Here is a 115,343-nt window from a genome sequence, read left to right on the forward strand (position 1 = left end):
TTTAACAGGGCGGACGTCAGCAGACCGATCGGGCCGGCGCCCCCAACGAGGGCAACTTGTCCGGTTTTAGCCCCGGATCGCTCTACGGCGTGGTATCCCACGGATAGCGGTTCGATCAGAGCGGCGTGGTGAAGGGGGACAGAGTCGGGGATGGGGTGCACCCAGCGGCGTGGAACTGCGATTTTCTCTGCGAGCCCGCCGCCTCCGCCGCTTAGGCCAATTACACCTAAGCCTTCTGAAAGGTGATAATCGGTGCTGTCAGGTCCGGTGTTGACGTCGTCGCGTGCGATATATGGTTCCACCGCGACTCGCTGGCCTGGGGCAATATCGTCTACACCCTGCCCCACTGCGTATACGATTCCCGCGAACTCGTGGCCCAAGGTAACAGGCAAAGAGTCTCCGGACGCAGGGTGGCGCTCACCGGGCTGGGGACAAAAAATGGGTCCCTCAAGGTACTCGTGAAGGTCAGTGCCGCAAATGCCGCACCATGCGACATCAATACCTACGGTTCCTGGCGCCACGTCCGGCTCAGGAACATTGTCGATCTGGATATTCCCGCGGCCGTAATAGCGTGCTGCTCTCATTTATTTTCCTCGTTATTGTCCTGCGCATACGGCGCTAGAAGATAGGGGACTATTCTGGGTTCGGTTGTCTGCCGCGCACTCCGCTTTCCGGCCGGCGCAGCAGGTACCGAACATCAAAGGGCCGAATAGTGGGATTCGTTGAACGGAATTGGCGAATGTGATTGTATCGGAACTGGAATTACGGATGGCTAAAAATCACAATTAAGGTTCTCCAGGAGCCTGACATTAAACGGCTTGGAAGTCCTTGGTTTTCGAACAAATGGCCCAACCTTTCTCAGCTGCTTGCCACCATTGCCGGCGATGCTAGCTGGCACGCCTTCAGTATCTGGAGCTGTCAGGCAGATGTGGACGATACTCACGCGCCCGAACTCGTAGGAGTCTTCAGGGACTTAGGCTTAGGTGTTTGGAACTCGAAGAATTCAAACCAGAGCTTGCTCGTTGATTGGGTACCCCAAAAGGATGTAGGAACTAATTTATGCGGGATGGACACTAAGCGGGGAGACACCGTCTTCTCCGGATATGGCAGCGACAAGCCGTTTCCGATCGAGTCCCACCCTGCGATGACGTGAGACGATTCGACCTGACCGGAGCACGAGCACGTTATCCGCCAGGGCCAGCATCTCTTCTAGGTCATCGGTGACTATGAGCACAGCTGTGCCCTGCGACGCCACGCGGCGGATGAGGACGTGGATTTGGGCTTTAGTTCCCACGTCAACGCCAGCCGTTGGTTGATCGATGATCAGAACGCGCGGTTTAGCCAGAAGCGCGCGTGCGAGCAGAATCTTCTGCTGGTTTCCGCCGCTGAACCGTTCCGCTGCTAAGGAAGGCATATTGGGTCTGATTTCGAGTTCAGTAAAGTGTCTATTGGACTCACTGAGCGCGGCTTTACTGCGTATGACCCCGAATCGAGTGAGGCCGCGGTCGAGGGCATTCAGAATCAGGTTTTCCTGGGCCGATGAAATCCCTATAAGGCCTTCCGTCTTGCGATTCTCGGGAAGCATGACGATTCCCATCTTGAGGGCTTGGCGTGGGCTGGCAACAGTAGTCCTTCTGCCGCTAATGGAAATTGTTCCGGCACTTAGGGGTTCCGCGCCCGTAAATGTCCTTGCCACCCTAGTCCGTCCCGATCCGACCAAGCCCGCAAGGCCGATAATTTCTCCTCCGTGGATCGCGATGTCAATGCCGGATATTCGTGGGCCTGACACCGCGGTGAGCTCTATGACAGGGACGCCGGTGAAAGGAGGACGCCCGCTGTTCGCGGGGTCGAATTCTTCATCTGCCAATTCTGCTCCAAGCATGCTCCGGGTCAAGGAACCCAACGTGAAGTCAACTGTCCGTCCCCTATCAACGACCGTGCCGTTACGCAAAACCGTGAGTGACGAGCAGTACTGAAATATTTCTTCAAGAAAGTGCGAGATGTAGATGATTGAGATGCCGTTGGCAGACAGTTCGCGGATGAGGTCCCCCAGGTCCTCACGCTCTGGTCCGGAGAGCCGTGCGGTTGGTTCATCCATCACGAGCACTCGAGCATCGCGGGCGAGTGCTTTGGCGACCTCAACACGTTGCTGGAGTCCTGTGCTCAGATCCCCCGCTGGGGCATTTAGGGGCAGTTCAGAGAGCATCGGTACTCGTTTCACGATCGAGCGCGCAGCGGAAAGAATTCCACGGCGGTTATAGCCTCCGCGTCCCGGTTCGATACCCAACAAAATGTTCTCGGCCACCGAAAGGGAGGGAATAAGGCTCAGTTCCTGATAAATCATGCCAATGCCGTGTTTCAACGCAGACCGAGGATTTGTCAGACGGGCTGGGAACCCGTCGATTTCGATGAGACCTTTATGGTCCGGGTAAAGTCCTCCCAGGATCTTCATCAGTGTCGACTTGCCCGCCCCATTTTGTCCCACGAGAGCGTGGACTTCGCCGGGTTCAACGGTAAGGTCCACCTCGTTCAAGACTCGGACGGTACCGAATGTTTGTGATATTTTCTCCATTCGTACTCTTGGCGCTGTGCTGCTCCCCGTTGCCGAGGCTTCTTGATGCCATGATCGTGTCACGGTAGGCCTGTCTTCCCGTCGCTTGTTAAGGCGGCAGGAGAAGCCGATGCAACGGCCTCTCCTGCCGCAGGTTTTACCAGTGCCAGCTGGTCTTGAAATCGGCTACGTTCTTACTGGTGATGGATGGGAGATCGATAAAATCCGTGGGCGTGGGAACGGACTTTCCGGTGATGTGCGAGCAGAGATCTTCGAGGCTTCGGGCTCCAATAGTTGCCCCATCCTGCAAGATCGTTCCGTAGAGGTGCCCGGCCTTGATCGCCTCTTGGACCTCAATCGGGAAATCCCCGGCAATAAACTTCACATCGTCCCTGCCAATGCTGGCAGCGTACTGCGCGCCGACATACATTTCAGGCCCCTCTGCTACAACAGCGTCCAGCGTTCCCTTGGGATACTTCGCTAGGAGGTCCTGAACAGCGGCAAGATTATCGGCGTTGTTCCAGGAATCGGTCACCGTGGTGGCTATCTTGATAGACGGATTGGCGGCAAATGTCTCCGTTATGCCCGCGGTTCGATCAATCTCAACAGGGTTACCAACTACGCCTTGAATAATGGCGACGTTACCGCCATTAGGAAGTGCTTCTTCAACAAGTTTTGCAAGGGCGATGCCATAGTCCTTTTGGTCTACGCCAACGAAGGTTACGACATCAGCGCCTTGGCCTACGTTGGCGTTAACCGTCGCTACAGGGACCGAGTTGCGATTTGCGATTTTCACGGCGGGAACGAGGCCGTTGGACTCAGTGGCCTGCAGAAGAATTCCGTCCGGCTTGGAAGTCACAGCTTGCTGTAGCTGGGAGGCCTGGGTGGCAATAACTCCGGCCGCATTCTGAACGGTTAGGTCAACGCCCAGCTTTGCAGCCTGTTCTGTCATTCCCTGAGCCAGGGTTGCGTTCCAGGGATTCTGTAGATCGTTGACTAAGGCGGTGACCTTTGAGCAGCTACCCGAGGCGGCCGTTGCTCCTGCGCCGGGGGCAGCCGACGAACAGCTGCTTAGACAGATTACCGTAACGGCGCTGGCCAACGCGATCGGTGCGACTGCTTTTCGATTGGTACTGAACCACTTCATTCTGATGTCCTTCTTTGAGCTACGGAGGGAGGGTGGGCTGGGGAAAGCTAAGCTCGGCTGCGCGCTTTGGTCAGCTGGTCTGAGACAACTGCGACGAGAATGATTGTTCCCGTGACCGCCGGCTGCCAATAGGGCGAGATGCCCAGTTGGTTGAGGCCCGTGGAGACGACGCCGAGGACGAGGACTGCGGCCACTACATTGCCGACTCGTCCCGCCCCGCCAGCCAAGGACGTGCCGGCAATAACGCAGATAGCGATGGCGTTCAAGGGCCAATCTGCTGCTGCTGTGGGCTGTCCAACAGCAGATTGGCCGAAAAGGAACACGCCTCCAAGTCCCACAGCGAGACCACCGAAAGTGAATGCGGCGATTTTAATAGGGAGTACTGGGACGCCTGAAAGGTAACTTGCCTCCGCATTGGCGCCCACACTATAGACCCAATGCCCCCATTTCGTCCTGGACAACAGTAGGTAAGTCACGATCGCAAATGCTACAAAAACCAGAAAAAGCATAGGGATGCCGACGACGAGCTCGAAGGCAAAGTCGGTCAAGGCCACTGAGCTTCCGCTAATTGATCGGCCCGACGTCAGAACGAACAGAATTCCGGTGATGATGCTTGCGACAGCAAATGTAGTGATGAATGCGTTGATATGCAGCCGAGCGATAATGATTCCATTGATCAAACCAATGAACATACCGAGGAGCGTGCCGACAATAAGGGCGGCCGGTAAACCCCAGGAGCCCGATAAGTACGCTACAAGCACACCAACTGCGCCACCGGAAGCACCAACAGACAGGTCAAAACCGCCGCTTATCATCATTACCAGCATGCCAAGTGCGACTATGCCGATAACCGAGTTCTGCATAAGAATGTTCTGGAGGTTGGCAGGGTTACGAAATGGCTCCGAGATGAGCGAGAGAACTAGAACCAGCATGACGAGAGCGACCCAAAGCGTGTGCCGGCTTAGGAAGCCTGACAAGGACTTGCGAGGTGATGATGAGCCGGGCAGTGATAGGTCTTCAGGCGCCTGGGAAGGCGCCGCTATTCTGTTAGCTGCAGGCGAGGCGGACGGGACGGGCGACATAGGAACTCCTGGATGGAATGGGGTCGGCAGTGACGGTGAATGAAACAACTTCAGGCGATGAAGATGCGCCTCCGGAAAGCAAGCGATAAGGGACCGCGCACTCAGCACTGGGCCCGGAAATCCGCGAGATGTGAGCGAGACCAGTGGGACTGTGGGGCAGGTAAATGCCGGGTTCAATGCGATTTTGCATCAACCGAATTAGGCCGTGTTGGTTCGGCTGGTGGTTTACCGGATGGTAGAGCGCAATGCCGCCGAGGGGTGCCTGGGGTGTTGACTTGCACTCGAACTCGCCCTCAGTCTTCGGCGAATATGCGCCCTGGCTGTGGTGAGTTACAACACGAATGGTTTGTGCGGCAGAGGCCACGCGGACCGGGCATGGTGCCAGCCGCTGCCCTGCAATTGACTGATGCGCTCCCGCGCAAGTGTAGAGCGGGGAGCGTTGGGGTGTGGCCGCTGCTTTAGTGGAGGCCGCCCGGCGAAAAGTCAATTATCTGGAACTAATCGACGAATTATTTTGCCTGCCAGAGAGCTTGCGTGAAGGGTCCGCTTATAGGCGGAATACTCATACAGAGGCCGAGATTGGCGGGCGATTTCCCCTTTTGTCGTAAGTTGGGTTCCCCTTGAGCTTGAAGCAGGGGATTCGCTTAGTTCCTAAGCTTGAGCGACTGATTCCTCTGGCCTCGGGTCATACGCGACAGCCTGGCCAAAGTGCGGGTTGGGATTAAGTCCCTGTACGTCAGATTTCACTAGATCCTCTTCCTTGAGGTGGTACGGGGTATCGCCCCTCATTGGGCGTTAGTCAGATACTGCCATGCAGTCGTAGACTTTGTCTATATGCAATGTATTTCATATTATGAAATACCTTCGACCCTCGACCAAAGCCTGGGACTGCCCCCGGTTTTGTTGACTCCTTGACCTAGCGAGCTTGTGCTCGTGGAAGGATGTTGACCATGCCCACGCCTTATGGGGCGGAGTTCCGCCAGGATGTTATTGATGTGGCCCGCAAGGGTGAGGCGCCTCTGGCGCAGATTGCGAAGGATTTCGGGCTTTCGATCACCACGCTGAAGCGATGGATTGCCATCTCTGAGCGTAAAGATTCCGGGGCTGGCCCGGCGGCCGCTGAGTCGGCTGAGATGCGGGAGCTGAAGAAACGCAACCGCCTGTTGGAGCAGGAGAACGAGATTCTCCGCCGGGCGGCTGCCTATCTGGCCAGGGACATCAACCCAAAATGACGTACCCGCTGGTCACGGATCTTGCCGCCGGCGGTGTTCCCGTGGCGGTGACCTGCAGGGTGTTGAAGTTCAGCAAGCAAGGCTATTACCGGTGGAAGGCCAGTCCGGTGACGGAACGGGACTGGGTCGACGCGCACCTGGTCAACGCCGCCTTGGACATCCACGCCGACGATCCCGCATTCGGGTACCGTTTCATCGCCGACGAGCTCCCGGAGAAGGGCATTAAGGCGGGTGAGAACAGGGTCCAGCGGCTGTGCAGGGACCACGGCATCTGGTCGGTGTTCTCCAAGAAGCGGGGCCTGAACCGGAAGCCCGGGCCGCCGGTTCATGACGACCTGGTGGAGCGGGACTTCACCGCCGTGGCTCCGAATGAGCTGTGGCTGACGGACATCACCGAACACCCAACCACCGAGGGGAAGCTCTATCTCTGCGCGGTGAAAGACGTCTATTCCGGAAGGATCGTGGGCTACTCGATGGACTCGCGAATGAAGTCCTCGTTGGCGGTGGCAGCGCTGGAGAACGCCGTACGGGCACGCCGCCCGGCGGGGACAGTGGTGCACTCCGATCGCGGGTCCCAGTTCCGGTCCCGCCGCTTCGTCGAAACGCTCCGCCACCACGGCCTCACGGGGTCGATGGGCAGGGTCGGTGCGTGTGCGGATAACGCCGCTATGGAATCGTTCTTCTCGCTGCTGCAGAAGAACGTTTTGGACCGTCAGCGGTGGCTCACCAGGCGGGACCTCCGGCTGTCCATCACAACGTGGATCGAGCGGACTTACCACCGCCGGCGACGGCAAAGACGGCTGGGAAAGCTCACGCCCATCGAATATGAAACAATCAACCGGACCGAGCTCATAGCGGCCTAAGACCCCGAGTCAACAAAAGCCGGGGCAGTCCCGCTCTTTAGCGAGATCGCGTGAGTCATGTCGTGCCCACTCCCCAGGCCCATGAATAGGTGTAGGACCCCAGGCCCACCCGACAACTCCGGAACAAGGACACGCAAGAACCCACTCAAAGCAATTCGGAAGTCTCACTAGCCAGGACTTGAACCCGCCACCCCACACACCTGAATAGGTCACTGCGGTGGCCAGGCCAGAGCCCGCGGCCCAACCCGTCAGAGCGACGACAACCAAACGTTGTCAACACGTCAAAGCAAAATCGCCTCTGACGAGCCGATACGTCGTGCCCGAGGTGGGACTCGAACCCACACACCTTTCGATACCGCATTTTGAGTGCGGCGCGTCTGCCAATTCCGCCACTCGGGCGCGGAATACGTGGAGTGGAACGCTACGCCCACAGCTGACTGTGAGCAACGCGATCGCTTCACGTACGCGGAATTACTCTACATGCAGATAGGCTGAATTCCAGAATCGCGCCGCCGTCGCCGCAAACAAACCCTGCAAGCCAAGTACAGCCGCGGTGGCACCTAAGATAGTGATGTCCCGCCGTACCTTTTCAAGGAGATCCCGTGACTGAACAGACGGAGTCCAAGCCCACGTCCCAGCCGGCGCGCCGCGTTATTGTGGCGGAGGATGAAACCCTCATCCGCCTCGACATCATCGAGATCCTGCGCGGCGAAGGCTATGACGTTGTGGGCGAGGCGGACAACGGTGAGAAGGCCGTCCAGCTCGCCGAGGAACTGAAGCCGGACCTGGTCCTCATGGACGTCAAGATGCCCGTCATGGACGGCATTTCGGCGGCCGAGAAGATCGTCAAGGCACGCATCGCCCCCGTGGTGCTGCTGACCGCCTTCAGCCAGAAGGAACTGGTGGAGCGTGCCCGCGACGCCGGCGCCATGGCCTACGTGGTGAAGCCGTTCACGCCCGCCGACCTCATCCCGGCCCTGGAGATCGCGCTTTCCCGCCACGAGGAAATCAAGGCCCTCGAGAGCGAGGTTTCCGACCTCCAGGAGCAGTTCGCCACCCGTAAGCTCGTGGAGCGCGCCAAGAGCCTGCTGACCACCAAGATGGGCCTGACCGAGCCGGAGGCCTTCCGCTGGATCCAGAAGACCTCCATGGACCGCCGCCTCAGCATGCGTGAGGTCGCCGAAACCATCATCAACCAGGTCAACTAGCGCTCCGGCCGGGCCCAGAGAATTACGACGACGGCCCGGCCTCTACGCGTAAAGTCCCCTAACGCGCACAGCACCAAAGCAAAGGACCCCTGCCAACCGGCAGGGGTCCTTTGCTTTGTCCGAAGACTAGGCCTAGGCCTTCTTCTTCTTTTCCGGCCAGGGGCCGAGCTTTTCCTTGTTGCTGCTGACTTCACCGGCGCGGGTGGAGTCGGCCAGGTCGCCTACCTTGTGCACCTTCAGCGAGTTGGTGGAACCGGCCTTTCCGGGAGGGGACCCGGCAGCGATGACCACCAGGTCACCGTCCTGCACCAGGCCCATTTCCTCGAGGCTGCGGTCCACCTGCGCGGTCATGGCGTCTGTGTGGTCCACCATCTGCACCAGTACCGGCTGGATTCCCCAGGTGAGCGCCATCTGGTTCCAGACCTGCTCCACCGGGGTGAACGCGAAGACCGGCTTGATGGGCCGCAGGCGGGACAGGCGACGGGCGGAATCGCCGGACTGGGTGAACGCACAGATGTACTTGGCGTCCAGCTGGTCGGCGATTTCGACGGCGGCACGGGTGATGGCGCCGCCACGGGTCTTGGGCTTGGTCCCCAGCGGGGGGACGCGCTCCAGGCCGTGGACCTCGGTGGATTCGATGATCCGGGCCATGACCTTGACCGTTTCGATCGGGTACTTGCCCACACTGGTCTCGCCGGAGAGCATGACGGCGTCGGCACCGTCGAGGACGGCGTTGGCGCAGTCGGAGGCCTCTGCACGGGTCGGGCGCGGGTTGTCGATCATGGACTCGAGCACCTGGGTGGCCACGATGACCGGCTTCGCCCAGCGCCGGGCGAGCTCGATGGCGCGCTTCTGCACGATCGGCACTTCCTCCAGGGGAAGCTCCACACCGAGGTCGCCGCGGGCCACCATGATCGCGTCGAACGCGTCGATGATCTCCGGCAGCTGCTCGACAGCCTGCGGCTTCTCGATCTTGGCGATGACCGGCACGCGGCGGCCTTCTTCGTCCATGATCTCGTGCACGCGGGTGATGTCGGACGCATCCCGGACGAAGGACAGGGCCACCAGGTCCACGCCCCGGCGCATTGCCCAGCGGAGGTCGTCCTCATCTTTTTCGCTCAGCGCGGGAACGTTGACTGCCACGCCGGGCAGGTTGATTCCCTTGTTGTTGGACACCATGCCGCCGACGGTCACCTCGGCAACCACCTTGACGTCGTCGACCTCGATGGCGCGAAGGGCCACCTTGCCGTCGTCGATCAGCAGTGCGTCTCCCACCTTGACGTCCTCGGTGAGGCTCTTCAGGGTGGTGGAGCAGATCTCCTGGGTGCCGGGGACGTCCTCGGTGGTGATGGTGAAGATGTCACCAACCGCGAGTGCGTGCGGGCCATCCACGAAACGGCCCAGGCGGATCTTGGGACCCTGCAGGTCGGCCATGATGGCCACGGCCTTGCCCAGGTCCGCTGCCGCCTTGCGGACGTTTTCGTAGGTGTTGTCGTGCACGGTGTAATCGCCGTGGCTCATGTTCATGCGGGCGACGTCAACGCCGGCCTCCAGCACAGCCAGGGTGTTCTCATAGCTGGCAATTGCCGGGCCAAACGTAGCCACAATTTTTGCGCGTCTCATATACCTACCCTATTGGTCTCTTGCATTGGTTAAGTTGTCGGCGAGGTGAACCCTCGATGCACCCCTAGAGGACGGCGATGGCGCGGTCCGTCGGCGCGACGGGAGCGGGAAGGATAGTGCTTCCCATCAGGTACTTGTCCACGGCTGCTGCGGCGGCGCGGCCCTCGGCGATGGCCCACACAATCAGGGACTGCCCGCGGCCGGCATCACCGGCAACGAAGACACCGTCGGTGTTGGTCATGTAGTAGCCGTCGCGGGCCACGTTGCCGCGGCCGTCGAAGTCGGCGTGCACCTGTTCGGTGAGGCCGGCCGGTTCGGCTCCGGTGAACCCCAGGGACAGGAACACCAGGTCTGCGGGGATGATCCGCTCGGTGCCCGCCTTGGGGAGTCGCTTGCCGTCGACGAATTCGGTTTCGGCCACCTTGACGCCGGTGAGCTTGCCGTTTTCGCCAACGAATTCCACGGTGGACGCGAGGTAGGTGCGTTCGCCGCCTTCCTCGTGGGCGCTGGCCACTTCGAAGAGGTTGGGGAACGTGGGCCACGGCTGGTGGCTGGCACGTTCGGCCGGCGGCTGCTTGCCGATCGCCAAGGTGGTGACGGACGCTGCGCCGTGCCGGTGGGCGGTGCCGAGGCAGTCGGCCCCGGTGTCACCGCCACCGAGGATGACCACGTGCTTGCCGTTGGCGTGGATCTGGTTTTCGATGGCTTCCCCGGCCACCACGCGGTTGGCGGGTACCAGGTAGTCCATGGCGAAGTGCACGCCTTCCAGGTCCCGGCCCGGGATGGGCAGGTCCCGCGGGACGGTGGCGCCGGTGCACACCACGACGGCGTCGTAGCGCCTGCGCAGCTGCTCCCACGTCACGTCGGTCCCAACGGCCACGCCGGTCCGGAAGCGGGTGCCTTCGGCCTTCATCTGCTCGACGCGGCGGTCCACCTGCTCTTTTTCCATCTTGAAGTCGGGGATGCCGTAGCGCAGCAGGCCGCCGATCTTGTCGTCCCGTTCGTAGACAGCGACGGTGTGGCCCACGCGGGTCAGCTGCTGGGCGACGGCCAGGCCCGCCGGCCCGGAACCCACCACGGCGACGGTCTTGCCGGTCAGGCGCGTCGGCGGCAGCGGGTTGACCCAGCCGTTCTCGAACGCCTCGTCGATGATGGAAACTTCGACCTGCTTGATGGTGACGGCGGGCTGGTTGATCCCCAGCACGCAGGAGGCTTCGCAGGGGGCGGGGCACAGCCGGCCGGTGAACTCGGGGAAGTTGTTGGTGGCGTGCAGCCGCTCAATCGCTTCCTCGCCCTTGTCCCGCCACATGAGGTCGTTCCACTCGGGAATGAGGTTCCCCAGGGGGCAGCCTTGGTGGCAGAACGGAACGCCGCAGTCCATGCAGCGGCCGGCCTGCGCCTTCAGGACGCCTTTCTCCTGCGCTTCGTAGACTTCCTTCCAGTCCATGATGCGCACGGGAACGGGACGGCGCGGCTGGGTTTCACGCTGGCGTACTTTCAGAAATCCGCGTGGATCAGCCACCGGTCACCTCCAGGATTCGAGACCATACTTCTTCGCCGTCGGGGTCAAGGCCCTCTTCGATGGCGTCAAGACGGGTTTGCAGCACGGCCGCGTAGTCGCGCGGCAGCACCTTGGTAATGCGGGCAGCGGTGTCGTCAAAGTTTTCGAGGAGCCGCGCCGCCAGCTGGGATTCGGTTTCTTCGATGTGCTTCACCAGCAGTCCATGGACAATGTCGCGGTCCTCGGCGTCGAGCTCGCGCAGCTGCAGCTCGCCGGACTCGAGGGCCTGCTTGTTGACGCGGGTGGTCCGCAGGTCCAGCACGTAGGCTGTGCCGCCGGACATGCCGGCGCCGAAGTTGCGCCCGGTGCGTCCCAGGATCAGCGTCTGGCCGCCGGTCATGTACTCGCAGCCGTGGTCCCCGATGCCTTCGACGACGGCCGTGGCACCGGAGTTGCGGACCAGGAAGCGTTCGCCCACCTGGCCGCGCAGGAACATCTCGCCGCTGGTGGCGCCGTAGCCGATGACGTTGCCGGCGATGACGTTGGTCTCTGCCTTGAAGACGTTGGTACGGTCCGGCCGGACGATGATCCGGCCACCGGACAGCCCCTTGCCCACGTAGTCGTTCGAGTCGCCGAACAGCCGCAGGGTGATGCCCGCCGGCAGGAAGGCGCCGAGCGACTGGCCGGCAGTGCCGTTCAGCGTGATGTCGATCGTGTCCGTGGCCAGCACGTCGGTGCCGTAGGTCTTGGTGACGACGTGGCCCAGCATGGTGCCCACGGAACGGTCGGTATTGATGACGTCCACGTTAATCTTCAAGGGGCTGCGGTCCGTCAGCGCCTCGGTGGCCATGGTAATCAGCCGCTGGTCGAAGTGCTTGTCCAGCTCGTGGTTCTGGCCGGTCATGTTCCGCAGCGGCGCGTCGTCGTCGAACTCCAGGCCGTGCAGGATCGGGTCCAGGTCCAGGCCGTCGGCCTTCCAGTGGTTGACCGCGTCGCGGGCATCCAGGACTTCCGTGTGGCCGATGGCCTCTTCGAGGCTTCGGAAGCCAAGCTCGGCAAGGATTTCACGGACTTCCTCAGCCAGGAACTCGAAGAAGTTGACCACGAATTCCGGCTTGCCGCTGAAGCGGGCACGAAGCTCCGGGTTCTGGGTGGCAACGCCCACCGGGCAGGTGTCCAGGTGGCAGACGCGCATCATGATGCAGCCTTCCACCACGAGCGGGGCGGTGGCGAAGCCGAATTCCTCGCCGCCCAGCAGGGCGGCAATGACGACGTCGCGGCCGGTCTTGAGCTGGCCGTCGACCTGGACCACCACGCGGTCGCGCAGGCCGTTGAGCATCAGCGTCTGCTGGGTCTCGGCCAGGCCAAGCTCCCAGGGGACACCGGCGTGCTTGAGCGAGTTCAGCGGCGAGGCGCCGGTTCCGCCGTCGTGCCCGGAAACCAGGACGACGTCGGCCTTGGCCTTGGTCACGCCGGAGGCCACGGTGCCGATCCCCACTTCGGAGACGAGCTTCACGTGCACCCGTGCGGACGGGTTGGCGCGCTTGGCATCGTAGATCAGCTGCGCCAGGTCCTCGATCGAGTAGATGTCGTGGTGCGGGGGCGGGGAAATGAGTCCGACGCCGGGAGTCGAGTGGCGGGTCCGGGCCACCCACGGGTAGACCTTCTGCGCCATCAACTGGCCGCCTTCGCCGGGCTTGGCGCCCTGGGCCATCTTGATCTGGATGTCGTCGGCGTTGGTCAGGTAGAGGCTGGTGACGCCGAAACGGCCGGAGGCGATCTGCTTGACCGCGGAGCGGCGCTTGGGGTCCAGCAGGCGGTCCACGTCCTCGCCGCCTTCACCGGTGTTGGACTTGCCGCCCAGCTGGTTCATGGCGATGGCCAGCGTCTCGTGGGCTTCCTGGGAGATGGAGCCGTAGCTCATGGCTCCGGTGGAGAACCGCTTGACGATGCTGGAGACCGGTTCCACTTCTTCGAGCGGAACGGAGGGGCGCTCGTTCTTGAACTTGAGCAGCCCGCGCAGGGTCATCAGGTTGGTGGACTGGTCGTCCACGCCCTTGGTGTAGGCCTTGAAGATGTCGTACCGGCGCTCACGCGTGGCGTGCTGCAGCCGGAAGACGGTCTCCGGGTTGAACAGGTGCGGTTCGCCGTCGCGGCGCCACTGGTACTCGCCGCCGCCCAGCAGGGGCCGGTGCGGCTGTTCGATGCCGCCTTCCGGGTATGCCATCTGGTGGCGTGCCGAAACTTCGGCAGCGATAACGTCCAGGCCAACGCCGCCGAGCTGGGAGTGCGTGCCGGCGAAGAATTCGTCCACCAGTTCCTGGCCCAGGCCCAGTGCCTCGAACGTCTGGGCGCCGGTGTAGGACGCAACAGTGGAGATGCCCATCTTGGACATGATCTTCAGGACGCCCTTGCCGAGGCCCTTGATCAGGTTGTAAACGCCGTCCTGCGGGGTAACCCCGGTGACGTCGCCTGCGGCAATGAGCTGTTCCACGGATTCCATGGCCAGGTAGGGGTTGACGGCGGACGCGCCGTAGCCGATCAGGACGGCCACGTGGTGCGTCTCGCGGACGTCGCCGGCCTCGACCACCAGGGCGGTCTTGGTGCGGTTGGCGCTGCGGAGCAGGTGGTGGTGCACGGCGCTGACCAGCAGCAGGGACGGGATCGGGGCCCACTGGGCGTTCGAGTCACGGTCGGAGAGCACGATGTACTGGACGCCGCGGTTGATGGCGCCGGAGACCTGCTCGCAGATCTCGGTGAGCCGGGCGCGGAGGGCGTTCTCGCCGCCCTCCGGGCGGTACAGGCCGCGGACCTTCATGGCCACGCGGTTGCCGTCGGCGTCCTCGATGTTGGCGATCTTGGCGAGCTGGTCGTTGTTGATCACCGGGAACGGCAGCTGGACCTGCGGCTGGCGCACCTGCTTGGTGTCCAGCAGGTTGCCGTTGGGGCCGATGGCGCACGTCAGGGAGGTGACCAGTTCCTCGCGGATGGCGTCCAGCGGCGGGTTGGTCACCTGCGCGAAGGACTGCACGAAGTAGTCGAAGAGCAGGCGGGGGCGCTTGGACAGGACCGCAACGGGGGTGTCGGAGCCCATGGCGCCGAGGGGTTCGGCGCCGGTGCGGGCCATCGGGCCGAGCAGGATCTTAAGTTCCTCGGTGGTGTACCCGAAGGTGCGCTGGCGGATGTTCACGGACGCGGCCGTGTGCACCACGTGCTCGCGCTCGGGCAGGTCGTTGAGGTCGATCAGGTTGTCCTTGACCCACTCGGCCCACGGGTTGGCCGCGGCGACTTCGGCCTTGACCTCTTCGTCGTCGATGATGCGGCCGGCCTCGGTGTCCACCAGGAACATCTTGCCCGGGGAGACGCGGCCCTTCTTGACCACCTTGGAGGGCTCGACGTCGATCACGCCCACCTCGGAGGCGAAGACGATCAGGCCGTCTTCGGTGATCCAGAACCGGCCGGGGCGCAGGCCGTTGCGGTCAAGGGTGGCACCCACCAGGTTGCCGTCCGTGAAGGAGACGGCGGCAGGGCCGTCCCATGGTTCCATCAGCAGTGAGTGGTACTCGTAGAACGCGCGCCGTGCCGGATCCATGGTGGCGTGGTTTTCCCATGCCTCGGGGATCATCATCATGATCGAGTGCGTGATGGGGCGGCCGGAGAGCCAGAGCAGCTCGGCGACCTCGTCGAAGGACGCGGAGTCCGATGCACCCGGGGTGCAGATGGGGTACAGCTCTTCGGGAGAGTCGCCCAGCAGCGGGTTGGCCAACTGTGACTGGCGGGCACGCATCCAGTTCCGGTTGCCCTTGACGGTGTTGATCTCACCGTTGTGGGCGATGGTGCGGAACGGCTGCGCCAGGGGCCAGGACGGGAAGGTGTTGGTGGAGAAGCGTGAGTGGACGATTGCCAGCTTGGTCTTGAACCGCTTGTCCGAGAGGTCCGGGTAGAACGGCTCCAGCTGCGCGGTGGTCAGCATGCCCTTGTAGACGATGGTCCGGGAGGACAGCGAGGGGAAGTAGACGCCGAACTTGTTCTGGGCGCGCTTGCGGATCCGCCAGGCGCGGGAGTCCAGTTCGTTGCGGTCCAGTTCCTCACCGCTGGCCGAGGCCAGGAAGGGCTGGGAGAAGTAGGGCATGCAGGCGCGGGCCATGGCGCCCACGAGGTCGGCGACAACGGGGACCTCGCGCCAGCCGAGGACCTTCAGGCCTTCGTCGGCGGCGAGGCCCTCGATGCCGGCCTTGGCTGCGTTGGCCTCACGCTGCTCGGCGGGCAGGAATGCCGTGCCCGCCACGTACTGGCCGGGGGCCGGCAACTCGAACTCGGTCACTGCCCGGAAGAACTCGTCGGGGATCTGCATGAGCAGGCCCGCGCCGTCGCCCGTGCCCTCGTCGGCACCCACGGCACCGCGGTGTTCAAGGTTGCGCAGGGCAGTCAGGGCGGCATCGACGATGTCATATCCGGGCTCGCCGCGCAGGGTCGCGATGATGGCGAGGCCGCACGCGTCCTTTTCCTGCTCCGGGTTGTAGAGCCCGGCAGCTTCCGGCATGGCGGCGAAGCGCTTGAACGGCGACAGTGCAGTCTCAGGCTGGTCCGGTTCGGACCAGCTGGGAGTGTTAAGAGTTTGGGTCATGGGAGACGTCCTTCCTCCTGATCGTGCGTATGGAAGGGACACCGTTGGCCCCACTCGTCGGCGCCGTTGCAAGGGCACAACAAAGTGTTGATTACTGGAAATTGTAGGTCAGCGCAGCCTGCTGAACTAACGGTTACGCAGGCACCTGCCCGGGGCTTCATCCGGCAGCATCTCTTTGCTGCCAGGAGTGGCCCCATGCCACGACATTGTGGGTTTCGGGCCCTTCGAGCGGTGGCTCTGCTGCCCTGCCTGGCCGGCTTCCTATTTACCGGCGCCGGCCTCCGATGCGGGTCCTGTGGCTGTGCTGCCGGATGTTCCGGAAGCCGTGGCATCCGTGCCAGGCTTGGAGCCTGCCGGAGCCGCCGCGGTTTCTTCCGTGGAGTCGGAAGCATGCCGGGAACCGCTTTGGTTATCAGGGAGATTACCATGCGAATCACTATCTGAGACAACAGTGTCCGGATCACGGACTTCCTGCGCGTCCTCGGCGGCTGCCCCGGGCAGGGCTGCTTCGGCGGCGGCTGCTTCGTCCGGTTCGTGGCCGGGCAGGTACACGGTGTCCGGCTCCGGCCGGCCCTTGAGGCCCAGCAGGAGGAAAGCAAGCAGGGCGGCCAGGAACACGAAGATGCTGGTCCACACGTTGAGCCTGGTGGTGATGCCGAGGATGTTGATCTGTTCGGCGTCGTCGATGCGCAGCAGTTCGATCCAGACGCGGCCAAGGGTGTAGTACATGGCGTAGAGCCAGAAGAGGCGGCTCCGGCGGAAGTGGAAGCGCCGGTCCAGGGCGAGCAGGATGAGTACCCCGGCCACGTTCCAGAGCGATTCGTAGAGGAAGGTCGGGTGGAACAGGGTATCCGCGGGCAGGCCGGCCGGGAAGTTCGGGTTGTTGGCGTCGATCTGCAGCCCCCAAGGCAGCGTGGTGGGGCCGCCGAAGAGTTCCTGGTTGAAGTAGTTGCCCCAGCGTCCCAGGGCTTGTGCCAGGAGCAGGCCGGGTGCGGCGGCGTCGACGAAGGCGCTGAGCTTTACGCCGCTGCGGCGGCATCCGATCCAGGCACCGACGGCTCCCAGGACGACGGCGCCCCAGATTCCGAGGCCGCCGCGCTGGATCTGCGGAATCAGCGAGAGGTCGCCGGTGCCATCGAAGCCGGGGCCGAAGTAGGCATCGGGGGACGACACCACGTGGTAGAGCCGCCCGCCAATGATGCCGAAGGGAATGGCCCAGATGACGATGTCCCAGACGCTGCCTTCGGGGGCCCCGCGCTTGGCCCAGCGGACGGAGGTCAGCCACAGGCCAACCACGATGCCGGCCAGGATGCACAGCGCGTAGGCGTGGATCCGCAGGCTGCCCCACGGCAGGGGGATGTCGAACCCGGACCAGCTGGGGCTGGGGATGCTGCCCGGCACCAGTGCGGGTGCCAGGGCGGCTGCCTGGATCAGTGCCTGCATGGGTTATGCCCCGTCCGTGGTGTGGCCGGCTTCCGGCGCCAGGCCGGTGCTGAGGTCCTTGGTGAGGGCCGCGACGGCATCTACTCCCCCGTCGCGGAGGGCCGCAACCAGGGCGGTGCCCACAATGACGCCTTCGGCGTAGGCGGCGATCTCGCGGACCTGGTCCGCGGTGGAAACTCCGAGGCCTACGCAGACGCGTTCCGCTCCGGCGTCGTGCGCGGCGGCAACGACGTCTTTGGCGGCGGTGCTGACGGACGTGCGGGCACCGGTGACGCCCATGATGGAAACGGCGTAGACGAACCCGCGGCTTGCATCCACGGTGCGCTGCATGCGCTCGGCGGTGGAGGACGGGGCAACCAGGAACACCCGGTCGAGGCAGTACTTGTCCGACGCTGCCATCCACTCGGCGGCCTCGTCGGGGATCAGGTCCGGCGTGATGAGCCCGGCTCCCCCGGCCTCGGCAAGGCGGCGGGAGAATTCGTCGACGCCCATGCGGACCACGGGGTTCCAGTAGGTCATGACCAGGACGGCGGCGTCGGTCTTGCTGGTGATGCCGGCGACGACGTCGAAGACCTGCTTGACGTGGAAGCCGTTGGCCAGTGCCTCGGTGGTGGCAGCCTGGATGACCTGGCCGTCCATGACGGGGTCGGAATAGGGGATCCCGATCTCGATCAGGTCCGCGCCGTTCTCCGCCAGGGCGATGCCGGCGGCGATGGTGTCCTCGACGCTGGGGTAGCCGGCGGGGAGGTACCCGATCAGTGCCGAGCGGCCTTGGGCGCGGGCGCGGTCAATGGCGGCTGCCGACTTGCTGGTCATCTCTGCGCTGTTCACAGCTGCTCCCCCTCTTTGCCGATTTCCGATTCGGCGGAATCCTTGTCAAGCAGGTCAAACCATTCGGCGGCGGTGGCCACGTCCTTGTCGCCGCGGCCGGAGAGGTTCACGATGATGATCTTCTCCGCCGCGGTGGCGGGGTCTTCGGCGGCGAGCCGTTGGCCCACCTTGATGGCACCGGCCAGCGCGTGCGCGGACTCGATGGCGGGAATGATGCCTTCGGTGCGGCACAAAAGGCGGAAGGCCTCCATGGCTTCGGTGTCGGTGATGGGTTCGTAGCTGACCCGTCCGATGTCCGAGAGGTAGGAGTGTTCCGGGCCGACCCCGGGGTAGTCCAGGCCGGCGGAGATGGAGTGTGATTCGATGGTCTGCCCGTCGTCGTCCTGCATCAGGTAGGAGCGGGCGCCGTGCAGGACGCCGGGCTTGCCCAGCGAAATGGTGGCGGCGTGCCGGCCGGTCTCCACGCCGTCGCCGCCGGCCTCGAAGCCGTAGATCTTCACGGACGGGTCATCCAGGAAGCCGTGGAAGATGCCGATGGCGTTGGAGCCGCCGCCGATGCAGGCGCAGACGGCGTCGGGGAGCCGGCCCTCCTGCTCCAGGATCTGGGCGCGGGCTTCCTCCCCGATGACCTCGTGGAAGTAGCGGACCATGGCGGGGAACGGGTGGGCGCCGGCCGCTGTCCCGAGCAGGTAGTGGGTGTTGGCGACGTTGGCCACCCAGTCCCGGAGGGCGTCGTTGATGGCGTCCTTGAGGGTCTGTGATCCGCTGGTGACCGGGATGACCTTGGCACCCAGGAGCTCCATCCGGGCAACGTTCAGCGCCTGCCGGCGGCAGTCCTCGGCGCCCATGTACACCACGCAGTCCAGCCCAAGCAGGGCAGCGGCGGTGGCGCTGGCCACGCCGTGCTGGCCAGCGCCAGTTTCGGCGATGATCCGGGTTTTGCCCATCCGCTTGGCGAGCAGCGCCTGGCCCAGGACGTTGTTGATCTTGTGCGAACCCGTGTGGTTGAGGTCCTCGCGCTTGAGGAATACCCGCACTCCCCCGGCATGCTGGGAGAACCGCTTGGCTTCGGTCAGCAGCGACGGCCGGCCGGAGTAGTTCTTGTTCAGGTCGGCAATCTGGGCCCGGAAGTCGGGGTCGTCCTTGGCCTTGTTGAAGGTTTCCTCAAGTTCGTCCAGGGCGGCGATCAGGGACTCGGGCATCCACCTGCCACCGTAGCCGCCGAAGTACGGCCCTGGCGCGTGGCGGAGGGATCCGCCCTGCAGGAATGCTTCCGCGGTGTTGTTCTCAGCGTTCCCTGAGGGTGCGTCGGCCATCAGTCCCGTCCTGTTCCAAGTTGATCGGTCAAAAGTGTGCTGTTCCGGCCTGGGCCGGAGCGGTGGTTGCAGGCACCGCGGGGCCGGCACGGGCCGGCACCGCAATGCGGGGTGCGCCGGGGTGCCGTCAGCGGCGCGCGGCGATCGCGGCGGCACCCGCGGCAGTGAATTCGGCGATTCGTTCCCGGGGAGTCGCATGGCTCACCAGGGCCTCGCCCACCAGTATGGCGTTGGCGCCGTTTGCGGCGTAATGCGTGACGTCCTCGGCGTCGCGGACGCCCGATTCGGCGACCACCACTGCTTCGCCGGGGATCAGGCCCGCCAAGGAGGCGAAGACTGAACGGTCGACGTCGAGCGTCTTCAGATTGCGCACGTTGACGCCGATGATCCGGGCGTTCGCCGCCACGGCGCGCTCGATTTCCTCTTCGGTGTGGGTCTCCACGAGCACGTTCATGCCCAGTTCGGCGCTGAGGGCGCTGAACTCGGTGAGCTGGGCGTCGGAGAGTGCGGCAACGATCAGCAGGATGAGGTCGGCGCCGTGGGCACGGGCCTCCCAGACCTGGTATTCGTCAAGCGTGAAGTCCTTGCGGAGCAGCGGGACGTCGACGGCGGCGCGCACGGCGTCGAGGTCGGCGAGGGAGCCGTTGAAGCGGCGCTGTTCGGTGAGGACACTGATGACGGACGCGCCGCCGTCGGCGTACTGCCTGGCCAGCGACGCCGGATCCCCGATGCTGGCGAGGTCGCCCTTGGAGGGGCTGCGGCGCTTGATTTCCGCGATGACTTTCAGCTGTTCCCGGGTTGCGGAGGTGCCGCCGAGGGCCGCCCAGGCGTCGCGTGCGGGCGCGGCTGCCTGGGCCCGGTCCTTCAGCTCAGCCAGCGAAACGAGACGCTTCCTGGCCTCCATGTCCTCCCGGACACCGGCGTTGATGTCGTCGAGAACAGTTGCCATCAGTGGCCGGAGTTCTTCAGCTTGCTGCCTTCGACGCCGTAGCCTGCCCTGCGCATGACGTAACCGAGGATCAGCCCGATCACCATGACCACGGCTCCGCCGATGAAGATGGGGGTGCTGGCGATGACGAACGCGATGGCTGCGATGAGTGCGCCGACGAGCATGACGATGACGCAGGTCCAGGCGGCCGGGCTGTTGCCGTGGCCAAGTTCCTGGCTGTGGTCAATGACGCCGGGGGCCACCGTGCGGGTGCCGGACGTGGATGCGGACGCAGGTGCTTTGCTCATGGAAATCTCCTCAGGATGGATACTGCTTACATTCTGCCATTTTTTGGTTGCCGCCCGCGTACCGTCAGGCGTCCCGCCGGTTCCGGCGCCGCCGGGACGCCGCTCAGGTGGGGTCGTCGCCGCGCGACAGCCGGTCCCAGCTGTCGATCTCGTCCACGGGTCCGGCCGGGGCCGCCTGCCCGGCTGTGACGGGCGCGTCATATTTGGTGCGCGCCTTCCAGTGCCGGGATGCGGGAATGATCAGCAGGGCGCCCAGGGCCAGCAGGCAGCCGGCGACGACGGCCACTGCCGGGAAAGCGGTGAGTTCAACGTGCGCCTGGCTGCCGGAGACGCCGGTGGCGGTGGCAATCGTTCCCTGTGCCGCTGCCAGCGGGTCCGCGAGGACGGTGGCGGCGGCAGTCACGATGCCGGCCGAGGCAAGGACGATGATGGCGGTGATGACCCACCGGGCGATCCTGCCGGCGATGGAGGCGGCAAGCCCGCCGGCCAGGGCCACCAGGGCCAGGGCTGTGACGGTGGTGGCTGCCTTGCTCCCCTGCACGGGCAGGACGTTTTGCGCGGCGCCCGCTTGGTTGGGGTCCAAGGTGGCGGTCATCCACGTCTGGGTGGTGGTGCCGAACGCGGCCAGGGCCAGGAGGGTGATCAGCAGGACCAGCGTGGACTTGCGCGCCCACACCGGCGTGGTCCTGCCTTTTGAGGCTTTGCCCGCTTTGCCGGCGTTGCCTGCATTGTCCGCTGTTCCCGCGCTGCCGGCAGCCACTCCGGAGTCGGCCATCAGGACTCCGTCCGGCCGGGAAGGGATTCCGCGGAGATGTTGTGCAGGGACCCGGCGGTGTGGACCGCGCGCAGCGGGGCGGCGGCCTTGTTGACGGTTTCGAGGGCCTCCGTGGGGTTCACGGAGTCGGCCACGATGCCGCCGCCGGCCTGGACGTAGGCCCGGCCTTCGCGGATCAGCGCGGACCTGATGGCGATGGCCATGTCCATGTCGCCGGCGAAATCGAGGTAGCCCACCACCCCGCCGTAGATGCCGCGGCGGTGCGGTTCGAGTTCGTCCAGCAGGCGCAGCGCCCGGGGCTTGGGCGCGCCGGACAGGGTGCCGGCCGGGAACGTCGCCTTCAGGACGTCGTAGGCCTTGGCCTGCGGTGCCAGCCTGCCCACCACGGTGGACACCAGGTGCATGATGTGGCTGAAACGCTCCACCTCCATGAACTGGGTGACGTCCACAGTGCCGGCCACGCAGACCTTGGAGAGGTCGTTGCGGGAGAGGTCCACCAGCATCAGGTGTTCGGCACGTTCCTTTTGGTCAGCGAGCAGTTCTTCGGCCAGGGCCTTGTCCGCTTCCACCGTCTTCCCGCGCGGACGGGATCCGGCGATCGGGTGGGTGATGACTTCCTCGCCGGTGACCGTGACCAGGGCTTCGGGCGAGGAGCCGACGATGGAGTATTCGCGGCCCTCGGCGTCGGCCAGGCTGAAGATGTACATGTAGGGGCTGGGATTGGTGTTGCGCAGGACCCGGTAGACGTCCAGGGCGGACGCCTGGCACTCCATCTCGAACCGTCGCGAAATCACCACTTGGAAGACCTCGCCGTCCACGATGGCTTCCTTGCCGCGGTCCAAGGCGGCCAGGTACTCGGCCTCATCCCAGCGTTCCTGGACGCTGGACGCAAAATCCAGTGCCGCCGGTTCCAGCACGGAGACCGGCTGCGGCACGGGGGCGCTGATCTTGGCCAGGAGTTCCTTTACCCGCGCGACAGCGTCATGCCAGGCCTCGTCCACGCGCTCGGAACTGTTGTCGAAGTTGATGGCGTTGGCAATGAGCAGGACCGTGCCGTCAACGTTGTCGTGCACGGCCATGTCGGTGACCAGGTTCAGGGCCATCTCCGGCAGCTGCAGGTCGTCCTCAGGCGGGCTGACCAGCCGCTCCCAGTGCCGGACGGTTTCCCAGCCCAGGAACCCCACAAGGCCGGAAGTGAAGGGCGGGAGCCCCTCGAAGCGGTCGGTGCGCAGCGCGTCGATGGTGTCGCGGACGGCGTCGACGGGGCTCCCGCTGACCGGGACGCCGGCGGGCGGCTCGCCCAGCCAGTGGGCCTGTCCGTCCTTGGTGGTCAAGGTGGCACGGGACCGGGCACCGATGAAGGAGTAGCGGGACCAGGCGCCGCCAACGGCCGCGGATTCCATCAGGAACGTTCCGGGCTGGCCCTGCGCCAGCTTGCGGTACAGGCCGATGGGTGTCTCGGCGTCGGCCAGCACCTTGAGCCTGACGGGGATGACCCGGCTGTGGCCGGCGAGTTCCCGGAATTCCTCAAGGCTTGGGCTGATGGTTCCAAGGTCCTGCATGGCTATGCTTGTCCGCCTGTTCTTCTGAAGGGCCGGCCGTGCCGGACTCCTTGAGTGTGCTTGCTGGGTTGGCCGCGGCCGGCTGGGACGCCGTGGCCCGGCAGCCGGTCCGGCCTAGCGTGCGTGGCCTGTGACGACGGTGAGGTCCCTGCCGTCGAAGCAGGTGCGGGTGCCGGTGTGGCAGGCGGCACCGACCTGGTCGACGCGCACCAGCAGTGCGTCGCCGTCGCAGTCCAGTGCAACCGACTTGACCCATTGGACGTGCCCGGAAGTGTCGCCCTTGCGCCAGTACTCCTGGCGTGACCGCGAGTAGAACGTGACGCGTCCGGTGGTCATGGTCCGGTGCAGTGCCTCGTCATCCATCCAACCGAGCATCAGGACTTCGTTGGTGTCGAACTGCTGGACCACAGCTGCCACCAGGCCGGCGGCGTCGCGCTTGAGCGCGGCTGCCACGTCCTCGGGAAGCGGTCCGGAGCCGGGTGTTGCCGGGGCGGATTCAGCGGACGACGACGGTACCTGGGATCCGTTGGATCCGGCGGTTGGGGCGGGGGTTGGCTGCTCAGACATCGGGTCAAGTCTAGTGCCTTTGGCGGCCGCCCTCCCGATGTGAACAACGGCACGCCACCGGGCGGTGCGATGCTGCCCAACTTCGCGGCTCTCGTGCTAGTTTCACAAGTGATGCATTTCGTCGAACCGTCCCGAGAAGTCCTGGCCGAGACCCTGCTTGCGGCCGGCCCTGATGCGCCCACGCTGTGCAAGGGCTGGCGCACCAGGGACCTTGCCGCGCACCTCTACCTGCGGGAGCGCAAGGCCGCCGTCGGGCTCGGTTTGATCATCAAGCGACTGGCCAAGGCCTCCGACCAGGCCACTGCCAAGCTTGCGGCCAAGCTGACCACCACCGAGGACTACGCCCGGCTGGTCAACACCTTCCGTGCCGGGCCGCCGGCCCTTTCGCCGATGAGCATCAAAGCCCTGGACGAAAGCGCCAACCTGATCGAGTACTTCGTGCACACCGAGGACGTCCGCCGGGCGGTGGACCGGTGGGCGCCACGGGCCTTGGACGAGGCGTACTCTGATGCGCTCTGGGACGAACTGGTCAAGCGTGCCGCCATCCTGTACCGGGGAGTGGACCTCGGCATTGTGCTGGTCCGTCCGTCCGGTCCCCGCCACGTCGCCAAGCGGGCGCCGGTCTCCGTGGCCATCGTGGGTGAGCCGGGCGAACTGCTGATGCACGCGCACGGCCGCACGCGCCACGCCCTGGTCACCTTCGAAGGCCAGCCGGACGCCGTCGCCCTCCTGCAGTCAGCCGAAGTAGGCCTCTGACCCAACTGGGTCGCATTTGTTGCCGTTATGAGCGTTCATACCGACAACAAATGCGAGTCAGTTGGGTTAACGTACTTCGAAGCCTGCCGCGCGGATGGCGTCCTTGACCTGGGACATCATGTCGTCCGGGCCCCAGTGGAAAATCGACGCCGCCAGCACGGCATCCGCGCCGGCAGCAACCGCCGGCGGGAAGTGTGCGGGCTCCCCTGCGCCGCCGGAGGCGATGATCGGCACCCTGACCGCGGCCCGGACCAGCTTGATGAGTTCGAGGTCGAAGCCGTCCTTGGTGCCGTCGGCGTCGATGGAGTTGAGGAGGATCTCCCCCACGCCGCGGTCGGCGGCTTCCTTCGCCCACGCGATGGCGTCAATCCCGGTCCCGGTGCGTCCGCCGTGGGTGGTCACTTCGAATCCCGACGGCGTGGGCCGGGACCCCGGGCGGGTGCGGCGGGCGTCGACGGACAGAACGAGCACCTGGGATCCGAAGTGGCGCGTGATTTCGTCGATGACGTCCGGCCGCGCCACGGCAGCGGTGTTGATGGAGGCCTTGTCGGCGCCGTACCGGAGGAGTTTGTCCACCTCGGCGACGCCCCGGACGCCGCCGCCGACGGTGAGCGGGATGAAGACTTCCTCGGCGGTGCGGCGGACCACGTCGAAGGTGGTCTCGCGGTTTCCGGAGGAGGCCGTGACATCGAGGAAGGTCAGTTCGTCGGCGCCGGCATTGTCGTACCGGTGCGCCAGTTCCACGGGGTCCCCGGCGTCGCGGAGGCCCTCGAAGTTGACGCCCTTGACGACGCGTCCGGCGTCGACGTCGAGGCAGGGAATGACGCGTACTGCTACTGCCATGGGAACTCCTGGATTTTCAGTGCTGCTGAGGGTCGCCGGTGATCAGATGCGGCAGGCGTGGATGCTGCTGACCAGGATGGCGCGGGCGCCGAGGTCGTACAGTTCATCCATGATCCGGTTGGTTTCCTTCTTGGGAACCATGGACCGTACGGCGACCCAGTCCGAGTCCCGGAGCGGCGAGACCGTGGGCGATTCCAGGCCGGGGGTCAGGCCTGCGGCCTTTTCCACGAGTTCCTTGCGGATGTCGTAGTCCATCAGCACGTACTGGCGCGCCACCAGGACACCCTGGAGGCGCCGGATGAGCACCTCGATTTCCTTGGCGGTGCCGTTCGCCGCGCCGCCATTGCCGGTGCGCCGGATCAGGACGGCTTCGGACTTCAGGATGGGCTCGCCGAAAATTTCCATGCCGGCGGCCTTGAGGGTGTTCCCGGTCTCCACGACGTCGGCGATGGCATCCGCGACGCCAAGCCGGACGGAAGACTCAACGGCGCCGTCGAGCCTGACCACCTTGGCGTTGATGCCCCGTTCGGCGAGGTAGTTGCGCAGGAGTCCGTCGTAGCTGGTGGCCAGTCGCTTGCCTTCGAGCTCTGCGGCAGAGCTGAAGTCGCCCACCGGACCGGCAAAGCGGAAGGTGGAGGCGGCGAACCCAAGCGGCAGCAACTCCTCGGCTTCCACCTCGGCGTCCAGAAGGAGGTCGCGGCCGGTGATGCCGACGTCGAGCGTTCCCTGGCCGACGTAGACCGCGATGTCGCGGGGGCGGAGGAAGAAGAACTCGATGTCGTTGTCCGGGTCCACCATGACCAGTTCGCGGCTGTCGCGGCGTTGGCGGTATCCGGCTTCGGAGAGCATGGCGGAGGCGGCTTCTGACAGGGAGCCCTTATTGGGGACGGCTAATCGCAGCATGGGAAATTCTTTCTGGGGTGGAAGGTCTGGATTTTCAGGCAAATGAAGGCCACAGCGGGGCCGGCGGCAGGCGCCGGACCAGTGGCTACAGATGCTTGTAGACGTCTTCCAGGGTCAGGCCTTTGGCGAGCATCAGAACCTGCAGATGGTACAAAAGCTGGGAAATTTCCTCTGCCGCGGCTTCATCGGATTCATATTCGGCAGCCATCCATACTTCGGCTGCTTCCTCAACGACTTTCTTGCCGATGCCGTGAACACCGGACTCCAATTCTGCGACGGTGCGGGAGCCTTCCGGACGGGTGGCTGCCTTCTCGCTGAGCTCAGCGAACAGCGTCTCGAAATTCTTCACGCCCTCCAGCCTACTTGCTGCGGCCGCACGGGCGCTTCCCGGGCCGTTGCATGACGGGCGCGATGTGAGCGAATACACACCGCGCCCGCCACGTGGACATCGGAGTTATGCGTACTGTTTCAGGACCACGGCCGTGGCCAGGGCAGCGGTGACCGCCTCATGCCCCTTGTCTTCCTTGGAGCCGGGAAGTCCTGCGCGGTCCAGGCCCTGCTGCTCGTTGTCGCAGGTGAGCACTCCGAAGCCCACCGGCACCCCGGTGGAAACGCTGACGTCGGTGAGGCCCGACGTCGCGGCCTGGCAGACGTAGTCAAAGTGCGGCGTTCCACCGCGGATCACGACGCCGAGGGCCACCACGGCGTCGAAATGCGGGGCCAGGCGTGCGGCGGCCACCGGCAGCTCGAAACTGCCGGGAACGCGCAGGACGGTGGGTTCGCTGATGCCTGCGTCCTTCGCGGCCCGCAGGGCGCCGTCCAGGAGGCCGTCCATGATCTGCGTGTGCCAGCTGGCTGCCACGATGGCGAGCTTCAGCTGCGAAGTCTCGGCCGGGTTGAGGGTGCTGAGGTCGATGTCGGGGGCGCCGTGTCCGCTCATGGGTGTGTCGTGTTCCGTTCAGTCTTGTTCGTGGTCGTAAGGGGATTCGGGGGCCGGTACGGGCACCGGTGCCACGCTGGTGTCCAGCAGGAGCCGGTGCTCCATCCGGTCCTTCTTGGTGCGCAGGTACCGGATGTTCTGTTCGCGGGAGGGGACCTCGGTGGGGACCATTTCCACCACCTTGACGCCGGCCTGGGCCAGCCTGTTCTGCTTGTCCGGGTTGTTGCTCAGCAGCCGGACCTCGTGCAGGCCCATTTCGGCGAGGATCTGGGCCGCGGCCTTGTAGCACCGCGCGTCAACCGGCAGGCCCAGCTGTTCGTTGGCTTCCACGGTGTCGAAGCCCGCTTCCTGCAGCGCGTAGGCCTTGATCTTGTTGGCGAGACCGATGCCCCGGCCTTCCTGCCCGCGCAGGTAGAGCAGGGTGCCGCCGTTGTCGCGGATCAGTTCCAGCGCGAAGGCAAGCTGTTCCCCGCAGTCGCACCGGTAGGAACCGAAGACGTCGCCGGTGAGGCACTCGGAGTGCAGCCGCACCAGCGGTGCCTTGCCGTCAGTGGGCGCGTTGGGCGAGCTCACGGCCAGGTGCTCCACACCGGTGAGGACGTCGGTCCAGGCCTGGGCCACAAAGTCGCCGAAGGCGGTGGGCAGTTGCACAATGGGACCTCCGCTGACGGGGTAGGTCCCGGCACCGGGTACCGAGTGGTGGTCCCTGTGGCCGTCCTGGTGGCTGTCGTCTCTGGCTGCCGATGCCGTCATGGCTTCTCCTTCTCTTCGCCCGGCGTGACCCGGACCTTCTCGCGCTGGGTTCCCCCGGCCCCGGCTTCAAGATACGCCACCAGGTCCTCGATCGAGATCAGCGGGCACCCATGGTCGGCCGCAAAAGTCCTGAGGCCGTCCAGGCGCATCATTTCACCGTCGTCATACACTACTTCCGCGATCACCCCGACAGGCTCCAGGCCGGCAAGGCGGCACAAGTCCACCGCGGCCTCGGTGTGGCCCTGGCGTTCCCGCACACCTCCCTCAACCGCACGAAGCGGGAAAATATGCCCCGGCCGGGTCACAGAGGCAGGAACCGCGTGCGGGTCCGCCAGGATGCGGGCCGTCAAGGCACGGTCCGTCGCGGAAATTCCCGTGCTCACGCCGGTGGCCGCGTCGCAGGAGACCGTGTAGGCGGTGCCCTTCGCGTCCTGGTTGACGGCCGTCATCGGGGGCAGCTCCAGGGCATCGGCCCGGGCACCCGTCAGCGGCACGCAGATTACGCCCGAGCTGTAGCGGATGGTCCAGCCCATCAGCGCCGGTGTGGCGTGCTGGGCCGCGAAGATGATGTCGCCTTCGTTCTCGCGGTCCTCATTGTCGACCACCAGCACCGGCCGGCCGGCGGCCATGGCGCGCACGGCGTCCTCGATCGGGTCCAGGCCTTTGCCCGGCGCCTGGGCCACCGGCTGGCCGGTGGCCGGGTCTCCGGCGACGGGCGTGTCCAGGTGTACCGCGGCGTTCACCGTGCACCTCCAGCGGTGGCAGCCTCGCCGGCACCGGCCGCGGAGGCCGGTTCGCGGAAGGCCAGCAGCCGTTCGGTGTACTTGGCCAGCACGTCGACTTCCAGGTTCACCCGGCTGCCGGTGTGCTTGGTGCCCAGGCCGGTCTCAGCCAGCGTCGTGGGAATGAGGCCTACCTCAAACCAGGGTTCCTGCTCGGACGCGGGGCTGACGGCAGTAACGGTGAGGGAAACGCCGTCGATGGCGATGGAGCCTTTTTCTGCAATGTAGCGGGCCAGGTTGGCGGGAACGCCGAAGCGCAGCCGCTCCCAGTTGCCTTGGGCTTCCCTTTCCAGCAGGACACCTACGCCGTCCACATGGCCTTGCACCACATGCCCGTCCAATCGGCCGCCGGCGGGGACGCAGCGTTCAAGGTTGACGGAGTCGCCGGCAGCGAGTTCGCCGATGGTGCTCCGGAGCAGTGTTTCGCCCATGACGTCGACGCTGAACTCCTTGCCGTCAATGGCGGTGGCCGTGAGGCAGACCCCGTTGACGGCGATCGAACCGCCAAGTGCCAGGCCCTCCGTGGACCCGGGTGCGTGGAGCCGGACGGTGGCGCTGGTGTCGCCGTCGCGCTCAACGGACAGCACCTGCCCCTGCTCGGCGATAATTCCGGTGAACATCAGCGGCCTCCCTGGGCTTGCTCCGCGGTACCGCGGGTTGGTTGGTGGTCCAGTGCAACTCTGCGTTGCGGTCTTAGGTGAAGTCTCAGGTCCCGGCCGAGCGTCCGCACGGCGCCGCCGTCGGACTGGTCCCATTCCCATTGCTGGGCGTCGGCAAGGGTGGTGATGCCCAGCCCGTCCAGGGCCGGGGTGCCCGAGCCCAGCAAAGTGGGGGCGAGGTACATGATCAGTTCATCAACGAGCCCGGCCGAGAGGAATGAGCTGAGGATCCGTGATCCTCCCTCCACCATGATGTGGCGGGCGCCTGCGTCGTACAGCATGGACAGGGCTTCGGCGGGGTCGCGGGTGGGCAGGTGGACGGCCAGGCCGTCATCGCCGCGGATTGCTGCGTCGTCGGGAATGTCCCGGAGCCCCATGACGGCCCGTACGGGCTGTTTGGCGGCCAGCCCACCGGAGGGGTTTCGGGCGGTCAGGCGCGGGTTGTCCACCAGCACGGTCTGCGTGCCCACCAGGATGGCATCGATGCGTCCGCGGATCCCGTGGTTGTCCGCCAGCGATTCCGGGCTGGAGATCCACTGGCTGGTGCCGTCTTCGGCAGCGATCCTGGCGTCCAGGGTTTGTGCGATGTGCAGCGTGACGAAGGGCCGCTTGGCCGCGACGGCCTCAAACCATTGCCGGTTCAGGTCCAGCGCTTCCTCGGCGCCGAGGCCGCTGCGGACACTTACCCCGGCGGCGCGGAGGGTGGCTGCTCCCCCGGCGGCAGGGTCATGAGGGTCGTCGATGGCGTAGACCACGTCGGTGATCCCCGCGGCGATGATCGCTTCCGTGCACGGCCCGGTGCGGCCCACGTGGTTGCAGGGTTCGAGCGTGACCACCATGGTGCAGCCGGAGAGGTCCATGCCGACGGCGGCAGCCTGGGCTATGGCGTCGGCTTCGGCGTGGGCGGTGCCGGCACCGCGGTGGTGGCCGGTGACCAGGTGGCGGCCGTCGGGGCCGATGACGACGGCACCCACCAACGGATTGGCGCCGCGCGGACCCCGCAGGGCTGCCTCGAGGGCTTCCTCCATGGCCCGGATTTCATCCGTGCTGAAGGCTGTGACTACTCCGGCGGCTGGTTTCAGTTCAACTGCACCGCTCATGCGGCGGCCGTCGGGGAGTTGGTGCCTGCCGTGGAAGCAGCAGGGCTTGTGGCGTTGAAGAGCCATCGCTGGGGGTTCATTCGTGTCGTTCCTTCCCTCTCGAACCGCGATGGCTCCGGGGATATACGACAGCAGAACGCTGCGGAGCCCAAAGGCCCGCAGATACAGCTGTACGTGCTTCTCTCATCCAGACTTTAACTGTCGGTACCGGAATTCCACCGGTTCAACCGTCTGCCGGGTCCCTGTGGAAAGGGCACCGGCTCGCGGGTCGCGGACTGTCACCGCCGGTTCGGACTTACACCGACCCCGGAGCACGTATGTGTGTTGTTATTGTGCCACAACCGGCAGGGGCAGCCGGTTATTCCGTCGCCGCACGTAACGTCCGGCTGGCCTTTGCACGGAGCAGCTCGATGGCTGCGGCCGGATCCTCCGCACCGTAGACCGCGGAGCCGGCGACGAAGACGTTGGCGCCGGCTTCGGCGGCGCGGGCGATGGTGTCCTCCGAAATACCGCCGTCCACCTGGATGGCGACTCCCAGTCCCGAACCGTCCACCGCTTCCCGGGCCCTGCGGATCTTGGGCAGCGTGATATCCAGGAAAGCCTGGCCGCCGAAGCCCGGTTCCACGGTCATGATCAGCAGCATGTCCAGTTCCGGCAGCATGTCCAGGTACGGTTCAACCGCCGTGGCCGGCCGCAAGGCCATCCCGGCCTTGGCGCCCCTGCTGCGCAGTTCCCGCGCGAGCTTGATGGGGGCGATGGAGGCCTCGGCGTGGAAGGTGACCGAGGCGAGCCCGGCGTCGGCGAACCCGGGCGCCCAGCGGTCGGCATCGGCAATCATCAGGTGCGCATCCAGCGGAACGGGGCTGACCACCTGGATCCGCTGCACGACCGGCAGCCCAAGGGTGAGGTTGGGGACGAAGTGGTTGTCCATCACGTCCACGTGCACGGCGTCGGCGTTGCTGATCCGCTGGAGTTCGGCCTCAAGGTTGACGAAGTCGGCGGAGAGGATGCTCGGGTTGATGCAGCATTGCGCCACGGAAGTGCCTTTCGCTGAAGGTGTGGGGGTGTTGCCGGGAGTGTCCCTGCCCTGGCAGGGACACTCCGGGTCAGGATGTCTTTTTGATGAGGGCCAGGAACATGGCGTCGGTGTGGTGGACATGGGGCCAAAGCTGGGCGGTCAACTCATGTCCGGCGCCAAGGTTGCCGGTGAGGCTGACCGCGTCCAGGGCGGCGCCGGCATCAAGGAGCTCAAGGTCGTCGCGTTTCCGGAGTGCGTCAGCCACGACGGCGGTGGTTTCCGCCGGATGCGGCGAACAGGTCACGTAGGCAACGACTCCCCCGGGACGGACCGCTGCCAGCGCGGATGCCAGCAGCTCACGCTGCAGCGGGCCGAGGTCCGCGATGTCCTTGGGTGAGCGCCGCCACCGGGACTCCGGACGGCGGCGCAGCGCTCCCAGGCCCGTGCACGGGACGTCCACGAGGACGCGGTCGAAACCGCCGGGCTGCTCCGTTCCGACATCGCGGCCGTCTCCGGTGCGGACCTGCCAGCTCTCGTGCGGCACCGCGGCCAGGGCCTGGCCCACGAGCTTTGCCCGGTGCGGCGCCGGTTCGTTCGCCAGGAGCGTGGCGCCGCGCTGGTGGGCCAGGGCCCCCAGCAATGCCGCCTTCCCGCCAGGCCCCGCACAAAGATCAAGCCACGCCTCCGGGGAAACGGCCGCAGTTGGCCCGCCAGCGGCATCCGCCGCCGGGCCAAGGTCGACGGCGGCAAGCGCCCTGGCCACCAATTGGGAACCGACGTCCTGCACGCGGGTGGTTCCGGCCCGGACAGAGGCCAGGCGGCCCAGGTCCCCGCCGCTGGACAGCGCGGATCCCTCCACCAGTTCACCGGGCCTGGCACCGGTTTCCAGGGCTTCCTCCAGGCTCCCGAGCCCGGGCAGCGCCACCAGGTTGACCACGGGTGCCGCATTGTCAGCTTCGAGCAGCGCGTTGATCTCGGTGACGGGGCGGCCGTGCGCCACCAGCGATTGCCGCATGGCCCGGACAATCCATTCCGGGTGGGCGTACCGCAGCGACGCGATCTTCGTGTCGTCGGTTTCGCCCGCCACCAGAAGGTCCAGCCATTCATCAAGGGTGCGGGCCGTGACCTTGCGCAGGACTGCATTGATCAGTGCCGAAGGGCCTGCACCGATGACGGCGCGGGCCAGTCCAACCGTTTGGTCCAATGCCGCATGGGCCGGGACCCTCATGGCCAGCAGCTGGTGGACGCCGATCCGGAGGGCGTCGAGGACGGCCGGATCAAGCTGGTCAAGCGGCCTGTCCACGCACCGGGCCAGGATGGCGTCGTAGGTGCCTTGGCTGCGCAGCGCACCGTAGCTCAACTCGGTGGCGAAGCCGGCGTCCCGCTTGTCCAGGTGGTGGTGCCGGATCCGTGCGGGCAGCACCAGGTTGGCGTAGGCATCCTCCTGTGCGACGGCGCGCAAAACCTCGAAGGCCACCAGCCGTGCGGGGTCGGCGCGCCGGGTCCGCTGCGACGGCGCCTGCTCGGTGAAGCTCCGTTGCGGCCCGCGGTTGCGTTCCCGTCCCTTGGCGTTCCGCCGGCTGGCATCGCCGGAACCACCGCTGCCTCGACCGCGGCCGCCGGAAACGCCGCTGCCGCCTTGGCCGTTCCGCCCGGCGTTCCCCCGCCCTCCGGGCCTACCCTGGCCGCCCGGGTTTTCTCCGGAACCGCTCATTCGAACACCACGCCCTCCATAGAAGCCATCCCGCGCGCCCAGTCGGCGGCAGCCATCATTTTCTTGCCGGCGGGCTGGATCCGGGTGAGTTCCACCGCGTGCGATCCCGTTCCCACCATGACGCTCTTTCCCTGGACGGACACCGACCCCGGCGCCAGGCCGGCAACATCCGGCCGGAGCCGGACCGGCTCAAGCTTGATCCGCTGGCCATCCAGCATGGTCCAGGCTCCCGGCTCGGGGGTGACGCCGCGCGCCTGCCTGCTGATGGCAAGCGCCGGGTGGGCCCAGGTGAGTCGGCCGTCGTCCAAGGTCAGCTTCGGGGCGAGGGTGACATCGCCCGTTTGCGGCTGCGGCACCGCTTGTCCGGCGTCGATGGCGGACAGTGTCTGGGCCAGCAGGACCGCTCCGCTGCGCGACAGCCGCTCGAGCAGGTCGCCCGCGGTGTCGTTGGCGCCCACCGGCTCGGTCAGCGTCCCGAAGACGGGACCGGTATCGAGCCCCTCTTCAAGCCGGAAGGTGACGGCACCGGTGAGGTCGTCTCCGGCCATCACGGCCCGCTGCACCGGCGCTGCTCCACGCCACGCCGGCAGCAGGGAGAAGTGCAAGTTGACCCAGCCGTGGCGGGGCACGGCCAACGCGGCCGGCGGGACCAGGCCGCCGTAGGCAACGATGGCTGCCACGTCAGGCGCGGCAGCCGAGATGCGTGCGGTGGTGCCGGCGTCCACCTTGGCCGCGTGGATGATATCGATGCCCAGCTCAGCCGCGCGCCGGGCAACCGGGGAGGGCGTCAGCACGCGCTTGCGCCCCAGCGGCGCATCGGGGCGGGTCAGGACTGCGACGACCTCAAAGCCGGCGTTGACCAGGGCATCGAGCGAGGGAACGGCGACTGCCGGAGTACCGGCAAAGAGGACCCTCATTCGGCGTTGCCAAAGCTGCCGGGGGCACCAAAACTTGTGCCGCCGAAGCTGGACCCGACGCTCTTGGCGCGCTTGGCCGTGGTGCGTTCGGCGACGGCGTCGTAATTGGCATTGCGGATGGAGCGCAGCGCTGCCTTCCGGTCTTCACCCTCCAGCCGGTCGGTGTAGAGGATGCCGTCCAAGTGGTCGTTTTCATGCTGGAAGCACCGCGCCAGCAGACCCTCGCCGTCGACCGTCACCGGATTGCCGTGCATGTCGACGCCGGTGACCCGGGTGGTGCGGAAACGGCGGACCGGGAAGCCGAGGCCGGGGATGGACAGGCAACCCTCCACCTGGTCCGGTTGGTAGTCCTCGCTGTTCTCCAACACCGGGTTGATGATGTGGCCCTCCACGCCGTCAATGCGGTAGGTGAAGACACGCTTGCTGACGCCGACCTGCGGCGCGGCAAGGCCGGCGCCTTCCACATCCTCCATGGTCTCGGTCATGTCGGCGACCAGTTTGGCAAGCTCGGGTCCGAATTCCGTCACGGGATCGGCCACGGTGCGGAGCACGGGATCCCCGATGATGCGGATATTCAGGATAGCCATGCGCAGTTATTCCTCACGGTTGGCGGCAAAGGGAACCTGTCCAGTTTAGGTGCAGTCCCCCGCCGCTCGGCTCGGTCCTAGGCGGTACGGGCGGCCTGTGCCAGCGGCGGCGGCGCGATGGGCAGCAGCGCCGTGCCGGCGCTGAGGGTGTCCGCGGACAGTTCCCACACCCGGCGCAAGGCGCAGAACTTCCACCAGTGGTGCTTGAGGACTTCGGGATTGGCACGGACCGGACGCACCTCGGTTACACCGATGGCGACAGCCAGCAGGACCGGGTTGTCGCCATATTTCCAGGGCTCCCAGGTTCCGGCCTCCGCATCCACCAGGCTTTCCTCCGCCTTCATGCCGGCAACCAGCTGCATGACCACCTTGTCATCGAGCGGTTTGACCAGTCCGTCGCGGGTGGTGCCCTTGGTTTTGTAGTCGATCAGGCAGACTCGTCCGTTGATCCGGGCCACCAGGTCAAGGGTGCCTGCATAGCCCACCGTATTGTTCCAGACCGTGATCTCGGGGGCGATGGGCTCCACCCGGAAGAGCTCCCACCACTCGTCAAAGCGGACGGCGAAGGCTTCTTCCCCGTTCGCGGCCAGGGCCTCGCGGGCTTCCTTCATGGTGTGCGGGCGGCCCAGCGCGCGGAGCGCCACCTGCTCGCAGTAGTTGTGGACCCGGTCCCCCCGCCTGGCGGCGTCGTCCCGGTAGGTCTCGGCTGCCTTCGCCGCGCGGTTGACGGCCTGCTTGATTTTCGCCGGACTCCCCAGGCAGTCCGCGAGCAGGGGGTCGTTCGCCAGGCTGCTGGCACCCATGTATCCGAACCAGCCGTCCAGGCCGTGCGGCTGCTGGCTGATGACGGTGGTGATGGACGGCACGGAAAACTGTTCAGACGTGGACCGTGCGTACATCCGGCCGTATTCAGTAGCGTGGGCAAGAAGCGGATCAGTCATACAAAAGACTCTTTCACAGGGGGCCGACAAAATCTCCGGACGCTGGATCCGAACGCAAAAAAGGTCCGTCTCCGCTGCGTATGAGCGGAAACGGACCTTTGCGGTGGGCGATACTGGGTTCGAACCAGTGACCTCTTCGGTGTGAACGAAGCGCGCTACCACTGCGCCAATCGCCCCGATGCATTTGAATGCTAGCCGACCTTCCGGACATTTCAAAAATCGGCTTCCCGAGGCAGGACGCATGCCCGGGGGTCGGGGGCTGGGCACTGCTTCCGTCCCCCTCGAGAGAGGCCCGGGTCGAGGTGGACGGTGGGCCCGCGGAACCTATGCGCGGCAAACGCACCATGGTGGAGGCACCAGGGTGAGCCCCCGCGGCCGCTTCCGCCGGATCCCGGCCACGGTCGAATTACACGCTTGTAAGTCACAAAATCCGCGTCATGACGCCGAAGCGGAGCCGCATGACCATTGCCGGCCGGAGGCAATTTGGAGAATCCCGGAACCTCCTATATTGTTTTTACTCGTTGGAACGCGAGGAAATGCCGGAAACGGCAGGGAATCAAGCCTCCAAAATGCGGACGTAGCTCAGCTGGTAGAGCACCACCTTGCCAAGGTGGATGTCGCGAGTTCGAATCTCGTCGTCCGCTCGCAGGACACTGTCACAGCAAATATTCTTCGGAATTGACGCTAACACGGTGGGTTGGCCGAGAGGCGAGGCAGCGGCCTGCAAAGCCGTATACACGGGTTCGAATCCCGTACCCACCTCGGTGAAAACCATGGTTTCCGGGTTACCGGAGGCAATGGGCGATTGGCGCAGCGGTAGCGCGCTTCCCTGACACGGAAGAGGTCACTGGTTCGATCCCAGTATCGCCCACTCGGCAAGGAAACTTGCCGGCAGTACCACCGGAATATCCGGGACAAGCTGCAAAATGCGGACGTAGCTCAGCTGGTAGAGCACCACCTTGCCAAGGTGGATGTCGCGAGTTCGAATCTCGTCGTCCGCTCTCTTTTATCCCATACCGGTCTTCCGGTTCCGGGCGATTGGCGCAGCGGTAGCGCGCTTCCCTGACACGGAAGAGGTCACTGGTTCGATCCCAGTATCGCCCACACTTATGCAGCAGCTCTCCGGAGCTGCTTTTTTGTTGCCCGGGGATACGCTGCGGGCGAACGGGATTTCCTTGGCATGCCTTCCCGCCGCGGCTAGGATCGATTGCGCGAGGAGCGACCTGGCTCCGCGATCGAAGGGAGGTGCTCGTGGGTTTACTTGACGATCTAAAGGGCAAGGCTCAGGGTCTGATCCAAGGCAACGAGCAAGCCATCAAGGACGGCATCACCAAGGCCGGCGATTTCGTCGACACCAAGACCGGCGGCAAGTACGCGGGCCACGTCGACAAAATCCAGGATGGCGCTTCCAAGCTCGTTGACAAGAACGGAACTCCCGGCCAGGCACCTGCCGCCGGGCCGGTTCCCCCGGTTGCTCCTGAAACCCCGGTTCCGCCGGCTGACAGGACGCCGTAGAGGATTTGGCCAGGGGCCCTTGCCCCGGCACGTCAAGGAGGTGCAGGTCCCGCCGGGAGGCGGCACCTGCACCTTTGTCGTTTAAAGGGCGGGCCCCCGCTGCGGGCAACCCGTGGAGCACCGAATTCCTGGTTGGCCGCGCCACGCCGGTAACCTGCCGGTATGCCAAAGTCCGCAGCATCTCCCAAAACAGCCCCCGGTGGGCGGTCCCGGCTGGATTCCCGGCCGGTGGCCGCCGGAATCGTCACGGCGCTGGTGGGCTTCACGTCGTCATTTGCTGTGGTCCTCGCCGGCCTGAGGGCGGTGGGTGCCGATCCTGCCCAGGCTGCATCCGGTCTGCTGGCGGTCACGCTCGCCGTCGGGCTTGGTGTGCTGCTGCTTGCCTGGCGCTCCCGGGTTCCAGTGACGCTGGCATGGTCAACGCCGGGCGCCGCTTTGCTGGCAGCTTCGGGAACGCCCGACGGCGGCTGGCCGGCCGCCGTCGGGGCCTTCCTCGTAGCGGGGGTACTGCTGGCACTGACCGGACTGGTGCCCTCGCTCGGCCGGCTGATGGCAGCCATTCCGCCCACGCTTGCGCAGGCGATGCTGGCAGGTGTCCTGCTTCAGTTGTGCCTGGCGCCCTTCAAGGCGTTGGGCACGGTTCCATTGTTTGTTGCCCCCGTGGTCCTGTGCTGGCTGGTGATGATGAAGTTCGCTCCCCGGTGGGCCGTGCCGGCCGCCCTGCTGGTCGCCGTGCTGGTGATCGGGATCCACGTCGCGGCCGGCGGGACTGCCCTCGGCACGGCGACCCTCATGCCCACCCTGGTGTGGACCACACCCGCCTTCACCCTGCAGGCTTTGGTGGGCATCGCGATCCCGTTGTTCGTGGTGACCATGGCATCGCAGAACGTCCCCGGGGTGGCAGTCCTGCGGTCGTTCGGATACGAAACCCCGTGGCGGCAGGCCATGCTGGTGACGGGTGCGGGGACCGTCCTGGGGGCACCGTTCGGCGGCCACGCCATCAACCTTGCAGCGCTCAGCGCCGCCCTTGCCGCAGGCGAGGAAGCGGGCGCGGACCGGAGCAGGCGCTGGATCGCCGGTTTCGTGTCCGGCCCCGCGTACCTGCTGTTGGCCGCGTTTTCCGCTACCCTGGTGGCCGTGGTGGGTGCGGCACCGGCGGGGATGCTGGAAGCCGTGGCCGGGCTCGCCCTGCTGGGGACCCTCGCCTCGGCGGTGTCGGCCGCGTTGGCGGACCCGGAAGACAGGATTGCTCCCGCGGTCACCTTCCTGATGGCGGCGTCCGGCCTGGCCTTCGCCGGAATCGGATCCGCATTCTGGGCGCTCCTTGCCGGTCTGGCGGTGCGGGCGGTGCTGGTTCCACGGCGGCGGACCGCCCCGGAGGGGACCGGAAGTTAGGAGGGTTCGTGGTTCTGGCCTTCACGGGCCAGCGCGGTGAGGCGGGACACGGCACGGAAGTACTTCTTCATGTATCCGCCGGTCATCATTTCCTCGGTGAACAGCTTGTCGAACGGGACACCGCTGGCCAGGATGGGAACGTCCTTGTCGTAGAGCCGGTCCGCCAGGACGACGAACCGCAGCGCCACGGCCTGCTCGCTGATGGTTTCCACGTTCCGCCACACCACGCCGTCGATGCCGTCGATCAGTTGCCGGTAGCGGCTGGGGTGCACGCCTGCCAGGTGGTGGATCAGGGTGGCGAACTCATCCTGCGCCACTGTCTTGCCGTCGAACTCCGCTTTCATGTGCGTGTTCAGTTCGCTGTTTTTCAGCGGGGCCGGGGCAGCGGGAAGGCCGCGGTGCCGGAAGTCCTCGCCGTCGATGCGGATGACCTCGAACTGGTCAGCAAGCACCTGGATCTCGCGCTGGAAGTCCACCGCCGCAAAACGGCCGTCGCCCAAGGAGCCGGGGAGGGTGTTGGACGTGGCCGCGAGCTTGACGCCGGCGTCGGCCAGTTCCCGCATGAGCCGGGACATCAGGACGGTGTCGCCCGGATCGTCGAGTTCGAATTCGTCGATGCAGACCAGCTTGTAGCTGCTCAGTGCTTCCACGGTCTTGCGGAAGGACAGGGCGCCCACCAGGTTGGTGTACTCCACGAACGTGCCAAAGGCCTTGGGACCGGGCGCGGCGTGCCAGAGCGATGCGAGCAGGTGGGTCTTGCCCACGCCGAATCCACCGTCGAGGTAGATGCCCGCCCTGGATTCGTCCTTCTTGCCGAAGAGCTTCTTGAACAGCCCTCCCCCATTGCCCGCTCCCACGCCGCCGGCGAATTCCTCAAGGGCGCGCACTGCTGCGGCCTGGCTTGGCTGCTTTGGGTCGGGGCGGTAGCTCGAAAAGGAAACCTCCCCGAACCGCGGCGATGGGTAGAAGCCCTTGAGGAGCTCGTCCACCGAAACTGCCGGCGTACGGGCGGCAAGCTGTTCGATCTGTACCAAGGTGGTCCGTTCTGCTCGTGGTTTGTCCCCAGAAAGGATACCGGCAACCGGGACCGCACCCGGGGTGGGCGTTATGCCCGCCACGGCCGCGTGACCAAGCCAACATTTCGTCCTGTTAACGGAATACGGACAACGCCGGGGGCGCTGGCTAGGGTGGGAACAGGTTCCAATGCCGGTCCCACGGTTTTCCGTGCCCTTAGTGAAAGGCCAACGCCATGCCCTACCCGGTTGAACAGAATGAGAAGTTCGCAGCCTATGCCCACCCCGAGCGGCTCGTTTCCACGGAGTGGCTGGCCGCCGCCATCGAAGGCGGCGCGGTAGCCAACGGCGAGCTCATCGTGGTCGAATCCGACGAGGACGTGCTGCTGTACGAAACCGGTCATATCCCCGGTGCCGTCAAGATCGACTGGCACACGGACCTGAACGACGACGTCTCCCGCGACTACGTCAATGGCGCAGCTTTCGCCGAACTCGCGGCGTCGAAGGGCATTTCCCGGGACAGCACCGTGGTGATCTACGGCGACAAGTCCAACTGGTGGGCCGCGTACGCCCTGTGGGTGTTCACGCTGTTCGGCCACCAGGACGTACGGCTGCTCGACGGCGGCCGTGACAAGTGGGTTGCCGAGGGCCGCGAACTGACCAGGGACAAGCCCTCCCCCGCGCCTGGCAGCTACCCGGTGGTGGAGCGCGAGGATGCACCCATCCGCGCGTTCAAGGACGATGTCCTGGCCCACCTGGGCAAGCCGCTGATCGATGTCCGTTCCCCCGAGGAATACACCGGCCAGCGCACGCACATGCCGGCCTACCCGGAGGAGGGCGCCCTGCGCGGCGGCCACATCCCCACTGCCGCATCCATCCCGTGGGCCCGTGCGGCCGCCGAGGACGGGACCTTCCGCAGCCGCGAGGAACTCGAAGCCATTTACCTTGGCGAGGCCGGGCTGGCCGAGGGCGACGATGTGGTGGCGTACTGCCGGATCGGCGAGCGGTCCAGCCACACCTGGTTCGCCCTGAAGTACCTCCTGGGCTTCGAGACCGTCCGCAACTACGACGGTTCCTGGACGGAATGGGGCAACGCCGTCCGCGTGCCGATCGTCAAGGGCGCCGAGCGCGGTTCCGTTCCGGTCGGCGTCGGGGCCTGACGGCCGGCGTGCCCGCGTAGACTTGGAACGATGACTACTCAAGCTCTGCCCACCGCCCTGGCGGCGATCGTGGACGATTTCCAGGCCCTGTCCGAACCCGAGCGGCTCCAGCTGCTGCTGGAGTTCTCGGAGGGGTTGCCTGAACTGCCCGACCGCCTCAAGGACCACCCTGAACTCCTTGAGCAGGTGGTGGAGTGCCAGTCACCGCTGTTCCTCACCATCGAGACGGAGAAGACCGACGACGGCCCGGCCGGCGTGGTGCACCTCTACTTCAAGGCCCCGGCAGAGGCTCCCACCACGCGGGGGTTTGCCGGTGTGCTGCACGAGGGCCTGGATGGCTTGTCCGCCGGGGAAATCCTGTCCGTCCCCGATGACATGCCGGAACTGCTGGGCCTCACCCGGGCCATCACCCCGCTCCGCATGCGGGGCATGACGGCCATGCTGGGCCGGATCAAGCGCAAGGTGGCCGCCGCTTCACGCCTCCACGGCTGACCGCGTCCACCCGATGGCGCGAAAGAATGCTTTCCAGGGAACCCCGGCCACCGCGGCACTGACCGCGGCCGGGGTTCCCTTTGTGCTGCACCCGTACAACCATGACCCAGGCGCAGGCAGCTACGGCGCAGAGGCAGCCGCCGCCCTGGGAATCGATCCGTCCAAGGTTTTCAAGACCCTGATGGTGGACGTGGAGGGGAGGCTTGCCGTGGGCATCGTGCCGGTCAGCGGAACCCTCGACCTCAAGGCAATGGCCTCGGCGCTCGGGGCAAAGAAAGCATCCATGGCTGATCCCGCTGCCGCCCAGCGGCGCACCGGCTATGTCCTGGGCGGCATTTCGCCCCTCGGCCAGCGTCTGTCCTCCCCCGTTGTCCTGGATTCGAGCGCTCTGGCAATGGCGACCCTGCTGGTCTCCGGCGGCAGGCGCGGACTGGACATCGAACTGGCGCCCGCGGACCTGATCCGGCTCACGAACGCCGTGGCAGCTCCCATCAGCTCCGTCACTTCCGGACATCCCGCGCCTTAGCCGGGCGGGCGCTGCCCGGAACGGCCGGTGAAGTGGTCCATGGTCTGGTTGACCCCCAACACGTCCATGATTCGGTCGAAGGCACCGACCGGAAGGATCCGCAGCACGGGCAGCAGGTTGACGACCGGCGGCAGGAACAGCTTGCGGCGGCCGGCCTCGATGGCGTCCAGGACGCGGCTTGCAACCTGCTCTTCCTTGAGGATGGGCAGGATCAGCGGCCACCGGGTGCGGACGCCGTCGAACATCCCGGTGTCAATGTAATAGGGGCAGACCACCAGGGTGTTCACCGGCGTGTGCGCGGCCCGGAGCTCAGCGCGGAGGGACTCGTCGAAGCCGAACGCGGCGAACTTGCTGGCAGAGTAGTCCGTCTGCCGGGCAACTCCCACCAGGGCCGCGGCGCTGGCGACGGTCACCACGGTTCCACGGCGCCGGCTTACCATGCCGCCAAGGAACGCGCGCGTGACCCAGTACAGGGACAGGACGTTGACCTGCATGGTCCGTTCGATGTCCTGGTCCGCGGCCTCCAGGAGCCTCCTGCCGCTGACCACGCCGGCGTTGTTGACCACAATGTCCACGGGCCCTGCCAGCTCTGCGGCAGCCTTGACGGCCTGGTTGTCGGTGACATCCACGGCCTGTGCTTCGGCGGAGCCGCCGGCGGCGCGGATTTCGTCCCTGACTGCTGCACCTCGTTCGGCGTCAATGTCCCAGATCACCACCCGGCTCCCGCGTCCGGCGGCACCGAGCGCCAGGCGCCGGCCGAGCCCGCGCCCGCCTCCCGTGACCAGCAGCGTTGCACCGGAAAGCCGGGTTCCTTTGGCCATGTCAGTCCTCCTGGGATTTCGGCGCCACGGACAATGTCCTAGCGGCCTCTGGGGAGTCGGCCCATCAGGGTGATGGCCCGTTTCATGATGCGGGCGTATGCCTTGTTCGACGTCCCCGCAGCCGGAGCCACCCGCAGCAGCCGCTGCACCGCAATGGTCTGCTGCTCGGTGTACTTCAGCATGCCTTCCCGGCCGTGGCGGCGCCCTGCCCCGGAATCCTTCATGCCGCCGATCGGTGCGTCATGGGAGGCCCAGGTGGCGGCATAGCCTTCGTTGACGTTGACTGTGCCCGTCATCAGCCGGCGGCCAACCTCTTCGCCGTGGCTGGCGGACCAGACACTGGCGTTCAGGCCGAAGTCGGAGTCGTTGGCCAGGGCGACTGCTTCGTCGTCGTCGGCCGCCCGGTAGATGGCAACTACCGGACCGAACGTTTCTTCGCGGGCCATGAGCATGTCATCGGTCACGCCTGCCAGGACGGTGGGTTCGTAGAAAAGCGGCCCCAGGTCAGGCCGCGGGCGGCCGCCGGCGATAAGTTCAGCGCCCTTGGCGAGCGCGTCCTGGACGTGGCGGTCCACCCGATCGACCTGTGCCTGGCTGATAAGCGAGCCCATGCCGATGTCCCAGTCGGGGCCCGCCCCCAGGCGGATGCCCTTCACCCTGGCGGTAAAGGCGGCCACGAAGGGGTCGTGGACTGCCGCGTTCACATAGATCCGTTCAATGCTGACGCACAGCTGGCCGGAGTTTGAGAAGCAGGCGTGCACCGCACCCGCGGCGGCCCGGCCAACGTCCGCATCTGCCAGCACGAGCATGGGATTCTTGCCGCCAAGTTCGGCGGAGAAGCCAATGAGCCGGGCGCTGCACTGCCGGGCGACGGTCTTGCCGGTTTCCGACGATCCGGTAAACATCAGGAAATCGACCTGCCCGATCAGCGCGGGGCCGATCTCCGTACCGGGCCCCGTCACCACCTGGAACAGGGCTGTTGGGAGTCCGGCATCCCGGAGCAGCCTGAGCATCAGGAGGGCCGTGAACGGGGTCTGCGAATCCGGTTTCAGGACAACGCTGTTTCCGGCCAACAATGCAGGAATGGCGTCCGAGACCGCGAGCGTCAACGGATAGTTCCACGGGCTGATGATGCCCACCACGCCCTTGGGCAACAGGTATTCGGTGGTGCGGGTCAGGACCGGCAGTGCGCCCTTCCGGCGGCGCGGCCGGAGGTACCTTTCCGCAGTGCGTGCGTAATAGTCCGCCGTCATCACGACGTCCGCAAACTCTTCGAAGGCGCTCAACCGCGATTTTCCGCTTTCGGCCTGGACCAGGTCCAGGACGTCCTGCTCCCGGTCCAGCAGGAGCTCCCGGAACCGCCTGATGACTTCCCGGCGTTCGGCTACCGGCCTGGCCGCCCAGCCGCGCTGTGCCTCGCGGGCAGTGCCGACCGCCGTTTCGACGTCGGCGGTGCTGCATACCGGGACGTCCCCTACCGGCGAGCCGTCGAACGGTGCATTCGTGGCGTGCCGCGGGCGGCCCGGTGCCGCGGACACCAGCCCTTGCAGTCCGCCGGCCAGCTCCCGGCCCCGGGCGGTCAAGGCGGCGACGCCGTCCGGCGCGCCCATCTCAGGCTCCGGCCGGGGCAGCCCGGCCAACCGATCCCGGATTGAGCCGGGGGGCGAGCTGTTGCCGGAGCCACGCTTTGACCAGGCGCTCCCAGCGCTCCGGATCAACGTTCCATTCCTTGGTGTGCCGCGCGTGGTTGAACGTCTCAAACGTCACCATTTCGGGATTGCGCTCGGCCAGCATGGCCGAAGGTCCATAGGGCACGTACTCGTCATCCACGCTGTGGATGACCAGCGTGGGGGTCCGCAGCTCGACGGCCCGGGACACCCAGTCCATGATTTTCAGGTCAACGGGAGCCGAGAGGCCGGTGAGCCGGCGTCCCAGCGGATGCCCCAGCATCAGTTGCCCGTACCGCCCCACCAGCGAGGGGATCCGGTTCAGCTGGGCGTGGTGGGCCAGCACCGTCACCCAGTCAATGACGGGCGCATCGAGCACCATGGCCCGGATCAGGTGCCGGTAGCGGGACAGGTCCGCAGTCTGCAGGCAGATGGCCCCGCCCATGGACCAGCCGAACAGGACCACTTCCTCTGCGCCGTTGGCCAGGGCGTACTCGATGGCGGCTTCGATGTCCTGCCATTCCGTTGAACCAAGCCCGTAGCGTCCGTCATCGGCCGACGGCGCAAGGCCGTCGTTCCGGTAGGACACCAGCAGGCTGGTCAGGCCCAGTTCCAGGGCCGGGCCCACCGCTCGCAGGGCTTCCTGCCGCGTTGCGCCGCGGCCGTGGACCATGATGGCCCACGTCCGCGCAGCCCCCTTGGCCCGCACCAGCCAGGCGGGCGCCTCGCCGCGCTCCACGGGGATGGGCACATCCTCGAACGGAATCCCGGCCGCGGCCGGGTCAGGATAGATCGCGCCGCTCCACCACCCCCAGCGGGCCGATGAAAGGTCCCCGCTGTAGACGGCTTCCACCTCGCGCAGGACTGTCCGCTCCGCGGGCGAATAGGACACGATCCGGCCGATCCTGGCGTGGCCCTTGCCGCCGTCGAAGAAGAAGCCGTACACACCGTCAACGGTGGTGTCCTCGTTGGCTGCCAGGATCACCTGCTGTTTGTGGCCGTCACGGATGACGGCCAGGACTTCCTTGTCCGCCGCCCGCTGCCGCGCCGGAGTGATCACCCTGCGCGCGAAGTAAACGGCGAGGGCGGAGGACCCGGCTCCCAGGAGGCCGGCCAGTGACCCGCCGGCAACCGCCCCGCCCACTGCCCACTTCGCTCCCGGCGACATCCCGCCGGAGTCCCGGGTGGGTGCAGTCATTGCAGGGCGCGCTCGCCGGAAAGGTGCCATGGCTCTATTCTTACCGGCGTTGAGTCAGATACCCGCATTCCCTGCCGGCTGCGGCATGCCCTGCGGCAATCCGCCGGTGTCCGCGGGGCGCGGTGCAGGCGTGCGCGGGCCCGACTAGGCTATGGCCATGAGTGATCCAATCATCATCCTGACAGAAGAACCCCTGGGCGCGGACGACCGCCTGAACATCGAACAGCTCGTGGACGGGTCCGACAGCAGCCTGGTGGTCCTGGTGCCGGCCAACACCGAGCGTCACCTGCTGGTGGACTTCCTGGAAAACCTTTCCATGCTGGATGTGGCGAAGGCGTTCCGGGAGCTTGCGGGCGGCACTCCGGATGACGCCGCCGAGCGGGCCCATGCGGATGAGACACTCGCAGCCTCCCTCGCAGCACTGGCGGGGCTGGGCTCAGGGGTCACCGGCCAGGTGGTGGCCGGCAAGGCGGTGGACAGCCTCGTCGCCAAGGTCAAGGAAACCGGTGCCTCGCAGGCGGTGGTGATCACGCGGCCGCACGCCGTGGCGGATACGTTCCACACCGACTGGGCCAACAAGGCCCAGGACCAGCTCGGCGTTCCCGTCCTCCACCTGTACGCGGGTTCGGGATTTATCGGCGACTCCTGAGCGTTGGTAATGCCATGAGCATCTTTGGAAACAGCATTTTCGGTCATAAGGCAACGGGCATGGTGGACGCCGGCGGGCAAGCTGACACCACGGCAAGCGCTGCGACGGAATCGCCCGCGCAGAAGAGCGATGCCCAATGGCGGGAAGAACTGACACCGGAGGAGTACCGGGTCCTCCGCCAGGCCGGCACGGAACGCCCCTACACCGGCGAATACTGGGACACGCATACGGCCGGGGTCTACCAGTGCCGCGCCTGCGGGACTGAACTGTTCACCAGCAATGAGAAGTTCGATTCCCATTGCGGATGGCCTTCGTTCTGGGCCCCCCTGGCCGAGGGCACCGTGCGGTACATCCACGACCGGACCTTGGGCATGGACCGCGTGGAGGTCCGCTGCGCCGCGTGCGACTCCCACCTGGGCCATGTGTTCGAGGGGGAAGGCTACGGCACTCCCACGGACCAGCGGTACTGCATCAATTCCGTGTCCCTGCGGCTCGTGGAGAAGGAAAGCCCGGACGGCGCCCCGTCCAGGACGTAGGCGCGGTCCCCCTCACGCTGGTGCCAATCAACCAGTTCCATGCAGGCCTTGAGGATCGCGGAAGCACCGGAAGGCCAACAGTTTCTTACGCTTAGCGCTGCCGGGCATAAGTCATTCTGGTTGCTTGTTACGCTCGCCAGAGAAGCAAGCAACCAGAAAGGCAGCCGACGATGACAGAGGCCCTGACCACCGCTGTGGCGGGAATTTCCGCCCGGAACGAAGACTGGCTCCGGCTCAAGGGCGCCGCAACCGCCCTGCAGGCCTTCCAGGCCCAGGACGGCTCGGTTCCCGAGGCCGGAAACCACCCCGAGGCCTCACGGCATGTGTCCGCCATCGTCGACGCCATCCAGGCCCTCGCTCCCGCGTTTCCCCACGACGCGGCCTACCTGGACGCCCTTCGCCAGGACTTCTCCGCGTGGGCAGCCGGCGGATTCGCTGTGCCTGACTTCCTGGCCTCACTGCTGGCATTCCAGCCCCAGCAGCAGCGCCAGGACGGCCTCCAGCACCTGGTGGTCTTCCCCATGTATACCCAGAACGGGAGCAGCCACCGGCTGGTGGAGGCCGTGCTGATCGAGGTCATCTGGCCCGAATTCATTGCCGGCCTGGAGGCCGGGGATTATTCGAACAAGCTGTTCGTCCCCATCCGCTTCCTGGACTTCACCCCCGGTTACGACACCAACTCCGCCGTGCTCTTTCCCGAGACCGTGGCCGTCAGCCAAACTCCCACCTTCACCTGGGGCGCCATCTTCGCAGACCGCGAAGCAGCGAGGTTCCGCCGCGTCCTCAAGGCCGCTGCGGACATTACCTCGCTGGAACTGCCTCCAGGCGCCGCCGAACTGCTGGCCGACCAGGACCTCACCGAAGCCACCTTCGTCATGTGGGACCTCATCCACGACCGGACGCACATGCGCGGCGACCTGCCCTTCGATCCGTTCATGATCAAGCAGCGGATGCCCTACTTCCTGTACTCCCTCGAAGAACTCCGCTGCGACCTCACCGCCTTCCGCGAATCGGTCCGGATCGAGAAGGACGACGACGCCGACCCGCAAGCCCGGCGCCACGCGAAGCTGGTGCAGTACGCCATCATCTTCGACCGCATCTTCCGCTTCGCCATCACCGGCAGCCGGGTCCGGAACTATGACGGCCTGGGCGGCCAGCTCCTCTTCGCCTGGCTCCACCAGCAGCATGTGCTGCACTGGACGGACACCCGCCTGACCATCGACTGGGACGAGGTCGCAGACGCCGTGATCGCCCTGGGCGAGAGCATCGACGAACTCTACTGGCGCTCGATCGACCGGCCCAAGACAGCACACTGGCTGGCCGCATACCAGCTGGTGTCGGCTACCGTCACCCCTAACCCGGCCTCTGTCTGGGCCAAGGGACCTGACGCACTGCCGTTGGCTGGAACCCCGCGCGGACTGACGGACCAGGTGCTGGACGACGAATTCCCGCTGTCCATGTTCTACGAAGCATTGGAGAAGAAGATGCGCCCGGTCATCGAATCGACCGCCGGAATCACCGGCCGGTCAGCACTGTGAGCCAGTTGCCGGACGGCACGGCATTGACCGTACTGGTCACCGGCGGCAGCGGTGCGTCCGGAATTGCCGTTGCCCGGGCCCTGGCCGCCGCCGGGCACCGGGTGGCCACGGTGGGTTCGGATGCAGCCCGCATCAAGGCGGCCGCAAGGGAGGCGGGCGACGGCGTCACACCCTTCACGTGCGACCTCGCCGCGCTGGCCGAGGTCCGCCAGCTGCGTGACGACGTCGGCCGCGCGTTGGGGACGGTCGACGCGGTGATCCACCTGGTGGGCGGCTGGCGGGGCACCACGGGCATCGCCGACCAGTCCGACGACGACTGGGAGTTCCTGGAACGCGGCGCCATCACCACCCTGCGCAACGTCTCCCGCGTCTTCTTCGACGACATGGCCGCCTCCGCCCACGGCCGCTTCGCGATGGTGTCCTCCACCTCACTCGAGAAGCCAACCGCGGCACTGGCCAGCTACGTGGCCGCCAAGGCCGCCGCTGAAGCCTGGACCATGGCCATGGCGGACGGCTTCCGAAAGGCTTCGATGGACGGCGGCGGACAGGCGGCCGCTGTCGTTCTGGCAGTGAAAGCCCTGGTGGACGACGGACTGCGCCGCAAGCATCCGGAACGGTCCTTCCCCGGGGCGACGGACGTGGCTGACCTCGCCGCCGCCGTCGTCCGGCTGCTTGGCACGCCCGCCGCCGAACTGAACGGTGCCCGGCTCCGGCTGGCGGACTGACCGCCGCGACTGTCCCTACACTGAAAGCGTGAGCAATCCAATGACGACAACAGCAGAAACACGCGCCCCGCAGCGGCTGCACGACCCCGGCGTGCGCGGGTTCGCCTCCGACAACTACTCAGGGGTCCACCCCGAGATCCTGGCAGCCCTGGCCGCCGCCAACGAGGGGCACCAGGTCTCCTACGGCGAAGACGACTACACCGCGCGGCTCCACGAACTGATGGTTGACCACTTTGGCCCGGGCATTGAATGCTTCCCGGTCTTCAACGGCACCGGCGCCAATGTGGTGTCGCTGCAGTCGCTGCTTCCACGCTGGGGCGCCGTGGTGTGCGCCTCCACCGCCCACATCAACATGGATGAGAACGGCGCACCCGAACGCGTCGGGGGCCTGAAGCTGCTCCACGTCCCCACCCCCGACGGCAAGCTGACACCGGAACTCATCGACCGGGAGGCCTGGGGCTGGGGTGACGAGCACCGCGCCCAGCCACTGGCTGTCTCCATCACCCAGACCACGGAACTGGGCACCTGCTACACCCCGGAGGAAGTGCGTGCCATTGCCGACCACGCCCACTCAAAGGGCATGAAACTGCACATGGACGGGGCGCGGCTGGCGAATGCGGCCGCCCACCTGGGCGTCCCGCTGCGGGCCTTCACCAGTGATGCGGGAGTTGACATCCTCTCCTTCGGCGGCACCAAGAACGGGCTGCTCTACGGCGAGGTGGTGGTGGCGCTGAACCCGGAGGCGGCACACGGCCTGGTATACCTGCGCAAGATGGACATGCAGCTTGCCTCAAAGATGCGCTTCCTGTCCGCCCAGTTCATCGCCTTGCTCGAAGGCGACCTGTGGCTGCGTTCGGCCTCGCACGCCAACGCCATGGCAACCCGGCTCCGCGCCGCCGTCGACACCATCGACGGGGTCCGGCCCACCCAGCAGACGGAGTCGAACGGCGTATTTGCCGTCCTTCCTCCCGGCGTGGCCGACCGGCTCCGCGGTTCCTTCCGTTTCTACGACTGGGACGAGTCCGCCGGCGAAGTCCGGTGGATGTGCTCCTTCGACACCACGGAGGAGGACGTCGATGCCTTTGCCGCCGCGATCCGGCACGAACTCCGGGACTACCGGGACGGCCGGACCGGGTAACCGGGTGACCGGCCCGCGACGGCGAGCCTTCCCGCTGTGCCGCGTCCGGCCCCGTAATCTGCCAAGGTGAACGCACTTGACCAGGTTCCCCCGGCTTTCCTCCACGCCTTGGGAACCCTCAGGAAGGCACAGTGCCGCAAGGAACTGCGCCTCGCCGAGATCCCGGCACCCGCACGCCTGGCACCCTTCGCCGTCGCGCTGGGCGCCGAGGTCATGGCGCCCGGCGCCGGCGCCCCCTCAACTCCGGTCCACGGCCCGGCAGCCATGGCCTTCGCCGCGGCCCCGGCCTCAGGGGACGAGGACGAAACGGAACTCGCCACGGGGCGTTTCATCCTGCTCCACGACCCCGACGGCTCGGCTGTCTGGGACGGTGAGTTCCGCATCGTCACCTATATCCGCGCTGAACTCGAACCGGACATGGGCAACGACCAGATGCTGGGAACCGTAGCCTGGACCTGGCTGGTGGAAGCGCTCGAAAACCACAAGGCGGCCTACCGGGCGGCCGGCGGCACCGCCACGCGTGTCCTTTCCGAAAGCTTCGGCACCCTGGCCGGCCGCCCGGGCTCCATTGACATCGAACTCCGGGCTTCCTGGACACCGGATTCCTCCGATGTCCAGGCGCACCTGGAGGCGTGGTCGGACATGGTGTGCACCTTCGCCGGGCTGCCGCCGCTCCCCGACGGCGTCACCGCCCTCCCGCACCGGCGCCGAAGCTGACCGGGCTTTGACGGACCTGCCCGGTAAACTGGGGACACCATGACCCCAAACATTCCGGAAAACACCACAGCCGGCGTCCCGGCTGCTGCTGCCGCACCCCACATCACCGTGGAGGGCTTCGACAGCCCCATCCCCGAAATCATCGACCTTGACTCGCCCCGCGACGGCGTTCCCCTGGTCATCGAAACCCAGTCCGGCCTGGAGCGCTGCGCCGCCGCCATCGCCGCCGGCACCGGACCGGCGGGGGTGGACGCCGAGCGCGCCTCCGGATTCCGCTACGGCCAACGGGCGTTCTTGGTCCAGATCCGCCGCCAAGGAGCCGGAACCTGGCTGATCGACCCCGAACCCTTCGGGAACCTGGGCATCATCAATGACGCCCTGCGCGGTGTCGAGTGGATCCTGCATGCCGCCAGCCAGGACCTGCCCTGCCTTTCCGAACTCGGCATGTGGCCGGACAAACTCTTCGACACCGAACTCGCCGCACGCCTGGCAGGGCTGCCCCGGGTGGGCCTTGCCGCCGTGATCGAACAGTTGCTGGGGTTCGGGCTGGCCAAAGAGCACTCCGCGGCCGACTGGTCCACGCGTCCGCTTCCCGAGCCCTGGCTGCGTTACGCCGCCCTCGACGTCGAGGTCCTCGCGGAGCTGCGCGAGGAACTCATCGAGCTGCTGCAGGCTGACGGGAAGCTGGAGTACGCGGAGCAGGAGTTCGCCGCCATCCTTGAGGCCGGCATCGCTCCCCCGCGGGTGGATCCCTGGCGGAAGACCTCAGGCCTGCACCAGATCCGGGACCGCCGGCAGCTTGCCGCGGTCCGGGAGCTGTGGCTTGAACGCGACTCCCTCGCGCAGAAGCGCGACGTCGCGCCTGGCCGGCTCATTCCCGACTCCGCCCTCGTGGCAGCGGCCAAGGCCATGCCCGCCACGGTGCCCCAGCTGCTGGGAACCAAGGGCTTCCACGGCCGGGCGGCGCAGCGCGAGGCACCGCGCTGGCTCCGGTGCATTGCCGCCGCGCGGGACCTTGAGGACCTGCCTCCCCTGCACCTGGCCACCAACGCCCCACCACCGCCGCGGGTCTGGGCAGACCGGGATCCGGAGGCCGCCGCCCGACTGGCCACCGCCCGGCCGCTGCTCCAGGAGAAGGCGGAGGAGCTGATGTTGCCGCTGGAGAACCTGCTGACGCCGGACTTCCTGCGGCGCGTGGCCTGGCGCCCGCCTGCCGAGGTCACGGAGGAATCCATTTCCGCCGAACTGCGGACGCTCGGCGCCCGCCGGTGGCAGGTGGAACTGGCGGCGCCGCTGATCGTGGAGGCTTTCCTGAACCCGCAACCGCTGCCGCCCAGGGAGCCCAAACCCGCTGCCGCCGCGGACGGCCAGTAACCAAACCCTCCGGCCCTTGCGGCCTAAGTTACTCGCGAGTAACATCGGTGGAACCGACGCCATGCTGCTGCCGCCCTCCGGCATGCATCCGGCGCTACGTCTCGATGAGGAGTTACACGTGAGCCAGCACGGAAGCGGCGCATCCCCGCGCACTGTCCGCGACGTCGTCTTTGTGGACGGCATCCGCACACCCTTCGGCAGGGCCGGCGAGAAAGGAATCTACGCCGGGACCCGGGCCGATGACCTGATCGTCAAATGCATCCGCGGCCTGCTGCGCCGCAATCCGTCCCTTCCGGCGGAGCGGATCGATGAAGTAGCTGTCGCCGCCACCACCCAGACCGGGGACCAGGGGCTCACCCTCGGCCGGACCGCCGCGCTGCTGGCGGGACTTCCGCGCACAGTCCCGGGCTTTGCCATCGACCGGATGTGCGCCGGCGCCATGACCGCCGTAACCACCACGGCAGGCAGCATCGGTTTTGGCGCCTACGACGTGGTGATCGCCGGCGGAGTGGAGCACATGGGCCACCATCCCATGGGCTCCGGCGCAGACCCCAACCCGCGGTTCATGTCCGAGCGCCTGGTGGACCCGGCGGCCCTGAACATGGGCAACACCGCCGAAAACCTGCACGACCGGTTCCCGGCGATCACCAAGCAGCGTACCGATGCCTACGCGGTGGCTTCACAGGACAAGCTTGCTGCCGCCTACCAGCAAGGCAGGATCCAGCCGGACCTGGTTCCGGTGGCCGCCCGGAAGCCGGGCCAGGGCTGGACCGTCCACAGCAAAGATGAACCACCCCGCCCCGGCACCACCATGGCGGACCTCGAAGCCCTTCGCACGCCCTTCCGCGCACACGGCCGGGTCACCGCCGGAAACGCCGCCGGACTGAACGACGGCGCCACCGCCGCTGTCCTGGCGTCCTCCGAGGCCGCCGCCGAACTGGGACTGCCCGTGAAGATGCGTCTGGTCAGTTACGCGTACGCCGGAGTGGAACCCGAGGTCATGGGCATCGGACCGGTACCGGCCACCGAGAAGGCCCTCAAGAACGCCGGCCTGACCATCGACGACATCGGCCTGTTCGAGATCAATGAAGCGTTCGCCGTGCAGGTCCTAAGCTTCCTGGACCACTACGGCATCGCCGACGACGACCCCCGGGTCAACCGCTACGGCGGGGCGATCGCCGTGGGCCATCCGCTGGCATCCTCAGGAGTCCGGCTGATGATCCAGCTGGCCCGGCAGTTCGAGGAGGACGCCTCGGTGCGCTACGGCATCACCACCATGTGCGTGGGACTGGGCATGGGTGGCACAGTGATCTGGGAGAACCCGAACCACCCCGACTACAGTGGAGCCCCCGCCGGGCAGACCGCCACCACCGTTTCCGAAGGAGCCACCGCATGAGCGCCGCAGATTACCGCAAGTTGGCGGACCTTTTCCCCCACGAAACTGTCACGCACTCCTACGTGCAGGACATCGTCCTCCCGGGCACGGACGGCAAGCCGGGACCTGGCACGTTCGCCCTCATCACCCTCGACAACGACCTCGACCACACCAAGCCCACCACCCTGGGCCCCAACACGCTGGTGGAACTCGGCACGGCCCTGGAGGGCCTGCGCGAACGTGCTGAACGCGGGGAAATCGTAGGCGTCGGAGTCACCGGAAAACCGCACTACCTGGTGGCCGGCGCGGACCTCTCCGCGGTGAAATCGCTGGAAAAGCGTGAGCACGGCCTGTGGATGGCACAGCTGGGCCACGACGTCTACGCCACCCTTGCCAACCTTGGCGTCCCCAGCTTCGCCTTCATCAACGGGGCAGCGCTGGGCGGTGGCCTGGAAATCGCCCTGCAGTCCACGTACCGCACGGTGTCCACCGGCGCCGGGGCCCTGGCCCTGCCGGAGGCATTCCTTGGCCTCGTTCCCGGGTGGGGCGGCGTCTACATCCTCCCCCGCCTGGTGGGCCCGGAGAACGCCGTCAAGGTCATGATCGAAAACCCGCTCAGCAACAACCGGACCCTGTCCGGCCCGCAGGCGTTCGCGCTCGGCATCGCCGACGCCGTCTTCGAACCCGCGGATTTCCTGGAACAGTCGCTGGCGTGGGCCGCGGAAGTCATCTCCGGCGGCGTCGTTCCGGAACGCGCCAACGCCGTCGACCCTTCCGCCGCCGGGGTGGAAGCCCGCTGGCAGGCCGCAGTGGCGGCGGGCCGGAAGTTCGTGGAGGCCAAGACCTCGGGCGCGTCGCCGGCGCCGGGCAAGGTCCTTGACCTCCTTGAGGCCAACCGCACCATGACCGCGGCGGAATCCGCCGCCGTCGAGTGCGAGACCCTGGCCGATCTGATGCAGACCGACGAGTTCCGCTGCACCGTGTACGCGTTCCTGGACCTGGTGCAGAAGCGCGCCAAGCGCCCCGCCGGGGCACCCGACCGCAAACTGGCCCGCCCCGTCACCAAGGTGGGCGTGGTGGGCGCCGGACTCATGGCCGGCCAGCTGGCGCTGCTCTTCGCACGCCAGCTTAAGGTGCCCGTTGTGCTGACGGATATCGACCAGGCCCGCGTTGACAAGGGCGTTGCCTACGTCCATGCCGAAGTGGACAAGCTGCTGGGCAAGAAACGCCTCAGCCAGGACGCCGCCAACCGCACCAAGGCGCTGGTAACCGGCTCGGTCTCCAAGGACGCCTTTGCGGATGCGGACTTCGTGATCGAGGCGGTCTTCGAAGAACTCAGCGTCAAGAAGCAGGTGTTCAAGGAGGTTGAGGCGATTGTCTCGCCGGAATGCATCCTGGCCACCAACACGTCCTCGCTGTCCGTGACGGCGATGGCCGAGGACCTGGAGCACCCGGAACGCCTGGTGGGGTTCCACTTCTTCAACCCCGTGGCCGTGATGCCGCTGCTGGAGGTTGTCCGCGCCCCGCGGACTGACGACGCCGTGCTGGCCACTGCTTTTGAACTGGCAAAGGCCTTGAAGAAGAGCGCGGTCCTGGTCAAGGATGCAGCGGCATTCGTGGTCAACCGCATCCTCCTGCGGCTGATGGGAGAGGTCACCGCGGTATTCGATGAGGGAACCCCTGCCGAGGTGGCCGACACCGCGTTGCGGCCCATGGGACTCCCCATGACCCCCTTCACGCTCCTGGCCATGGTGGGCCTCCCAGTGGCGCAGCACGTCCAGGAGTCACTGCACGGAGCATTTGGCGACCGCTTCCCGGTCTCCGCCAACCTGGCGGCGCTCATCGACAACAACGTGAAGGCGCTCTGGGAAACCGCCCCTGACGGTACCCGGGCTATCCCGGCCTCCACCCGTGAACTGCTGTCCTTCGGCTCCAGCCCCTCCACCGGGGAGCAGGTGCTGCGGCGCGTCCAGGATGCACTGGCCGAGGAGATTGGCCTGATGTTGGACGAGGGCGTCGTGGCAGGACCGGAAGACGTGGACCTGTGCATGATCCTGGGCGCCGGCTGGCCCCTGTTCCTCGGCGGCATCACGCCCTACTTGGACCGGGTGGGAGCGTCGGAGCGGGTGAACGGACGGCGCTTCTTGGCCCCCGGCGTGGCGTCCCGCCCCGCCTAGGCACTCCGGGTCCAACCTGACCCTTCCCGCCCCACCAGGCGCTGCGGGCGGGGATGGTCAGGCAGGAACCAGGCGGCCGCTGTCGAGCGCCAGGAAGCGGTGGGCCGCCGAACGCGCGTAGCCCAGGTCATGGGTGACCAGCACGACGGCGGCGCCTTCCGCGGCTGCCCGGCGGACGGCTGCGTCCAGCAGGGCCAGCCCGTCGCCGTCCAGCGCCACGGTGGGTTCGTCCAATGCCAGGACGGCCGGCTTGCGCGCCAGGACGGTGGCCAGCGCCAGGAGGCGCCGGGCAGACGCCGGCAGTTCGGCGGGGTGTTCGTTGGCAGCGCCTGCCAGCCCGACTGACTCCAGCGCCGCCGCAGCACGGTGGGCAGCCTGGGCCGCACCGACCAGGTGGTCAAGGCCAAAACCGACCTCCCGCAGGGCGGACCGTTCGAACAGTTGGTCGCGGGGCTGCTGGAACAGCAGGCCCACCGAAGCCGCCGTCCGCCCCACGGGTGTGCCGGAGATGTCGGCGCCCCGCACGTGCACGGACCCCGCAGTGGGACGGAGCAGTCCGTTGAAATGTCGCAGGAGGGTGGATTTTCCCGCCCCGTTGGGGCCGGTCACGGCGACGATCTCCCCAGGATGGACGGCGAGCTCGATCCCCCGCAGCACGGGTGCAACGCGACCCGGCAGCCCCGCTAGCGCGGCTTTCCGCCGCCACCTGCCGCCCCCCGGCACGGCCGGGTAGGCGAAGTCGACACGGCCACGATGAGCAGGGCCGCCCCGGCCAGGAAGCCGGAGAGTGCGATCAGGGCCGAGGCACTGCCCGGGCCTCCGGTGATGTCGGCGGGCTGGTTCAGGACCAGGTAGACGTAGGTTGCGGCGATGGCCAGGGCGCCGAGGATCTCCAGCAGCCGGCGACGGCGGGCCGCCGGGCGTTCCTGGGACGGAAGCGTCAGGGAGGGCGATGACATGGGAAATGTTCCTTCGGGTGCGGGCAGTGGCCCGGCAGAACCGGGCTGGGGTGGGGCTGCCTATGTCACCTCGGCAGCAGCCGGCGGCAACTGCGCCGGGCCGGTCCGTGGCCGCATTCTACCGGGCATTTCGGGGCCGGAAGCCGGCAGTGGTCCGGCAATCCGGCGCGCCCTGGACGGCCATTAGGCTGGCGGCCTTCCCACCCGCCGGGCCAGGCCGCCGACGGCGGACACCAGTTCGCGGAAGGCCTGCTCCGGGTTGTTGCCGGAAACAATCCTGGCGTTCGGCGGAGCGCCCCAGAGCCCGCGGAAATCGGCCACCGTGGTTCCCATCAGCAGGGGCGAGCTGGTTTCGACGTCCACAGTGGCCGGGCGGACGTCGTACTCGAGCGTGCCCGCGGCAACTCCGGCGGCGAAGAAATCATGGACGTGTGCCACATAGCCCTGGTCGTACAGCCGGTGGAACTCGAAGTAGAACCGCAGTGCGTCGGACAGATGGCGGATGAGGGTGTTGCCGGACGTGCTGCGCAGGCCCTCAGGCTGGTCCGGCAGGACCAGTTCCGGCACCGCTGCACCGGCAGCCTCGGAGAGCTTCCGGACGTGTTCCGGGCGCAGCTCCATCCGCTCGGTGGTGTCCAGCGAACAGACGATGGGCAGCTTCGCCAGCGGCTTTCCGCGGTACGCCGCGAACACCTCCTTGGCAGCGTGCGGGTCAACGTGCGTGTTCCACTCGGCCGTCGGGGTGGTGTTCCCCTGGTGGTAGAAGCTCCCGCCCATGATCACCACACCGGCCAGGAGGTCCGGCAGGCCGGGCTCCCGGCGGAGCGCCAAGGCGAAGTTGGTCAGCGGCGCCGTGATCAGGGCGGTGAGCTCACCCGGCCTGGCGCGGGCGTGTTCGATCCACAGGTCGACGGCGTTCCGCGCCGAGACCTGTCCCGCGGGCTCGGGCAGCACCGCGTAGCCGATCCCCTGCGGCCCATGGGTTTCGGGTGTGGTGGTGAGCGGGATGGACAGCGGCCCGCGCGCCCCGATGGCCACCTCGACGCCCGGCCTGCCGCACAGCTCCAGCAGTGCCAGGGTATTCCGGGCCACCTGGTCGGCGTCCACGTTTCCAGGCGTTGCGGTGACGGATACGAATTCCGTCTCCGGCAGCGCGGCGAGGTAGGCCAAGGCCAGGGCGTCGTCGATGCCGGTATCGACGTCGAGCAGATATGAGGTCACAGTCGCTGTATGGTGCTCTGGGGTTTCCGGTGTCCTAGAAAAGGGCAACCTTGGGAACGGTGGGGAAGATCGCATCCAGCTCTGCGAGGTCTTCGGCCGAGGGCTGCCAGTCGGCGGCCGAGGCGTTCTGGCGGACCTGCTCCGGTTTTGTTGCGCCCGCGATCACGCTGGCCACGGACGGCTGTGCAGCCAGCCAGGAGAAGGCCACCTCCACCTCGGTCAGCCCGCGTTCCTTGGCGAAGAGGCTGAACCGGCCCAGCTGGTCCCAGTCGGCGTCCGCCACCATGTTGGTGCGTGTGTGGCTGAGGCGGGAACCGTCGGGCGCGTGGCCGGGCGCGTACTTGCCCGTAAGCAGGCCGTTGGCCAGCGGGAAGTAGGGCAGGACGCCGAGGCCAAGGGCTTCGGCGGCGGGGGTGACTTCCTGCTCTGCACGGCGGTCCAGGAGGTTGTAATGGTTCTGGGTGGAAACGAAGCGCGCGCCGCCGAGTTCGCGGGCCACGTACTCGGCCTGGGCGATCTGCCAGCCGGCCCGGTTGGAGTGGCCGATGTACCGTACCTTCCCGCTGCGGACGAGGTCGTCCAGCGCAGCGAGGGTCTCGTCGATGGGCGTCAGCGGGTCCGGAGTATGGAACTGGTAGAGGTCGATCCAGTCGGTGCCGAGCCGCCGCAGTGATGCTTCGACGGACTGGATGATGTAGCGGCGGGAGCCCCGGTCACCGAAGTCGGGGCCGTTCGCGCCCTGGGTGTCCATCCCGAACTTGGTGGCCACCACGGCCTGGTCCCGCCGGTTTCCCAGCGCCTTCCCCAGCATGGTCTCGCTCAGTCCCGGTTCCCGGCCGTAGTTGTCCGCGACGTCGAACAGCGTGATCCCGGCCTCCAGTGCTGCGGAGACGACGGTGTCCGTGCCTTCCTGCGACTCGGTGGCGGTGTTGGCGCGGCCCAGGTTGTTGCATCCGAGGCCTACCGTGGAGACGGTGAGGCCTGATTTTCCAACGCGGCGGTAACTGGTCACGGACGACTCCTAGAGGCTGAAGCTGTTGGCGGGTTTGGCTGAGTGCTTGAGCTTGAACTGCTCGGGTTCGATGTAGGGGGCGGCACCAATGCTGAGTTTTGTGAAGTCAAGGTCCTCGCCGCGGGCGCACACCTTGATGGCATTCACGGCCTTGTTCACCTCCGGGCAGAGGCAGAAGATGTTGAGTTTGTAATCCGTGAACTCGGACCGTTCCACCGTTCCGAGTCCCCGCCAGGCAAGATGGCTGATGAGGGCATCCTTGGCTTTCTGCTCCAGGTAGCGGTCCCGCTCCGTGCCCTCCCTGGTCTTGAGTGCGAACTGGGCCACCACCCAGGACTGCTCCTCGTTGGGGATTTCGGCGTAGCCGTCCTCCTGGCATTGGGCTGCGAAAGCGTCCAGCAGGCTCTCGGCACCCTCGGCGTCGGAGACATCGGTCTCCTCCGTTTTGCTCTGGTGCCCCACGACGCCGAAATTCATGACGAACTGGGAGTACTCCTCATCGAACCAGGCTTCCCGGAAGTGGAGGGTGCCCTCGTCGTCGCGCTTGTAGACCCTGACTATGCCGCTCATATGCGTCCCTTTATAAACCATTCAACGTCGGTACCGTCGAAAGGCGCCTGCTGCGCCTTCACGGCATGGAAAAGCTCATCCGCGGCCGCTTGGATGTCCTCGATCAGCCGTTGGGGGTAGCGCATGGACACGCTGTGCTCGGCGAATTCGTCCTGGTCGTCGATGAAGACGCCGCGTGTTTCGGTGCGGATCACGTCAAGGTCCATGTCGATCACATGGAACTCCGTGACGGCGGGCCGGATGTCCGTCCATTCGTGGCCCACGGCGAGGTCGATGTAGAGCCGCACGCCGGCGGGGTGGGCGGAATCGTAGAACGTGGCCACCCAGTCGCCCTGGCGCGGCACCAGGAGCACGGCGTCCGAGCGCGTGTAGAACGCGGCGCCGGGGCGCGAACAGAACTCGTTGGTGCCCTGGAAGATCCACCAGCCGTGCCGGTCTTCGCCAAGGTACCGCCCGGGGACCACCCAGTGTGCCTTGCCGTTCCATTTCCGGTTGCGGGAGACCACCAGCTGCCCGGGCTGCAGGTTGCCGGGCACGCGGGTGGTGGTGGTGTGCAGAACCGGACCCGACTCCCCCACGGCACCCGGGTATTTCAGCGCGTCTTCGTCCCTCACAGGATCGGGAGGCTGCCAGTGGTGGGGTGCTGCTGCCCGGGCAGGGGACGCGCGAACGGGACCTTGGTGCCCAAAACCTGCGCGACGACGTCGTGCGTTATTTGCTGGGCGGTGAGCCCCACGCGCTCCATGACCTGGGCACGCGTGCCGTGGTCGAGGAACTCGACGGGCAGGCCAACCTCGTTCAGGGCGGTGTCCACCCCTGCTGCGCGCATTTCCTGCCGGATGCGGGAGCCGACGCCGCCGGCCCGGACGCCGTCCTCGATGCAGATCACCAAGCGGTGGTGCGAGGCCAGCGCGATAATGGACCGGCGCACCGGGAGAACCCAGCGCGGATCCACCACTGTGCTGCTGATGCCCTGTGCGCCGAGGCGGTTGGCGACGTCGAGGGCGAGCTCGGACATGGCGCCCACGCTGACGATCAGGACATCGTTCTCGGTGGATCCGGAGGGGCGGCGGGCCAGGATGTCCACGCCGTCGCTGAGCCGTTCCAGGGCGTCCACTTCGGGGCCCACGGATCCCTTGGAGAAGCGGACCACGCTGGGTGCGTCGCTGATGGCCACCGCTTCCCGCAGTTCTTCCCGGAGGCGGCTGGCGTCGCGTGGTGCGGCGAGGTGGAGGCCCGGAACGATCTGGACCATGGCCATGTCCCACATGCCGTGGTGGCTGGCGCCGTCCGGACCGGTCACGCCGGCGCGGTCCAGCACGATGGTGACGCCGGCCTTGTGGAGGGCAACGTCCATCAGCAACTGGTCGAATGCCCGGTTCAGGAAGGTGGCGTAGACGGCGACGACGGGGTGGAGCCCGCCGAACGCCATGCCGGCGGCAGCGGTGAGGGCGTGCTGCTCGGCGATGCCGACGTCGACGACGCGCTTCGGGTGCTTTGCCGCGAACTTGTGCAGGCCCACCGGGATCAGCATGGCGCCGGTGATGCCGACGATGTCCTCGCGTTCGTCGGCGATGGCGGCGATCTCGTCCGCGAAGACGGACGTCCAGGACTGCGCCCCGCCGGTACCGGTTGGTTCGCCGGTTTCGGGATCGATGATGCCCACCGCATGGAACTGGTCCGCTTCATGGGCACGGGCCGGCGCGTAGCCATGGCCCTTTTCGGTCATGGCGTGGACAATCACCGGGCCGCCGTAGTTCCTGGCGGTGGAGAGCGCATGCTCCATGGCCTGGAGGTTGTGGCCGTCCACGGGTCCGATGTACTTCATGCCGAGGTCCTCGAACATGCCCTGCGGCGCCCACCAGTCCTTGATGCCTTTTTTCATGGCGTGCAGGCTCTTGTAGGTGAACTGTCCTGCGGGGCCGCCGTTCTGGAGCTTCTTCTTCCACCAGTCCAGCGCGCCTTCATAGGCGGGTGCGGCGCGGAAGGAGTCGATGGTGGGGCGCAGGGACGCGAGGTAGTCGGCAAACCCGCCCACGGTGGGGGCGTAGGAACGGCCGTTGTCGTTGACCACGATGACAACGCGGCGCTTCTTGTCTGCCGCGATGTTGTTGATGGCTTCCCAGGCCATGCCACCGGTCAGGGCGCCGTCGCCCACGATGGCCACCACATGCCGGTCGCCTTCGCCGGTGAGCTGGCGGGCCCGGGAGATGCCGTCCGCCCAGGACAGGGAGGAAGACGCGTGCGAGCTTTCCACGATGTCGTGTTCGGACTCCGCGCGTGAGGGGTAGCCGGAAAGGCCGCCTTCCTGCCGGAGGGTACTGAAGTCCTGGCGTCCGGTCAGGAGCTTATGGACGTAGGACTGGTGGCCCGTGTCAAAGACGATGCTGTCGCGGGGGGAATCGAAGGTGCGGTGGACGGCCAGCGTCAGTTCCACGACGCCAAGGTTGGGTCCGAGGTGTCCGCCCGTCTGTGAGACGTTCGTGATCAGGAACTCCCTGATCTCCGAAGCCAGCTGCTCCAGCTGTTCCTCGGTCAACTCGTTCAGGTCCTGCGGATTCCGGATGGTGTCCAAGATTCCCAATGACCCCTCCTTCGGGTGGTAGACGTGCCGTTTAACTCTAACGCCTTGGCTTGGTTGCAAAGCCGAAGCCCCGGCTGGTCGGTGACCGGCCGGGGCTTCGGGGAGGATGCTGGCTGCGCAGCTGTTCCGCTAGTTCGCGGAGATCTGCCGCAGCACGTACTGCAGGATGCCGCCATTGCGGTAGTAGTCGGCTTCACCCGGGGTATCGATGCGCAGGACCGCATCGAAGCTCGTGGTGGTGCCGTCTTCGGCCGTCGCGGTGACCTTCAGGGTCTTCGGCGTGGTGCCTTCGTTCAGGGCGGTGACGCCCTCAACCGCGAAGGTTTCCGTGCCGGTCAGGCCCAGGCTGGCGGCGTTCTGGCCGGCCGGGTACTGCAGCGGAAGGACGCCCATGCCGATCAGGTTGGAGCGGTGGATGCGCTCGTAGCTTTCGGCGATGACGGCCTTGACGCCCAGCAGCGCCGTGCCCTTGGCGGCCCAGTCGCGGGACGAACCGGAGCCGTACTCCTTGCCTGCCAGGACCACCAGCGGGGTGCCGGCTGCCTGGTAGTTCTGCGCGGCGTCGTAGACGTAGGCCTGGGGGCCGTCTGCCTGGGTGAAGTCGCGGGTGAAGCCACCCTCGACGCCGTCGAGCAGCTGGTTCTTGATCCGGATGTTGGCGAAGGTGCCGCGGATCATGACCTCGTGGTTGCCACGGCGGGAACCGTAGGAGTTGAAGTCCTTGCGCTCCACGCCGTTGGCCAGGAGGTACTGGCCGGCCGGGGTGTCGGACTTGAAGGAACCGGCCGGGGATATGTGGTCGGTGGTGACGGAGTCGCCAAGCTTCAGCAGCACGCGCGCACCGGTGATGTCCTTGACCGGTTCCGGCTGGGCCTGCATGCCCTCGAAGTACGGGGGCTTCCGGACGTAGGTGGACTTCTCGTCCCAGGCGAAGGTGTCGCCGGCGGGGGTGTCCAGGGCCTTCCAGCGGTCGTCGCCTTCGAAGACGCCCTCGTAGCCGCGGGCGAACATGCCCTTGTCGATCGAGGAGTCGATGACCTGCTGGACCTCGACCGGGTTCGGCCAGATGTCCTTCAGGAAGACGTCGTTGCCGGCCTCGTCCTGGCCCAGGGCATCGTTTTCGAAGTCGAAGTCCATGGTTCCGGCCAGGGCGTACGCGATGACCAGCGGCGGGGAGGCCAGGTAGTTCATCTTGACGTCCGGGTTGATCCGGCCTTCGAAGTTGCGGTTGCCCGAGAGGACTGCGGTGACGGAGAGGTCGTTGGCCTGGATGGCCTCGGAGATCTCGGCGTCAAGCGGCCCGGAGTTGCCGATGCAGGTGGCGCAGCCGTAGCCCACGATGTAGAAGCCGAGCTTCTCCAGGTACGGGGTCAGGCCCGACTTGTTGTAGTAGTCGGTGACCACCTTGGAGCCGGGAGCGACGGAGGTCTTGACCCAAGGCTTCGCGGCCAGGCCCTTTTCCACGGCGTTGCGGGCCAGCAGTGCGGCGGCCAGCATCACGGACGGGTTGGACGTGTTGGTGCAGGAGGTGATCGAGGCGATCGACACAGCTCCGTGGTCCAGTTCGAACTCGCGGCCGTCGGCGGTGGTGACAGCCACCTTCTTGGACGGACGTCCGTTGGACTTGGGGCCGTGGCCGTGCGGGGCCTGCTCGGTGAGGTGGGTCGCAGAGGCGGTGAAGGACGGCGAGTCGGATGCCGGGAAGCTCTCGTCGATCGCTTCGTCCAGGCTGCCGTCGGCGAGGTCCACCTTGACGTAGTTGCGGAGGTCCTCGCGGAACTGCGCCTTGGATTCGGTGAGGATGATGCGGTCCTGCGGGCGCTTCGGGCCGGAGATCGACGGAACGACGGTCGACAGGTCCAGCTCGAGGTACTCGGAGAACTTGATTTCGCGGGAGGGGTCGTGCCAGAGGCCCTGTTCCTTCGCGTAGGCCTCGACCAGGGCGACGTTCTCGTCGGACCGGCCCGTGAGGCGCAGGTACTCGAGGGTGACGTCGTCGATCGGGAACATGGCGGCGGTGGAACCGAATTCGGGGCTCATGTTGCCGATGGTGGCGCGGTTGGCCAGCGGCACGGCCGCGACGCCTTCGCCGTAGAACTCGACGAACTTGCCCACCACGCCGTGCTGGCGCAGCTGCTCGGTGATGGTGAGGACGACGTCGGTGGCGGTGGCGCCGGCCGGGATGGACCCGGTCAGCTTGAAGCCGACGACGCGCGGGATCAGCATGGAGACGGGCTGGCCGAGCATGGCCGCCTCGGCCTCGATGCCGCCGACGCCCCAGCCGAGCACGCCCAGACCGTTGACCATAGTGGTGTGCGAGTCGGTACCGACGCAGGTGTCGGGGTAGGCGCGGAGCGAACCGTCAACCTCGCGGGTCATGACGGTGCGGGCCAGGTATTCGATGTTGACCTGGTGCACGATGCCGGTTCCCGGCGGGACGACCTTGAAGTCGTCGAACGCGGTCTGGCCCCACCGGAGGAACTGGTACCGCTCGCCGTTGCGCTGGTACTCGATCTCCATGTTGCGCTCCAGTGCGCCGGAGTTGCCGAAGGCGTCGATCTGCACGGAGTGGTCGATGACCATTTCCGCCGGTGCAAGGGGGTTGACCCGCTTGGGGTCGCCGCCGAGTTCCTTGACGGCTTCACGCATGGTGGCGAGGTCCACAACGCAGGGCACGCCAGTGAAGTCCTGCATGATCACGCGCGCCGGCGTGAACTGGATTTCAGTGTCGGGCTCGGCGTTGGGATCCCAACCGGCCAGTGCGCGGACGTGGTCGGCCGTGATGTTCGCGCCGTCCTCGGTCCTCAACAGGTTTTCAAGCAATACCTTGAGGCTGAACGGAAGGTTTTCTGCACCTTCAACGGAGTTCAACCGGAAAATTTCGTAATCGGTTCCGGCTACATTAAGTTTGCCTTTTGAACCGAAGCTGTCCACAGTGCTCATCGCAGGACTCCTCTCGCAACAGTTTCATCTTTGTCGCGCGGTTGACCGCCTGCTAGTTAGGATGCCCTAAGTAGTTCGAGGGCCCGAAAATTGCACACGGCCGGCCGAGAATTCGGGCGCGACGTGGGACTACTACGGCCATCGTAGTCCAAAACGCCGGTGGCATCACGGACCAGGAGCCAGCAGCGCCACGGTCTCCAGGTGGTGGGTGTGGGGGTACAAGTCGAAGGCACGGAGCCCGGCGAGTTCCCAGCCCGAGCGTCGAAAGTAACCGAGGTCACGGGCAAACGACGCCGGATCACAGGACACATAGGCAATGGCACGGGGCTGCGAGGCAATGAGTTGCCCGACGACGGCTTTCCCGGCTCCCGCACGGGGCGGGTCGAGGACGAGGGCGTCGAAATTCCGAGGCTTCTGGCGGAGCACACGCTCCACGCGGCCCTGGACCACCTCCACCTGCGATGCGGAATGGAGGTTCTTGCGGGCATCGCGGCTGGATCCGGGCGCACCTTCAACCGAGAGGACGGACCCTGTCTCCCCCACGGCATCGGCCAGCACCGCAGTGAACAGTCCGGCGCCGGCGTACAGATCCGCAACCACAGCCCCGGGGTGCAGGAAGCCGCCGCCTCGCAGGAATTCCGTGACGGCGCCCACAAGTGTCCCGGGCGCGTCGCGGTGGATCTGCCAGAAGCCCGCGCCAGACACGCGGTAGTCGTGGCCGGCCGCCGTTTCCTGCACCCACGTCCGGCCCCGGACCTGCGCAGCGTCGCCGCTGACCGGATCGAACGCCGCCACGGACACCTCCGGCGGCAGTCCGGCGGCAATGGCCCGCAGCCTCTTGTCCTTGGTTCCCGGCGCCGGAGCCAGGAGCACCAGTGGGCGGGAGCCGTTCGCCGGAGCCGCCACCTCAACGCGCTCGATGCCCTGCAGGTCCAGCTCCCAGAGGCGAAGTGCGTTGACCGCTTCCGTGGCCAGCGGCATATCCCGCACCGGAACGATGTGCCCGGAACGGTGCGCGTGCATCCCCAGCTTGCCGCCGGGGGTGACCGAAAAGCTCGCCCGCGTCCGCCACCCGAGGCCGGAGCCGTCGTCGTGCGCCTCCCCCACGGCTTCCACGCTGCCGGTCCACACGGACGGTGCAGGGTCGACGCCGGCGAGCCGGGTGAGCTGCTCGGCAAGGACGTCGGCCTTGAGCTGCCGCTGCCGGGCAAGGGTGATGTGCCCGAATTCGGCGCCGCCCACCGGCGGATGGCCGTGGCCCCAGGCCCGGGCTGAATCGGCGAGGTGCCAGAAGTGCTCCACCCGGTCGGGGGACGCTTCGAGGATCTCCACGGCGTCCGCCCGCCAGAACTTGGCGTCGTCGCCGGCATCGGTCAGCCGGGCACGGACCTTCTCGCCGGGGATGGCGTGCCGGACAAAGACCACCCGGCCTTCGTGGCGGGCCACGCAGTGCCCGCCGTGGGCTACGGGCCCGACGTCGAGCACGGCCTCTTCGCCGGCATGGCCGGCCCCCTCGGATGCCGGTACTGCCGTGGGCGGGGTTCTGACGGTCACTGGACGTCCTGCAGGTTCTTGGCTTCTTCGGATGATTTGAGCTGCCAGGGAACGCTGGCCACCATGACGCCGGGTTCGAAGTGCAGCCGGGTCTTGATCCGCAGCGCGGTCTGGTTGTGCACCAGCTGTTCCCACCATTTGCCCACGACGTATTCCGGAATGTAGACCACGATGAGGTCCCGCGGGGAGTCAAGGCGCATTTGCTTGACGTAGTCCATGATGGGCGTGACCGTCTCGCGGTACGGGCTGGCGAGGACCGTCAGCGGGACCGGGATTTCGAGCTTCTCCCAGTCGGTGATGGTGTGGGCGGTTTCTTCCGGATCGATGTCCACCGTGATGGCGTCCAGCCGCGAGGGCCTGGACGCGCGGGCGTAGGCCAGGGCACGCAGGACGGGCTTGCGGACGTGCGAGACCAGCAGCACGGCATGGACCCGGGTGGGCAGGGCGCGCGGCGAGGAGTCCTCGTCCACGGCGAGTTCCTTGGCCACATTGTCGTAGTGCGCCCGGATGCTCCACATGATCAGGAAGAGGATGAACATGGCCAGCAGCGCGATCCAGGCGCCTTGCTGGAACTTGGTGATGAGGACAATGACCAGCACCAGGCCGGTCATGCCGAACCCGATGGTGTTGATGGTCCGGGATTTCAGCATCCGGCGCCGGACGGCCTTGTCCTTGGCGAGTTTGAGTTCGCGGCCCCAGTGCCGGATCATGCCGAGCTGGCTGAGGGTGAAGGAGATGAAGACGCCCACGATGTAGAGCTGGATCAGCTTGGTGACGTCGGCGTCGAAGGAGATGATCAGCACCAGGGCGCCGGCGGCCAGGGCCAGCACGCCGTTGCTGAAGGCGAGCCTGTCGCCGCGGGTGCGCAGCTGGCGGGGCAGGTAGCCGTCCTGCGCCAGGATGGAGCCCAGCACGGGGAAGCCGTTGAAGGCGGTGTTGGAGGCGAACACCAGGATGACGCCGGTGGCTGCCACCACGATGTAGAACGGGATGGAACCGGGGCCGAAGATGGTCTGCGCGATCTGGCTGATGGCGGGGTTCTGGATGTAGCCCTCGGGCAGCGGTTTGCCGTCGAGCAGGAACTCCTTGGCCGGGTCCAGCACGATGTGGACCTTCGTGGCGTTCGCCAGATAGATGATGCCTGCGAGCATTGCGGCACCGATGATGCCCAGCAGCAGGAGGGTGGTTGCCGCGTTCTTGCTCTTGGGGTGCCGGAAGTTGGGAACGCCGTTGCTGATCGCTTCAACACCGGTCAGTGCCGCGGCGCCGGAGGAGAAAGCCCGCAGGAGCAGGAATGCACCGGCCAGCCCCACCAGGCCCTGGTCGAAGCCCTCGGCCGGGACGATGGTGAAGGCTGCAGACGGTGCCTGGCCCAGCTGCCCGGTGGCCGCCTGGAAGATGCCCACCGCCGTCATGCCCAGGATGGAGGCCATGAAGATGTAGGTGGGGACCGCGAAGACGCTGCCCGCTTCCTTGATGCCGCGCAGGTTCACCAGCGCAAGGATGACGACGCCGATGGTGGCAATGACCGCCTGCTGGCCGTGCAGGGACGGGACAGCCGTGGTGAGGTAGGCCGCGGCCGAGGACATGGACACGGCAACCGTCAGGACGTAGTCCACCAGGAGCGCCGAGGCCACGGTCAGGCCGGCGTACTTTCCCATGTTCACGTTGGCGATTTCGTAGTCGCCGCCGCCAGAGGGGTACGCGTGGACGTTCTGCCGGTAAGAGGCCACGACGGTCAGCAGGACCACCATCACGGCCAGGCCCACCAGCGGTGAAATCGCCACCGCACTGACGCCGGCCAAGGCGAGGGTCAGCAGGATCTCATCCGGGGCATAGGCTACAGACGACAACGCGTCCGACGCGAAGATCGGCAGTGCGATCTTTTTCGGCAGCAGGGTATGGGCAAGGCGGTCATTCCGGAAGGGCCTGCCCACCAGCACGCGTTTGACGGCGTTCAGTATTGTCAACACCCCACAAAGCTAGTCTGAATCGCGGACGATGTCATGACGGAGCCGGGCCGGGCCGAACCGCGGACGTGCCGGTAGAGTTCTAGCTGCACGATCGTGACGTACATACAGAGGAGATACGGTGGCGCATTTCGTGATCATGGGATGTGGCCGGGTGGGGGCAACGCTGGCGCACACGCTGGAGGATGCCGGCCATTCCGTGGCCATCATCGACCAGGACGACCGAGCGTTCCGCCGGCTCCGCCAGGGATTCACAGGCCGGAAGGTCACGGGTGTTGGGTTCGACCGGGACACCCTTAAGCAGGCCGGCGTCGGTGAAGCCTACGCCTTCGCGGCGGTGTCCAGCGGCGACAATTCGAACATCCTGGCCACCCGCGTGGCCCGCGAGACCTTCCATGTCCCGCACGTGGTCGCCAGGATCTACGACCCCGGACGTGCCGAAATCTACCAGCGCCTGGGGATTCCCACCGTGGCAGCCGTCCGCTGGAGCGCGGACCAGGTACTGCGGCGCATCCTGCCCGAGCAGCACCTCGCCGGCGATTTCCGCGAACCTTCCGGGCGGCTGGTCCTGGCGGAACTGGACCTGGATGGTGGCTGGATCGGGCATCGGATCAGCAGCATCGAGAAGGCAGCCGGTGTCCGTGTGGCCTATCTCACCCGTTTCGGCGAAGGCCTGCTGCCGGACGCGGGCACCGCTTACCAGGACGGCGATACCGTGCACGCCATGCTGCAGGTGGACCGCAGCGCCCTGATCGCCCAGATCCTCGCCAAAGCCCCCGCCAAGGAGTACCAGTGAAAGTAGTCATCGTCGGCGCCGGCAGCGTCGGATCATCCATTGCCCGGGAATTGCTGGCTCACAAGCATGAGATCCTCCTGATCGACCTCAAGCCGGAGGTGATCGGGCGCAGCGGCCTGCGCGGTGCCCACTGGCTGGTGGGTGATGCATGTGAGCTCTCGACGCTCCAGGGCGCCAAGGTGGAGGATGCCGACGTTGTGGTTTCCGCTACGGGTGATGACAAGGTCAACCTGGTGGTGTCGCTGCTGGCGAAGACGGAGTTCGGCGTGGGCCGCACCGTGGGCCGGGTCAACAACCCTAAGAACGACTGGATGTTCAACGACTCCTGGGGCGTGGACGTCGCGGTCAACACCCCGCAGCTGATGACCGCCCTCGTGGAGGAAGCGGTGGAGATCGGCGACCTCGTCCGGCTCCTGACGCTCCAGACCGGCGTTGCATCGCTGGTGGAGTTCACCGTGCCGCACGACTCGCACGTCATCGGCATGACCGTTGGGGACATTCACTGGCCGGAGGACGCCACCCTGGTGGCAATCCTCCGCGACCAGGCCCCCATCACCCCGAGCCGGGACGATGTGATTGACGGCGGTGACGAACTGTTCTTCGTCACCACGATCGCCGCCGAGGACAGGTTGCGTGAGCTTCTGTCCTCGGCTCCTGGCAGCATCGACGCCGGCACCCCGCCGCAGCCCGCCGTCGGCGTCCAGCAGGCCGCAAGCGAGTACGGTCCGGTGCCGGACGACGACGGCTTCGACGGCTAGGTGCGCCCGGCGCCTTGAGCCGTTACTCGGCTTGAGGCATCAGGCGCCGTGGCCGGCGCTTGTCTGGTCTTCGGTTTCGGCCGGAGCCGGGCGGGTGACGAGCCATGCCACCCACACTCCAAGGATGTACAGGGGCGCGCCCATGATCAGGCGAGTGGTGGCGAGGGCGGCCAGGCCGTCAGCGCCCATCAGGTAGAGGGGCACCTGAACGACGAGCCGGAGCGCCAAAACCGCAACGATGATCCAGGTTCCCAGCCTGTAGGCCTTGACCCGGTCCGGGTCTTTGCGCCATTCCACTCCCTCGTTGCGGATGAAACCGAAGAGGAGCCCGGCCACAGGCCATTTAACGATGATTGAAACCACCATCGCCAAGATGTAGGCGGCGTTGGTGAAGAAGCCGGGCAGGTAGAAATCCTCCGCCTTCCCGGTGGTGTTGGCCAGCCATGCCGAAATGCCGACGCCCACCACGCCCGCCAGGGCCTGGGTCAGGGGGCGCCGTTGTGCCAGCCTGGCGATGGTGAACGCAGCTGCCGATGCCAAGGCAGCGACCAGGGAGAGTGTGAGCTCCCGTGTCACGGTGAACGCCACGAGGAAAACCAACCCGGGAACAATGCTTTCCGCGATGCCCTGGACTCCCCCGGCGCTTCGCAGGACGTCCACCCGGCCGTCGTGGGTGCGGTGCAGCCCCGCCTTGGCCGCGTACTCGGCGGCCAGGCCGGCCACAGGCGACTGGGCAGCTGCCGGCGATGGCGCGGCTGCCGGTGACGGGCCCGTACCCTGACGCCGGCCCGGGCCGGCGCTTTCGGAGGACTGTTCGGGCTGCTGCTCGGTCATTCGTGCTCCTGGCGGGACATGATCTCGTAACGGGGATTGAAGATGGTGGGCATGTCCTTGCCACGGGCAAGCATTCCCTCGACCCGGATCTCGGCGCCCGCTTCGATGCCCGGCACCCGTCGTCGGCCCAGCCACACGATGCGAAGCCGTGCGGGCTTGTTTCGGCCGGGGCCGGCGCCCGGCCGCCCGGTTCCGGTCTCGGAGACAATGGCGCTGAACTCTGCCGTCCGGTCAGCGGGTACGAAGGTCACGGATTCGATGTGCCCCTGGCACAGCACGCGTCCTTTGTCCGGGAGTTGGTCCAAAGGGGTCAACCCACCGGACGCGTGGGCGGGTCCGCCCTGTGCGGCCTCAGCCGATTTGGGTAATTTCGGGACCACGTTCTGGTTCCTCCAAAGTGGGACCGGCGGGCGGAGGAGTAGCGGAGGCGTCCTTGGGCAGCCGCAGCTGCAGGAGGTCCCGCGGCGGCATGGGGCTGTCGCCGCGGACCACCACCACCTTGCGGAAAAGGGTCTCCAGCGGTTCTGCGGCGGGGCGCTCCAAGGCTGCGGGTCCGCCCAGGACGCCGCGCAGGAACCAGCGCGGACCATCGACGCCGATGAATCGGGCCACCCGGTAGCCCTGGCTGCCGTCCGGAAGCCCGGCAGGGAGTTTGGCAACCAGTTCCGTGCCAAACGCACCTTCCACCTCTTCGACCTGGCCGCCCTGGGCACCAACCGACTGGCCGATCTGTTCGCGGATCTCGTCCCACAGCGTTTCTGTCTTGGGGGCGGCGAAGGCCTGCAGTTGGAGGCTGGATCCGTTTAGGTCAAGCGTGACTGCCACCACCCGCTGCGTTGCCTCCTCAACCTCGAGGCGGAGCTGGAGTCCCTCGCTGGGCGTGATCAGGAGGGCACCGAGGTCCACGAAGCCGTCCCGGCTGCCTACTTCGGACTCATCGAAAGGGCCGTCCTGGCTGCGCGTGGAAGCGGCGGCTGAGCCTTCTCCGGGTTCCGCTGCCGTCAGCTCTTCGTCCGGCTGCGCCGGCTCGTCCTTCTTGGCTTTCCTGCCGAGCCCAAAGACCATGGGTGACTCCTTCGTTCCTAAAATGTGCCAGTTCTCAAAATCTGCCGGCCGGGACCATGTCCTGCCGTCGTGCGCGCTGGCGTGGCAGCGGTTGTGGGTGGAGGTGTCAGGCTCCGGGAACGTTGAACCCGCCGGTGGAGCCGAAGCCTCCCGTGCCGCGCACGGAGCCGCTCAATTCGCTGACAGGAATGAAGTGCGCGTGTTCCACCCGCTGGATAACCATCTGTGCAATTCTATCGCCGCGGCGCAGCTCAATCGGCTGCGAGGAGTCGGTGTTCAGCAGGGTAACCGATATCTCTCCGCGGTAGCCCGCATCCACGGTGCCAGGTGCGTTCACGATTGTCAGCCCGTGCTTGGTGGCCAGTCCGGAGCGCGGGTGGATCAGCGCAACGAACCCGTAGGGCAGGGCAATGGCCACACCCGTGGGGACCAGTTTGCGCTCCCCCGGCATCAGGACCACGTCTTCGCGCGCGCGAAGGTCCGCTCCGGCGTCGCCCGGGTGCGCGTAGGAGGGAGCTTCCAGGTCCGGATCCAGCATCTTCAACTGGACCTGCATGGTGGGCGAGGCTGGGGATGCCGTGTCCGGGTCGAGGTCTACTGCGGTGGGATGTTCAGTCACAGTCACTCACTCTAACCCGCGCCCCCGCAACAGTCCCAGATGGCCGGATCCGGAGCCGCAGCACCCAAGATGAAATAGCGGACCAAAGGTGGAAAGCTTGGCATATGCCCGAATCAAGCACGCCAGCGTCCGTTCCCAGCACACCCTCGGCCGGGACACCTGTCACATACCAGGAGAAGCTCTGGCCCAACGCCTGGATCTGGGTCATTGCCGTGGGCGTCTCCGCGGCCGGCATCCTGGTCTTCGCCCCCATCAGCATGGCGGCCGGGTATACCGCGGCGGTGGTGCTCCTGGCCATCATCAGCGTGCTCCTGGTCCTGTCCACTCCAACCATCACCGTTACCCGGGACGCACTGACGGTCGGACGGGCCAGCATCGAACGCAAATTCGTCGGCAGCGTTGAGCCGTTCACCTCCGGGGAGGCCACAGCGGAGCGGGGCACGAGGCTCAACGGGCTCGCCTACCTCTGCATCAGGGGCTGGATCGACCCCGTCGTGAAGATCGAGATCACCGACCCGGCCGACCGCACCCCGTACTGGCTCGCCTCCACCCGGCATCCTGACAAGCTGGCCGCTGCCCTCACCCGGGGCTGAGCGTACAAATATCCGTCGCAGCCTTCCCGCCTGCGGTTACTCCTCCTCGGCGCAGGACGGGCCCGCCCATTCGGGCCGGAATCAGGCGGAAAATCACGGCGCGCCCTGCCCCTTGAGCCAATTCGGCGCCACCGGGTGGCAGAGTTTCGATTGATAGTAATGCCAGGGTGGAGGATTTGTATGCAGGATCTACGGCTTGTAGGCGTGCACGACGACGGGACGCATCTCCTGTTGAGCGGGGCCGGCGGCGAGATGTTCCAGCTGCCAATCGATGAGGCCCTCAGGACGGCCAGCCGGTCCGCGGCCAAACCGCGGGCGGAGCGGTCTGCCGTTCCGATGTCCCCGAGGGATATCCAGGCCCGGATCCGCGCCGGTGCCACCGCTGCAGACGTTGCGGAGTTGTCCGGCATGCCGCTGGCAAAGGTGGAGCGTTACGAAGGGCCGGTCCTTGCCGAGCGCGAGTACGTTGCGCAGCAGGCGCGGAAAGTCGAAGTGGCGGCGCCCTCCCCCGGCCACGACATCTACCGGTCCGCCTTCGGCGACAACCCGGCTACCCTGGACGACATGGTGTCCCACCGGCTGTCCGCGCACGGCATTGATCCGGCCACGGTGGAATGGGATTCGTGGCGGCGCCAGGACGGCACCTGGACGGTATCCGCGAGCTTCGAGGCCAAACAGGGCGGGACTTCCGGTATTGGCGAGGAGCCCCCGGCCCTGTGGACATTCAGTCCGGCACGCAAGTCGCTGCAGAACACCAACCGGTGGGCACAGCAATTGAGCGAGCTTGAGCCGCTGGACGGACCTGTTCCGGCCCGCCGCCTCACTGCTGTATCGGACCGGCCCTTCGACTTTGAAACCGACGCGGATTCGTCCAAGGCGGCTTCCGGCAGCCAGGGCGCCCCCGCCCAGGAGGCCGGCAAGGAGTCCGACGGCCTCCTTGATATGCTCCGGTCGCGGCGTGGCCAGCGGATAGGCGTCGACGAAGATTCTGATGACGCCCTGGCACTGCTGCTGACCCATGGTGTACCGGCGGCCCATCCCCGCCCGTCCGAGGTGGTTCCTGAACCCGAGTCAAACGAACCGGAGCCGCAGGACGACCAGCGGGACGGACCGGCGGCCCAGGGTGATTCGTTCATCCGCCGCAGGGATGCCAGGCCGTCCATGCTGTCCAGGCTCAGCCTTATCCCGCCGCACCGCGACATCCAGGACGATGCTTTGCGGCTTCACGACGGCGTCAGCACGGACACAAGGGAAATCACCATTGCCGCGTCCCCACAGAAACCTTCGGGCGGCAGCCAAGGAACAGGTGGCGCCGGGCTGGATGAGTTGCTTGGCGGGAACCCACGCCGCAGTTTGACGAAGCAGGACGACACTTCCCCCACCACCGGCCAACTTCCGGAGACCGAGGCGCCGGAACGGCCGGCGAAGCCTAAGCGATCCAGCGTGCCTTCCTGGGATGAGATTGTTTTCGGAACCCGAAGCGACTAGGGATTCCCTCCAGGGGCCCATGATGGACTTGGGCACGTGCTACGATCCCCACCACGCGGCCGCGTGTAAAGCGAATTTACCAGGAGGTTCTCGGTGCCGGACACAACCTGCCATATGTCCATTTCGCTGGACGGCTTCGTCGCCGGACCGGACCAGAGCCTCGAAAACCCGCTGGGTAAGCGGGGACTTGAACTGCACGGCTGGCATATCGGCGACCCCCGGGCCACTGAAACCAATCAGGTTGCCGCCAATTGGCTCATGCGGCCCCGCGGCGCCTATGTGATGGGCCGGAACATGTTCGGTCCCGTCCGTGGTGAGTGGAGCGGGGAATGGAACGGCTGGTGGGGTCCTGAACCGCCCTATCACGCACCAGTGTTCGTCCTGACCCACTATGAACATGACCCGATCCAGATGGAGGGCGGGACCACGTTCCACTTCGTCACCGACGGATTCGACGCCGCCTATGCTGCCGCGTCCCAAGCCGCCGGAGACAAGGGCGTCGACATCGCAGGTGGAGCTTCGACCGTCCGGCAAGCACTGGCTGCCGGTGTCGTGGACGAATTGACGCTCGACATCGCCCCGGTGCTTCTTGGTTCGGGCGAACGTATCTTCGACGGCATCGAGTCTTTCGACTTCGAACCCGTCGAGGTGCTTCACTCGCCGTTGGCAACCCACATCCGCTACCGGCGCAGGAGCTAGCAGGCGCCTGCAGGTCGCCAGGCGTCAGGGTGCAGGGCAGGAAGGGTGTCGGGCTGGCAGCTATGCCAACGGCGGGGCGGGGGTCGTTCCGTGAGTACCCGAAAGTCCCGTTCGACGGCGGCGCACTGGTCAGCGGCGAGCTTTGCCTTTCACGCGGGCTGGTGTCACGCGCGTTTGCGTCCGGCCCGTTTGAGTCAGGCGGATTTGTGTCAGACGCGTTTGAGTCAGGCGCGTTTGTGTTAGCCGGGTTTGAGTCAGGCGGATTTATGTCAGGCGCGTTTGTGTCAGGCGGGAGCGTGCAGGATCCGTGCCAGGCTTTCTTCTCCTGGCGACAGCCCTAAGTAGGCGAAGTCGGGGTGGCTGGCAGGCGGTTCGCCGGCGTGGCTCCCCCGCTCTTCCGTGCGTTGGTCCGGCGGTGGTGGCCGCTTTGTGGGTTCCCAGTCTTGGTGTTCGCTGTGGTAGTGGCGGCCGGCCGGTGAGGTCCATCCCGGTGGATCGGTTTTACTCGCCGGGGTGGGTTTCCAACCGGTGGTGTGCCGGAGCCGGTGATGTTTCGGGCACGGCTGTCCCAGGTTCCTGATCCCGGTGGTCCCGCCGTTGGCCCAGGCGAGGATGTGGTCGGCCTCCGTGTCCAGGGAGGAGTTGCTGCAGCCGGGGAACGGGCACTTACCGTCCCGGAGCCTGAGCCAGTTCCGCATCGCCTTGCCCACCCGGTAACTCTTCCGGCCAATCTCCAACGGCGCCCCGTCCCGCGGATCCACGAGCACCCGGTAAAACGAGCCCGCCCCCGCAGCGACCAACCGACGGGCCATCGACGGCGGGATCGGCCCATACCCATCCAGCACCGCCGCCTCATCCGTCAACCCCAGCAACGAAAACACCGGCACGGTCACCAACACCTGCGCCCGGACCGCATCAGGCGGGACGTCGGCGGGCCTCGCGAAGTTTTCGGGGCTGATGCAACCTTCGTCTGGCCCCACGTCTACCCTCCCGACCGCCTGTCCCGTGCTCAGCCCCGCGGTCAGAAGGGACGTGGCAAACACATCGGCCCGGAGCTGGGCGAGGGTGCGGGTCTCCTCGGGTCCCTGCAGGCCACGCGAGATGGCGTTGAGCCGGTTCCAGGCCGCCGCTGCTTGGTCTGCGGGCAGGTACGCGGACAGCCACGCCATCCCGTCCCGGTCCGGCCGGTAGTCCACTCGCCGGTCCGCCACGGACCTGGTATGCCGCGTCTCGATCGACTCCGCATGATGACGCTCCCGCCACGACCGGGCCTTCGCCCGGAACCGGTGCGCCGGCAACTCCCCCACCGGACACCCCCGCGCCGTGTCCGGGGCGTCCGGGTCCAGGAAGTGCGCCTCTAACTCCACAGCACCTGCCGCATCCAAGGCCGCGGCCTCGTCCGCCATCACCACAGCGTGGCCCCACGACAGGGTCCCCGCCTGCAACCCCGCCAGCGTCAACGGCAACGAGGCAACAACAGCGTGCGCCGTGGCCAGGAACGACGACGCCGCCCGCGGACCCAGCGCCAACACACACCCCACCTCCGCAGCGACCGCCATCTCCTGCGCCACCACCGGCACCCCCCGCCCCGCCACAACACCGGCAGCATCCGCAAACGCCACCGCAGCCCGCGCCTTCAAACCCGCGACCCTCGCCTCCACCTCCCTGGCCCCGGCCAGAACATCAAGGCAACCATCCACCAACCCAGCCAACGGATCAGCAGCACAGAACGGCTCCGCGCCACACCCGTCCACCTCGGCAACCAGCACGGCAAGGGCAGCACGAATATCCGCCAACGCCTCCACCACCGCCACTTTCCCCATAAACCCATCATGGCAAGGGGGTACGACATTCAGTGCTGGTCAGATCGGGCCGGACAGGCACCGGCAGCCCGGGAGTGCGGCAAAACCCGGCGGGAACAGGGCAGGAGAATTAGCTAACGACAACGCGCACAAAGCGTGCCCGGGTGTGACCGATGTTCGCGTAGGCGTAGACCTGCGAACTGGGAAAGGCAAGGTGCTCGCCAGGACGGAGCTCGGTGGCACCGCTTTCCAGATCTATGCGGATTGCTCCCTCAGAGACCAGGAGCATCTCGGACCACCCCACCGGATCAGGCTCCGCGTCGTATCGCTCGCCTGGTTCCAGGGTCCAGGCCCACAATTGCGCTTCCCTGGTGGCGGGCACGGAAGCCAGCAACACCGCCAGGCTGCCTTCCCGCTCTCCGCGCCACGCAACTTCGCGGATGTCAGCACGTGGTGCTGCAGGGGCGGCCACGAGATCGACGAATGTGACGCCCAGAGCATCGGCAAGGTGGTCCAGGCCGGTCAGGCTGATGTTGGCCTCGCCCGCTTCGAGTTTGACCACCGTACGGCGGCTGACGCCGGCGCGATCAGCCAAGGCGACCTGGCTTAGCCCGGCCGCCGTCCGAAACCGGCGCACGTTCTCACTGACGTGCTTCAGGACCCCGGGTGTTTCCTCAGGTTGCATGTGCACTATTCTGCACCATAAAGTCGAGCATTATGTTGCACATTGGTTCCCGGGCTCTGTTTTCTCGGCAAGAAATCGCCCTCGTCCTAATCACTGCGGTTTGGGGTGGCACGTTCCTCGCCGTCCACATCGCCGTGCAGTACAACGGACCCTGGTTCTTTGTGGGCATGCGGTTCCTGACAGCCGGCATCATCAGTGCGGTCATCTTTGCACGCGTCCTGCGCGGCATCAGGCCGCGGGACATCGTGGCCGGCTCAGCCATCGGCGTCATGATCTTCCTCGGCTACGGACTCCAGACTGTCGGACTTCAAACGATCGGCAGCAGCACGTCAGCGTTCATCACCGCCCTTTACGTGCCGCTGGTTCCGGTCCTGCAGTGGATCGTGTTCAGGACGCCACCGCGGTTCCTCACCTGGGTCGGTGCCGGTTTGGCTTTCGCCGGCCTCGTGCTGCTCGCCGGCCCCGGCAGCACCGGGTTGGCCTTCGGTCCCGGGGAAATCGCGACGCTGGTGAGCACCCTGCCGATCGCCGCGGAGATCATCCTTATCGGCTGGTTTGCAGGCAAGGTAGACCTCGGCCGGGTAACCGTCCTGCAGTTGCTGATTGCGGGGGCGTTGGGCTTCCTGGCCATGCCGCTGGCCGGAGAGACGGTGCCGGCCTTCTCATGGGTTGGCGTGGGAGCGGCTGTTGCCCTCGGGGCGGCAAGCTGCGTCATCCAGCTCACGATGAACTGGGCGCAGAAATCGGTATCCCCGACCAAGGCCACCATCATCTACGCAGCCGAGCCCGTGTGGGCTGCGGTGATCGGGCGGGCGGCGGGTGAGCGGCTGCCACCGGCAGCGCTCGTTGGCGCCGGCTGCATCGTGGTGGGGGCGCTGGTCAGCGAACTCAGGCTGCGCAGTCGCAGGCGTGCCCCGGCGGCCGCCCTGCCACCCGCGGGAATCGAGGGCCCTGCCGGCCTGGTGCACCAGCACGGCAACGGGACTGATTGACAGCTCCCAGCCCCACGGTGTCAGGCTTCGCTGTCCGGGTTGCGGTTCCCGCGGGGCTCCCCCGGTCCGCCTGAACCGCGCCAGAGGCAGGCGTCCACTTCGAACGGCAGCAATTCGTCCTGCTGGGCCATCAGTTTGGCGCCGTGCGCAGTCACCCTGCGCATGAAATGCCGGCGGCACAGCGTCTCGTATCCCACCACGGGGACGTGTTCGGCAGCCTGCGTGGTGGCGGAATCGGCCACCATGTCCACGTCGCCGACCACCACCTGCGCGCCTTCGGTGACCATGACGCCGTCGACCGTCCTGGCGTTGTGCGTGGCCCGGCGGCCGCACCAGCACAGCGCCTCCACCTGGAGCACCTGCACCCGGTCCGCCAGCTCGATGAGGCGTTGGGACCCGGGGAACAAACGGGTGCGGAAGTCGGCGGTGATGCCGAAGGCGAAAACGTCGACGTCGATCTCGTCCACCACCTTGGCCAGTTGCTCCACCTGCTCCGGGGTGTAGAACTGGGCTTCGTCGCAGATCAGGTAGTCCACCCGCCTGCCCTGGGTGCGGCGGACCATGACTTCCTCCCAGAAGTCCGTGGTGTCCAGCACCTCCACGGCGTCCGTCTCCAGGCCCAGCCGGCTGGAGATGCGGGATTCGCCGGCACGGTCGTTGCGGCTGAACCGGACGCCGCCGCGGCCGCGCGCCCGGTGGTTGTAGTCCATCTGCAGGGCGAGCGTGGATTTTCCGCAGTCCATGGTGCCGGAGAAGAAGATGAGTTCAGCCACGCCGTCGGCTCCTTCCGTCGGCTGCAAAACAGAGCAGCGGGACCTCACGCTCGGCTTTGGTCAGGGAGCCGTGCTGGCCCACCACTTCCATGGCGCTGGGCCGCATGCGCCGGCCGTCGTAGAGGGCGACGGCGTCCCGCGCCGCGATCATGACGTCACCGATCCTGCCTTCCACGGCAGGCCGGACGTCACCAAAGAGTCCGCCTGCGATTGCTTCTTCCCGGGTGAAGGCCCATACCCGGTCGCCGAACCTTGCTTTCCAGGCAGCCACCAGCCGTTCCCGGCCGGCAGTGCCGTCCCGGTGCGTGTCTTCGAGGTACAGGTGGACCATCCGGGGTTCGCCGGCAGTGTGGCGGACGCCGTCAACCAGCGCAGAGTCGGCCGAGAAGTCGATCCGCTGGGATTCGGAAATGTCGAGCATTCCGTGGTCTGCGGTGAGCAGGATCGTGGTCCCGGCGGGCAGCGAGGAATTGAGCCGCTTCACGGTGGCGTCGAGCTCCTCCAGCTGGTGTTCCCACTGTTCCGACCGGCAGCCGTAGCGGTGGCCGGCTTTATCCAGCTCGTTGACGTAGAAGTACATCAGGGATGGACCGGCGCCCGCCATGGCGTCGGCGGCAGCCCCGGTGCGGGCGTGGGCGGTGGTTCCGGAGATGAACCTGCCGCCGCGCAGTGCGGCCCTGGTCATGGGCGAACCATTGAACTGGGCGAGGCTGACGGTGCTGACGTCCGCCTGCCCGGCCACCCGTTCAAAGACGGTGGGGAACGGCTGCCACGTGGCCGGGTCGACGCCGGGGTCCCAGTTCCCCAGGAGGTTGACCACCTTGTCCTGCCCAGGGTCCAGGACGTCGTAGCCCACCATGCCGTGCTGGCCGGCGGACAACCCGGTCCCGAAGCTGGCCAACGCTGCGGCCGTAGTGGAAGGAAATGCCGAGTCCAGCCAAACAGGGACGTCGCCTTGGCCCGCCTGCACTACAGAACGCAGGAACGGGGTGTGGGCGGCCTTCTGCTTCAGGAGGTTCCTGCCCAGGCCATCGGCGAGGACCACGCAGACGCGGCTGGCGGCGGGCAGGCCCAAGGTGTTGTCGAAACCTTCCACCCCCAGGCTCGCCGCGGCACTGGTGAGGACTTCCGCGACGGAACGGTGCCCGTAGGCAGGGGCGGGCGGAAGGTCGGGCGTGTATCCGGAAGCGGGAGTTTGTTCGGCTTGGTGGCTGGCTTCGGGCATCTCTAACGCTGCTGGTGCCCGCGGCTGAGCCGGTTTCCGAACACCCCGGACCGCGGACGGGGAGCCATGGACTGCACGTGGGGCACGGGCGCTGCCGAGCCGGTGTTGACGGCGCGGAGGGCCCGGGCAAAAAGCTTGGCGTCCTGCACGGCCTGCAGCCCGTCGGCCTCGGCGCTGATGCGGAGCACGATGTCCTCCTGCGCAATGGTGCCGGTGTAACCGTGGTCCGCTTCGCACTGCGGGTCGCCGCAGCTGGCGGGACCCATGTCCAGGCGCTGGCCGCCGGACCACGCAATGGACAGGGTCAGTTCGCGGACGGGATCCGAGGGCTTGTAGTTTTGCGGCTGGGCGTACATGTAGCTCAGGACCACGGAGCGGATCTGGGCCACGGGAACGGATTCGGTGGAGATCTGCGCGACGATCTGCTCCCCTGCCTCGTCCAGTTGCTGATCGTCTACGTGGGTGATGACCAGCATGTCCGCGGTGAGCACCAGCACCGTGATGTGGCGCCGCACCTCCGCCCGGTCAAAATGGGTTTCCAGGTGCACCAGGTGCGCCACGCAGTCCCGGCCGTCCAGCGCGTCGTCAACGACGTCGGAGACCAGGCGCGGGTAGAAGCCGGCCTTCTGCAGTGCGTCTTCGAGGCTCTGGCCCTGGAGTCCGTGGTGGTGTGAGCTGTGCTGGCGGAGTGCCTGGTTTTCATTGCCGGGCGTTTCGGGCGCCGACGCGGGAGGCTGGAAGCTCATGCCCCCATTTTCACAGATCGGCCGGTCACTTGCTAACCGCCTCAGCCCAGCATCGCCCTGCGGGCACTGTCCGTCCGCTGCGCCGCGTTGCCAATCCGCACGTCAGCGGCGAGGATCGTGGCCCCGGACGTGCCGCACAGGACGGGGTTGAATTCCACGAGCGCGATCTCCGGATGGTTGTCCTTCATCCAGGCCAGCCTGGCGGCCAGGTCTTCGAGCGCCGGCACGTCGACAGCAGGGAGCCCCTGGTATCCGAACAGCTTCCGGGATGCCCTGGGCGCACGGATGAAGTCGTGGACGTCGGCGGCGGACAGCGGCGGAACCCGGTGGGCCCAGTCGTCGAGCAGGTTGACGGCGTCACCGGCTAGGCCGAACGAGATCACCGGGCCAAGCAACGGGTCTTCGATGGCCCGGAAGGTGCAGGCCTGCCCCACCGATGCCATGGACTGGACCTCAAGGGCCGGGTCTCCGTAGGCGGCGAGCGCCCGCCGCATCTGCACCACGTTCTGGCGCAGCGATTCGGCGTCCTCGATGCCAAGGCGTACCCCGCCCAGGTCCAGCCGGTGCCGGAGGGCCGGGTCCGTGGTCTTCAGCACCACGGGCCAGCCGAGGGCTTCCGCTGCCTGCACGGCCTCGTCCGGCGTGTTGAAGGCAGCCGACGGCAGGACGCTGATGCCGTAGTGGCCCAGAAGGGAAGCCGCTGCCGCCGGTTCCAATTGCATGAGCTGTTCACCGGTGACGTCCCGGAGCAGCCCGTCGAGTTCGGCCTCGGCCTTGCGGGGATCGCACCCTGCCGGTTCCACAAAGTGCCCCTGGTCGCGGGCTGCCCATTCCGCATACCGCACCACGGCGGCAAGCGCAGCGACGGCGGCCCCGGGGTTGGAGAAGCAGGGAACCGTGCACCCGTCGGCGCCAACCAGGCCTTCCACGTTGATGGCCGGATCCAGGATGCCGCTAAACGCAGCCACCACGGGTTTCCCCGCCGCGGCCGCACACTCCGCGAGGACTCCGGCCACGGCGTCGACGGTCAAGCCCCGGGCAGGCAGCAGGGCCGCGACGGCGGCGTGCACGGTATCCGAGGCCAGCGCCTCAAGGAGTGCCTTCCGAAGCGCGGGCAGAGCCACCGACTGGCCCGTGTCCAGGTCGAGGCCGGAGACCACCTGGGCGACGCCCAGCCCGTGCGCCACCGCACTGTCCGCCACCACGTTGCCGAGGGCCTGGGAATTGCTGAAGATGGCTACGTCGGGCCCGGCCGGAAGCGCCTGGGCGGACACCACCTGGGCAACGTCCACGAGCTCTTCCACGGTTTCCACGCGGATCACGCCCGACTGGCGCAGCATGGCGTCCAGGGCGCCGGCCGGTGCCTGCGTGGTCCGGACGGCGTGTCCGGGCGGCAGGCGCAATCCCATGGTGTCCGACTTGGCGACGATCACCGGTTTGGTGCGGGCCAGGCGCCTGGCGATCCTGGAGAACTTGCGCGGGTTGCCAATGGACTCCAGGTACAGGCCCACGGCGGTGGTATCGGCGTCGTCCTCCCAGTACTGCATCATGTCGTTGCCCGAAACGTCTGCCCGGTTGCCGGCCGACAGCAGGCTGGAGAGCCCCAGCCGGCGCCGGCTCGACGCGGCGTACAGCGAGACGCCGATCGCCGCTGACTGGCTGAACAGGCCCAGCCCGCCACGCAACGGCATGGTGGGCGCCATCGACGCATTCAGCGACACGTCCGGGTGCGTGTTGGCGATGCCCAGCGACGCCGGGCCGATCACGCGCATCCCGTTGGCCCTGGCCTGGCGCACCAAGGCGCGCTGGCGCAGGAGGCCGCGTTCGCCGTCGTCCGCGAAGCCTGCCGTGGCGATCACCACGCCCTTGACCCCGGCAGCTGCGCAGTCTTCCATGACGCCGGCCACTTCCTCATAGGGCACGGCGATAATGGCCAACTGGACGCGTTCGGGGACCTCGGACAGCTTGCCGTAGGGGATCATCCCGGCCAGTTCCAACGCCTCGGGGTTGATGGCGTACACGGACCCGTGGAAGCCGCCCTCGATGATGTGTTCCAGCAGCTGGTACCCCACGGTGCCCCATTTGCGGCTGGCTCCGATGACGGCAACGGACGACGGCGCCAGCAGGTCACGGACGCTCCTCGCCTCCGCGCGGTGCTCGCGGGATTCCATGACGGCGCGCGATTTCTCGGTGGGCTCCACGTTGAACTCCAGGCTGACGACGCCGTCGTCGAAATGCCGCTTGACGTCGTAGCCGGCGTCGGAGAACACCATCAGCATCTTGCGGTTCTCCGGCAGCACCTCGGCGGTGAACTTGCGGATGCCGTTTTCGTGCGCGGCGGCGGCCAGGTGCTCCAGCAGGATGGAGCCGATGCCCCTGCCCTGGTGGGCGTCGGCTATGTTGAAGGCCACCTCTGCTTCGGTGGGGTCGGTGAGCCGGTCGTAGCGGCCGATGCCGATAATCTCGCCGTGGATCGTGATGACGAACGCCACCCGGTCCTTGTAGTCCACTTCGGTGAAGCGCTTGAGTTCCTTGGCGGACAGCCTGGCCTTGAACGCGAAGAAGCGCATGTAGATTGAATTCTGCGACTGCCCGGTGTGGAAGGCCTGGACAGCGTCGGCATCCGACGGGTGGATGGGCCGCAGGTGCGCCGTTCCGCCGTCACGCAGGACGACATCGGCCTCCCAATGTTCCGGATATTCGCCGTCCCCGGGCTGATCCACCATAGGCTTAGCCTAGCCAAGAACTCCCGCAGCATGCCTGAAAAGCTGCAAGCACCCCCAGAAGGATCCACCAAACCCCATGGCCCGCCGCCAAAGTTCAAAACCCATCGTGGAAGACACCTACACGGAGAACATCGTCGATATCGATGTCACGTCCGAAATGCAGGGCTCCTTCCTGGAGTACGCGTACTCGGTGATCTACTCAAGGGCACTCCCGGACGCCCGCGACGGGCTCAAGCCGGTACAGCGCCGCATCCTCTACATGATGAGCGACATGGGCCTGCGCCCGGACCGCGGCCACGTCAAGAGTGCCCGCGTGGTGGGCGAGGTAATGGGAAAGCTGCACCCGCACGGGGACGCGGCTATCTATGACGCCATGGTGCGCATGGCCCAAGACTTCTCCCTGCGGCTGCCGCTGATTGACGGGCACGGCAACTTCGGCTCGCTCGACGACGGCCCGGCAGCGCCGCGGTACACCGAGGCACGGATGGCGGCGGCGGCCCTCACGCTCACCAACCACCTCGACGAAGACGTGGTGGACTTCGTCCCGAACTACGACAACCAGCTGACCCAGCCGGACGTCCTGCCCGCAGCCTTCCCCAACCTGCTGGTGAACGGGGCCACCGGCATCGCCGTCGGCATGGCAACGAACATGGCCCCGCACAACCTGGTGGAAGTGATCGCGGCCGCCCGGCACCTGATCGCCCACCCGGAGGCCACGCTGGAGGACCTGATGCGGTTCGTGCCGGGCCCTGACCTGCCCAGCGGCGGCCGGATCGTGGGCCTGGACGGCATCCGGGACGCGTACGCCACTGGCCGCGGCTCCTTCAAGACCCGGGCCAAGGTGGAAATCGAGCAGCTCACCGCACGCCGCACCGGCCTGGTGGTCACCGAACTGCCATACATGGTGGGCCCGGAAAAGGTGATCGAGAAGATCAAGGACGCGGTCAACGCCAAGAAGCTGACCGGTATCAGCGACATCGTGGACCTCACGGACCGCAAGCACGGACTGCGGCTGGTCATCGAACTCAAGAACGGCTTCAACCCCAACGCGGTCTTGCAGCAGCTGTACCGCTACACGCCGATGGAGGACTCCTTCGGCATCAACAACGTCACACTGGTGGACGGCCAGCCGCAAACCCTGGGCCTGGTGGACCTCCTCTCGGTCTACGTCAACCACCGCATCAACGTGGTGCGCCGCCGCACCGTCTTCCGCCTGGGCAAGAAGAAGGACCGCCTGCACCTGGTGGAGGGCCTGCTCATCGCCATTGTGGACATTGACGAGGTCATCCAGATCATCAGGTCCTCGGACGAGGCCGCCGCCGCCCGCGAACGGCTGATGTCCATCTACGACCTCACCGAGGTCCAGGCCAACTACATCCTGGAACTGCGCCTGCGCCAGCTGACCAAGTACTCCCGGATCGAGCTGGAAAAAGAGCAGGACGAACTCCGCCGCGAGATCGCGGAACTGCAGGCCATCCTGGACTCCGAAGAACTGCTCCGCACGGTGGTCTCCGACGAACTGGGCGCGATCGCCGAGGAACACGGCACCCCGCGCCGGACCGTGCTGCTGGAGTCCGAGGCCGTGTCCCCCACCATCGCCGCCGAGCTGGCAGCGGCCCCGGGGAAGGGCAAGGCAGCCCCGCTGGCGCTGGAAATCGCCGACGACCCCTGCTGGGCGATCCTCACCGCATCCGGGCAAGTGGCGCGGACCAGCAACCAGGAACCCCTCGCCGAAGCAGGGCCCCGGAACAAGCACGACGTGTACGCATCGGTGGTCAAGACGTCGGCCCGCGGCGAGATCGCGGCCGTCACCTCGCTGGGCCGCATGCTCCGGCTGCAGGTCATGGACATGCCCGTCCTGCCGCCGGTATCCGGGCTGCCCAACCTGGCCGGCGGCGTGCCGGCCAAGGAATTCCTCACCCTGGTCAAGGGTGAGTCCCTGGTGGCATTCGTTCGGTTGGATGAGGTCCTGGCCATCGGCACCGCCCAGGGCGTGGTGAAGCGCGTGCAGCCGGACTACCCCCTGAACCGCGAAGGCTGGGAAGTCATCACCCTCAAGGACAAGGATTTCGTGGTGGGAGTGGCTCCCGCCGGTACGGATGACACCGAGCTGGTCTTCCTGACCAGGCAGGCACAGCTGCTGAAGTTCCCCGCCGCCGTCGTCCGACCCCAAGGGCGCACCGCAGGCGGCATGGCCGGCATCAAACTGGCCGCCGGTGACCAGGTGATCTTCTTCGGCGTGGTCCAGCCCAACGATGCCGCCGCCGTCGTGGTCACCATCGCGGGGACCGACGGCGCCCTTCCCGGCACTGCGCCCGGGACCGCCAAGGTCACCGCCTTCGATGAATACCCTGCCAAGGGACGCGCCACCGCGGGCGTCCGGGCACACCGGTTCCTGAAGGGCGAGGACACGCTCCTGCTGGGCTGGGCAGGACACGGGCCGGCCAAGGCGTCCTCCGCCGCCGGCGTGGCGCGGTCCCTGCCGCAGGAGCATGGCCGGCGCGACGGCTCGGGTGTCCCTCTGTCCCAGGCTGTGGAGGTCGTGGGGCCTGCCATGGTGTGGGAGCCGGAACCGGCGGCCGAAAACTAGCAGACGGTGCCGGGGACCCACCCGGGGTTTATCCGGGGGTTACCCGGCCACGTCGCGGCGGCGGAAACCGCCGACGGCGAGCGCCACGAGCACGGCGATCGTGGCTGCCGACACCAGGACGCTGTCCCAAGCGGTACCCTGCCGCAGCGGATCGTGGCCGATGTACTGGAAAAACGGTGACACCTGGTGGATCCGGTCGAAGGCATCCACCAGCGGGGCGAGCGCGTTGACGATGTAGGCGAGCACCGCCAGGACGGCGGGGATGCCGCGGCTGAGCCCGGTCCGTCCGGTGCCCGCCGACAACGCCAGGGCCACGCTGCCGAAGACTACACCCAGCAAAGCCAGGTGCAGCATGGCGGCGGCCACTTTATCGGCCGGCAGGACCATATCCACCAGGCTGCCCTCCAGCACCAGCGAGACGCCCATGACCGCGGCCAGCAGGAAGGTGCCCAGGGCCATGGCCGCGAACTTGTCCACTACCACCCTCCCGCGGCCCACCGGGTTGGAGAGCAGCAGGTCCATGGTGTGCCGGTCCTCTTCACCGCCGATGGCGCCCGCGCCGGCGCTGACGGCGTAGATCAAGACGGCGATGGGTCCCATGAAGGACATCAGCTCCACTTGGATGTAGCCCGTGGGGGTGGACATGTCCGCGGTGGAGGTGGCGAAGAGTGACCTGAACGCCTCCGGCATTTGGTCGATGATGCTGCTGATGGATGGCTGGGACTGGACCGTTGGCCACACGGCCGCGTACATGGCAACGATCAGGGCCAGGGAGACGGCCCAGGCCAGCAGCGTCCTGCTTTGGTCGCGGAGCGTTTTCAGCAGGACATTAGCCAGCATGGCGTGCCCCTGTCCCCGCCGCGTCCAGGGCATTGGCGCCGCCCTGGTCCGAGCCGTAGTAGGTCAGGAAGGTTTCCTCCAGCGGAGCCTCGGAACACTCAAAGTCCTCGACGTCCCGGGCGCTCACCAGCTTCAGGAGCGCATCCAAGGCGGACTGCGGGGCGTTGCAGCTGAGCGAGCGGCCCTCCACCGCCAGGTCCCGTACGCCCGGCACGCCGGCAAAGTCCTCCGCGGACACCGCTCCGGTGAACCGGGCCCGCACCCGGTGCAGGGACCGTGCAGCGAGGTCCTGCAGCCGTTCCACCGCTACAAGCTTTCCCGCCCGGACCACGCCGATCCGGTCCGCGACGCGTTCCACCTCGCCCAGGACGTGCGAGGAGAAGAGGGCGGACCCGCCGCCGGCCGTGTGCTCGCGCAGGATGGAGTGGAACACCTGCTGCACCAGCGGATCGATCCCGCTGGTGGGCTCGTCCAGGACCAGCAGGCGCGGCCTGGACATCACCGCCAGGACAACGGCAAGCTTCTGCCGGTTTCCCCGCGAGAGAGTGCGGGCCTGGCGGTTCAGGTCGAGGTCGAGCCGGTCCGCCACTTCGGCGGCACGCGAGGCATCGTCCCGATGCCGCAGGTGGGCGCAGTAGGCCACATGCTGGTGGCCGGTGAGGCGTTCATAGAGCGCCGGCTCTCCCGGAACATAGCCCACCAGGCGGTGGACGTCCCGGGCCTGCCGCCAGGCATCCAACCCCAGCACCGTCGCCGTGCCGGACGTGGGCCGCAGCATGCCCATCAGGAGCCGGATGGTGGTGGTCTTGCCCGCACCGTTGGGGCCCAGGTACCCGAAGACCTCTCCCGCCCCGATGGTGAGGGTCACGTCGTCGAGCGCTGTGTTCCGGCCGAACCGCTTGGTCAGGCCGGACAGCCGCACCATGCTGTCCGCGTCCATAGGGGCACCCGCATCCGAGCGGCCATCCGCACTCATGCTGCAAGGCTAGGCAGGCGCCCCCTGGCGTCCCAGAGTCTTTCGGCCCGGACCCCCTAGACTGCTCTCATGCCTATCGTTCCTGATGAAAAGGACTGGACCTGGGTCTTGTCCCGCACCTGCCCGGAATGTTCCTTCGACGCGTCCACCGCGACCCCGGCAACCGTTCCCGGCATCATCGAAAGCATGCTGCCCCGGTGGCGGGCCGTCCTGCGCCGGCCGGATGCCGCTGAGCGCCCCGATGACAACACGTGGTCCCCGCTGGAATATGCCTGCCACGTGCGGGACGTCTTCAGTCTCTTCGACCACCGGCTCAACCTGATGCTGGCCGAGGACGGCGCCCGCTTCGACAACTGGGACCAGGACCTGACCGCGGAAGAGAAGGACTACGCCAATGCCGAACCGTCCGAGGTGAGCGCCGAGCTGGCCGCCGAAGGACACCAGGCCGCGGATTCCTTCGCCGGTGTCCGCGAAGAAGACTGGGCGCGGAAGGGCCTGCGCAGCAACGGATCAGAATTCACTGTCCTGACCCTCGCTCAATACTTCCTGCACGACGTCGTCCACCACCTCCACGACGTCGACGGCTAGCTGCGAGGGCAGCTGAGCCCTGCTGCGGTGCGGGCAGCATTCTCAGCGCGACGCCGCCACGCGGTCCCCGGGCACGCCCGACACGGCCGGAAGTTCCAGCCGGGCGTCCTCGGCGGCAATGTCCGCTCCCTGGTGGGTTACCAGGACCACGGTACGGTCCCGCAGCCCCCTGCGAAGGTCCGCCAGCATGGCTGCGGCAGCTTCCGCGTCCAGGTGGGCGGTGGGTTCATCCAGCAGGATTACGTCCGCGCCGGTCAGCAGAGTCCGCGCCACGGCCAGGCGCTGCCGTTCGCCGCCGCTGAAGAAGGCGCCGCCGGGGCCGATCCTGGTATCCAGGCCGGCAGGCAGCCTGTCCACCAGCCCGTGAAGTCCGACGGCGGCCAGCACCGCGTCCAGGTCCTCGTCGGCAACCGGCGGCCCACCAGTCCCGGCGGCACGTCCCAGCAGCAGGTTGCCCCGGATGGTGGAATCGAAGAGATGGGCCTCCTGCGGGCACCAGGCCGCTCGGCCGGACACCTGGGCCCGGCCCGCCGCCGGCGCCAGGAAGCCGAGCAGGATCGAGAGCAGGGTTGATTTCCCCGATCCGGAGGGCCCGGTGACTACCAGCCAGCGGCCCGGCTCCGCCACGGCATCGAGCCCCGTGAAGACCGGGGGTCCATCCGGCCACGCTGCGGCAAGCTCCGTCAGTGCTATGCCCGCGGCGCCGCCGTCGCGGGCCGGGAGGGCGTGCAGCCCGGAGGTATCCCCGTCCGGAGAGGCTACGCCCGCGTCGCTGCCGGACGGACCGCCGTCCAGGGCACCGGACTCCCCCACCCGCTGCAGGACCTCGCGCAGGGCGGGAAACTGGCGTACCGCCGTCGTCATGGCTGCGTAGGGCTCCACGAGGGCGAGCAGGAGCAGCACCACCACGGCTGCCGTGGCCGGGGCAACCCGGGCAGCAAGTACGTCGGGGCCGGCCAGCCAGGCAGCGGCCAGGGCCGCGGCTCCGCATCCGATGGTGGCAAGGGCGTGTCCCAGCCCGTCCGCCCAGGCGGAGCGCCGTGAGGCGTCCGTCGCATCCCGGTCCTCGGCCCGGAGTGACTCGAGCACGTGCGCTGCCAGGCCGTTCGCGTGCAGGTCGACCCGGGCGTCAAGCGCTGCCGCCGTCCGCCGCAGCACGCCGGAACGAAGGGACTGCTCGGCAGTGGCCGACCGCCGGTCCCCCCACAGGGCGGCCGCCGGCGCGAGCAACAGGCCAATGGCAGCTGCGCCGATCACTGCAGGAAGCGCGGCTAGTACCAGGATTCCCGTGGCCGCCAAGGCCAGCGCGGACACTGCGACCGCTGTGACGGGCGGGAGGACCACGCGGGGCAGGAGGTCGCGGACGGTGTCGACGTCGTCAATCACCGTTCCCAGCACGTTGCCGCCCTGCAGGAGCCGGCGCAGCGACAGGGCCCTGCGGCTCAGGGATTCCCAAAGCCTGCCGCGCAGGCGGGTGAGGGCGGCGAAGACCGCATCGTGGAGCAGTAACCGTTCCCAATAGCGGAGCACCGCGCGGCCGATGCCAAAGAACCGGACGCCCACGATGGCGGTCAGCAGGTAGAGGATGGGCGGCTGTTCGCTGGCCCGGATGATGAGCCACCCGGAGAGACCGGACAGGGCGACGGCGAAGATGGCCGCCAGGGTGCCCACCACGGCTGCGGCCGCGAATTTTCCGCGCACCGGCGCCAGGAGCGCCGCGAGGAGTCCGGCCGCGCCGGAGGTGGACCGGGCAGTACGGTTGGGGACGCTGGTGTCACTGACGGGTGCGCTCGACACGGCATCAAGGGACGCGGGGTCGTCGGACGGCGGATTGCCCGTGCCGGCGTAAGCGGCCAGGACCGGGGCATGCGGGAGCTCCTGCGGTTCCACGGCTTGCCCGGAACCCCCCACCGGAACCAGCTGGTCCGCAAGGAGCCGGGTGCGGTGGTTGTGGGCCACCAGGATCACGGTGACCTGGCCGCGGAGTCGGCGGATGGCGTCTTCGACGACGGCGGCGGACACGTCGTCCAGGTGCGCCGTGGGTTCATCGAGCAGCATGATGGACGCCCCGGCCTCAATCCTGGCCAGTCCCCGGGCCAGGGCCACCCGGCGCAGTTCCCCGGGGCTCAGCTCCGCCTGGTGCCTGGCTGCCAGGTGGCCGGCGCCGGCCCGCTCCAGGCAGCTCCGGGCGGCCTCTTCGGCGGCGAACCGGTCCGGGCCGTGGCCCGGGTCCCGTGTCAGGTACAGCAGCACCTCGTCCAGGACGGTTGCGGCCACCATGACGGGGTGTTGCGGAACCCAGGCAATGGCAGCGCGGTCCAGTCCCCTGATCGAGCCCGAAATACTGGTGCCGTTGCCCGCACCGACCGTCCCGGCCAGGACGCCCAGGATGGTGCTCTTGCCCGCACCGCTGGGGCCGTCAAGGGCGGTGATCCTGTCCAGCGGTGCGGTGAAGGTGAGGGGGCCGACGGCGGTTCCGGACCGCCCGGCATAGCGCACCGTCAGGCCGGTCACTTCGAGGGGGGCGCCCGGCCGGCCGGCTTTGGCGGCGGGCAGCGGTGCCGCCTCCGGAGCGGCGGTCACGGCTGCCGCTTCCGCCAGGGCCACGCGGCCATCGTCACTGGCGTGATGGGCGGTGCCCAACTCCCGCAGCGGGAGGTAGCAGTCCGGTGCCAGGAGCAGCGCCAGCAGGCCTGCCTCCAGCGGCATGTCCCCGTGGACCAGGCGGACGCCGATGAAGACCGCCACCACCGCCACCGAGATGGTGGCGATGAGTTCCAGGGCCAGCGCGGAGAGGAATGCGGTGCGGAGTGTACCCATCGTGCGGGAGCGGTATTCCTCGGAAATCTCTTCCAGGGCTTTGCGCTGCGCGGTGGCACGGCCCAGGCCCACCAGGACCGGAAGGCCCTTGGCTAGTTCGAGCATGTGCGCTGACAACCGTGCCAGCGAGGCTTGGGCCTGGCGCACGCTGTCCTCGGTGTAGCGGCCTATGAGCACCATGAAGACCGGGATCAGCGGGACCGTGAGGACGATGACCGCGGCGCTCACCCAGTCCGCAAAGAGGATGCGCGCCCCCAGGAGCAGCGGGATGGACCCGCAGTTAACCAGGGCGGGCAGGAACTGGGTGTAGTAGTTGTCCAGTGCGTCCAGTCCGCGGGTGGCCAGCACCGCCAGGCCGCCGTCGCCGGGTCCGGCTCCGCGGACGCCGGTGCGGAGGGCATGTTCCAGCAGCCCGGCGCGCAGCTCTTCCTTGACCCCCAGGGCGGCGCGGCGGGCCGCGACGGCCTGTCCCCAGACGGTCAGGGACCTCAGCACCACTCCGGCAAGTCCGGCGGTGATCTGGGTTCCCCACGCAGGGTTCCCGGCGACCAGTCCGGCCAGGACGGACGCCACCGCCTGGCCGATGAGGACCAGCGAGAGTGCCTTGAGCGCTGCCAGGACCCCCAGCCAGTAGATCGCTGACCGGGTGGACGGGCCCGCGGGGAACGTTGGCCGCACGTCAGCCCTTGATGGTGAACGCCTTGGCGGCCACGGCCGGCAGGAAGCTGTGGGCTTCCGGGATGTGGGCTGCGCTGACGCGGCGGCGGAACACCCAGTAGGTCCAGGCCTGGTACGCGATCACCAGGGGAAGGCCAAAGGCTGCGACGATGCTCATCAGGCCCAGGGTGTAATCCGAGGAAGAGGCGTTGGAGATGGTCAGGTCAAAGGCACTGTCCAGCGTGGAAGGCAGCACCACCGGAAACACCGCCCCGAAGATGGCAGTGGTCCCCAGCACCAGGAAGGCGCCCAATGCGAGGAACGCCCGCCCCTCGGAGCCCTTCCGGGCCAGCAACCAGGCCGTTACGGCAGCACCTACGGCGAGGACGACGGCGGCCCAGGTCCAGGGCTTGCCGTCCATGAACTGGATGGCAAGGGCCCATGCGGCGATCGGCAGGAGCAGGACCGGCAGGAGCCGCACGAACCAACGCCGCGCACGGTGCCGTACGTCGCCGTCGGTCTTCAGGGCCAGGAAGGCCAGGGCGTGCAGCAGGGAGAATCCCACCACGGCCGCACCGCCCAGCAGGGCGTAGCCGCTGAACCATGCCATGGGGCCACCTTCCCGGTCGCCGTTGGCGTTCAGCGGCAGGCCGGTGGTGGTCAGGGCAAGGGCGGCTCCAACCCCGAAGGCCGCGAAGAAGGAACCCAGGGCAATGGCCCAGTCCCAGCGGTTCCGCCAGCTGTCGGTATTCACCTTGCCGCGGTATTCGAAGGCCACGGCACGGAAGATCAGGGCCAGCAGGACCACCAGGAGCGGCAGGTAGAGCGCGGAGAACAGGGAGGCGTACCAGAGCGGGAAGGCCGCGAACGTTGCGCCGCCGGCGGTCAGGAGCCACACCTCATTGCCGTCCCATACGGGTCCGACTGTGTTCAGTAGCACCCGGCGTTCAGTGTTGTTGCGGGCGAAGATCTTCATCAGCATCCCGACGCCAAGGTCGAAGCCCTCCAGGAAGAGGTAGCCGGTCCACAGCACCGCAATGGCGATGAACCAGATGGTGGGAAGCAGTTCCATTGTTCGTTTCCTCTGCTCGTTGGAACCTGTGGGTCCGGTGCGGCTAGTAGGCGAAGGCCAGGACGTCGTCGGCAGCCTTGGCTTCGCCGGTGCCGCCGGGGCCCGGGGTCCGGTCCTCATTTTCGTCGGCAGGTGCGTGGGCAAGTTCGGGCATTGCGGAGACCACGCCGCCGCGGATGTACTTCACCAGCAGTTTCACTTCCACCACCAGCAGGACGGCGTAGACGGCGGTCAGTGCCACCAGGGATGCGATCAGCTCGCCCGCGGAGACCCCCGGGGAAACGGCGGCGGCGGTGAACATGAACACCTGGTCGATGCCGCTGGGGTCCGGGTTGGGGGCTACGACGAACGGCTGGCGGCCCATCTCGGTGAAGATCCAGCCGGCCGCGTTGGCGCCGAAGGGTGCCAGGATGCCGAACACTGCCAGGCGCATCAGCCAGCGGGATTCCGGTACCGTTCCCTTGCGGGTGATCCAGAGCGCCACCAGCGCGGCCAGGGCCGCGAGGCCGCCAAAGCCGATCATCATCCGGAAGCCCCAGTACGTGACTTCCATGACAGGTACGTACTGGATCTCCTGGCCGGCGCGGTCGCCGTAGATCGGGTTGTCCGGCAGGTTGGTTCCGTATTTCTCCTTGTACTCGGGCAGCAGGCTGTTGACGCCCTTCACCTCGGTGGTGAAGTCACCCTTGGCCAGGAAGGAGAGGATGCCGGGGACCTCGATCACGGCCACAACGTCGTCGCAGTTCTTCGATCCCACGTTGCCGACGCTCAGGACGGAGAAGCCGGTGCCGTCGTGGCAGGCGGCTTCGGCGGCGGCCATCTTCATGGGCTGCTGCTGGAACATGAGCTTGCCCTGCAGGTCACCGGTGACCGCCGTGCCTGCGAACGAGATCATGGCCACCACGGCGCCGATGCGCAGGGACCGGATCCAGACGTTGTAGTCGGTGCGGTCCCGGCCAGGGATGCGGGCGTCCTCACCGGGGATGGCCCGGCCGTCGGCACCCACAGTGTCAACGCCGTCGTGCCGCCTCCGCCACAGGTGGTACCAGGCGATGCCAAGGAGGAAGCCGCCGGCTACGGCGAGGGCGCCGAACAGGGTGTGCGGGACGGCCACCAGGGCAGTGTTGTTGGTGAACACGGCCCAGGCATCGGTCATCACGGGGCGGCCGTTCACCATTTCCACGCCCACCGGATGCTGCATCCAGCTGTTGGCCACGATGATGAAGTAGGCAGAGAGGGCAGAGCCGATGACGGCCACCCAGAGGCAGGCGAGGTGGATGGCCGGCTTGAGCTGTTTCCAGCCGAAGATCCAGAGGCCCAGGAAGGTGGACTCCACGAAGAAGGCGAGGAGGGCTTCAAGTGCCAGCGGGGCGCCAAAGACATCGCCCACGAACCGGCTGTATTCGCTCCAGGCCATGCCGAACTGGAACTCCTGCACGATGCCGGTGGCGACGCCCATGATGAAGTTGATGAGGAACAGCTTCCCCCAGAACTTGGTCATCCGCAGGTATTCCGGCTTGCCCGTGCGGTACCAGGCGGTCTGGATCACCGCTACCACCAGGCCCAGGCCGATGGTCAGTGGCACCATCATGAAGTGGTAGACGGTGGTGATGCCGAATTGCCAGCGTGCGATTTCCAAGGCGTCCATGGCAGTCCCTACTGTTAGCAGTGCAGTTTTCTACGCTTCGTAGAACTCTAACTTCTACACAGTGTAGAACATTGTCGGTGGCTACAAAAAACCATCCGCCACACCCCTAGGATGGCGCGTCCCGGCCCGCCGCGCCAGATGTTCTACCATATGTAGAAAGAAGCTGGGTTTCGGGGTAAATTTAGTTCTGTAGTTGAACAACCGCGTGACGTCACCGGCGCAGCGAAAGCGCACGGTGCGGGGAAATAAAAGGAAAAGTGAAATGGCTAGTCTTGGTGAACTGGAACGGGCGGTCATGGACCTGCTCTGGGCGGGCCAGGAAGCGGCTACGGCCAACACCCTGAGGGACCAGCTGGCGCGCTCGTCGGCGGCACAGGGCGGGCCGGGCCACGAAGGCAAGGAACTGGCCGTCACGACCGTACTTACCGTGCTCTCCCGGCTGGAAAAGAAAGGGCTGGTGGAACGCGAACGCGGCACCCGCCCGCACCGCTACCAGGCGGTGTCCAGCCGCGCCGACCACACCGCCGAACTCATGCACGAGGTCCTCGGGTCAGCACCCGACCGCGAGGCTGTCCTTGCCCGCTTCATTGGATCGGTCTCCGAAGGTGAAGCCGCTACGCTGCGCAAACTGCTTGGCCACCTTTAGCAGACCATGTTCTGGGCCTCGTACCTGCTGGCGGTCCTTGCAATAGTCCTTGCCTGGCCGGTGCCGATCCTCCTCTCGAGGGCACAATGGCCGGCCAGGTCGCCGTTCACGGCAATGCTGCTCTGGCAGGCGATCGCCCTTGCAGGTGGCCTGTCCATGATCGGCGCCATGCTGGTGTACGGCCTTGAGCCGATCGGCGACAACCTGGTGGCCGGCCTCCGGGCCCTGGCCGGCATGGTGCTTTTCAGCGCCCCCACCACCGCACTGGGGTTCTGGCACATTTTCGCCCTGTCCGCCGCGGCCCTGCTGACCGCGCACCTGGTTTTCACCCTGCTGCTCACGTACTACAAGATCCAGCGGCAGCGGCGGCGGCACCGTGAACTCCTGGCCCTGCTGGCCTCACCGTCCGGGCAGGACACCGGAACGCTGGTCATCAGCCACGACTCCCCGGTGGCCTACTGCCTGCCGGGCGGAGCCCGCTCCGTGACCGTCCTGTCGGACGGCCTGATGGCCGCCCTAGAGCCGGCCGAACTCCGCGCAGTCCTCATCCATGAGAACGCCCACCTGAGCCAGCGGCACCACCTCCTGCTCTGGGCTTTTGCGGCCTGGCGGCAGGCGCTGCCCTGGCTGCCCACCACCCGCCTTGCCCAGGAATCGGTCAACTCACTCATCGAGATGCTGGCCGACGACGTCGCCCTGCGGACCGAAAGCAAAGCGACCCTGATCAAGGCCATCGCCATCGTCGCCAGCGGCTCGGCAGCCAATCCCGGTGCCGGTGACATCCGGCCGTCCTCACCCAGCCTGGCGTTGTCCGGGCTGGAGGCGGCCTCCGTGGGACCGGGCTCAGACGCGGTCCGGACGGCAGCGTCCAGGGTCAGCCGCCTGCTGACACCGCAACCGGCGCTGCCGGCCGCGGCCCGTGGTGCCGTCCTGGCGGGCTGCATCCTGCTGCTCGCGCTCCCTACCGCTTTGCTCGTAGTTCCGGGGCTGCTCGGCTGACCTGCCGCCGTCGCGGTGGTTGGGCCCGCCGGAACCCGCCACCGTCAGGCGTCGATGCGCTCCCGGTCAAGGCTGGACGCTCCGGCGATGATGAAGTCCTTGCGCGGGGACACATCCGAACCCATCAGGAGGTCGAAGATCTCCTCCGCCTGCTGGGCGTTTTCGATGCCCACCTTCCGAAGGGTCCGGTGGCGTGGGTCCATGGTGGTCTCGGCCAGTTGCTCGGCGTCCATCTCCCCCAAGCCCTTGTACCGCTGGATCGGTTCCTTGTACCGTTTCCCCTCCTTGGCCAGGCGCGCCAGCAGCACGTGGAGCTCGGCTTCGGAGTAGGTGTAGATCATCTCGTTGGCCTTCTGGCCGGCGTTGATGACCTCCACCCGGTGCAGCGGTGGAACCGCGGCAAAGACCCTGCCTTCGAGGATCATGGGCCGCATGTAGCGGAAGAAGAGGGTCAGCAGCAGGGTCCGGATGTGGGCACCGTCCACGTCGGCGTCCGTCATGAGGATGACTTTGCCGTACCGGGCGGCGCTGATGTCGAAGCTGCGGCCGGAACCGGCGCCCACCACCTGGATGAGGGCTGCGCATTCGGCGTTGGAGAGCATGTCCCCCACCGATGCCTTCTGCACGTTCAGGATCTTGCCGCGGATGGGCAACAGGGCCTGGAAATCGGACGAGCGGGCCAGTTTGGCGGTGCCGAGGGCGGAGTCGCCTTCCACGATGAAGAGTTCAGAGCGTTCGACGTCGTCCGTGCGGCAGTCAGCGAGCTTGGTGGGCATCGAGGACGTTTCCAGGGCGTTCTTGCGCCGCTGCGTCTCCTTGTGCACGCGGGCCGAGATCCGGGACTTCATCTCGTTGACGATCTTTTCCAGCAGCAGGGCCGACTGTGCCTTGTCGTTCCGGTTGCTGGAGGTGAGCTTGGCGGTGATCTCCCGCTCCACCACCCGCGCCACGATGGCGCGGACGGCGCTGGTGCCCAGGATCTCCTTGGTCTGCCCCTCGAACTGCGGCTCGGCGAGCCGGACGGTCAGGACTGCGGTCAGGCCGGCGAAGATGTCGTCCTTGTCGATCTTGTCGTTGCCGGCCTTGAGCTTGCGGGCATTGGTTTCCACGGCTTTGCGGAACGTTTTGACCAGGGCTTGCTCGAAGCCGGACTGGTGGGTGCCGCCTTTCGGTGTGGCAATGATGTTCACGAAGCTGCGGACCGTATTGTCGTAACCGATGCCCCAGCGCAGGGCCACGTCCACTTCGCAGTCACGCTCGACCTCCGCCAGCTGGCTGTGGCCCCGTTCGTCAAGGACAGGGACGGTCTCCTTGAACTTGCCGGAACCGTGCAGCCGCCACACATCGGTGACGGCGGGATCAGCAGCCAGGAATTCGACGAATTCCGAGATGCCGCCGTCGTGGTGGAAGACCTCTTCGTGCGGGCCTGCCTCTCCGGGGGTACCCGGGAGCTTGCGTTCGTCGCGCACCGTGAGCTTGAGCCCGGGCACGAGGAAGGAGGTCTGCCGGGCACGGGCGGCCAGGTCCTCGTAGGAGAACTTCGCGTCCGGGGTGAAGATCTGCCGGTCCGCCCAGTAGCGGATCCGGGTCCCCGTGACTCCGCGCTTGGCCTTGCCCGTGACGTCCAGGACAGAGTCGTTGACGAACGGCGTGAACGGCGCTGCCGGATCCGGCTTGGACCCGGTGTCCTTGAACCGGCCGGGTTCGCCGCGGCGGAACGACATCCGGTAGGTCTTGCCGCCGCGGTCCACTTCAACGTCCAGGCGTGAGGAGAGGGCGTTGACCACCGACGCGCCAACGCCGTGGAGGCCGCCGGACGCGGTGTAGGAGCCACCGCCGAACTTGCCGCCTGCGTGCAGTTTGGTGAAGACCACCTCGACGCCGGTGAGGCCCGTCTTGGGCTCCTTGTCGATGGGAATGCCGCGGCCGTCGTCGTGGATTTCGACGGAGTTGTCCGCGTGCAGGATGATGCGGATGTCGTGGCCGAAGCCGGCCAGGGCCTCGTCCACCGAGTTGTCGATGATCTCCCAGAGGCAGTGCATGAGGCCGCGCGAGTCGGTTGAGCCGATGTACATGCCCGGGCGCTTGCGGACAGCTTCGAGCCCTTCCAGGACGGAAAGGTGCCGGGCGGTGTACTCAGAGCTTGGTGCCACTGGTGATGAACTCCTTCAGGGACGTGGGGGCGGTACTGGGAACCGCTCCCTCTAGGGTAGTCGGCGGCAGCGACAGGAGCCTGCTGCCACACCCGCGGGCCGCTGTGCAGCACGCCACGGGAAGGGTTCCGGGTGTCGGTGGGACATTCTTGACCCAACCTTGCGGATACGCGCACAGCGAACTTGCCCCATCCTTGCGATGGATTGGATACGAATGCTGGTTATATAGATGTACTGATCTACTAAGGAGGCCGACATGACAACAGCAGTGGCAGACCGCACGCTCAACGCACTGGACCGGTGCGACCGTTGCGGAGCTCAGGCATATGTCCGGGTTGTACTCGAGTCCTCCGGCGGTGAGCTGCTGTTCTGCGGCCACCACGCACGTGCAGTGGAGGCAACGCTTAAGCCGTTGAGCTCCGACTGGCACGACGAGACGGGAAAGCTTCACGAGAAGGCTGCCGTCGAGATCGACTAGATGAGGCATCGGTAACAACGAACCCGGTGGGACCTGTCCGAATGGATGGGTCCCACCGGCGTTTAACCGTCCTGCAGGGGAACCTCACGGGTTTAACAAGCCGGGCCGCCCCGAGCCCACCGCAGGGTGGGTTCGGGGCGGCCCGGCGTGTTGCGCAGGAGATCTAGTCCAGGTAGTCGCGCAGCACCTGCGACCGCGACGGGTGGCGGAGCTTGGACATCGTCTTCGATTCGATCTGCCGGATCCGCTCGCGGGTGACGCCGTAGACCTTGCCGATTTCGTCTAAAGTCTTCGGCTGTCCGTCGGTGAGGCCGAACCGCATCGCAACCACGCCTGCTTCGCGCTCGGAGAGGGTATCCAGCACCGAGTGCAGCTGTTCCTGCAGCAGGGTGAAGCTCACGGCGTCGGCCGGGACCACCGCCTCGGAGTCCTCGATCAGGTCGCCGAACTCGGAATCGCCATCCTCGCCCAGGGGGGTGTGCAGCGAGATCGGTTCGCGGCCGTATTTCTGGACCTCGACAACCTTTTCCGGCGTCATGTCCAGTTCCAGTGCCAGTTCCTCGGGCGTGGGTTCGCGGCCGAGGTCCTGCAGCATCTGGCGCTGCACGCGGGCCAGCTTGTTGATGACCTCAACCATGTGCACCGGGATACGGATGGTACGGGCCTGGTCAGCCATGGCGCGGGTGATCGCCTGCCGGATCCACCAGGTGGCGTACGTGGAGAACTTGAAGCCCTTGGTGTAGTCGAACTTCTCCACCGCGCGGATCAGGCCCAGGTTGCCTTCCTGGATGAGGTCCAGGAAGAGCATGCCGCGGCCCGTGTAGCGCTTGGCCAGGGAAACCACGAGGCGGAGGTTGGCCTCCAGGAGGTGGTTCTTGGCGCGCTTGCCGTCGTGGATGATGAATTCAAGTTCGCGCTTGTACTTGGGGTCCATGGTGTCCCCGTCGGCAGCGATCTTTTCTTCGGCGAACAGTCCGGCTTCGATCCGGAGCGCCAGGTCGACTTCCTGCTCGGCGTTGAGCAGTGCCACCTTGCCGATCTGCTTCAGGTAGTCCTTGACGGGGTCGGCGGTGGCGCCGGCGGACATGACCTGCTGGACCGGGGCGTCGTCGTCGTCGGCGTCGGAGTAGACAAAGCCCTTGCCGCTGCCGGCGGCACCCTTAACGGGATCGGCGTCGGCATCCTCGACCGCGTCAGGGCTTTCGAGGACGATGTCGTCGATGTCCTCCTCGACCTCCTCGACGTCGTCCGGGTCAACGTCACCGGCGGACTTACCGGCAGCCTCTGCTGCAGCCTTGGCGCCCGGCTTGGGCCCGCGCTTCTTCGGCTCGCGCTTGCCGTCCGCTGCAGCCTCACCGGACGAAGCCTTGTTGGCTGCCCGCGTAGCTGCCCGCTTGGCGTTGGTCGCGGCCTGCTTCTCCTCAGGGGACAAGACGTCCTGGGCGGCGGAATCCTTCTTCGTGGAAGACGGGGTCACAGAAAACCTTTCTAGCGGTGGTCTGTGGAATCACCATACGGGCAACACCACTATGACCCTGTCAAGTCCGTGGTGGAAACCAAGCGCCACCACGGCCGGCAGAGTCACTTAAGACAACTCCCGGAGCGGCTGTAATGTTCCCTTGCGGGCGCACTTACAAGCACTCGATACACGGACCCAACCGGGTCTCGGCATCCATTGTCTCATGATTTGGCCGAATCCGGCCTCTCGCGCCGCCATCCGTTACCACCCCAGCGCTTCCGGCGCCCCTGAGAGGAGTGGCCCGGGGCCACCAAGGCAAGGCGTCAGACCACACCTCCGCCGCCCGGTCCCAGGGGATCCGGCCCGAATTTCTGCCAGGCAGCGTCCTTCCGCGCCGCCCAGCCGCAGAGCGCACCGCGGGCGACAATGTCCAGCAACAATTCCGCCAACCGGTACCCGGGCTCAAGCCGGAGCGCCTCACCCAGGTAGGCGGCCGCGTACGATCCGCGGCCGCGGCACCAGGCGACCCACCCCCTGCCGGCCAAGGCCGCGGCCCCGGCCCGTCCGCCAGGCGCTGCCAGGTGTTCAAGGACGCGGTCCAGCATGTCCATAGCCGCCCAGCAGGGTACCTCAGGCGCCACTCCCATCAGGATCTCGCCGTAGCCGGCAACCGGAGGTCCGGCGGAGTTCGGCAAACGTGGCCCGCGGATCCGATCCACCCCCGCGGGCGCTGTTGCAGCCCCGAACCCCGGTTTCCGCAACCGCGGCGATGTGTCCCTGCATGCGGCCGGCGGGGCCGGCGGCGCGGACACGACGGAATCGCCGCCAACCTCCGAATCAGCCACATCCTCCAGGACCCCGAAAAGCTCAGCCCCTTCCTCCGCGGCGTTCCTGCCCGCTGCCGCCATCACCAGGACCGCATCGCGCCAGGTCGGCACGACGATGGTGGCGCGAAGGTACGCATCGCGCTCGGCGTCAGGCCGCCACGGCGCCCCGGCCGGCTGGCCCAGGATCCTCTCCCAGAAGTCGAGCACGGAGCTGAACTGGGCCCTGCTCCTTGTCCGCCCGGCAAGATCTTCCATCCAGCCGTCCTCCCGCGCCAGGACGGAGGCCACATACGGGGCCGGAAGCGCCGGCACGGGCGCAGTACGGGTTCCCGGCGCTGCCTCCACGCTGCTGCCGCGGTACACCATCTCGGCATTGAGCATGCTGTCCCTGATCTGCTGGACGGGGCGGCCGGGCAGTGGGCAGCACGAGGAGTCCCGGCACAGGGCGTCCCGCCAATACTCGTCGCCCACGAACCAGGCGTCACGGACAGGCATGCCCGCCTGTTCCAGGACAGCCTGCACCTCGCGGACCAGTTGGTCGTAGGCGGTAGGCGGCGCCGCCCCGGCGTCGGTGGTGAAAATCGCCAGCAGTGAACCGTCGGCCTCGACGTCCGACTGCAGGTAGCGGCGGACGGCGCGGGCGAACCGCGACGGGTCCACCTGTGTTTCCAGGCCGGGAAGGTCAAGCCGCAGCGTGGCTCCCAGCGTGGTGCCGCGCAGGGTCATGGCCACGAGGCTCGACGCCGGCCAGTATCCCAGCGAATGGGGGATGAAGCCGAGGATGTCTTCGGGGCCGTGCACTGTCATTCGTTCCGGAGCTGTCATGGCTCCAGCATTCGCCCCCGGCCGCGCAGCGCGCACCGGGCAGTTCAGCTATGTGGGAAACCTGAGCAGTGGAGGACCAGTGGCCCGCACCCTTAGTCGTCGGTGGGCGCAGGCTGCCGGCGGCGCGCCAGGCTCTCCCGGCGCTGCCGCGCCAAGGCACTGCGCAGGGGCGGCACGACGATTCCCTGCGCCGCCATCTGCCGGCGCACCTTACGCCGGGAGGCAACAATCGCTGCCGAACCAATCGCGAGCAGCAGGAACTGGACGCTCAGGGCCAGCCGGAACGGGTCCAAGCCATACAGGACGCCCTGCGAGAAGCCGGTGGCATACAGCAGGTCCAACACCAGGCCAATCAGGAAAATGGACACCAAGGCGGCAATGAAACCGCCAACGTTGACGATGCCGGTGGCCGTCCCGATCCGGTGCGCGGGGTTGAAAGTCCGTGCGAAGTCAAACCCGATCATCGACCCCGGGCCGCCGATGGCGAGGACAACCACCAGCATGGCCAGCAGCCACAGCGGAGACCGGCCGGGCAACAACAGCACCGCAGCCCACGCGGCAGCCGTAAAGCCGGCAATGAGCAGCACCATGGTGGAGCGGCGAAGCGGGTGGCGGGACACGAAACGGCCAATAAAGGGACCCACGGCCATGGCAGCGGCAACATACAGCGCCATCAGGGCGGCAACAGTACCGGCGTCCAGGCCCTGACCGGAGATCAGGAACGGGTAGCCCCAGGTCATGGCGAACACGGTGCCGCTGAACTGGATGGTGAAGTGGCTCCACATTCCCAGCCTGGTTCCGGGCTGGCGCCAGGCGCGTGCCAGCGAAACGCCGGTGGCTTTCAGCCCCTGCCGGGCATCCGGGCGTTCGGTGCCCGGCGGAACGTCCTGCAGCAGCAGGAGGACCAGCACGACGGCGAGGGCTGACATCCCGGCCAGCATCAGGAAAGCGGGAGTCCAGCCCGAAAGATGCAGGACGAGCGCGAACGGAACGACACTGAACAGCTGCCCCAACTGGCCGGACATGCCGGTCAGCTGGGTGACCAGGGGGACGCGTACCGGGGCAAACCACAGCGGGATGAGCCGGATCACCGAGATGAAGGTCATGGCATCGCCGGCGCCCACCAGCACGCGCCCAAGGACACCGCCCGGGATGCTCTCGGCAAAGGCCAGCTGCAACTGGCCCAACCCCATCAGCACGGCGCCACCGGCGATCATTGCCCGGGAGCCGAACCTGTCCACCAGCAATCCGACCGGGATCTGCAAACCGGCGTAGACCAGCAGCTGCAGGACCGTGAAGAACGATATGGCCGAGGCCGTGGCATGGAAGCGCTCGGTGGCCTCAAGGCCCACCACCCCGAAGGAGGTGCGTTGCGCCACGGCCACCAGGTACCCAAAAATTCCAACGGTCCAAATCAGCCAGGCGCGGGGAGCAGTCACCTGTTCATTATGCCCGGCCCGGGCAGGCTCCCCCGAAGCCGTGACGCGCCGCTACGGCTTCGGATTCTCCCTGGCCAGGTATGCCTCCACGGCGGCGCCGAGGTCGTCGGCGTCGGGAAGCTCGTCATTTTCGTTGGCCAGGAGCGAGCGCCGCACCATGCCGTCGGCCTTCTCGTCGTAGCGCGTTTCCAGGCGGGCAACCACCTGCTGGACTTCCTCGGACGCCTCGATCTGTTCAGCGATCTGGCGGCTGACGTCACGGCCCGACTCACGCAGCCGGTCGGTGGGCAGCATGAGCGACGTCGCAGCCCCGAGGTATTCGAGGCCGGCGACGGCGGCTGTGGGGTACTCGGCCTCCGCGAGGTAGTGCGGCACATGGATGACGTAGCCGGCAACGTTGCGTCCGGCTTCGACGAGGCGCAATTCCAGGATGTGGCCGACGGCGGCTGGAACTTCCACGGTGGGCTTCCACACCGAAATGCCTTCAATCAGCTCAGGCCGGTTTCCGTGCACGGTGACGCCCACGGGACGGGTGTGCGGGACCGGCATGGGGATCGAGTGGATCCACGTGACCAGGTTGACATCGAGCTTCTCCACAATGTTGACCACGGCGCGGGCGAACCGCTCCCACTGCAGGTCGGGTTCGAATCCAGCCAGGAGGAGGAACGGTTTTCCGAGGCCATCGACGAGGCGGTAAAGGGCCAGCCGCGGTTCCTGGTAGTCCTGGATGTGGTCTTCCACGAAGCTCAGGTGCGGACGGCGGGACCGGTAGTCGATCAACTGGTCGGCGTCGAAGACCGCCACCGGCTGGGCATCGAGGGTGTCCAGCAGTTCATTGTTGATCTGCTTCACCACGTGGCCGGCGTCGGCGAAACCCGTGAAACCCATGACCAGGTTCAGCCCCCGCAGGTCGGGGCTGTGGAACAGCTCGATGTTGCTGGCGTAGAGCGCGTCGGGGTCCAGCAGGGAGCCGGAAATCCGTTCAAGCACGGCGTGTTCCTTTCAGGGGTTCGGGTGGACATCTTGCATAACGCGGCGGACGGGCCGGGCATTCCGGCACCCCGTGTGGCGCACATCTCAGGAAATTCTCCCGCCGTGGCGCGGAAGGGCTACGATCGGAACTGGCCTGCCAGGCGGGCTGGCACGCACCCGGAGCGGTCCACAACGGCCGGAGCCGGGCCACCATGGCAGAGCGCCCAACATGCATTCCTGCCCGAACGTTTCGAGAATTGAGGACTCATCCCTGTGGTCAAGAATACTGAAATCAACCTTAGTACCGTCTCGCGGGACTTGAAGAAGAGCGCCAGCGAGGCAGTGGTCATCGGGGTGGGGCAGGGAACCGACGGGCCCGTCCTCCTGGACAACCCGTTGACGGCAAAGTCGGCGGAAGCCCTGACGGAATCCCTCAAGGCGCTCGGCGTCACCGGCGCCGCTGACCAGCTTGTACGCCTGCCGGGCCTGCCCGAAACCGGAGCCGGAATCCTGGCCCTGGCCGGGGTTGGCAAGGTTGCGGCCACGGAGCCGCTGGCAGGCGAGGCGCTTCGCCGCGCGGCAGGCTCGGCGGTCCGCCAGCTTGCGGGCCTGGCCACGGTCACCCTGGCATTTCCGACGGCGACCGTGCAGGACGTCGCGGCCGTCGCCGAGGGCGCGGCACTGGGCGCCTACTCCTTCACCGAGTTCCGGTCCTCGACGGACGGGGTGAAGGACCCGGTCCGGAACGCCGTGATCTTCACCGAACTGGCCGGCACCGCAGGGGTGGACTCCGCGCTGAAGCGCGCAGGCCTGGTGGCCAAGGCCGTGAATGCGACCCGGTCCCTGGTCAACACCCCGCCCAGCCACCTGTACCCGGAATCCTTCGCGGAGGCCGCCAAGGATCTCGCCAAGGGCCTCCCGGTGAAGGTGACTGTTTGGGACGAGAAGCGCCTGGAGAAGGAAGGCTTCGGCGGCATCATGGGCGTTGGCAAGGGCTCCTCGCGGCAGCCGCGCCTGGTGAAGGTCGAATACTCCCCCGCCAAGGCGACGTCGAAGATCGCCCTCGTCGGAAAGGGCATCACGTTCGACACCGGCGGAATTTCCCTCAAGCCGGCCCTGAACATGGGCGATATGAAGAGCGACATGGCGGGCGCCGCCGTCGTCCTTAACACTGTCCTGGCCATCGCCGGGCTGGGCCTGCCCGTCAAGGCGACGGCCTGGCTGTGCATCGCCGAGAACATGCCCGGCGGTGCCGCCTCCCGCCCCGCCGATGTCCTGACCATGTTCGGTGGCAAGACCGTGGAAGTACTTAATACGGATGCCGAAGGCCGGCTGGTCATGGCGGACGGCATTGTCGCAGCGAGCGGCGAATACCCGGACGCCATTATTGACGTCGCCACCCTGACCGGCGCGCAGCTCATTGCGCTGGGCAACCGCACCGCGGGCATCATGGGCTCGGACAGTGTCACGGGCGCGCTCAAGGTTGCCGCGGACCGCGCCGGCGAGCTGGTCTGGCCGATGCCCCTGCCGGAGGAACTGCGCCCCAGCCTGGACTCCCAGGTGGCGGACCTTGCCAACATCGGAGAGCGGCACGGCGGCATGATGACCGCTGCCGTGTTCCTGCGCGAGTTCGTGGGTAAGGACAAGGCGGGCACGCAGATCCCCTGGGCGCACATCGACATTGCCGGGCCGTCATTCAACAACGGCAGCCCGTACGGCTACACGCATAAGCAGGGCACCGGCTGCACCGTCCGGACCCTGGTTGCGTACGTCGAGGACATCCTCGCCGCGGCCTGACCAAGGGTTGACGGGCCGTGCCGCGCGGCTTTGCGGCGGGGGTGATCCCTCCGCCACAAAGCCGCGTGACACTGGCCACAAGCGCTCCACAAACGCGCCGCCAAGGTGGAGCATGGATAGGTGGTTCGCTAAGGTGAACCACGGTAGTCACAAATGCAAGAGAGTTGCCCTGCTGACATAATCACGGCAGTGCAAGTTCCAAGACCAGATGATGCGCGCTGATCGCGTCATCGTTCACGCGAGGGAGCGTTTTAGTGGCCGATCAGGCAACTGCGCAAGAATTCGACATCCTGGTACTCGGTGGCGGCAGCGGCGGGTACGCCGCGGCGCTGCGGGCGGTACAGCTGGGCCTTACCGTCGGCCTCGTGGAGAAGGGCAAGCTGGGCGGCACCTGCCTCCACAACGGCTGCATCCCCACCAAGGCCCTGCTGCACTCTGCAGAGCTGGCCGACCACGCCCGTGACTCCGCCAAGTACGGCGTGAACGTCACCCTCGACAGCATCGACATCAACGCTGTCAACGCCTACAAAGACGGCATCATCGCCGGCAAGTACAAGGGCCTGCAGGGACTCATCAAGTCCAAGGGCATCACCGTCATCGAGGGTGAAGGCAAGCTGCAGGGCACCGACACCGTCGTTGTGAACGGCACCGCCTACAAGGGCAAGAACATCGTCCTGGCAACCGGCTCCTACTCCCGTACCCTGCCGGGCCTGGAAATCGGCGGCAAGGTCATCACGTCGGACCAGGCCCTCACCATGGATTACATCCCCAAGAGCGCCATCATCCTCGGCGGCGGCGTCATCGGCGTCGAGTTCGCCTCAGTCTGGAAGTCGTTCGGAGTGGACGTCACCATCGTCGAAGGCCTCCCCTCCCTCGTTCCCAACGAGGACGCCACGATCGTGAAGAACTTCGAGCGTGCCTTCAAGAAGCGCGGCATCAAGTTCTCCACCGGCGTGTTCTTCCAGGGCGTCGAGCAGAATGACGACGGCGTCAAGGTCACCCTCGTGGACGGGAAGACCTTCGAAGCCGACCTGCTGCTGGTTGCCGTTGGCCGCGGCCCCGTCACCGCCAACCTGGGCTACGAGGACGCGGGGATCACCATTGACCGCGGCTTCGTCATCACCAACGAGCGCCTGCACACCGGCGTCGGCAACATCTACGCGGTGGGCGACATCGTTCCCGGCGTGCAGCTGGCGCACCGTGGTTACCAGCAGGGCATCTTCGTTGCCGAGGAAATCGCCGGCCTGAAGCCGGTGGTCGTCGAGGACATCAACATCCCCAAGGTCACCTACTCCGAACCCGAAATCGCCACGGTTGGCTACACCGAGAAGGCTGCCAAGGAAAAGTTCGGCGACGACCAGGTCCAGACCCAGGAGTACAACCTGGCCGGCAACGGCAAGAGCTCCATCCTGGGCACCTCCGGACTGGTCAAGCTGGTCCGCCAGAAGGACGGCCCCGTAGTTGGCGTCCACATGATCGGCGCCCGCATGGGCGAGCAGGTGGGCGAGGCCCAGCTGATCGTGAACTGGGAAGCCTACCCGGAGGACGTCGCCCAGCTGGTGCACGCCCACCCCACCCAGAACGAGGCACTCGGCGAAGCCCACCTGGCGCTGGCCGGCAAGCCGCTGCACGGCTGATTTTCCACAGTATTACCAGGCCCGGTGCGCCCGGCCGCGCAGGCCGGGTGCACTAGGCTTCCACCATGGCAGCAATCATTCGCACTAAAGATCAATAAGGAGAACGGGGACGACATGTCTGAATCCGTTAACTTGCCCGCCCTCGGTGAGAGTGTCACCGAAGGAACCGTCACCCGCTGGCTCAAGCAGGTAGGTGACCGGGTAGAGGTGGACGAGCCGCTGCTCGAAGTCTCCACCGACAAAGTAGACACTGAAATCCCCTCTCCCGTAGCTGGCGTGATTGAAGAAATCCTGGTCGCTGAAGATGAGACCGCCGAGGTAGGCGCACCCCTGGTGCGCATCGGCGACGGCTCCGGCGGCGGTTCCGCACCCGCCGAAGAAGCCCCTGCGCAGGAAGCACCGGCCCAGGAAGCACCCGCACCTGCCGAGGAAGCACCGGCCCAGGAAGCACCGGCCCAGGAAGCTCCTGCCCAGCAGGCACCGGTGGCCGGCGGCGAGAGCCACGACGTCACCCTGCCCGCGCTCGGCGAAAGCGTCACCGAGGGCACCGTCACCCGCTGGCTGAAGGCCGTAGGCGACTCCGTTGAGGTGGACGAGCCGCTGCTCGAGGTGTCCACCGACAAGGTGGATACCGAAATTCCGTCTCCGGTGGCAGGCACCCTGCAGGAAATCCGGGTCAACGAGGACGAAACCGCCGAGGTCGGCTCCGTGCTCGCCGTTATTGGCTCCGGCGCTCCCGCTGCTGCGGCTCCGGCTCCGGCTGCCGCACCCGCTCCCGAGGCCCCTAAGCAGGAGGCGCCGAAGCAGGAAGCCCCCAAGCAGGAAGCTCCTGCACCGGCTGCGGCTCCCGCCCCTGCACCTGCGGCGGCTCCCGCCCCGGCTGCAGCACCCGCTGCACCCGCAGCCCAGGAGGCAGCCCCGGCCGGCGGTTCCGAGTCCGGCTACGTCACTCCCCTGGTCCGCAAGCTCGCCAACCAGCACGGCGTTGACGTCTCCTCGCTGTCCGGCACCGGCGTCGGCGGTCGCATCCGCAAGCAGGACGTCCTCGCCGCGGCAGAGGCAAAAGCCGCTCCCGCAGCAGCTCCGGCTGCAGCACCTGCCGCGTCCGCTCCGGCCGCTTCCGGTGCTGCTGCTTCCTCCCTGCGCGGCACCACCCAGAAGGCTCCGCGCATCCGCCAGGTCATCGCCCGCCGCATGCGCGAATCCCTTGAGGTCTCCACGCAGCTGACGCAGGTCCACGAGGTGGACATGACCAAGGTTGCCAAACTCCGCCTCAAGGCCAAGAACTCCTTCCAGGCCCAGAACGGCACCAAGCTGACGTTCCTGCCCTTCATTGCCAAGGCTGTGGCCGAGGCCCTCAAGCAGCACCCGAAGCTTAACGCTGCGTACGACGAAGACAAGCAGGAAATCACGTACCACAACGCCGAGCACCTGGCGATCGCCGTCGACACCGACAAGGGCCTGCTGGTTCCGGTCATCGCCGACGCCGGCAACCTGAATCTTGCTGGCCTCGCCGGCAAGATCGCCGACGTCGCGTCCCGGACCCGCGACGGCAAGATCGGCCCGGACGAACTGTCCGGCGGCACGTTCAGCATCACCAACATCGGTTCCGTTGGTGCCCTGTTCGACACCCCGATCATCAACCAGCCACAGGTGGGCATCCTGGGCACCGGCGCCATCGTCAAGCGGCCCGTCGTGGTTTCTGACGAGAACGGTGACGACTCGATCGCCATCCGCTCCATGATGTACCTGTCCCTGACGTACGACCACCGCCTGGTGGACGGTGCCGACGCCGGCCGCTTCCTCCAGACCTTGAAGGCGCGCCTGGAAGAGGGCGCCTTCGAAGCCGACCTGGGGCTCTAGCCTCCACGGCAAAGACAACGACGGCGGTGCCGGCGCAGGTGGGAAACCATCCGTGCCGGTGCCGCCGTCGCGGTTTTAACCAACGCACCCGTTCCCGGAGCTGCCGTGGCGTGGCTTTGCTACGGGCCGTAGAACTGACTGGCTAAGCTGGTGCCATGACTATTCTCTTCAACATCCTGGTCTTCCTGCACGTCGTGGGAGCCGCCATGATCGTGGGCTACTGGATTGCCACGATGCGGACCCCCACCGTCCACCCCCGCCAGCGCGACGGCGCGTTCCTGCAGCTCCTTACCGGCATCGCCATGATGGGCATCCTGCCGTTCCTCCCGGACAAGGATCCCAACTACGCCAAGCTGGGCATCAAATTCGTCATTGCCGTCGTCGTGGCAGTCCTGGCCGTCATCGGAACACGCAAGGTCAAGAACGGGCAGCCCGTCTCTACCGGCCTGGCCCACGGCGTGGGCGGCCTGGCACTGGTCAACGTGGCCATCGCCACTATCTGGCAGTAGCCCCGCACCAGCCGGCCCTACGCATCCGTCCGGTCATTATCCTCTGAGAGCGGACAACCCGTGCACCGGAAGGACGTGGTCCCTAGGATGGGAAACGGCGGGCCCGGCCGCGGGTGCCCGGCCCGGATTCGAACCGACGTTGAGGAGAGACATGGCGACAACACGCAACGCGCACACTGTATGGACCGGAAGCCTGACGGAGGGTTCGGGCAACACCACCCTGGACAGCTCCGGCCTGGGCACCTTCGATGTCACCTGGAAGGCGCGCACCGAGGCCGCCGGCGGAAAGACCAGCCCGGAAGAGCTGATCGCCGCCGCACACTCGGCATGCTTCTCCATGGCGTTCAGCCACGAACTGAGCCAGGCCGGCTTCACGCCCGAGGAAGTCAACACCAAGTCCGAGGTCGGCTTCCAGCCGGGGACCGGCATCACGGGCAGCCACCTGACTCTGAATGCCCGCATTCCCGGCATTTCGGAGGAGGACTTCCAGCGGATCGCCGAGGCCGCGAAGAAGGGCTGCCCGGTCTCCCAGGCCCTCGCCGGGATCGAGATCACCCTGGATGCCACGCTGCAGGCCTAAGCCTTGCCGGCATAGACCACACACCAAAAGGCCCTGCCCCGCCGGAAGTCCGGCGGGGCAGGGCCTTTTGGTGTGTCCCGAAGAACCTAGGCAGACGTCTCCGCCTGGCCGGCCTGCCGGCGGGCTGGCAGCGGCGCAGGCTTCAGGCGGCGGTATCCAGAGCGGGCCGGCGGACGGTCGGTGGGCAGTTCCTGGATCATTTCCTTGAGTGCACCGATGCCGTACTCCAGCTGGGGATCGCGGCCGGCGGCGTAGGCGTGCGGCGGGTAAGTCACCTCGATGTCCGGGTCCACGCCGTAGTTTTCGACGCTCCAGCCAACACCGCCGCCGAACCAGGTGGCGTACCGGGGCTGGGTGACTCCCGTGCCGTCGGCCAGGGAGAACCGGTTGTCGATTCCCACCACGCCACCCCAGGTCCGCGTCCCGATGACCGGCCCGATCCCCCGCAGTTTGGAGACCTGGGTGATGATGTCACCGTCCGAGCCGGCGAATTCGTCGGCGAGGATGATGACCGGCCCGCGCGGAGCGTGGTGCGGATACGTCCGGGGCTTCTCCCCGCGCGGCATGCTCCAGCCGGTGACCTTGCGGCCGATCAGCTCAGCGACCAGCTGGGACGTGTGTCCGCCGCGGTTCCGGCGCACATCGACAATGAGTCCGTCCAGCGCGGTTTCGGTGTCCAGGTCCCGGTGCAGCTGGGCCCAGCCGTTGGCCATCATGTCCGGAATGTGGAGGTAGCCGAATGTTCCGTCCGAGGCCTCGCGGACGGTGCGCCGGTTGCCGGCGACCCATTCCTGGTACCGCAGCCGTTCCTCGTCCTTGACAGGCACGACGGCGACCCGCCGCTGGGTGCCTGCAGCGCCGCCGTGTCCCGGGCCGTTGAGCAGGGTCAGCTCCACTGCGCGTCCGGCCGCACCCACCAGCTGCATGGCGGGGGTGACGGCCTGTGACAGGGGGACACCATCGATGGCAAGGAGGATGTCCCCTGCCTTGGCGCTGACACCGGGCCGGGTCAGCGGCGAGGTGGCGAGCGGGTCGGAGGACTCACCGGCCAGGATGCGGGTGATCTCCCAGCCCTGCGGTGTGTGGGTAAGGTCGGCGCCGAGGCGGCCCTGCCCGCGGCTGCCCCGCTCGGTCACTGCGGCCGGGCGCACGTAGGCGTGGGACGTGCCGAGTTCGCCGTGCAGCTCCCACAGCAGGTCCACCAGGTCATCGTGCGAGCCGAGGCGGTCCACCAGGGGACGGTACCGGGCGCGGATCGACTCCCAGTCCTGGCCGGCCATGTCTTCGGTCCAGAAGAAGTCGCGCTGCAGGCGCCAGGCTTCATCGAACGCCTGTCCCCAGACGCTCAGCGGGTCCAGCAGGACCCTGATCCTGCCCAGGTCCACCTTGACGGCCTTACCGGATTCCTCATCCGCCTTGGCATCGGATGGAACGGCAGTGACCTGCTTGTCGGAGACCAGGACCACCTTGCTGCGGTCCCCGGAGAGGCGGTAGCTGTCCACGGCGTCCACCAGCGTGGCTTGCTTGCGGCGGGCGACGTCGTAGCGGACCAGGCTGGGGCGGGCGTCCTTGTCCTCCTGGCTGGCCTTGCCGTCGCCGGTCACGCCGGCCAGGACGGAGTCGAGCCACAGCAGTCCGCCGTCCACGGCCTTCAGTGAGCTGTAGTTGCCCTGGGGTACGGGAACCCCAATGACGCGGTGCGCCAGGCCTTCCGGGTCGACGTGGACCGCTGCCGCGCCGTCCTGCTGACCTTCACTTGCATCCGCGCTGTCCTTGACGGCTTCGTGTGCGATCTCCTCGCCGGCAGGATCCACCGACGGGCCAAAGGGCGACGGCGTGTCAGCCGCGAGTGCCACCAGGTAGGGCTTGATGGGGCTGGGGAAGGAAAGGTCGAACGAGTGCCCGTCGTAGACCGGATCGAAGCTGCGGTTGGACAGGAACGCCAGGAACTTGCCATCCGGGGTGAACGACGGTGAGGCGTCACGGAAACGGCCGTCAGTAACCTCCACGGGGTCGGCATCGAGGCGGTCCACGGTGGCCAGGCGCAGGCGGCTGCGCGAGCCGAAGGAGGTGACCGGTTCCGACCACGCCAGCCAGCGCGAGTCCGCGGACCAGGCCAGCTCGGAGATGCTGCCTTCGCCGATGCTGGCAACGCGCGTGAGGCTGCCGGTTCGGGTGTCGGCCACGTGGACGTCGCCGAACGAGGTCCCGAGTGCTATCCACCGGCCGTCCGGGCTGGCTTCGAGCGAACTGGCGCGCGACGGCGTGGGGACGGTGATGCCGGGGGGCGCCGTGTCCTCCGTGTTTTCCGCGGCGGCCGTCGAGTCCTGCGGGGCGACGTCTGCCTGCTGGTCGTCGTCGGCGGGAACATGCTGGTTTCCGTCCGCAAGGACTGCGGCGCCGGAGGCCGGGACCGGTTGCGGCAGGCTGGGCGTTTCCGGGCCTTCGGCGCCTGTTGTTCCGGCGTCGGCCGGGTGGTCCGCCGCAGCTTCCTGGCCCCCTGCCGTCACCTGCTGGGCACCGTGCGGGACGGGTCCTGCGATGTCCTTGATGTGCAGCGCCTCGACGCCGTCGTGATCGGCAACGTAGGCGATGCGGCCGTCGCCCAAGGGCCGGGGCAGGCGCCCGCGGACACCCGGGGTTGCCTCGATGATGCGTGAAGGCCCGTCCTTGTGGCGCACCCAGTGGATGGTTCCGTGCGATTCGACAGCGCTGGCGGCGCCGGTGGTATCGGGTGCCACGGCGCCGAGGTGCTTTGCCGCGTCCAGGAGGGCCGGACGCCTGGTCTGCGAGGCAGAGCCCAGGGAGATCTCCAGCTTGACCGCGTCCGAACCGAGGTCGTTCAAGACCCAAAGTTCACCGGCGGATTCAAAGATGACCCGTTTGCCGTCGGTGGCCGCGTGCCGGACGTAGAAGTCCTGATGGTCGGTGTGCCGGCGCAGGTCCTGTCCGTTGGGCAGCACCGAGTAGAGGTTGCCGTAGCCCTCATGGTCGGAGAGGAAGGCGATCCGGCCATCCACCCACAGGGGGTCGGCGAGGTTGCCGTCCAGGTCGGGCAGCAGGCGCTCGAATTCCCCGTTGCCGTCGTTGTCGATCCACAGCTTTCCGGCCGTACCGCCGCGGTACCGCTTCCACCATGCCGGTTCGCGGGACAGCACGGTCCCCAGCACCACCGGACGTTCGTCGCCCACCTCGGGGCCGAACGCCACGGATTCAACCGGACCGTACGGCAGTTCCTCCGCCCACCCGCCGTCCAACGGGACAATGTAAGCGTAGGTGTGCCGGCTTTCAGCCTGCCGGAAGGCGCTGGTAACCACCACGGAGCCGCCGGCGGTGAACCCCTTGACCCTGGTGCTGCTGTGCCCGAAGTACGTGAGCTGCCGGTATTCGCCGCCGTCGACCTGTGCCGAGACAACCTCCGGCGCCGTGCCCTGCACCACTGTCCACACCAGTCGCTTGCCGTCCGGGGTGAACCGCGGGTTGCGGGCGGGTAATTGGAGGGACGAGACGCGCCAGGCCCGGCCGCCGTCCAGGGGCGCGATCCAGACGTCGTCCTCGGCCACGAAAGTGACCAGGTCGCCGTGCAGATGCGGGAAACGGAAGTAGCTCGAGGAAGTCATCGTTCGATCATAGTCAACCACCGCCTGCCCCTGCGGGAGGTGCCGGAGCCGCGCTGGCGTGGTGAGATGGACCATGCACATCGTCATGGCCGGCGCCTCCGGGCTCATCGGCACCTCCATGTCCGCAGCCTTCCGCTACGCCGGCCACTCGGTGGTGACGCTGGTCCGCCGCGAGCCCGCGGGCGCATCAGAGATCAGGTGGGATCCGGCGGCCGGCGTCCTGGACCCCGGCGCACTTGCC

Annotated in this window: 96 protein-coding genes, 7 tRNA genes, 1 pseudogene and 1 riboswitch (1 of these 105 running past the window's edge); of the genes and pseudogenes, 39 read left to right on the forward strand and 65 right to left on the reverse strand. The window is 66.8% G+C overall.

The features are described from left to right. From QRM95_RS18255 to QRM95_RS18270, 4 genes are all read right to left on the reverse strand, one after another. On the reverse strand, positions 1-584 hold a 584-nt coding region (locus QRM95_RS18255; protein ID WP_285248885.1), incomplete at its 3' end, for an alcohol dehydrogenase catalytic domain-containing protein. Between the two features lie 473 nt (positions 585-1,057). Further along, the gene (locus tag QRM95_RS18260; RefSeq protein ID WP_285248886.1) at positions 1,058-2,572 is read right to left on the reverse strand and encodes a sugar ABC transporter ATP-binding protein; all 1,515 of its coding nucleotides are present in this window, start codon (positions 2,570-2,572) and stop codon (positions 1,058-1,060) included. Positions 2,573-2,708: 136 nt separating this feature from the next. Continuing rightward, complete coding sequence (locus QRM95_RS18265) at positions 2,709-3,698, reverse strand: sugar ABC transporter substrate-binding protein (RefSeq protein ID WP_285248887.1); 990 nt, start codon at positions 3,696-3,698, stop codon at positions 2,709-2,711. Positions 3,699-3,745: 47 nt separating this feature from the next. Further along, on the reverse strand, positions 3,746-4,780 hold the full coding sequence (locus QRM95_RS18270; RefSeq protein ID WP_350223892.1) for an ABC transporter permease: 1,035 nt from the start codon (positions 4,778-4,780) through the stop codon (positions 3,746-3,748). 950 nt (positions 4,781-5,730) lie between these two features. On the opposite strand from QRM95_RS18270, the gene QRM95_RS18275 reads away from it, so the two are divergent. Next, positions 5,731-6,875, forward strand: a protein-coding gene (locus QRM95_RS18275; protein ID WP_224025840.1) for an IS3 family transposase whose coding sequence is annotated in 2 segments (ribosomal slippage) — positions 5,731-6,007 and positions 6,007-6,875 — 1,146 coding nt in all. Because the reading frame shifts where the segments join, the coding sequence is not laid out codon by codon here. 317 nt (positions 6,876-7,192) lie between these two features. Here QRM95_RS18275 and QRM95_RS18280 read toward each other — a convergent pair. Next, positions 7,193-7,274: transfer RNA gene (locus QRM95_RS18280), tRNA-Leu, on the reverse strand. Between the two features lie 203 nt (positions 7,275-7,477). On the opposite strand from QRM95_RS18280, the gene QRM95_RS18285 reads away from it, so the two are divergent. After that, positions 7,478-8,083: an ANTAR domain-containing response regulator gene (locus tag QRM95_RS18285; protein WP_009358190.1), complete on the forward strand. Its 606-nt coding sequence runs from the start codon at positions 7,478-7,480 to the stop codon at positions 8,081-8,083. 132 nt (positions 8,084-8,215) lie between these two features. Here QRM95_RS18285 and pyk read toward each other — a convergent pair whose 3' ends face one another. From pyk to hisI, 11 genes are all read right to left on the reverse strand, one after another. Further along, the gene (gene pyk, locus QRM95_RS18290) at positions 8,216-9,706 is read right to left on the reverse strand and encodes a pyruvate kinase (protein WP_285248889.1); all 1,491 of its coding nucleotides are present in this window, start codon (positions 9,704-9,706) and stop codon (positions 8,216-8,218) included. A gap of 64 nt (positions 9,707-9,770) precedes the next feature. Beyond that, on the reverse strand, positions 9,771-11,228 hold the full coding sequence (locus QRM95_RS18295) for a glutamate synthase subunit beta (protein ID WP_109863997.1): 1,458 nt from the start codon (positions 11,226-11,228) through the stop codon (positions 9,771-9,773). Continuing rightward, entirely contained in the window at positions 11,221-15,834 is a 4,614-nt protein-coding gene (gltB, locus tag QRM95_RS18300) for a glutamate synthase large subunit (protein WP_285248890.1), read from the reverse strand. Before gltB ends, QRM95_RS18295 begins: the two co-directional genes overlap by 8 nt. 261 nt (positions 15,835-16,095) lie before the next feature. Beyond that, complete coding sequence (gene lgt / locus QRM95_RS18305; RefSeq protein ID WP_285248891.1) at positions 16,096-17,277, reverse strand: prolipoprotein diacylglyceryl transferase; 1,182 nt, start codon at positions 17,275-17,277, stop codon at positions 16,096-16,098. Between the two features lie 3 nt (positions 17,278-17,280). Next, positions 17,281-18,093, reverse strand: coding sequence for a tryptophan synthase subunit alpha (gene trpA / locus QRM95_RS18310; RefSeq protein ID WP_285249025.1), 813 nt, complete (start codon positions 18,091-18,093; stop codon positions 17,281-17,283). Between the two features lie 11 nt (positions 18,094-18,104). Continuing rightward, positions 18,105-19,424, reverse strand: coding sequence for a tryptophan synthase subunit beta (gene trpB / locus QRM95_RS18315; protein WP_285248892.1), 1,320 nt, complete (start codon positions 19,422-19,424; stop codon positions 18,105-18,107). A gap of 127 nt (positions 19,425-19,551) precedes the next feature. Beyond that, positions 19,552-20,373: an indole-3-glycerol phosphate synthase TrpC gene (gene trpC, locus QRM95_RS18320; protein WP_285248893.1), complete on the reverse strand. Its 822-nt coding sequence runs from the start codon at positions 20,371-20,373 to the stop codon at positions 19,552-19,554. Beyond that, positions 20,373-20,660 carry an HGxxPAAW family protein gene (locus QRM95_RS18325; RefSeq protein WP_285248894.1) on the reverse strand — a complete coding sequence of 96 codons (288 nt, stop codon included), beginning with the start codon at positions 20,658-20,660 and terminating at the stop codon, positions 20,373-20,375. The genes trpC and QRM95_RS18325 overlap by 1 nt, the downstream gene beginning before the upstream one ends. Before the next feature lie 103 nt (positions 20,661-20,763). Then, complete coding sequence (locus QRM95_RS18330; protein ID WP_285248895.1) at positions 20,764-21,435, reverse strand: Trp biosynthesis-associated membrane protein; 672 nt, start codon at positions 21,433-21,435, stop codon at positions 20,764-20,766. Then, positions 21,435-22,997, reverse strand: coding sequence for an anthranilate synthase component I (locus QRM95_RS18335; RefSeq protein WP_285248896.1), 1,563 nt, complete (start codon positions 22,995-22,997; stop codon positions 21,435-21,437). Before QRM95_RS18335 ends, QRM95_RS18330 begins: the two co-directional genes overlap by 1 nt. Positions 22,998-23,111: 114 nt before the next feature. After that, positions 23,112-23,564, reverse strand: a complete 453-nt coding sequence (hisI, locus tag QRM95_RS18340; protein ID WP_285248897.1) for a phosphoribosyl-AMP cyclohydrolase — start codon at positions 23,562-23,564, stop codon at positions 23,112-23,114. A 111-nt stretch (positions 23,565-23,675) separates the two neighbouring features. Between hisI and QRM95_RS18345 the strand changes: the two genes are divergently transcribed. Next, entirely contained in the window at positions 23,676-24,320 is a 645-nt protein-coding gene (locus tag QRM95_RS18345) for a TIGR03085 family metal-binding protein (protein WP_026264411.1), read from the forward strand. Between the two features lie 66 nt (positions 24,321-24,386). Here the strand turns inward: QRM95_RS18345 and hisF are convergent, their stop codons facing one another. The 14 genes from hisF to QRM95_RS18415 form a co-directional block, all read right to left on the reverse strand. Beyond that, a complete protein-coding gene (hisF, locus tag QRM95_RS18350) occupies positions 24,387-25,163 on the reverse strand; it encodes an imidazole glycerol phosphate synthase subunit HisF (protein ID WP_285248898.1) in 777 nt (258 codons plus the stop codon). A 42-nt stretch (positions 25,164-25,205) separates the two neighbouring features. Next, positions 25,206-26,066, reverse strand: coding sequence for an ATP phosphoribosyltransferase (gene hisG, locus QRM95_RS18355; protein WP_285248899.1), 861 nt, complete (start codon positions 26,064-26,066; stop codon positions 25,206-25,208). Between the two features lie 85 nt (positions 26,067-26,151). Further along, positions 26,152-26,415: a phosphoribosyl-ATP diphosphatase gene (locus QRM95_RS18360; RefSeq protein WP_009358176.1), complete on the reverse strand. Its 264-nt coding sequence runs from the start codon at positions 26,413-26,415 to the stop codon at positions 26,152-26,154. A gap of 105 nt (positions 26,416-26,520) precedes the next feature. Further along, positions 26,521-27,006, reverse strand: coding sequence for a 6,7-dimethyl-8-ribityllumazine synthase (ribH, locus tag QRM95_RS18365; RefSeq protein WP_109864007.1), 486 nt, complete (start codon positions 27,004-27,006; stop codon positions 26,521-26,523). Between the two features lie 18 nt (positions 27,007-27,024). Then, positions 27,025-27,759 carry a GTP cyclohydrolase II gene (ribA, locus tag QRM95_RS18370; protein WP_018761148.1) on the reverse strand — a complete coding sequence of 245 codons (735 nt, stop codon included), beginning with the start codon at positions 27,757-27,759 and terminating at the stop codon, positions 27,025-27,027. Further along, the gene (gene ribB / locus QRM95_RS18375; protein WP_018761147.1) at positions 27,756-28,502 is read right to left on the reverse strand and encodes a 3,4-dihydroxy-2-butanone-4-phosphate synthase; all 747 of its coding nucleotides are present in this window, start codon (positions 28,500-28,502) and stop codon (positions 27,756-27,758) included. The genes ribA and ribB overlap by 4 nt, the downstream gene beginning before the upstream one ends. Further along, a complete protein-coding gene (locus QRM95_RS18380) occupies positions 28,499-29,161 on the reverse strand; it encodes a riboflavin synthase (protein ID WP_018761146.1) in 663 nt (220 codons plus the stop codon). The genes ribB and QRM95_RS18380 overlap by 4 nt, the downstream gene beginning before the upstream one ends. After that, complete coding sequence (gene ribD / locus QRM95_RS18385) at positions 29,161-30,300, reverse strand: bifunctional diaminohydroxyphosphoribosylaminopyrimidine deaminase/5-amino-6-(5-phosphoribosylamino)uracil reductase RibD (RefSeq protein WP_133832269.1); 1,140 nt, start codon at positions 30,298-30,300, stop codon at positions 29,161-29,163. Before ribD ends, QRM95_RS18380 begins: the two co-directional genes overlap by 1 nt. Before the next feature lie 170 nt (positions 30,301-30,470). Next, a riboswitch (FMN riboswitch) is annotated at positions 30,471-30,619 on the reverse strand. 39 nt (positions 30,620-30,658) lie between these two features. Next, a complete protein-coding gene (gene rpe / locus QRM95_RS18390) occupies positions 30,659-31,336 on the reverse strand; it encodes a ribulose-phosphate 3-epimerase (RefSeq protein WP_018761144.1) in 678 nt (225 codons plus the stop codon). A gap of 70 nt (positions 31,337-31,406) precedes the next feature. Then, a complete protein-coding gene (locus QRM95_RS18395; RefSeq protein WP_285248900.1) occupies positions 31,407-33,032 on the reverse strand; it encodes an RsmB/NOP family class I SAM-dependent RNA methyltransferase in 1,626 nt (541 codons plus the stop codon). Continuing rightward, entirely contained in the window at positions 33,029-33,949 is a 921-nt protein-coding gene (gene fmt, locus QRM95_RS18400; protein ID WP_285248901.1) for a methionyl-tRNA formyltransferase, read from the reverse strand. The genes QRM95_RS18395 and fmt overlap by 4 nt, the downstream gene beginning before the upstream one ends. Then, positions 33,946-34,536 (reverse strand): peptide deformylase, encoded by a 591-nt coding sequence (gene def, locus QRM95_RS18405; RefSeq protein ID WP_018761141.1) that lies wholly within the window; start codon positions 34,534-34,536, stop codon positions 33,946-33,948. The genes fmt and def overlap by 4 nt, the downstream gene beginning before the upstream one ends. Positions 34,537-34,613: 77 nt before the next feature. After that, a complete protein-coding gene (locus QRM95_RS18410; protein ID WP_285248902.1) occupies positions 34,614-35,477 on the reverse strand; it encodes a PD-(D/E)XK nuclease family protein in 864 nt (287 codons plus the stop codon). Between the two features lie 104 nt (positions 35,478-35,581). Continuing rightward, positions 35,582-35,653: transfer RNA gene (locus QRM95_RS18415), tRNA-Val, on the reverse strand. Positions 35,654-36,048: 395 nt separating this feature from the next. On the opposite strand from QRM95_RS18415, the gene QRM95_RS18420 reads away from it, so the two are divergent. The 7 genes from QRM95_RS18420 (at position 36,049) to QRM95_RS18450 (ending at position 38,387) form a co-directional block, all read left to right on the forward strand. Continuing rightward, a tRNA-Gly gene (locus tag QRM95_RS18420) sits at positions 36,049-36,121 on the forward strand. Positions 36,122-36,168: 47 nt separating this feature from the next. Further along, positions 36,169-36,239 (forward strand) — tRNA-Cys (locus QRM95_RS18425). A 37-nt stretch (positions 36,240-36,276) separates the two neighbouring features. Further along, positions 36,277-36,348, forward strand: a tRNA-Val gene (locus tag QRM95_RS18430). A 57-nt stretch (positions 36,349-36,405) separates the two neighbouring features. Then, positions 36,406-36,478 (forward strand) — tRNA-Gly (locus QRM95_RS18435). 31 nt (positions 36,479-36,509) lie between these two features. After that, a tRNA-Val gene (locus QRM95_RS18440) sits at positions 36,510-36,581 on the forward strand. 147 nt (positions 36,582-36,728) lie between these two features. Then, positions 36,729-36,992, forward strand: a complete 264-nt coding sequence (locus QRM95_RS18445) for an antitoxin (protein WP_285248903.1) — start codon at positions 36,729-36,731, stop codon at positions 36,990-36,992. A gap of 162 nt (positions 36,993-37,154) precedes the next feature. After that, positions 37,155-38,387: a benzoate/H(+) symporter BenE family transporter gene (locus QRM95_RS18450; protein ID WP_285248904.1), complete on the forward strand. Its 1,233-nt coding sequence runs from the start codon at positions 37,155-37,157 to the stop codon at positions 38,385-38,387. Here QRM95_RS18450 and zapE read toward each other — a convergent pair. Beyond that, the gene (gene zapE, locus QRM95_RS18455; protein WP_133832264.1) at positions 38,384-39,421 is read right to left on the reverse strand and encodes a cell division protein ZapE; all 1,038 of its coding nucleotides are present in this window, start codon (positions 39,419-39,421) and stop codon (positions 38,384-38,386) included. The two genes, QRM95_RS18450 and zapE, sit on opposite strands and share 4 nt — an antisense overlap. Before the next feature lie 215 nt (positions 39,422-39,636). Between zapE and QRM95_RS18460 the strand changes: the two genes are divergently transcribed. From QRM95_RS18460 to ybaK, 3 genes are read left to right on the forward strand one after another with little or no spacing between them, the layout of a single operon-like run. Further along, positions 39,637-40,560: a sulfurtransferase gene (locus QRM95_RS18460; RefSeq protein WP_285248905.1), complete on the forward strand. Its 924-nt coding sequence runs from the start codon at positions 39,637-39,639 to the stop codon at positions 40,558-40,560. Positions 40,561-40,590: 30 nt separating this feature from the next. Further along, entirely contained in the window at positions 40,591-41,052 is a 462-nt protein-coding gene (locus tag QRM95_RS18465; RefSeq protein WP_285248906.1) for a SufE family protein, read from the forward strand. Between the two features lie 13 nt (positions 41,053-41,065). Continuing rightward, positions 41,066-41,578, forward strand: a complete 513-nt coding sequence (gene ybaK, locus QRM95_RS18470; protein ID WP_285248907.1) for a Cys-tRNA(Pro) deacylase — start codon at positions 41,066-41,068, stop codon at positions 41,576-41,578. On the opposite strand, the gene QRM95_RS18475 is transcribed toward ybaK, so the two are convergent. Genes QRM95_RS18475 through QRM95_RS18485 form a run of 3 tightly spaced genes read right to left on the reverse strand, consistent with a single transcriptional unit; the run spans position 41,575 to position 45,264 of the window. Next, complete coding sequence (locus QRM95_RS18475; protein ID WP_285248908.1) at positions 41,575-42,399, reverse strand: SDR family oxidoreductase; 825 nt, start codon at positions 42,397-42,399, stop codon at positions 41,575-41,577. The genes ybaK and QRM95_RS18475 overlap by 4 nt on opposite strands. Before the next feature lie 38 nt (positions 42,400-42,437). Further along, positions 42,438-44,009, reverse strand: coding sequence for a succinic semialdehyde dehydrogenase (locus tag QRM95_RS18480; RefSeq protein ID WP_285248909.1), 1,572 nt, complete (start codon positions 44,007-44,009; stop codon positions 42,438-42,440). Position 44,010: 1 nt separating this feature from the next. Beyond that, positions 44,011-45,264 carry an alpha/beta hydrolase family protein gene (locus QRM95_RS18485; RefSeq protein ID WP_285248910.1) on the reverse strand — a complete coding sequence of 418 codons (1,254 nt, stop codon included), beginning with the start codon at positions 45,262-45,264 and terminating at the stop codon, positions 44,011-44,013. A gap of 157 nt (positions 45,265-45,421) precedes the next feature. Between QRM95_RS18485 and QRM95_RS18490 the strand changes: the two genes are divergently transcribed. The 9 genes from QRM95_RS18490 (at position 45,422) to QRM95_RS18530 (ending at position 55,493) form a co-directional block, all read left to right on the forward strand. After that, positions 45,422-45,913, forward strand: a complete 492-nt coding sequence (locus tag QRM95_RS18490; RefSeq protein ID WP_285248911.1) for a hypothetical protein — start codon at positions 45,422-45,424, stop codon at positions 45,911-45,913. Between the two features lie 59 nt (positions 45,914-45,972). After that, the gene (gene msrB / locus QRM95_RS18495) at positions 45,973-46,449 is read left to right on the forward strand and encodes a peptide-methionine (R)-S-oxide reductase MsrB (RefSeq protein ID WP_285249026.1); all 477 of its coding nucleotides are present in this window, start codon (positions 45,973-45,975) and stop codon (positions 46,447-46,449) included. A gap of 170 nt (positions 46,450-46,619) precedes the next feature. Further along, complete coding sequence (locus tag QRM95_RS18500) at positions 46,620-47,987, forward strand: DUF6421 family protein (RefSeq protein ID WP_285248912.1); 1,368 nt, start codon at positions 46,620-46,622, stop codon at positions 47,985-47,987. Beyond that, the gene (locus QRM95_RS18505) at positions 47,984-48,712 is read left to right on the forward strand and encodes an SDR family NAD(P)-dependent oxidoreductase (protein ID WP_285248913.1); all 729 of its coding nucleotides are present in this window, start codon (positions 47,984-47,986) and stop codon (positions 48,710-48,712) included. Before QRM95_RS18500 ends, QRM95_RS18505 begins: the two co-directional genes overlap by 4 nt. A gap of 40 nt (positions 48,713-48,752) precedes the next feature. Further along, a complete protein-coding gene (locus tag QRM95_RS18510) occupies positions 48,753-49,850 on the forward strand; it encodes a threonine aldolase family protein (RefSeq protein ID WP_285249027.1) in 1,098 nt (365 codons plus the stop codon). 66 nt (positions 49,851-49,916) lie between these two features. Next, entirely contained in the window at positions 49,917-50,567 is a 651-nt protein-coding gene (locus QRM95_RS18515) for a DUF3000 domain-containing protein (RefSeq protein WP_285248914.1), read from the forward strand. 39 nt (positions 50,568-50,606) lie between these two features. Next, complete coding sequence (locus tag QRM95_RS18520; RefSeq protein ID WP_285248915.1) at positions 50,607-51,941, forward strand: HRDC domain-containing protein; 1,335 nt, start codon at positions 50,607-50,609, stop codon at positions 51,939-51,941. 118 nt (positions 51,942-52,059) lie between these two features. Continuing rightward, positions 52,060-53,337, forward strand: a complete 1,278-nt coding sequence (locus QRM95_RS18525; RefSeq protein WP_285248916.1) for a thiolase family protein — start codon at positions 52,060-52,062, stop codon at positions 53,335-53,337. Next, on the forward strand, positions 53,334-55,493 hold the full coding sequence (locus QRM95_RS18530) for a 3-hydroxyacyl-CoA dehydrogenase NAD-binding domain-containing protein (protein ID WP_285248917.1): 2,160 nt from the start codon (positions 53,334-53,336) through the stop codon (positions 55,491-55,493). The genes QRM95_RS18525 and QRM95_RS18530 overlap by 4 nt, the downstream gene beginning before the upstream one ends. A 57-nt stretch (positions 55,494-55,550) precedes the next feature. Here the strand turns inward: QRM95_RS18530 and QRM95_RS18535 are convergent, their stop codons facing one another. The 10 genes and pseudogenes from QRM95_RS18535 to QRM95_RS18580 form a co-directional block, all read right to left on the reverse strand. Beyond that, complete coding sequence (locus QRM95_RS18535) at positions 55,551-56,150, reverse strand: energy-coupling factor ABC transporter ATP-binding protein (protein WP_350223893.1); 600 nt, start codon at positions 56,148-56,150, stop codon at positions 55,551-55,553. Between the two features lie 71 nt (positions 56,151-56,221). Continuing rightward, positions 56,222-56,452, reverse strand: a pseudogene (locus QRM95_RS18540) (ECF transporter S component); the annotation flags it as partial. 183 nt (positions 56,453-56,635) lie between these two features. After that, on the reverse strand, positions 56,636-57,673 hold the full coding sequence (locus tag QRM95_RS18545; RefSeq protein WP_285248918.1) for a nucleoside hydrolase: 1,038 nt from the start codon (positions 57,671-57,673) through the stop codon (positions 56,636-56,638). A gap of 34 nt (positions 57,674-57,707) precedes the next feature. Next, positions 57,708-58,685 carry an aldo/keto reductase gene (locus QRM95_RS18550; RefSeq protein WP_285248919.1) on the reverse strand — a complete coding sequence of 326 codons (978 nt, stop codon included), beginning with the start codon at positions 58,683-58,685 and terminating at the stop codon, positions 57,708-57,710. 9 nt (positions 58,686-58,694) lie between these two features. Then, a complete protein-coding gene (locus QRM95_RS18555) occupies positions 58,695-59,255 on the reverse strand; it encodes a hypothetical protein (protein WP_285248920.1) in 561 nt (186 codons plus the stop codon). Further along, positions 59,252-59,869 carry a DUF402 domain-containing protein gene (locus QRM95_RS18560; RefSeq protein ID WP_285248921.1) on the reverse strand — a complete coding sequence of 206 codons (618 nt, stop codon included), beginning with the start codon at positions 59,867-59,869 and terminating at the stop codon, positions 59,252-59,254. The genes QRM95_RS18555 and QRM95_RS18560 overlap by 4 nt, the downstream gene beginning before the upstream one ends. Further along, a complete protein-coding gene (gene dxs, locus QRM95_RS18565; protein WP_285248922.1) occupies positions 59,866-61,839 on the reverse strand; it encodes a 1-deoxy-D-xylulose-5-phosphate synthase in 1,974 nt (657 codons plus the stop codon). Before dxs ends, QRM95_RS18560 begins: the two co-directional genes overlap by 4 nt. 129 nt (positions 61,840-61,968) lie before the next feature. Beyond that, a complete protein-coding gene (locus QRM95_RS18570; RefSeq protein WP_285248923.1) occupies positions 61,969-64,782 on the reverse strand; it encodes an aconitate hydratase in 2,814 nt (937 codons plus the stop codon). Between the two features lie 165 nt (positions 64,783-64,947). After that, positions 64,948-66,336: a class I SAM-dependent RNA methyltransferase gene (locus tag QRM95_RS18575; RefSeq protein WP_285248924.1), complete on the reverse strand. Its 1,389-nt coding sequence runs from the start codon at positions 66,334-66,336 to the stop codon at positions 64,948-64,950. Further along, complete coding sequence (locus QRM95_RS18580; protein ID WP_285248925.1) at positions 66,333-68,309, reverse strand: APC family permease; 1,977 nt, start codon at positions 68,307-68,309, stop codon at positions 66,333-66,335. The genes QRM95_RS18575 and QRM95_RS18580 overlap by 4 nt, the downstream gene beginning before the upstream one ends. Before the next feature lie 118 nt (positions 68,310-68,427). Here QRM95_RS18580 and QRM95_RS18585 point away from each other — a divergent pair, with 118 nt between their 5' ends. Both QRM95_RS18585 and QRM95_RS18590 read left to right on the forward strand, forming a co-directional pair. Next, positions 68,428-69,102, forward strand: a complete 675-nt coding sequence (locus QRM95_RS18585) for a potassium channel family protein (protein ID WP_018761109.1) — start codon at positions 68,428-68,430, stop codon at positions 69,100-69,102. Continuing rightward, positions 69,099-69,860 carry a potassium channel family protein gene (locus tag QRM95_RS18590; protein WP_285248926.1) on the forward strand — a complete coding sequence of 254 codons (762 nt, stop codon included), beginning with the start codon at positions 69,099-69,101 and terminating at the stop codon, positions 69,858-69,860. Before QRM95_RS18585 ends, QRM95_RS18590 begins: the two co-directional genes overlap by 4 nt. Before the next feature lie 39 nt (positions 69,861-69,899). Here QRM95_RS18590 and QRM95_RS18595 read toward each other — a convergent pair whose 3' ends face one another. The 4 genes from QRM95_RS18595 to dut form a co-directional block, all read right to left on the reverse strand. Beyond that, a complete protein-coding gene (locus tag QRM95_RS18595; RefSeq protein ID WP_285248927.1) occupies positions 69,900-70,694 on the reverse strand; it encodes a DUF3159 domain-containing protein in 795 nt (264 codons plus the stop codon). Beyond that, the gene (locus QRM95_RS18600; protein ID WP_350223894.1) at positions 70,691-70,945 is read right to left on the reverse strand and encodes a single stranded DNA-binding domain-containing protein; all 255 of its coding nucleotides are present in this window, start codon (positions 70,943-70,945) and stop codon (positions 70,691-70,693) included. Before QRM95_RS18600 ends, QRM95_RS18595 begins: the two co-directional genes overlap by 4 nt. 100 nt (positions 70,946-71,045) lie before the next feature. Further along, entirely contained in the window at positions 71,046-71,759 is a 714-nt protein-coding gene (locus QRM95_RS18605; protein ID WP_285248929.1) for a DUF3710 domain-containing protein, read from the reverse strand. Between the two features lie 106 nt (positions 71,760-71,865). Continuing rightward, positions 71,866-72,378, reverse strand: coding sequence for a dUTP diphosphatase (gene dut, locus QRM95_RS18610; protein WP_285248930.1), 513 nt, complete (start codon positions 72,376-72,378; stop codon positions 71,866-71,868). Between the two features lie 104 nt (positions 72,379-72,482). Here dut and QRM95_RS18615 point away from each other — a divergent pair, with 104 nt between their 5' ends. From QRM95_RS18615 to QRM95_RS18625, 3 genes are all read left to right on the forward strand, one after another. Next, entirely contained in the window at positions 72,483-72,971 is a 489-nt protein-coding gene (locus tag QRM95_RS18615; RefSeq protein ID WP_285248931.1) for a DUF3093 domain-containing protein, read from the forward strand. Between the two features lie 180 nt (positions 72,972-73,151). Beyond that, a complete protein-coding gene (gene sepH, locus QRM95_RS18620) occupies positions 73,152-74,459 on the forward strand; it encodes a septation protein SepH (RefSeq protein WP_285248932.1) in 1,308 nt (435 codons plus the stop codon). Positions 74,460-74,573: 114 nt separating this feature from the next. After that, positions 74,574-75,158, forward strand: coding sequence for a dihydrofolate reductase family protein (locus QRM95_RS18625; protein ID WP_285248933.1), 585 nt, complete (start codon positions 74,574-74,576; stop codon positions 75,156-75,158). A 284-nt stretch (positions 75,159-75,442) separates the two neighbouring features. Here QRM95_RS18625 and QRM95_RS18630 read toward each other — a convergent pair whose 3' ends face one another. Then, complete coding sequence (locus tag QRM95_RS18630; RefSeq protein ID WP_285248934.1) at positions 75,443-76,981, reverse strand: HNH endonuclease signature motif containing protein; 1,539 nt, start codon at positions 76,979-76,981, stop codon at positions 75,443-75,445. Positions 76,982-77,090: 109 nt separating this feature from the next. Beyond that, the gene (locus tag QRM95_RS18635) at positions 77,091-77,645 is read right to left on the reverse strand and encodes a helix-turn-helix domain-containing protein (RefSeq protein WP_285248935.1); all 555 of its coding nucleotides are present in this window, start codon (positions 77,643-77,645) and stop codon (positions 77,091-77,093) included. Positions 77,646-77,677: 32 nt separating this feature from the next. Here QRM95_RS18635 and QRM95_RS18640 point away from each other — a divergent pair, with 32 nt between their 5' ends. Then, positions 77,678-78,637 (forward strand): DMT family transporter, encoded by a 960-nt coding sequence (locus tag QRM95_RS18640; RefSeq protein ID WP_285248936.1) that lies wholly within the window; start codon positions 77,678-77,680, stop codon positions 78,635-78,637. A 20-nt stretch (positions 78,638-78,657) separates the two neighbouring features. On the opposite strand, the gene QRM95_RS18645 is transcribed toward QRM95_RS18640, so the two are convergent. Genes QRM95_RS18645 through QRM95_RS18660 form a run of 4 tightly spaced genes read right to left on the reverse strand, consistent with a single transcriptional unit; the run spans position 78,658 to position 84,107 of the window. Continuing rightward, a complete protein-coding gene (locus tag QRM95_RS18645) occupies positions 78,658-79,410 on the reverse strand; it encodes a thymidine kinase (RefSeq protein WP_285248937.1) in 753 nt (250 codons plus the stop codon). After that, on the reverse strand, positions 79,403-80,635 hold the full coding sequence (locus tag QRM95_RS18650; protein ID WP_285248938.1) for an alkaline phosphatase family protein: 1,233 nt from the start codon (positions 80,633-80,635) through the stop codon (positions 79,403-79,405). Before QRM95_RS18650 ends, QRM95_RS18645 begins: the two co-directional genes overlap by 8 nt. 2 nt (positions 80,636-80,637) lie before the next feature. After that, on the reverse strand, positions 80,638-81,381 hold the full coding sequence (locus QRM95_RS18655) for a DUF5998 family protein (RefSeq protein WP_285248939.1): 744 nt from the start codon (positions 81,379-81,381) through the stop codon (positions 80,638-80,640). A 41-nt stretch (positions 81,382-81,422) separates the two neighbouring features. Further along, positions 81,423-84,107 carry a bifunctional acetate--CoA ligase family protein/GNAT family N-acetyltransferase gene (locus tag QRM95_RS18660; RefSeq protein ID WP_285248940.1) on the reverse strand — a complete coding sequence of 895 codons (2,685 nt, stop codon included), beginning with the start codon at positions 84,105-84,107 and terminating at the stop codon, positions 81,423-81,425. Between the two features lie 76 nt (positions 84,108-84,183). On the opposite strand from QRM95_RS18660, the gene QRM95_RS18665 reads away from it, so the two are divergent. Continuing rightward, positions 84,184-86,697, forward strand: coding sequence for a DNA gyrase/topoisomerase IV subunit A (locus tag QRM95_RS18665; RefSeq protein WP_285248941.1), 2,514 nt, complete (start codon positions 84,184-84,186; stop codon positions 86,695-86,697). A gap of 39 nt (positions 86,698-86,736) precedes the next feature. Here the strand turns inward: QRM95_RS18665 and QRM95_RS18670 are convergent, their stop codons facing one another. Both QRM95_RS18670 and QRM95_RS18675 read right to left on the reverse strand, forming a co-directional pair. After that, positions 86,737-87,537, reverse strand: coding sequence for an ABC transporter permease subunit (locus QRM95_RS18670; protein ID WP_285248942.1), 801 nt, complete (start codon positions 87,535-87,537; stop codon positions 86,737-86,739). Then, positions 87,527-88,513 carry an ABC transporter ATP-binding protein gene (locus QRM95_RS18675; protein ID WP_285248943.1) on the reverse strand — a complete coding sequence of 329 codons (987 nt, stop codon included), beginning with the start codon at positions 88,511-88,513 and terminating at the stop codon, positions 87,527-87,529. The genes QRM95_RS18670 and QRM95_RS18675 overlap by 11 nt, the downstream gene beginning before the upstream one ends. A 69-nt stretch (positions 88,514-88,582) precedes the next feature. On the opposite strand from QRM95_RS18675, the gene QRM95_RS18680 reads away from it, so the two are divergent. Beyond that, the gene (locus QRM95_RS18680; protein ID WP_285248944.1) at positions 88,583-89,101 is read left to right on the forward strand and encodes a DinB family protein; all 519 of its coding nucleotides are present in this window, start codon (positions 88,583-88,585) and stop codon (positions 89,099-89,101) included. A gap of 42 nt (positions 89,102-89,143) precedes the next feature. Here the strand turns inward: QRM95_RS18680 and cydD are convergent, their stop codons facing one another. From cydD to QRM95_RS18695, 3 genes are read right to left on the reverse strand one after another with little or no spacing between them, the layout of a single operon-like run. Further along, the gene (gene cydD / locus QRM95_RS18685; RefSeq protein WP_285248945.1) at positions 89,144-92,599 is read right to left on the reverse strand and encodes a thiol reductant ABC exporter subunit CydD; all 3,456 of its coding nucleotides are present in this window, start codon (positions 92,597-92,599) and stop codon (positions 89,144-89,146) included. Between the two features lies 1 nt (position 92,600). Beyond that, positions 92,601-93,650, reverse strand: coding sequence for a cytochrome d ubiquinol oxidase subunit II (gene cydB / locus QRM95_RS18690; protein WP_285248946.1), 1,050 nt, complete (start codon positions 93,648-93,650; stop codon positions 92,601-92,603). Positions 93,651-93,693: 43 nt separating this feature from the next. Next, positions 93,694-95,298 (reverse strand): cytochrome ubiquinol oxidase subunit I, encoded by a 1,605-nt coding sequence (locus tag QRM95_RS18695; RefSeq protein WP_285248947.1) that lies wholly within the window; start codon positions 95,296-95,298, stop codon positions 93,694-93,696. 262 nt (positions 95,299-95,560) lie between these two features. Between QRM95_RS18695 and QRM95_RS18700 the strand changes: the two genes are divergently transcribed. Both QRM95_RS18700 and QRM95_RS18705 read left to right on the forward strand, forming a co-directional pair. Beyond that, complete coding sequence (locus tag QRM95_RS18700) at positions 95,561-95,944, forward strand: BlaI/MecI/CopY family transcriptional regulator (protein WP_285248948.1); 384 nt, start codon at positions 95,561-95,563, stop codon at positions 95,942-95,944. Between the two features lie 6 nt (positions 95,945-95,950). Further along, complete coding sequence (locus QRM95_RS18705; RefSeq protein ID WP_285248949.1) at positions 95,951-96,943, forward strand: M56 family metallopeptidase; 993 nt, start codon at positions 95,951-95,953, stop codon at positions 96,941-96,943. A gap of 44 nt (positions 96,944-96,987) precedes the next feature. Here QRM95_RS18705 and QRM95_RS18710 read toward each other — a convergent pair whose 3' ends face one another. Further along, entirely contained in the window at positions 96,988-99,096 is a 2,109-nt protein-coding gene (locus QRM95_RS18710; protein WP_285248950.1) for a DNA gyrase/topoisomerase IV subunit B, read from the reverse strand. A gap of 256 nt (positions 99,097-99,352) precedes the next feature. Here QRM95_RS18710 and QRM95_RS18715 point away from each other — a divergent pair, with 256 nt between their 5' ends. Continuing rightward, on the forward strand, positions 99,353-99,574 hold the full coding sequence (locus tag QRM95_RS18715; protein ID WP_013600696.1) for a DUF7455 domain-containing protein: 222 nt from the start codon (positions 99,353-99,355) through the stop codon (positions 99,572-99,574). Between the two features lie 163 nt (positions 99,575-99,737). Here the strand turns inward: QRM95_RS18715 and QRM95_RS18720 are convergent, their stop codons facing one another. The 4 genes from QRM95_RS18720 to QRM95_RS18735 form a co-directional block, all read right to left on the reverse strand. After that, positions 99,738-101,051, reverse strand: coding sequence for an RNA polymerase sigma factor (locus tag QRM95_RS18720; RefSeq protein ID WP_285248951.1), 1,314 nt, complete (start codon positions 101,049-101,051; stop codon positions 99,738-99,740). 305 nt (positions 101,052-101,356) lie between these two features. Beyond that, the gene (locus QRM95_RS18725) at positions 101,357-102,685 is read right to left on the reverse strand and encodes a DUF4192 family protein (RefSeq protein WP_285248952.1); all 1,329 of its coding nucleotides are present in this window, start codon (positions 102,683-102,685) and stop codon (positions 101,357-101,359) included. 92 nt (positions 102,686-102,777) lie between these two features. Beyond that, a complete protein-coding gene (locus tag QRM95_RS18730) occupies positions 102,778-104,124 on the reverse strand; it encodes an MFS transporter (protein WP_285248953.1) in 1,347 nt (448 codons plus the stop codon). A 51-nt stretch (positions 104,125-104,175) separates the two neighbouring features. Next, a complete protein-coding gene (locus QRM95_RS18735; protein ID WP_285248954.1) occupies positions 104,176-105,114 on the reverse strand; it encodes a proteasome assembly chaperone family protein in 939 nt (312 codons plus the stop codon). A gap of 255 nt (positions 105,115-105,369) precedes the next feature. Here QRM95_RS18735 and QRM95_RS18740 point away from each other — a divergent pair, with 255 nt between their 5' ends. The 5 genes from QRM95_RS18740 to QRM95_RS18760 all read left to right on the forward strand — a co-directional run bounded on the left by QRM95_RS18740 (position 105,370) and on the right by QRM95_RS18760 (position 111,482). Beyond that, positions 105,370-106,893, forward strand: a complete 1,524-nt coding sequence (locus QRM95_RS18740; RefSeq protein ID WP_285248955.1) for a leucyl aminopeptidase — start codon at positions 105,370-105,372, stop codon at positions 106,891-106,893. Between the two features lie 254 nt (positions 106,894-107,147). Next, positions 107,148-108,530 (forward strand): dihydrolipoyl dehydrogenase, encoded by a 1,383-nt coding sequence (lpdA, locus tag QRM95_RS18745; protein ID WP_109864052.1) that lies wholly within the window; start codon positions 107,148-107,150, stop codon positions 108,528-108,530. Positions 108,531-108,644: 114 nt separating this feature from the next. After that, positions 108,645-110,393 (forward strand): 2-oxoglutarate dehydrogenase, E2 component, dihydrolipoamide succinyltransferase, encoded by a 1,749-nt coding sequence (gene sucB / locus QRM95_RS18750; RefSeq protein ID WP_285248956.1) that lies wholly within the window; start codon positions 108,645-108,647, stop codon positions 110,391-110,393. A 155-nt stretch (positions 110,394-110,548) separates the two neighbouring features. After that, entirely contained in the window at positions 110,549-110,902 is a 354-nt protein-coding gene (locus tag QRM95_RS18755) for a hypothetical protein (RefSeq protein ID WP_018761078.1), read from the forward strand. Between the two features lie 151 nt (positions 110,903-111,053). Then, on the forward strand, positions 111,054-111,482 hold the full coding sequence (locus tag QRM95_RS18760; protein WP_018761077.1) for an OsmC family protein: 429 nt from the start codon (positions 111,054-111,056) through the stop codon (positions 111,480-111,482). A gap of 86 nt (positions 111,483-111,568) precedes the next feature. Here the strand turns inward: QRM95_RS18760 and QRM95_RS18765 are convergent, their stop codons facing one another. Further along, entirely contained in the window at positions 111,569-115,102 is a 3,534-nt protein-coding gene (locus tag QRM95_RS18765) for a S41 family peptidase (protein ID WP_285248957.1), read from the reverse strand. Between the two features lie 73 nt (positions 115,103-115,175). On the opposite strand from QRM95_RS18765, the gene QRM95_RS18770 reads away from it, so the two are divergent. Then, a protein-coding gene (locus QRM95_RS18770) for a TIGR01777 family oxidoreductase (RefSeq protein WP_285248958.1) crosses the window boundary here: on the forward strand, positions 115,176-115,343 show its start. It continues 735 nt past the right edge of the window; the window shows 168 of its 903 coding nt (coding positions 1-168); it begins with the start codon at positions 115,176-115,178; its stop codon lies off the right edge, out of view.

This window comes from Pseudarthrobacter sp. efr-133-R2A-89 (assembly GCF_030209315.1).
Lineage (GTDB): Bacteria > Actinomycetota > Actinomycetes > Actinomycetales > Micrococcaceae > Arthrobacter.

Bases quoted from the DNA above. Each gene is read 5' to 3' on its own strand.
- ribD (WP_133832269.1), bottom strand. From the start codon at position 30,300: ATGAGCGGTGCAGTTGAACTGAAACCAGCCGCCGGAGTAGTCACAGCC.
- QRM95_RS18555 (WP_285248920.1), bottom strand. From the start codon at position 59,255: ATGAGCGGCATAGTCAGGGTCTACAAGCGCGACGACGAGGGCACCCTC.
- QRM95_RS18270 (WP_350223892.1), bottom strand. From the start codon at position 4,780: ATGTCGCCCGTCCCGTCCGCCTCGCCTGCAGCTAACAGAATAGCGGCG.
- ribH (WP_109864007.1), bottom strand. From the start codon at position 27,006: ATGAGCGGACACGGCGCCCCCGACATCGACCTCAGCACCCTCAACCCG.
- QRM95_RS18520 (WP_285248915.1), top strand. From the start codon at position 50,607: ATGACCCCAAACATTCCGGAAAACACCACAGCCGGCGTCCCGGCTGCT.
- gltB (WP_285248890.1), bottom strand. From the start codon at position 15,834: ATGACCCAAACTCTTAACACTCCCAGCTGGTCCGAACCGGACCAGCCT.
- hisF (WP_285248898.1), bottom strand. From the start codon at position 25,163: ATGGCAGTAGCAGTACGCGTCATTCCCTGCCTCGACGTCGACGCCGGA.
- QRM95_RS18755 (WP_018761078.1), top strand. From the start codon at position 110,549: ATGACTATTCTCTTCAACATCCTGGTCTTCCTGCACGTCGTGGGAGCC.
- QRM95_RS18765 (WP_285248957.1), bottom strand. From the start codon at position 115,102: ATGACTTCCTCGAGCTACTTCCGTTTCCCGCATCTGCACGGCGACCTG.
- cydB (WP_285248946.1), bottom strand. From the start codon at position 93,650: ATGGAACTGCTTCCCACCATCTGGTTCATCGCCATTGCGGTGCTGTGG.
- QRM95_RS18700 (WP_285248948.1), top strand. From the start codon at position 95,561: ATGGCTAGTCTTGGTGAACTGGAACGGGCGGTCATGGACCTGCTCTGG.
- QRM95_RS18485 (WP_285248910.1), bottom strand. From the start codon at position 45,264: ATGACTGCACCCACCCGGGACTCCGGCGGGATGTCGCCGGGAGCGAAG.
- trpA (WP_285249025.1), bottom strand. From the start codon at position 18,093: ATGACCAGCAAGTCGGCAGCCGCCATTGACCGCGCCCGCGCCCAAGGC.
- QRM95_RS18595 (WP_285248927.1), bottom strand. From the start codon at position 70,694: ATGACCGAGCAGCAGCCCGAACAGTCCTCCGAAAGCGCCGGCCCGGGC.
- QRM95_RS18605 (WP_285248929.1), bottom strand. From the start codon at position 71,759: ATGGTCTTTGGGCTCGGCAGGAAAGCCAAGAAGGACGAGCCGGCGCAG.
- QRM95_RS18490 (WP_285248911.1), top strand. From the start codon at position 45,422: ATGAGTGATCCAATCATCATCCTGACAGAAGAACCCCTGGGCGCGGAC.
- lgt (WP_285248891.1), bottom strand. From the start codon at position 17,277: ATGCAGGCACTGATCCAGGCAGCCGCCCTGGCACCCGCACTGGTGCCG.
- QRM95_RS18260 (WP_285248886.1), bottom strand. From the start codon at position 2,572: ATGGAGAAAATATCACAAACATTCGGTACCGTCCGAGTCTTGAACGAG.
- QRM95_RS18510 (WP_285249027.1), top strand. From the start codon at position 48,753: ATGACGACAACAGCAGAAACACGCGCCCCGCAGCGGCTGCACGACCCC.
- QRM95_RS18335 (WP_285248896.1), bottom strand. From the start codon at position 22,997: ATGCAGGACCTTGGAACCATCAGCCCAAGCCTTGAGGAATTCCGGGAA.
- trpC (WP_285248893.1), bottom strand. From the start codon at position 20,373: ATGGCAACTGTTCTCGACGACATCAACGCCGGTGTCCGGGAGGACATG.
- QRM95_RS18615 (WP_285248931.1), top strand. From the start codon at position 72,483: ATGCCCGAATCAAGCACGCCAGCGTCCGTTCCCAGCACACCCTCGGCC.
- fmt (WP_285248901.1), bottom strand. From the start codon at position 33,949: ATGAGGGTCCTCTTTGCCGGTACTCCGGCAGTCGCCGTTCCCTCGCTC.
- QRM95_RS18705 (WP_285248949.1), top strand. From the start codon at position 95,951: ATGTTCTGGGCCTCGTACCTGCTGGCGGTCCTTGCAATAGTCCTTGCC.
- ribA (WP_018761148.1), bottom strand. From the start codon at position 27,759: ATGACGGCATCGGCAGCCAGAGACGACAGCCACCAGGACGGCCACAGG.
- QRM95_RS18465 (WP_285248906.1), top strand. From the start codon at position 40,591: ATGACTACTCAAGCTCTGCCCACCGCCCTGGCGGCGATCGTGGACGAT.
- sucB (WP_285248956.1), top strand. From the start codon at position 108,645: ATGTCTGAATCCGTTAACTTGCCCGCCCTCGGTGAGAGTGTCACCGAA.
- QRM95_RS18345 (WP_026264411.1), top strand. From the start codon at position 23,676: ATGCATTTCGTCGAACCGTCCCGAGAAGTCCTGGCCGAGACCCTGCTT.
- QRM95_RS18675 (WP_285248943.1), bottom strand. From the start codon at position 88,513: ATGAGTGCGGATGGCCGCTCGGATGCGGGTGCCCCTATGGACGCGGAC.
- QRM95_RS18655 (WP_285248939.1), bottom strand. From the start codon at position 81,381: ATGAGCTTCCAGCCTCCCGCGTCGGCGCCCGAAACGCCCGGCAATGAA.
- QRM95_RS18460 (WP_285248905.1), top strand. From the start codon at position 39,637: ATGCCCTACCCGGTTGAACAGAATGAGAAGTTCGCAGCCTATGCCCAC.
- hisI (WP_285248897.1), bottom strand. From the start codon at position 23,564: ATGTCTGAGCAGCCAACCCCCGCCCCAACCGCCGGATCCAACGGATCC.
- QRM95_RS18625 (WP_285248933.1), top strand. From the start codon at position 74,574: ATGTCCATTTCGCTGGACGGCTTCGTCGCCGGACCGGACCAGAGCCTC.
- QRM95_RS18670 (WP_285248942.1), bottom strand. From the start codon at position 87,537: ATGCTGGCTAATGTCCTGCTGAAAACGCTCCGCGACCAAAGCAGGACG.
- QRM95_RS18570 (WP_285248923.1), bottom strand. From the start codon at position 64,782: ATGAGCACTGTGGACAGCTTCGGTTCAAAAGGCAAACTTAATGTAGCC.
- QRM95_RS18635 (WP_285248935.1), bottom strand. From the start codon at position 77,645: ATGCAACCTGAGGAAACACCCGGGGTCCTGAAGCACGTCAGTGAGAAC.
- QRM95_RS18265 (WP_285248887.1), bottom strand. From the start codon at position 3,698: ATGAAGTGGTTCAGTACCAATCGAAAAGCAGTCGCACCGATCGCGTTG.
- QRM95_RS18640 (WP_285248936.1), top strand. From the start codon at position 77,678: ATGTTGCACATTGGTTCCCGGGCTCTGTTTTCTCGGCAAGAAATCGCC.
- ybaK (WP_285248907.1), top strand. From the start codon at position 41,066: ATGGCGCGAAAGAATGCTTTCCAGGGAACCCCGGCCACCGCGGCACTG.
- trpB (WP_285248892.1), bottom strand. From the start codon at position 19,424: ATGGCCGACGCACCCTCAGGGAACGCTGAGAACAACACCGCGGAAGCA.
- QRM95_RS18725 (WP_285248952.1), bottom strand. From the start codon at position 102,685: ATGACAGCTCCGGAACGAATGACAGTGCACGGCCCCGAAGACATCCTC.
- def (WP_018761141.1), bottom strand. From the start codon at position 34,536: ATGGCTATCCTGAATATCCGCATCATCGGGGATCCCGTGCTCCGCACC.
- sepH (WP_285248932.1), top strand. From the start codon at position 73,152: ATGCAGGATCTACGGCTTGTAGGCGTGCACGACGACGGGACGCATCTC.
- QRM95_RS18660 (WP_285248940.1), bottom strand. From the start codon at position 84,107: ATGGTGGATCAGCCCGGGGACGGCGAATATCCGGAACATTGGGAGGCC.
- QRM95_RS18410 (WP_285248902.1), bottom strand. From the start codon at position 35,477: ATGACTGATCCGCTTCTTGCCCACGCTACTGAATACGGCCGGATGTAC.
- QRM95_RS18715 (WP_013600696.1), top strand. From the start codon at position 99,353: ATGACAACAGCAGTGGCAGACCGCACGCTCAACGCACTGGACCGGTGC.
- QRM95_RS18760 (WP_018761077.1), top strand. From the start codon at position 111,054: ATGGCGACAACACGCAACGCGCACACTGTATGGACCGGAAGCCTGACG.
- QRM95_RS18680 (WP_285248944.1), top strand. From the start codon at position 88,583: ATGCCTATCGTTCCTGATGAAAAGGACTGGACCTGGGTCTTGTCCCGC.
- QRM95_RS18325 (WP_285248894.1), bottom strand. From the start codon at position 20,660: ATGAGCAAAGCACCTGCGTCCGCATCCACGTCCGGCACCCGCACGGTG.
- QRM95_RS18480 (WP_285248909.1), bottom strand. From the start codon at position 44,009: ATGGGCGCGCCGGACGGCGTCGCCGCCTTGACCGCCCGGGGCCGGGAG.
- QRM95_RS18330 (WP_285248895.1), bottom strand. From the start codon at position 21,435: ATGGCCGACTCCGGAGTGGCTGCCGGCAGCGCGGGAACAGCGGACAAT.
- QRM95_RS18650 (WP_285248938.1), bottom strand. From the start codon at position 80,635: ATGCCCGAAGCCAGCCACCAAGCCGAACAAACTCCCGCTTCCGGATAC.
- QRM95_RS18665 (WP_285248941.1), top strand. From the start codon at position 84,184: ATGGCCCGCCGCCAAAGTTCAAAACCCATCGTGGAAGACACCTACACG.
- pyk (WP_285248889.1), bottom strand. From the start codon at position 9,706: ATGAGACGCGCAAAAATTGTGGCTACGTTTGGCCCGGCAATTGCCAGC.
- hisG (WP_285248899.1), bottom strand. From the start codon at position 26,066: ATGCTGCGATTAGCCGTCCCCAATAAGGGCTCCCTGTCAGAAGCCGCC.
- QRM95_RS18695 (WP_285248947.1), bottom strand. From the start codon at position 95,298: ATGGACGCCTTGGAAATCGCACGCTGGCAATTCGGCATCACCACCGTC.
- QRM95_RS18450 (WP_285248904.1), top strand. From the start codon at position 37,155: ATGCCAAAGTCCGCAGCATCTCCCAAAACAGCCCCCGGTGGGCGGTCC.
- QRM95_RS18500 (WP_285248912.1), top strand. From the start codon at position 46,620: ATGACAGAGGCCCTGACCACCGCTGTGGCGGGAATTTCCGCCCGGAAC.
- QRM95_RS18475 (WP_285248908.1), bottom strand. From the start codon at position 42,399: ATGGCCAAAGGAACCCGGCTTTCCGGTGCAACGCTGCTGGTCACGGGA.
- QRM95_RS18630 (WP_285248934.1), bottom strand. From the start codon at position 76,981: ATGGGGAAAGTGGCGGTGGTGGAGGCGTTGGCGGATATTCGTGCTGCC.
- QRM95_RS18530 (WP_285248917.1), top strand. From the start codon at position 53,334: ATGAGCGCCGCAGATTACCGCAAGTTGGCGGACCTTTTCCCCCACGAA.
- QRM95_RS18380 (WP_018761146.1), bottom strand. From the start codon at position 29,161: ATGTTCACCGGAATTATCGCCGAGCAGGGGCAGGTGCTGTCCGTTGAG.
- msrB (WP_285249026.1), top strand. From the start codon at position 45,973: ATGGTGGACGCCGGCGGGCAAGCTGACACCACGGCAAGCGCTGCGACG.
- QRM95_RS18395 (WP_285248900.1), bottom strand. From the start codon at position 33,032: ATGAGCGGTTCCGGAGAAAACCCGGGCGGCCAGGGTAGGCCCGGAGGG.